Origin of the sequence: Chryseobacterium jejuense (genome assembly GCF_900100075.1) — a bacterium.
Taxonomy (GTDB): Bacteria; Bacteroidota; Bacteroidia; order Flavobacteriales; family Weeksellaceae; genus Chryseobacterium; species Chryseobacterium jejuense.
On sequence record NZ_FNEG01000001.1, the window covers coordinates 1,153,429 to 1,246,989 of the forward strand.

At 35.2% G+C, this 93,561-nt stretch carries 81 protein-coding genes and 1 tRNA gene (1 of these 82 only partly in view); 68 read left to right on the forward strand and 14 right to left on the reverse strand.

The genetic code is table 11. The features are described 5' to 3' along the window. From BLS98_RS05195 to BLS98_RS05275, 16 genes are all read left to right on the forward strand, one after another. On the forward strand, positions 1 to 2,479 hold the 3' portion of the coding sequence (locus BLS98_RS05195) for a hypothetical protein (protein ID WP_089734197.1). The gene continues 482 nt to the left of window position 1, outside the view; 2,479 of the gene's 2,961 nt are visible here — the last part of the coding sequence; its start codon lies beyond the left edge, outside the window; the stop codon is at positions 2,477 to 2,479. Positions 2,480 to 2,491: 12 nt separating this feature from the next. Beyond that, complete coding sequence (locus BLS98_RS05200; RefSeq protein WP_089734199.1) at positions 2,492 to 2,992, forward strand: hypothetical protein; 501 nt, start codon at positions 2,492 to 2,494, stop codon at positions 2,990 to 2,992. A 123-nt stretch (positions 2,993 to 3,115) separates the two neighbouring features. Next, positions 3,116 to 3,760: a cysteine hydrolase family protein gene (locus BLS98_RS05205; protein WP_089734201.1), complete on the forward strand. Its 645-nt coding sequence runs from the start codon at positions 3,116 to 3,118 to the stop codon at positions 3,758 to 3,760. Positions 3,761 to 3,829: 69 nt separating this feature from the next. Next, the gene (locus tag BLS98_RS05210) at positions 3,830 to 4,411 is read left to right on the forward strand and encodes a Crp/Fnr family transcriptional regulator (RefSeq protein WP_089734203.1); all 582 of its coding nucleotides are present in this window, start codon (positions 3,830 to 3,832) and stop codon (positions 4,409 to 4,411) included. 56 nt (positions 4,412 to 4,467) lie between these two features. Next, a complete protein-coding gene (locus BLS98_RS05215) occupies positions 4,468 to 5,601 on the forward strand; it encodes a prolyl oligopeptidase family serine peptidase (RefSeq protein ID WP_089734205.1) in 1,134 nt (377 codons plus the stop codon). A 216-nt stretch (positions 5,602 to 5,817) separates the two neighbouring features. Beyond that, on the forward strand, positions 5,818 to 9,114 hold the full coding sequence (gene ccsA, locus BLS98_RS05220) for a cytochrome c biogenesis protein CcsA (RefSeq protein ID WP_089734207.1): 3,297 nt from the start codon (positions 5,818 to 5,820) through the stop codon (positions 9,112 to 9,114). Between the two features lie 521 nt (positions 9,115 to 9,635). Further along, complete coding sequence (locus tag BLS98_RS05225; RefSeq protein WP_089734209.1) at positions 9,636 to 10,502, forward strand: SPFH domain-containing protein; 867 nt, start codon at positions 9,636 to 9,638, stop codon at positions 10,500 to 10,502. Positions 10,503 to 10,586: 84 nt separating this feature from the next. Next, positions 10,587 to 10,775: a type II toxin-antitoxin system antitoxin gene (locus BLS98_RS05230; protein ID WP_068943158.1), complete on the forward strand. Its 189-nt coding sequence runs from the start codon at positions 10,587 to 10,589 to the stop codon at positions 10,773 to 10,775. A 464-nt stretch (positions 10,776 to 11,239) separates the two neighbouring features. Then, positions 11,240 to 12,790: an L-piperidine-6-carboxylate dehydrogenase gene (gene amaB / locus BLS98_RS05240; RefSeq protein WP_089734211.1), complete on the forward strand. Its 1,551-nt coding sequence runs from the start codon at positions 11,240 to 11,242 to the stop codon at positions 12,788 to 12,790. 114 nt (positions 12,791 to 12,904) lie between these two features. Continuing rightward, positions 12,905 to 14,230 carry an L-lysine 6-transaminase gene (gene lat, locus BLS98_RS05245; protein WP_089734214.1) on the forward strand — a complete coding sequence of 442 codons (1,326 nt, stop codon included), beginning with the start codon at positions 12,905 to 12,907 and terminating at the stop codon, positions 14,228 to 14,230. A gap of 61 nt (positions 14,231 to 14,291) precedes the next feature. Next, positions 14,292 to 14,519, forward strand: coding sequence for a DUF2007 domain-containing protein (locus BLS98_RS05250; protein WP_089734216.1), 228 nt, complete (start codon positions 14,292 to 14,294; stop codon positions 14,517 to 14,519). A gap of 213 nt (positions 14,520 to 14,732) precedes the next feature. Further along, positions 14,733 to 15,245 carry a GNAT family N-acetyltransferase gene (locus BLS98_RS05255; RefSeq protein WP_089734218.1) on the forward strand — a complete coding sequence of 171 codons (513 nt, stop codon included), beginning with the start codon at positions 14,733 to 14,735 and terminating at the stop codon, positions 15,243 to 15,245. A gap of 116 nt (positions 15,246 to 15,361) precedes the next feature. Continuing rightward, the gene (locus BLS98_RS05260) at positions 15,362 to 15,817 is read left to right on the forward strand and encodes a P-loop NTPase family protein (protein ID WP_089734220.1); all 456 of its coding nucleotides are present in this window, start codon (positions 15,362 to 15,364) and stop codon (positions 15,815 to 15,817) included. Position 15,818: 1 nt separating this feature from the next. Further along, a complete protein-coding gene (locus tag BLS98_RS05265) occupies positions 15,819 to 17,006 on the forward strand; it encodes an efflux RND transporter periplasmic adaptor subunit (protein ID WP_089734222.1) in 1,188 nt (395 codons plus the stop codon). After that, positions 17,006 to 20,152: an efflux RND transporter permease subunit gene (locus BLS98_RS05270; protein ID WP_089734224.1), complete on the forward strand. Its 3,147-nt coding sequence runs from the start codon at positions 17,006 to 17,008 to the stop codon at positions 20,150 to 20,152. Before BLS98_RS05265 ends, BLS98_RS05270 begins: the two co-directional genes overlap by 1 nt. Before the next feature lie 85 nt (positions 20,153 to 20,237). Continuing rightward, the gene (locus BLS98_RS05275; RefSeq protein ID WP_089734226.1) at positions 20,238 to 21,653 is read left to right on the forward strand and encodes a TolC family protein; all 1,416 of its coding nucleotides are present in this window, start codon (positions 20,238 to 20,240) and stop codon (positions 21,651 to 21,653) included. 81 nt (positions 21,654 to 21,734) lie between these two features. On the opposite strand, the gene BLS98_RS05280 is transcribed toward BLS98_RS05275, so the two are convergent. Continuing rightward, entirely contained in the window at positions 21,735 to 22,715 is a 981-nt protein-coding gene (locus BLS98_RS05280; RefSeq protein WP_089734229.1) for a BtrH N-terminal domain-containing protein, read from the reverse strand. A gap of 200 nt (positions 22,716 to 22,915) precedes the next feature. Here BLS98_RS05280 and BLS98_RS05285 point away from each other — a divergent pair, with 200 nt between their 5' ends. From BLS98_RS05285 to BLS98_RS05345, 13 genes are all read left to right on the forward strand, one after another. Continuing rightward, a complete protein-coding gene (locus BLS98_RS05285) occupies positions 22,916 to 23,404 on the forward strand; it encodes a GNAT family N-acetyltransferase (RefSeq protein WP_089734232.1) in 489 nt (162 codons plus the stop codon). A 2-nt stretch (positions 23,405 to 23,406) separates the two neighbouring features. Further along, entirely contained in the window at positions 23,407 to 23,886 is a 480-nt protein-coding gene (locus BLS98_RS05290) for a MarR family winged helix-turn-helix transcriptional regulator (protein ID WP_089734234.1), read from the forward strand. Positions 23,887 to 23,924: 38 nt separating this feature from the next. Further along, the gene (locus BLS98_RS05295; RefSeq protein WP_089734236.1) at positions 23,925 to 24,416 is read left to right on the forward strand and encodes a GNAT family N-acetyltransferase; all 492 of its coding nucleotides are present in this window, start codon (positions 23,925 to 23,927) and stop codon (positions 24,414 to 24,416) included. 434 nt (positions 24,417 to 24,850) lie between these two features. Then, a complete protein-coding gene (locus tag BLS98_RS05300; protein ID WP_089734238.1) occupies positions 24,851 to 26,983 on the forward strand; it encodes a type VI secretion system Vgr family protein in 2,133 nt (710 codons plus the stop codon). Positions 26,984 to 26,999: 16 nt separating this feature from the next. Continuing rightward, positions 27,000 to 28,616, forward strand: a complete 1,617-nt coding sequence (locus BLS98_RS05305) for a polymorphic toxin-type HINT domain-containing protein (protein ID WP_089734240.1) — start codon at positions 27,000 to 27,002, stop codon at positions 28,614 to 28,616. A 19-nt stretch (positions 28,617 to 28,635) separates the two neighbouring features. After that, positions 28,636 to 29,226, forward strand: coding sequence for a hypothetical protein (locus BLS98_RS05310; RefSeq protein WP_089734242.1), 591 nt, complete (start codon positions 28,636 to 28,638; stop codon positions 29,224 to 29,226). A gap of 18 nt (positions 29,227 to 29,244) precedes the next feature. After that, positions 29,245 to 29,919 (forward strand): Imm26 family immunity protein, encoded by a 675-nt coding sequence (locus BLS98_RS05315; protein ID WP_089734244.1) that lies wholly within the window; start codon positions 29,245 to 29,247, stop codon positions 29,917 to 29,919. A gap of 3 nt (positions 29,920 to 29,922) precedes the next feature. Next, the gene (locus BLS98_RS05320) at positions 29,923 to 30,597 is read left to right on the forward strand and encodes an Imm26 family immunity protein (RefSeq protein WP_089734246.1); all 675 of its coding nucleotides are present in this window, start codon (positions 29,923 to 29,925) and stop codon (positions 30,595 to 30,597) included. A gap of 2 nt (positions 30,598 to 30,599) precedes the next feature. Then, positions 30,600 to 31,274: a hypothetical protein gene (locus BLS98_RS05325; RefSeq protein ID WP_089734248.1), complete on the forward strand. Its 675-nt coding sequence runs from the start codon at positions 30,600 to 30,602 to the stop codon at positions 31,272 to 31,274. 3 nt (positions 31,275 to 31,277) lie between these two features. Beyond that, on the forward strand, positions 31,278 to 31,931 hold the full coding sequence (locus BLS98_RS05330; protein WP_089734250.1) for a hypothetical protein: 654 nt from the start codon (positions 31,278 to 31,280) through the stop codon (positions 31,929 to 31,931). 15 nt (positions 31,932 to 31,946) lie between these two features. After that, positions 31,947 to 32,426, forward strand: coding sequence for a DUF4259 domain-containing protein (locus tag BLS98_RS05335; RefSeq protein ID WP_089734252.1), 480 nt, complete (start codon positions 31,947 to 31,949; stop codon positions 32,424 to 32,426). Further along, positions 32,423 to 33,046 carry a hypothetical protein gene (locus BLS98_RS05340; RefSeq protein WP_089734254.1) on the forward strand — a complete coding sequence of 208 codons (624 nt, stop codon included), beginning with the start codon at positions 32,423 to 32,425 and terminating at the stop codon, positions 33,044 to 33,046. Before BLS98_RS05335 ends, BLS98_RS05340 begins: the two co-directional genes overlap by 4 nt. A gap of 29 nt (positions 33,047 to 33,075) precedes the next feature. After that, positions 33,076 to 33,960 carry a hypothetical protein gene (locus BLS98_RS05345; RefSeq protein WP_089734256.1) on the forward strand — a complete coding sequence of 295 codons (885 nt, stop codon included), beginning with the start codon at positions 33,076 to 33,078 and terminating at the stop codon, positions 33,958 to 33,960. 93 nt (positions 33,961 to 34,053) lie between these two features. Here the strand turns inward: BLS98_RS05345 and BLS98_RS05350 are convergent, their stop codons facing one another. Continuing rightward, on the reverse strand, positions 34,054 to 36,663 hold the full coding sequence (locus BLS98_RS05350; protein WP_089734258.1) for a TonB-dependent receptor: 2,610 nt from the start codon (positions 36,661 to 36,663) through the stop codon (positions 34,054 to 34,056). A 515-nt stretch (positions 36,664 to 37,178) separates the two neighbouring features. Here BLS98_RS05350 and BLS98_RS05355 point away from each other — a divergent pair. The 4 genes from BLS98_RS05355 (at position 37,179) to BLS98_RS05370 (ending at position 39,803) form a co-directional block, all read left to right on the forward strand. Further along, positions 37,179 to 38,000, forward strand: coding sequence for a hypothetical protein (locus tag BLS98_RS05355; RefSeq protein WP_089734260.1), 822 nt, complete (start codon positions 37,179 to 37,181; stop codon positions 37,998 to 38,000). 105 nt (positions 38,001 to 38,105) lie between these two features. Beyond that, positions 38,106 to 38,179 (forward strand) — tRNA-Ala (locus BLS98_RS05360). Positions 38,180 to 38,446: 267 nt separating this feature from the next. After that, entirely contained in the window at positions 38,447 to 38,647 is a 201-nt protein-coding gene (locus BLS98_RS05365) for a hypothetical protein (RefSeq protein WP_089734263.1), read from the forward strand. Positions 38,648 to 38,864: 217 nt separating this feature from the next. After that, positions 38,865 to 39,803 (forward strand): hypothetical protein, encoded by a 939-nt coding sequence (locus BLS98_RS05370; RefSeq protein WP_228435998.1) that lies wholly within the window; start codon positions 38,865 to 38,867, stop codon positions 39,801 to 39,803. Positions 39,804 to 40,483: 680 nt separating this feature from the next. Here the strand turns inward: BLS98_RS05370 and BLS98_RS05375 are convergent. The 3 genes from BLS98_RS05375 to BLS98_RS05385 all read right to left on the reverse strand — a co-directional run bounded on the left by BLS98_RS05375 (position 40,484) and on the right by BLS98_RS05385 (position 46,523). Beyond that, positions 40,484 to 41,605, reverse strand: a complete 1,122-nt coding sequence (locus BLS98_RS05375; protein WP_089734265.1) for an NAD(P)/FAD-dependent oxidoreductase — start codon at positions 41,603 to 41,605, stop codon at positions 40,484 to 40,486. A gap of 2 nt (positions 41,606 to 41,607) precedes the next feature. Continuing rightward, positions 41,608 to 44,727: a LodA/GoxA family CTQ-dependent oxidase gene (locus BLS98_RS05380; RefSeq protein WP_089734267.1), complete on the reverse strand. Its 3,120-nt coding sequence runs from the start codon at positions 44,725 to 44,727 to the stop codon at positions 41,608 to 41,610. A 173-nt stretch (positions 44,728 to 44,900) separates the two neighbouring features. Next, positions 44,901 to 46,523 carry a hypothetical protein gene (locus tag BLS98_RS05385; RefSeq protein ID WP_111994733.1) on the reverse strand — a complete coding sequence of 541 codons (1,623 nt, stop codon included), beginning with the start codon at positions 46,521 to 46,523 and terminating at the stop codon, positions 44,901 to 44,903. Positions 46,524 to 46,831: 308 nt separating this feature from the next. On the opposite strand from BLS98_RS05385, the gene BLS98_RS23200 reads away from it, so the two are divergent. Together BLS98_RS23200 and BLS98_RS05390 are read left to right on the forward strand one after the other, a co-directional pair. Then, positions 46,832 to 46,999 carry a hypothetical protein gene (locus BLS98_RS23200; RefSeq protein ID WP_167356168.1) on the forward strand — a complete coding sequence of 56 codons (168 nt, stop codon included), beginning with the start codon at positions 46,832 to 46,834 and terminating at the stop codon, positions 46,997 to 46,999. Between the two features lie 6 nt (positions 47,000 to 47,005). Continuing rightward, complete coding sequence (locus tag BLS98_RS05390) at positions 47,006 to 47,206, forward strand: aldehyde dehydrogenase family protein (RefSeq protein ID WP_089734272.1); 201 nt, start codon at positions 47,006 to 47,008, stop codon at positions 47,204 to 47,206. A gap of 459 nt (positions 47,207 to 47,665) precedes the next feature. Here the strand turns inward: BLS98_RS05390 and BLS98_RS05395 are convergent, their stop codons facing one another. The 3 genes from BLS98_RS05395 to BLS98_RS05405 all read right to left on the reverse strand — a co-directional run bounded on the left by BLS98_RS05395 (position 47,666) and on the right by BLS98_RS05405 (position 49,157). After that, entirely contained in the window at positions 47,666 to 47,878 is a 213-nt protein-coding gene (locus tag BLS98_RS05395; RefSeq protein WP_089734275.1) for a hypothetical protein, read from the reverse strand. 130 nt (positions 47,879 to 48,008) lie between these two features. Further along, the gene (locus BLS98_RS05400) at positions 48,009 to 48,560 is read right to left on the reverse strand and encodes a hypothetical protein (RefSeq protein ID WP_089734277.1); all 552 of its coding nucleotides are present in this window, start codon (positions 48,558 to 48,560) and stop codon (positions 48,009 to 48,011) included. A 279-nt stretch (positions 48,561 to 48,839) separates the two neighbouring features. Next, complete coding sequence (locus BLS98_RS05405) at positions 48,840 to 49,157, reverse strand: helix-turn-helix transcriptional regulator (protein WP_089734485.1); 318 nt, start codon at positions 49,155 to 49,157, stop codon at positions 48,840 to 48,842. A 232-nt stretch (positions 49,158 to 49,389) separates the two neighbouring features. Between BLS98_RS05405 and dinB the strand changes: the two genes are divergently transcribed. The 3 genes from dinB (at position 49,390) to BLS98_RS05420 (ending at position 53,918) form a co-directional block, all read left to right on the forward strand. Next, positions 49,390 to 50,538: a DNA polymerase IV gene (gene dinB, locus BLS98_RS05410; RefSeq protein WP_089734279.1), complete on the forward strand. Its 1,149-nt coding sequence runs from the start codon at positions 49,390 to 49,392 to the stop codon at positions 50,536 to 50,538. A 10-nt stretch (positions 50,539 to 50,548) separates the two neighbouring features. After that, positions 50,549 to 53,599, forward strand: coding sequence for a DNA polymerase III subunit alpha (locus BLS98_RS05415; RefSeq protein WP_089734280.1), 3,051 nt, complete (start codon positions 50,549 to 50,551; stop codon positions 53,597 to 53,599). A gap of 70 nt (positions 53,600 to 53,669) precedes the next feature. Further along, positions 53,670 to 53,918, forward strand: coding sequence for a hypothetical protein (locus tag BLS98_RS05420; RefSeq protein ID WP_089734282.1), 249 nt, complete (start codon positions 53,670 to 53,672; stop codon positions 53,916 to 53,918). Positions 53,919 to 54,093: 175 nt separating this feature from the next. On the opposite strand, the gene BLS98_RS23205 is transcribed toward BLS98_RS05420, so the two are convergent. Continuing rightward, positions 54,094 to 54,258 carry a hypothetical protein gene (locus BLS98_RS23205; protein ID WP_167356169.1) on the reverse strand — a complete coding sequence of 55 codons (165 nt, stop codon included), beginning with the start codon at positions 54,256 to 54,258 and terminating at the stop codon, positions 54,094 to 54,096. A 789-nt stretch (positions 54,259 to 55,047) separates the two neighbouring features. Then, on the reverse strand, positions 55,048 to 55,620 hold the full coding sequence (locus tag BLS98_RS05430; protein ID WP_139166079.1) for a hypothetical protein: 573 nt from the start codon (positions 55,618 to 55,620) through the stop codon (positions 55,048 to 55,050). A 533-nt stretch (positions 55,621 to 56,153) separates the two neighbouring features. On the opposite strand from BLS98_RS05430, the gene BLS98_RS05435 reads away from it, so the two are divergent. After that, positions 56,154 to 56,780 carry a hypothetical protein gene (locus BLS98_RS05435; protein WP_089734286.1) on the forward strand — a complete coding sequence of 209 codons (627 nt, stop codon included), beginning with the start codon at positions 56,154 to 56,156 and terminating at the stop codon, positions 56,778 to 56,780. A 15-nt stretch (positions 56,781 to 56,795) separates the two neighbouring features. Beyond that, entirely contained in the window at positions 56,796 to 59,657 is a 2,862-nt protein-coding gene (locus BLS98_RS05440; protein ID WP_089734288.1) for a hypothetical protein, read from the forward strand. 125 nt (positions 59,658 to 59,782) lie between these two features. Here BLS98_RS05440 and BLS98_RS05445 read toward each other — a convergent pair whose 3' ends face one another. Next, positions 59,783 to 60,001, reverse strand: a complete 219-nt coding sequence (locus tag BLS98_RS05445; protein WP_089734290.1) for a glyceraldehyde-3-phosphate dehydrogenase — start codon at positions 59,999 to 60,001, stop codon at positions 59,783 to 59,785. Positions 60,002 to 60,352: 351 nt separating this feature from the next. Here BLS98_RS05445 and BLS98_RS05450 point away from each other — a divergent pair, with 351 nt between their 5' ends. The 5 genes from BLS98_RS05450 (at position 60,353) to BLS98_RS05470 (ending at position 65,393) form a co-directional block, all read left to right on the forward strand. Beyond that, complete coding sequence (locus BLS98_RS05450) at positions 60,353 to 60,655, forward strand: hypothetical protein (RefSeq protein ID WP_139166080.1); 303 nt, start codon at positions 60,353 to 60,355, stop codon at positions 60,653 to 60,655. A 96-nt stretch (positions 60,656 to 60,751) separates the two neighbouring features. Next, positions 60,752 to 61,648, forward strand: a complete 897-nt coding sequence (gene yddG, locus BLS98_RS05455; RefSeq protein WP_089734294.1) for an aromatic amino acid DMT transporter YddG — start codon at positions 60,752 to 60,754, stop codon at positions 61,646 to 61,648. A gap of 175 nt (positions 61,649 to 61,823) precedes the next feature. Beyond that, on the forward strand, positions 61,824 to 63,581 hold the full coding sequence (locus BLS98_RS05460) for a DUF885 domain-containing protein (RefSeq protein WP_089734296.1): 1,758 nt from the start codon (positions 61,824 to 61,826) through the stop codon (positions 63,579 to 63,581). Between the two features lie 372 nt (positions 63,582 to 63,953). Continuing rightward, positions 63,954 to 64,565, forward strand: coding sequence for a hypothetical protein (locus BLS98_RS05465; protein WP_089734297.1), 612 nt, complete (start codon positions 63,954 to 63,956; stop codon positions 64,563 to 64,565). Positions 64,566 to 64,625: 60 nt separating this feature from the next. Continuing rightward, entirely contained in the window at positions 64,626 to 65,393 is a 768-nt protein-coding gene (locus BLS98_RS05470; RefSeq protein ID WP_139166081.1) for a leucine-rich repeat domain-containing protein, read from the forward strand. 110 nt (positions 65,394 to 65,503) lie between these two features. Here the strand turns inward: BLS98_RS05470 and BLS98_RS05475 are convergent, their stop codons facing one another. Continuing rightward, positions 65,504 to 66,178, reverse strand: coding sequence for a hypothetical protein (locus BLS98_RS05475; RefSeq protein WP_089734303.1), 675 nt, complete (start codon positions 66,176 to 66,178; stop codon positions 65,504 to 65,506). A 388-nt stretch (positions 66,179 to 66,566) separates the two neighbouring features. On the opposite strand from BLS98_RS05475, the gene BLS98_RS05480 reads away from it, so the two are divergent. Further along, positions 66,567 to 66,935 carry a hypothetical protein gene (locus BLS98_RS05480; protein ID WP_089734305.1) on the forward strand — a complete coding sequence of 123 codons (369 nt, stop codon included), beginning with the start codon at positions 66,567 to 66,569 and terminating at the stop codon, positions 66,933 to 66,935. A 32-nt stretch (positions 66,936 to 66,967) separates the two neighbouring features. Here BLS98_RS05480 and BLS98_RS05485 read toward each other — a convergent pair whose 3' ends face one another. After that, positions 66,968 to 67,600: a hypothetical protein gene (locus tag BLS98_RS05485; RefSeq protein ID WP_089734307.1), complete on the reverse strand. Its 633-nt coding sequence runs from the start codon at positions 67,598 to 67,600 to the stop codon at positions 66,968 to 66,970. 153 nt (positions 67,601 to 67,753) lie between these two features. Between BLS98_RS05485 and BLS98_RS05490 the strand changes: the two genes are divergently transcribed. From BLS98_RS05490 to BLS98_RS05500, 3 genes are all read left to right on the forward strand, one after another. Further along, positions 67,754 to 68,326 (forward strand): C40 family peptidase, encoded by a 573-nt coding sequence (locus tag BLS98_RS05490; RefSeq protein WP_089734309.1) that lies wholly within the window; start codon positions 67,754 to 67,756, stop codon positions 68,324 to 68,326. Positions 68,327 to 68,334: 8 nt separating this feature from the next. Beyond that, entirely contained in the window at positions 68,335 to 68,661 is a 327-nt protein-coding gene (locus BLS98_RS05495; protein WP_089734311.1) for a LytR/AlgR family response regulator transcription factor, read from the forward strand. 109 nt (positions 68,662 to 68,770) lie between these two features. Continuing rightward, positions 68,771 to 69,148, forward strand: a complete 378-nt coding sequence (locus BLS98_RS05500; RefSeq protein WP_089734312.1) for a DUF2255 family protein — start codon at positions 68,771 to 68,773, stop codon at positions 69,146 to 69,148. A 155-nt stretch (positions 69,149 to 69,303) separates the two neighbouring features. Here the strand turns inward: BLS98_RS05500 and BLS98_RS05505 are convergent, their stop codons facing one another. Beyond that, positions 69,304 to 70,494: an MFS transporter gene (locus BLS98_RS05505; RefSeq protein ID WP_089734314.1), complete on the reverse strand. Its 1,191-nt coding sequence runs from the start codon at positions 70,492 to 70,494 to the stop codon at positions 69,304 to 69,306. 63 nt (positions 70,495 to 70,557) lie between these two features. Between BLS98_RS05505 and BLS98_RS05510 the strand changes: the two genes are divergently transcribed. The 19 genes from BLS98_RS05510 to BLS98_RS05600 form a co-directional block, all read left to right on the forward strand. Continuing rightward, positions 70,558 to 71,430 carry an AraC family transcriptional regulator gene (locus BLS98_RS05510; protein WP_228425142.1) on the forward strand — a complete coding sequence of 291 codons (873 nt, stop codon included), beginning with the start codon at positions 70,558 to 70,560 and terminating at the stop codon, positions 71,428 to 71,430. A 379-nt stretch (positions 71,431 to 71,809) separates the two neighbouring features. After that, positions 71,810 to 72,418, forward strand: a complete 609-nt coding sequence (locus BLS98_RS05515) for a methyltransferase family protein (RefSeq protein ID WP_089734316.1) — start codon at positions 71,810 to 71,812, stop codon at positions 72,416 to 72,418. 83 nt (positions 72,419 to 72,501) lie between these two features. After that, on the forward strand, positions 72,502 to 73,314 hold the full coding sequence (locus tag BLS98_RS05520; protein ID WP_089734318.1) for a 2,3,4,5-tetrahydropyridine-2,6-dicarboxylate N-succinyltransferase: 813 nt from the start codon (positions 72,502 to 72,504) through the stop codon (positions 73,312 to 73,314). Between the two features lie 30 nt (positions 73,315 to 73,344). Beyond that, positions 73,345 to 74,514 carry a glycosyltransferase family 87 protein gene (locus tag BLS98_RS05525; RefSeq protein WP_089734320.1) on the forward strand — a complete coding sequence of 390 codons (1,170 nt, stop codon included), beginning with the start codon at positions 73,345 to 73,347 and terminating at the stop codon, positions 74,512 to 74,514. A gap of 3 nt (positions 74,515 to 74,517) precedes the next feature. Beyond that, on the forward strand, positions 74,518 to 75,447 hold the full coding sequence (locus tag BLS98_RS05530; protein WP_089734322.1) for a glycosyltransferase family 2 protein: 930 nt from the start codon (positions 74,518 to 74,520) through the stop codon (positions 75,445 to 75,447). Beyond that, a complete protein-coding gene (locus BLS98_RS05535; protein WP_089734324.1) occupies positions 75,448 to 76,224 on the forward strand; it encodes a polysaccharide deacetylase family protein in 777 nt (258 codons plus the stop codon). It begins immediately after the preceding gene. Then, positions 76,221 to 77,318, forward strand: a complete 1,098-nt coding sequence (locus BLS98_RS05540; RefSeq protein ID WP_089734326.1) for a glycosyltransferase family 4 protein — start codon at positions 76,221 to 76,223, stop codon at positions 77,316 to 77,318. The genes BLS98_RS05535 and BLS98_RS05540 overlap by 4 nt, the downstream gene beginning before the upstream one ends. Positions 77,319 to 77,567: 249 nt before the next feature. Continuing rightward, positions 77,568 to 78,425, forward strand: coding sequence for an ATP phosphoribosyltransferase (gene hisG / locus BLS98_RS05545; protein WP_089734328.1), 858 nt, complete (start codon positions 77,568 to 77,570; stop codon positions 78,423 to 78,425). 233 nt (positions 78,426 to 78,658) lie between these two features. Then, a complete protein-coding gene (gene hisD, locus BLS98_RS05550; RefSeq protein WP_089734330.1) occupies positions 78,659 to 79,936 on the forward strand; it encodes a histidinol dehydrogenase in 1,278 nt (425 codons plus the stop codon). A gap of 1 nt (position 79,937) precedes the next feature. Next, the gene (gene hisC, locus BLS98_RS05555) at positions 79,938 to 80,963 is read left to right on the forward strand and encodes a histidinol-phosphate transaminase (protein WP_089734333.1); all 1,026 of its coding nucleotides are present in this window, start codon (positions 79,938 to 79,940) and stop codon (positions 80,961 to 80,963) included. Positions 80,964 to 80,965: 2 nt separating this feature from the next. Continuing rightward, the gene (hisB, locus tag BLS98_RS05560) at positions 80,966 to 82,060 is read left to right on the forward strand and encodes a bifunctional histidinol-phosphatase/imidazoleglycerol-phosphate dehydratase HisB (protein ID WP_089734335.1); all 1,095 of its coding nucleotides are present in this window, start codon (positions 80,966 to 80,968) and stop codon (positions 82,058 to 82,060) included. 1 nt (position 82,061) lies between these two features. Further along, positions 82,062 to 82,643, forward strand: coding sequence for an imidazole glycerol phosphate synthase subunit HisH (gene hisH, locus BLS98_RS05565; protein ID WP_089734337.1), 582 nt, complete (start codon positions 82,062 to 82,064; stop codon positions 82,641 to 82,643). After that, on the forward strand, positions 82,643 to 83,365 hold the full coding sequence (gene hisA / locus BLS98_RS05570) for a 1-(5-phosphoribosyl)-5-[(5-phosphoribosylamino)methylideneamino]imidazole-4-carboxamide isomerase (RefSeq protein WP_089734339.1): 723 nt from the start codon (positions 82,643 to 82,645) through the stop codon (positions 83,363 to 83,365). The genes hisH and hisA overlap by 1 nt, the downstream gene beginning before the upstream one ends. Next, complete coding sequence (gene hisF / locus BLS98_RS05575) at positions 83,358 to 84,110, forward strand: imidazole glycerol phosphate synthase subunit HisF (protein WP_089734342.1); 753 nt, start codon at positions 83,358 to 83,360, stop codon at positions 84,108 to 84,110. The genes hisA and hisF overlap by 8 nt, the downstream gene beginning before the upstream one ends. Further along, positions 84,107 to 84,694, forward strand: coding sequence for a bifunctional phosphoribosyl-AMP cyclohydrolase/phosphoribosyl-ATP diphosphatase HisIE (gene hisIE, locus BLS98_RS05580; RefSeq protein WP_089734344.1), 588 nt, complete (start codon positions 84,107 to 84,109; stop codon positions 84,692 to 84,694). The genes hisF and hisIE overlap by 4 nt, the downstream gene beginning before the upstream one ends. Before the next feature lie 266 nt (positions 84,695 to 84,960). Then, positions 84,961 to 87,087: a TonB-dependent receptor gene (locus BLS98_RS05585; protein WP_089734346.1), complete on the forward strand. Its 2,127-nt coding sequence runs from the start codon at positions 84,961 to 84,963 to the stop codon at positions 87,085 to 87,087. A gap of 546 nt (positions 87,088 to 87,633) precedes the next feature. Continuing rightward, positions 87,634 to 89,253, forward strand: coding sequence for a T9SS type A sorting domain-containing protein (locus BLS98_RS05590; RefSeq protein WP_089734348.1), 1,620 nt, complete (start codon positions 87,634 to 87,636; stop codon positions 89,251 to 89,253). Positions 89,254 to 89,265: 12 nt separating this feature from the next. Then, entirely contained in the window at positions 89,266 to 92,541 is a 3,276-nt protein-coding gene (locus BLS98_RS05595; protein ID WP_139166082.1) for a hypothetical protein, read from the forward strand. A gap of 4 nt (positions 92,542 to 92,545) precedes the next feature. After that, positions 92,546 to 93,561: DUF6443 domain-containing protein (locus BLS98_RS05600; RefSeq protein WP_228436000.1), on the forward strand; the 1,016-nt coding region annotated here is incomplete at its 3' end.

Genomic DNA, 93,561 nt, shown 5'->3' on the forward strand with positions numbered 1-93,561 from the left:
ATTTTTCGGAACCCAGGGTAACCGCCCAGAATTCTATAATGAAAAAGAATCAGGGGATGTTTTTTTTGGAACGAATACAATTAATACAGTTGGAACTGATGTCCCGAGTATACAATCTTACTATAATAGTTTATCGGGAGGTAATATGAACTATTTTTTCGATAATAATGGCTTACCATACGGACCGCCTTCAAATAATGTTTCCTCTACAAGTAATTACCCAGGGTTGGTTCTTTTAATGGATAACGACGGTGGTAATTCAAGCACTACATTAGCAGGAGATAGAATAGGAGAATTTATTTTGTATTCAGGAACTCAGACTCCTGCAGAAAGACAAAGGGTAAATTCTTATCTGGCCTATAAGTATGGTATCACCCTTGACCAAAGTACCCCACAAAGTTATATAGCCTCTGATGGTAGTGCGTTAATGTGGGATCATACTAGTGCTAATGCTTCCATATATAATAAGAATATTGCTGGAATTGGTAGAGATAACGGATCAGCTCTCCATCAGAAGCAATCACATTCTGTAAATGATGACATGATTCAGGTAGTGATTGCCGCAGGAAATTTTGCAGCCTCCAATGTAGCTAATACCAGTAATTTGACAGATATGAAATTTCTAAGCTGGGGGGATAACGGATTAAGACGAAGTTATAATACACCAATTGTATCACCGGGCGGCAATAGAGCTAATTACAGAATGGGGGCGGTATGGAAAGCTCAATATACTTCAGGATTTACACAGCCTGTTACGGTAGCTTTACCTGTTGTTCCTGCGAATACAATCTACATGGTAAGATCTACTGATACTGTCTTTGATGGGTCGGATACCTGGATACCTATGTCTGTGATTACAGTGAATGGGGAAAATTATGTGCAGACAACTACAAATATAGATTTCTCTAATACGGATGGTGATTATTTTACCTTTTCAACATTTGTTGTGGGGCCTGGAGGTGTAGATAATGGGCTAAGAATGTGGCTGCGAGCTGATAAGAATTTCACTCCGAATCTATGGGAAGATCAGTCTATTGCCAAAAATGATTTTACGCAGACTAACGCCACAAGGCAACCTAGTTTGTTGCCTGCAGATGTAAAATATAACTTTAATCCATCAGTTGATTTTGGTAATGCAACGGCTGCAGGAGCCAAATTTATGGTTATTCCTAACGGGAAACCCTATACAACCAATGGTATGGATTCTTCTTTCTTTATGATGATTAATCCGAGAAGCTTTGGACCGAGTACATATAATGAATATTTTGGCTTTGGAGGGACCACAACAACAGCTGCCCTTACAGAGGCAAACTGGCCTTCATATACCAACTCAGGAAATAATGGGAGCATGCAGGTTTACCCTTACACAGCATCAGCAATGAACAGAATAAAAAATAAAACACAGCTTCCTGATTATTCTTATACCATTGGAGGTTCCATAACTTATGGATTAGATGGACAAAATCAAAATGTAACTGCTGCAGTGACTGCTCCTAACAGCAGAACAGCGGGTGGTGCTATTTTAGGAAGTCAACCTAGTTATTTTCCTGATGCAGATTTTGGAGAGGCTATTGGCTATGAAAGAGAATTAACTGCTATAGAAAAACAAAGAGTACGTTCTTACCTTGCTATTAAATATGGAGTTACTTTATTACAGCCTCAAAATTATATCGCTGCCAATCAGTCGATAACCTGGAATTCTGCTTTAGATGCAAATTTTAACAATAATATTTTTGGGATGGCAAAAGATGACGCTACTATCTTAGATCAGGTTGTTTCAAATAGTATCAATACTGAAAATAATATTATCCTTACCATATCTACAAGTAATAATTTTGTATTGCCTAATATCGACCAGAGCAGGGTTACTTTCTTACAGGATAATACTTTCTTAATGATGGGTGATAATAATAATAAAACCCTTGCACTTTTGAACTATGGAACTGCTCCGGGGAAAATCATTCCAAGATCTTGGCTAGCTCAAAGGAGAAATAATACTGCTTCTACGTGGCTTCAGGCTGATCTTTCAAATTATAGCAGTATTGTGGCTACTGATAAAGCATATATGGTAATAGCTAATGATGCGGCATTTTCACAAAATGTACAGCTTGTTCCTGCAACCAGTTTTATAGGAGGGAAAGCTGTATTCAGATATTCATTTCCAGGTAATAAATATTTTACTTTTGGGATTAATCTTGAAACGTATTGTGTAAAAGATCCTGCAATAGGAACCCCTGATGGTTACACTAAAATAGGAATTTCAGGGCATGAGAATATACAGAATGGTTGGCCTGGAAATGTTCCCAATGGATTTATGGCACTGGAGTCTAAAGACAAGGGGATAGTGATTACGAGAACGACCTCTAGCAATATAGCTATACCTGTTGAGGGAATGTTGATTTATGATACAGCTGATAAGTGTTTCAAACTGTACAATGGCACAGTTTGGAATTGTATTGCCAGATCTTGTAACAATTAAAAAGAACAGAAAATGAAAAAAATAATCACAATAATAACATTATTTCAACTAGGAGCTTTGTCAGCGCAAATTGCCATTGAAAAGCCCCAGGTTGATGGTGACGGTCTTTTAGACTTTGCGGTTAATACAACAAAAGGTATTTTGTTGCCTATCGTAGAAACGTTGCCAGCTGACGCTTCTGAAGGAACGCTTTTGATGGATAAGAATGATAAGATATTAAAGATGAAAGTTGAATCAGCATGGGTTCCTTTAAGTGATCCTGGGTCTATTGCGGGGGTTGTTTTCAATACAAATGCAGAAATTACTGGACAAAATAGGATTATTATGGGGTCTTCCACTACAAATGCTCCCGGGGTATTGGTGTTGGAATCTTCAAATAAGTCGCTTATTTTGCCTAAAATAGCAGATCCTCATATCAATGTTAAAAGCCCATATCCGGGGATGATATGCTATGATACAGTGAGCAAAACCATGGCTGTCTTTGATGGATTGAAATGGAGCTATTGGAAATAAGATAAAATTTAAAAACCGGAGGACTGTCCTTCGGTTTTTATTTTGCAAAGAAATGTCTTTTTTGAACTAGTTCAAATGCCAGCAGTGTAAAGCTTACTAGTTTTGTCTCATAAAATATAATCAATGAAAAATTTATTGAAAAGCACACTGACTCTATGTCTGGCTTTATTATCACTGGTATCAATTAACGCACAACAAAAAAGAAAAACGGAAAACACAGCATTATTAATTATCGACGTACAGAACGATTACTTCCTTGGAGGAAAAATGACATTAGAAGGAGCTGAACAAGCAGGCAAGAATACTCAACAGGTTTTGGAATATTTCAGGAAAAACAATCTTCCAGTAATCCATATCCGTCATATTTCTACCAATGAAGGAGCTACTTTCTTCTTGCCTGGAACTTTGGGAGCAGAAATCCATTCCTTGGTTTCCCCTTTGCCTAATGAGAAAGTGATTGAAAAACATTTTCCTAACAGTTTCAGAGAGACCGAACTGTTGAGCTACCTTCAGTCAAAGAATATTAAAAACTTAGTTATTACCGGAATGATGACAGATGTTTGCGTAGAATCTACCACAAGAGCAGCTTTTGATTTCGGATTCAATAACGCAATTGTTGGGGATGCTACTGCAACAAGAGACAGGGAACTCAATGGACAGATAATAAAAGCATCCGAAATTCAAAGGTCTTTTTTAGCAGGAATATCTGCATTGGGTGGTCTTTATACCAGTATCGTAAATACTCAGGATTTCTTAAAAGGGAATTAAATTAACACAACATAGCAAAGTATAAAGGTATCAGGAATATTGATATCTTTATTTTTGATAAATAATATCATGTTCAATTTACTTTTTAAAAATATCAGCCGATATATTGATCTTTCTGAAGAAGAGTTCAGGCAGTTTTCTGCACCATTCCAATTGAAATGCTTTAAGAAGAAAGAAATTGTTCTTAAAGAAGGAGATTATTGTCTTTTCGAAGGCTTTGTTCTGAATGGGTGTTTCAAAATCTATTATCTCAATGAAAATGGATTTGAACAAACTTTATATTTTGCGGTAGAAGGATGGTGGATTACGGATATTGATAGTCTTCTTAATGATGTTCCCAGTATTTTAAATATTGAAGCCCTTATGGATAGTGAAGTATTGATGATCTCAAAAAAAGATAAAGAAGAACTTTATGCAGCCATGCCTCAGACTGAAAAACTCTTTAGAATGATGAATCAGCAGTCGTCTGTAGCACTTCAGAGAAGAATTCTTTCTTTAACAGGAAAAACAGCAGATAAACGCTATATTGAATTTTTGGCGAAATATCCCAGGCTTGAGCAGAAACTTACCCAACAGCAGGTAGCCTCTTATCTTGGAATTACCCATGAATTTTTGAGTAAAATCAGGAAACGGATTTCACTGGAGAAATAAACGTAAAGTCAGATAAAAGAGTAAAAATGATTGTTTATTTTTGAAATAAAAATAACATGAAAACTGTATTATTATCATGCCTGTTATGCTTTTCAAATGCATTTTCACAGTCTTATGGAGCTTTGATGAAGGAAGCTGCAGCCAATTTACAGGAAAAAGAATATTGTGCTGCTCTTTCCAATTTTAAAGATGCTTTTAACTTGCAATCCGAAATTGGGCTTTATGATTATGTAAGTGCAGCTTCTGCTGCTGCCAATTGTAATGATACGAAAACAGCTATTGAATGGCTTAAGAAAGGAGCTAAACTCGGACTTGGAAAAAGCAGGAATGAAGTTATTTTCCTACAGACCAATGAACGATTTAAAAACCTTAGCCAGAATATGGAGTTTAAACAACTTTTAGGAGATCTGGAAAATAAGGTGACACAAATAGAAAAGCTGAAGAAACAGAAAACAGAAGAGTGGAATCAGGAGATTATTAAAAATCAAATTACAGAAAGTATTTCCTTTAATCAGGCACCATCCGGATTTGCTTTGTATTTTACAGAACCCGAGGGACTGAAAACTCCTTATATAGTTTTCGTTCCAAAAGGATACAAGTCTTCAAAGCCAGTGAAAGTTATTTTCTTTCTTCATGGAGGAGTCAATTCCCTGAATGATTTCTACTATCAAAATCCGGATGTGAAAAAAGAACCCATTTTTTCTGTGGGTGATCATTTCAATGCAATTATTGTTTATCCTTTCGCTAAAAAAGATTTTGGCTGGATGAATCAACAGAAAGCCTTTGAAAATATTTTCACAATCCTGAATGATGTTGAAAAAAAATATAACGTAGATAAAAATAAAATTTATTTGGGTGGTATGTCCAATGGCGGAACTGCTACATTTTGGTTTGCATCCCAGAAAGAAACTCCATTTAAAGCATTTTATGCCTTTGCTCCAAATCCCGTATTAAATATTGGAGCTATCCCTTTTGAAAATATTACGAAAGATCACCCACTGTACACTATCAGTGCAAAAGATGATTATGTATTTGGTTATGATGATGTGCTGAAAATTTATAATCAAAATAAATCGAAGGCAAAAGGGTGGATCTTTCAGACCATAGAAAATGGCTCTCACGAATTTATCTATAAACCTGAAATTAGCAAGGAGCTTTTAACAAACTTCTTTTCTGAGGTTTTGAGATGAAAAGCAATAGCCTGAAATAGAAGTCTTCAATCGCTGATATAGGTATTATGAATCCGTATTTTTTCGGGATTAAAAATTGATTTTTTCATAATAACTCCAATCTTATTAAGAACGATTCAAAATAACGAAAACCGGGATCAAAATGACAAAAAACAGCTTTTTTTCAGCTCTTTATGGTTTATCATCCTTATTTTTGCATGTCAAGTACATATAAACATGAAGAAGCTCCAGGATATTATTATCTCAACCAGGACAATGGCTGTATTGTTACTGGTTTATGCATTCGCAATGGCCTATGCAACGTTCTTAGAAAACGACTACGGAACTCCTACAGCAAAAGCATTAATTTATGAGGCCAAATGGTTTGAACTCATTATGGTGCTGCTTATTATTAACTTCATAGGAAATATCGGAAGATACAGACTGTGGAAAAAAGAGAAATGGCCGGTTTTAGTTTTTCACCTTGCCTTTATCTTCATCTTTATTGGTGGTGCCATCACAAGATACATCAGTTTTGAGGGGCAGATGCACATCAGAGAAGGGGAAACATCCAACGAAATTGTAACGGATAAAAACTTCCTTAAAATCCAGATCGAGGAAAAAGGAGATGTCCTTAACTACCAGGATATTCCTTATTTGATGTCTCCACTACACAAAGATCTTAGTGCAACTTACGACTTCCATGGAAAAGAAGTAAAGATCTTTGCAAAAGAATATATTCAAAGAAAAAAAGACAGCTTATTGGCTGAACCTAATGGAACTGAGTATCTTCACCTGGTTTCAACAGGAACAACAGGAAGACAAAACATCTACATCAAAGCTGGAGACACCAAATCAATCAACGGAACTTTGGTAACCTTTAACAGAGCGATTGAAGGGGCAGTAGAATTCAAAAATGAAGGCGGAAAACTATTCATTAAAACTCCAGTAGATGCAAGTTTCATGACCATGGCAACTCAGGCTACCGGAAGTACTGTAAAAGATCAATTCCAACCTTTAGCATTGAGAAGTTTATACACCATCAATGAGTTAAAATTAGTAGTTCCTGAAGGTCTTAAAAAAGGAAAACTGATGGCTATTGAAGGGGATAGAAAGAAAGATGCTAATGTGCCGGATATGCTTCAGATTGAACTTCAAGGTCCAAAAACAAAGCAATTGGTTGATCTTTCTGTTGAAAGAGGAAATCCAAATGCCTATAAGCAGGTTACGATGGATGGATTGAACATCATGGTTGGATTCGGACCTAAGGTTTACAACACCCCTTTCGCATTGAAATTAGATGATTTTGTGATGGAAACGTATCCTGGAAGTAACTCTCCAAGTGCTTATGAAAGTCACGTGAAAATCGTTGATGAAGGAAAAGAAAACCCTTATAAAATCTATATGAATCACGTTCTAAACTATAAAGGATACCGTTTCTTCCAGTCAAGCTTTGATCCGGACAGAATGGGTACGGTATTATCTGTAAACCACGATTATTGGGGAACTTTAATTTCATATATCGGATATGGTCTTTTATTCTTAGGAATGTTTGTGATCTTCTTCTGGAAAGGAACACACTTCTGGAAATTAAATAAAATGCTGAAAGATGCTAATAAACTGAAAGAAATTAATAAAAAGAAAGCTGCGGCAGTACTTTTATTATTCTTAAGTTTAGGGTTAAACGCTCAAAAAATTGAAACACATGGAACTACTGACGGAAGCAGAGAACATGTACATGTAGAAGGAGATGGGCATACCCACGCAACACCAGCTCCTGAAGCTAAAGCAACAGCTCAAGATGGCGAAATAAGACAGAATTCATTAGCTTCTCCAATGGGGAAAATGAGAACTATTTCAGCTGATGAAATTATTTCAAGAAACAAAATTAGTAAAGAACACGCTGAGAAATTCGGTTACCTTTTGGTTCAGAACTTCGAAGGGCGAATTATTCCAATGAACACTCAGGCTTTAGAGGTTTTAAGAAAACTTTACAAGCATGACAGCTTCAAAGGAACAGATGGGAAATCCTTGGATGCTAACCAATGGTTCCTTTCTATCAATACAGATACGGAAAGCTGGACATCAGTTCCTCTAATCAAAGTTGATGAAAAAGGAGGAAAGGCACTTCTGGAAAAAACTAAAGCTAATGAAGAAGGCTATACTTCTTTACTGAATTTATTCCCGGTAGATAAGAGAACAGGAATGTTATCTTATGTTCTGGAAAGAGACTATAATGCAGCTTTTGCCAAAAAACCAGCAGACCAGTCTGAATATGACAAACAGGTTATTAAACTAAACGAAAGAGTTCAGATTTTCAATGAGTTTTTCAGTGGTCAGTTCTTAAGAATCGTTCCTGTGAAAAATGATGCTAATCACACTTGGCATTCATGGTTGGATCAGAAATTTGAACCGGATATGGAGTCCCAGCAAGTAATGGGTCCTTATTTTTCAACAGTTATTGGAGCACAAAAATCAGGAGACTGGAGCCAAGCTGATGCTGAATTGGTAAAACTTTCAGACTATCAGAAAAAATGGGGGAAAGCAGTAATTCCAGACCAATCTAAAGTAGATCTTGAAGTATTCATGAACAATGTGAATATCAACTTCAAATTATTGATTTTCTATACGATTATTGGAGGACTTCTTTTAATTTTAGGTTTTGTTGAGCTATTCAAACCTAATAAAAGTTTAAACAAAGCGATTAAAGTAATCATCGGTATTGGGTCTATAGGATATATATGCCACTTCCTGGGTCTTGTAGCAAGATGGTATATTTCTGGACACGCACCTTGGAGTAATGGATACGAAGCGATTATCTTCATCTCATGGGTAGGTATTTCGGCAGGTTTTGCATTGTATAGAAATTCAAATGCTTTGATTCCTGCATCAGGATTTATGGTGGCAGTTATCATGATGGGATTTGCACACGGAGGTTCTGCACTTGATCCACAGATTACACCGCTTGTTCCTGTATTGAAGTCTTATTGGCTAATCGTTCACGTAGCGATTATTACATCAAGTTATGGTTTCTTTGCCCTGTCTATGATTATTGCTGTACTATCTTTAGTATTCTATATTATCTCAAACAAAGACACTTATAAAATTCACCACGATACAACATTGAAAGAACTGGTAATTGTTTCTGAAATGTCATTAACGGTAGGTCTTTTTGCCTTAACGGTAGGGAACTTCCTGGGAGGTATCTGGGCCAATGAATCTTGGGGTAGATACTGGAGCTGGGACCCGAAAGAAACATGGGCTTTCATTTCCATTATGGTTTACGCTTTCGTATTACACATGAGATTAGTTCCTGGATTAAGAAGCAGATGGGCATTCCACGTTGCAACAATGTTTGCTTTCTGTTCAATGGTAATGACTTACTTTGGGGTAAATTACTACCTGAGCGGACTTCACTCTTATGCAGCAGGTGATCCGGTACCAGTACCAGCTTGGGTATATATCGGAATTGCTACAATGATTACCTTATCAGCTGTATCTTATTTCAAGTTTAAAGCTTTAACAAAGAAATAATCTTTTAAACATATCACTCAAAATCCCGGAATTCATTTCCGGGATTTTTTTTGTGTATAAGTCATCTGTGGATTTATAAATTTGATTAATAGGACTTTGTTCGATCAAACAACCTTTCTACAGCGTGAAGCTTTTATTTCTATTGCTATCGACAATTATCATCAAGATTGAACCGGTTACTCTGTATGTTGAATTAATTGTAACGCTATGCTCGCAAGGCTGATTATACTAGTTTTTTTATTTTCCGTTCACAATGGCACTTCGTTCAGCAAGGGATGGGATTCTTAGCTGAGTGAAATGCCTCTGCAATTTTTTCCATTATAACTCATAAATTCTTAGCGAACATTGCGTTTATATCTTTTGATCTCGGTTCATAATTACTGTAAAAAATTACAATCACAGACCTTGTTCTATGAATTCTGAATTCTGCTCTCATCAAAAAAACAAAATTTATCAATCACAATTCAAAATTTACTGTTAACTTTATGATATCAAAATAATATCAAATTAAAAATTCAATCATGGAAAAAACATTAAAACCCATGTCGGGTTATATTACATTAGTGATCTGCCTGGTGCTCTTTGTTGCTGCGGCATACTTTTTTATTAGTGGGGTAGATCAAAGTATTACATATGTTGTTATTTCAATGTTGTGCTTTTTGCTTGCTTGCTTTTTCTTAAAAGGGTTAATGATTATTCAGCCTAATCATTCAAGAGTATTAAACTTCTTCGGAAAGTACGTAGGAACGGTAAAAGATAACGGATTATTCTTTATCAATCCTTTATACTCATCTCAGAAAATGTCATTGCGTTCAGAAAACTTACAGGGACAAACTTTGAAAGTAAATGATAAGATGGGGAATCCTATTGAAATTGCAGTAGTAATGGTATGGAAAGTAGGAGATACCTATAAAGCGGCTTTTGATGTAGAGCGTTATTCAGACTTTGTTAGGATGCAGAGTGAAGCAGCGGTACGTCATTTGGCCATGAGTTTTCCTTATGATAATCTGGAAGATGATCATGCTCCGATTACATTGAGAGAGGGCGGAGATAAGATTAATTCTATTTTGGAGCAGGAACTTACAGATCGCCTTTCAAAAGCAGGAATTGTAATTCAGGAGGCAAGAATTTCACATTTAGCGTATGCTTCTGAAATTGCCGGAGCTATGCTTCAGAGACAGCAGGCTACTGCGATTGTAGCAGCGAGAACAAAAATCGTAGAAGGAGCGGTGGGAATGGTAGACCTTGCCCTTAAAAAGCTTTCAGAAGAAAATATCGTTGAGCTTGATGATGAAAGAAAAGCAGCAATGGTAAGCAATTTAATGGTGGTTCTTTGTGGTGAAAAAGCAGCAACCCCAATATTAAATGCAGGAACCCTGTATAACTAGTCATAAAAATTGAATACTTCCTGGTTTATCGAGTTTATAAGCCCTGGATATAACCCAATGCATCTTGCATAAAAAACAAGAATAATGAAATCGGAAAAAGCTCAGAACACTTCGGAAAACAAAGGCAAAAAATCCTTTGTCTTAAGGATAGATGAGTCCACCTATAAACTCCTGGAAAAATGGGCCAATGATGAATTCAGAAGTGTGAATGGCCAAATTGAATATCTCCTGCATCAAAGCCTTGTCAATTCGGGGAGAAAGAAAAAAGAGTAGTTGGCCGGCAAAAGTGGAGAAAAAAGAAGCCTGTAAAAGGCTAGTTTTAGGGAGTACAATGGGAGATATTGAACCTCGAAAATGAAAATTTTTGTGTTTTTTGGAGTTTTATTTATCAAAAAAACATGTAATTAACCTTAATGTTAAAAAGAAAGCAGAGAAATATTTTCTCTGCTTTTTATTTTATACAACTCTGAAGAGTGTCTGCTCCAAAGTAGAATATGACGAGCCAAATCAAGCCTTTAATGGTAAAGAAAGCAAACCCTGCCCATCCCACACGCTTGAACCACTTTTTAAACTTTGAGTTATTTTCTTGTGAATTTTCCATCGGTGATTGTCAAAAAGATTACCCTACAAAGATAAGCATGTTTATAATTAGTCCAAATAAAAAGCATATTAAAAAATTAAAGTTTTGAGGTTCGCATAATATTTTTATCTTTAGAGAGAACGAAAAGTAAGATTTTATGTCAAAAAAAGTAAAGGATTTCGGAATCGAAAAAACACTCAAAAACCTTGGTATTAAAGAAGAGAATAAAGGTACTTCAGTGGGCGGGAAATATTTCGCTTCAGGAAAGACGATAGAAAGCGTATCTCCTGCAGATGGGAAATTAATTGCAAAAGTAAAAACTTCCGGAGAAAGTGATTATGACAAAGTAATTGAAACGGCTCAAAAAGCATTTCAGGAATTCAGGCTGATCCCGGCTCCTAAAAGAGGAGAGATGGTAAGACAGCTTGGTTTAAAGTTAAGAGAATATAAAGATGATCTTGGAAAACTGGTTTCCTATGAAATGGGTAAATCTTTGCAGGAAGGACTTGGAGAAGTACAGGAAATGATTGATATCTGTGATTTCGCAGTAGGACTTTCAAGACAGCTTCAGGGATATACCATGCACTCAGAAAGACCTGGTCACAGAATGTACGAACAATACCATCCGCTTGGGGTAGTGGGAATCATCACTGCATTCAACTTCCCGGTAGCTGTATGGTCTTGGAACACAGCATTAGCTTGGATCTGTGGTAACGTTACCATCTGGAAGCCATCAGAAAAAACTCCGCTTTGTGCGATAGCATGCCAGAATATTATGAATGAAGTTTTGAAGGAGAATAATCTTTCGGAAGGAATTTCAAGTGTATTGGTAGCAGACCACGAAATCGGGCAGAAATTAGTTGATGACAAAAGAGTCGCTCTAGTATCTTTCACAGGGTCTACAAGAGTAGGAAGAATGGTTTCTTCTAAAGTAGCAGAAAGATTCGGGAAGTCAATCCTTGAATTAGGAGGTAACAATGCAATTATCATTACCAAAGAAGCAGATCTTAATATGTCTATCATTGGAGCTGTTTTCGGAGCGGTAGGAACTGCAGGACAAAGATGTACTTCTACAAGAAGACTTATTATCCATGAAGACGTATATGATGAAGTAAAAACAAGATTGGTAAAAGCTTATGGCCAATTGAAAATCGGAAATCCATTGGACGAAACCAACCATGTAGGACCACTTATTGACGTTGATGCGGTAAACCAATATCAGGAATCTATCAAGAAATGTAAAAAAGAAGGTGGAAAATTCGTTGTTGAAGGTGGCGTTTTATCTGGAAAAGATTACGAATCCGGATGCTATGTGAAGCCTTGCGTTGCTGAAGTGAAAAACTCTTATGAGATTGTTCAGCATGAAACATTTGCTCCAATTTTATACTTAATCAAATACAAAACATTAGAAGAAGCAATCGCTATTCAGAATGATGTTCCACAGGGACTTTCTTCTGCGATTATGACTCAAAACCTTAGAGAAGCAGAATTATTCCTTTCTCATGCAGGTTCAGATTGTGGTATTGCCAACGTAAATATTGGTACTTCCGGTGCAGAAATCGGAGGAGCTTTCGGAGGAGAAAAAGAAACCGGAGGTGGTAGAGAATCAGGATCTGATGCTTGGAAGTATTATATGAGAAGACAAACCAATACTATAAATTACACCGCACAACTTCCTTTAGCACAAGGAATTAAATTTGATTTATAAAAGCTTTACTTAAAGCAACTAAAAAACTATAAAAAACTTAATAACCTGAATGATTAAATGCTCAGCCTTTTGATTGTTTAATCATTCACTTATTAAATCACACAACAATTTATTATGGAACACACATTAGATATACAAGCAAATAAAGTTAAGGAAACAGTTGGGAAACATGTGTTGGCAGACGGCTTCGATTTCGTGATGGATATTGAAAAATCTCACGGATCATGGCTTTATGATAAACTTACAGACAGAGAATACCTGGATATGTTCTCTATGTTTGCATCAGCTTCCATCGGGTACAACCACCCGTATCTTTTAGAAAGATCAGAATGGTTGGGAAGAATGGCTGTTAACAAACCAACATTGGCAGACGTTTACTCAGAAGAATATGCTCACTTTTTAGAAGTGTTTGAAAGGGTAGTTATTCCTCAGGAATTACAATATGCTTTCTTCATTGAAGGTGGAAGCTTAGGCGTTGAAAATGCTATGAAAGCTTGCTTCGATTGGAAAACACGCAAAAACTTTGAAAAAGGTCTTGATACTGAAGCTGGAATCTGTATTCACTTCAAACAGGCTTTCCACGGTAGGAGTGGTTATACTCTAAGCTTAACAAATACTTCAGATCCTAGGAAGTACCAATATTTCCCAATGTTTAAGTGGCCAAGAATCTTAAACCCAAAATTATCATTCCCGATTACAGAGGAGAATTTAGCAGAAACAATCAAGAACGAGCAACTGGCTTTAGTGCAGATTGAAGAAGCTATTCTCATGAATCCTGATAAAGTAGCTTGTATCATCATTGAACCTATTCAGGCAGAAGGTGGTGACAACCACTTCAGAGATGAATTTTTACTAGGTTTAAGAAAAATCTGTGATGACAATGAAATCTTACTCATTTTTGACGAAGTTCAGACAGGTATTGCCATTACAGGTAAAATGTGGGCATTCCAACACTTTACAGCTAAGCCGGATATCATTTCTTTCGGGAAAAAAGCTCAGGTTTGTGGAGTATTAGCCAACAAAGAAAAATTTGACGAAGTTCCGAACAACGTTTTCAGAGAAAGCTCAAGAATCAACTCTACATTTGGTGGAAACTTTATCGATATGCTTCGTTTCCAATTGGTAATGGAAGTTATCGAAAAAGAAAACCTTGTAGAAAATGCAAGAGTAGTTGGTGATTTCTTATTGGAAAGCTTAAAAGCATTAGCAGAGAAGTATCCTGCAAAAATTTCCAATGCAAGAGGGAGAGGACTAATGTGTGCTATTGATCTTCCATCCGGAGCTGACAGAAACAAAATGATGACCGAATTATTCAATGATGGATTAATCATTCTTCCATGTGGAGATCACTCTTTACGTTTCAGACCACATCTTAATGTTACCAAGGAAGAAATTCAATTGGCATTAGATAAAATTGAAAATAATATTAATAAAATTTAAAACCAAAGATTTGTAATTTTCGAAAAAACATTGTACATTTAGATACTCAAACAATTAGAATATGGAAAGAAGTACGAGAGTATCAGTTTATGAAAGTGATAACCCTTCAGAAATTCAGTTGGTTAAGTCTAAATTGGATGACGCGCAAATTACAAATACTGTTGAAAATAACTATCTTACATTCACTACAACGCCTACAGCAACATCGCTAAAGGTAATGGTGGATCTACAGGATGAGAAGAAAGCATTTGATATTATTGATGCTTATCTTCAACAAAATGAAAATTAATAAAACAATTTCATAATTTTAAATTTTACTACTTCGAACCGAAAATTAATTTATAATTAGTTTTCGGTTTTTTAATTAAATCAATTATAAAATTATTGAAAGATGGAAGGATTGAAAGAGGGTAATAGGTTGGCTTGTAATTGTTTTTTATGAAAGTAATGAGTCTGGTTATTACTCTCTGAATCTTTTTATTTTTTAATCAAAATCAACAACATGAATCCAGAAATCAAACTAAGAAAATCGGAAATTGAAGACAGAGACATTATTTGGGCAATCATCCAGCAATCCATTGAAAGAAGAAGACAAGATGGAAGTACACAATGGCAGAACGGTTATCCTAATCTTGATACAGTAGAGAGCGATATTGCTAAAGGTTTTGGATATGTGCTTACAGTAGACGGGGATATTGCAGTGTATGCAGCTTTGATTCTTAACGATGAACCTGCATACAGTAAAATTGAAGGCGCATGGTTAAGCAACGGAGAATTTGTAGTAGTACATCGCGTGGCTATTGACGAAAAGTTTGCAGGACAGGGAATGACTAAAAAACTTTTCGATCATATCGAAGATTTTACCAGAGCTAATGGAATTCAGAGTGTTAAGGTAGATACAAACTATGATAATATTGCAATGCTGAAAATTCTTGAAAGTAAAGGATATTCCTATTGTGGAGAAGTTGTTTTGGCAGACGGATTAAGGAAAGCTTTTGAGAAGATTATAATTTAAGCAAAAAGTTAAATCAAGTTTCATTGAATTTTTAAAACGCCCTTTATTTATAATCTCTATCAGCTTTGTTCGTTTGGTTCTGAACTAATTTTTACATTTGTTCAAATTTTTATATTATGCACCAAAGTATAGAAGTTGATGAAAAAATTTTCCAGGATGCCGTAAGATTTTATGGCACCATTTTCAACCTACCCCCATTAGCCTCAAAAATCTATTCCTACCTTCTTTTTGATTATGAGAAAGTAGGAATTACTTTTGACGAGTTTGTTGAAGTGCTCTCCGCGAGCAAAAGCTCCGTTTCTACCAGTATTTCGTTATTACTAAATGCACAGCTTATCGTAGATCATAATAAGATGGATGAGCGGAAACGGTATTTTTTCATCAATGATGAATACAAGAAAATTCGATTTGAGAAAATTGTCCAGAAAATGCGGGACGAATTAAAACTATTAGATGATTTAAACAATTTTAAAAAAAGTAAAGATGATGGATACAATGAAAGAATAGAAGTTTACAAAGCACTCTTAAATAAAAACATAGAAAATATTCAGGAATCTCTTAATAAACTATAAAATGAATAATAAGCTAGTTATACTTTCGATTGCAGCGCTTTCTCTCACAGCCTGCAAAAAAGAAGCTCCGAAACAAGATGGTGCCAAGCCGTACCCTGTTGTTTCTGTGGAGTCAAAAAACATAGTAGGTTATCAGACGTTTCCGGCTACCATTCAAGGTAGGGTAAACAATGATGTACGTGCTAAAATACAGGGATATATTACCCAGTTACTGGTAGATGAAGGTCAATACGTTACCAAAGGTCAACCTTTGTTCCGTCTTGAAACGAACATTCTTACCGAAAATGCTGCCGCTTCCAAAGCTGGAATAGGTGCTGCTGAATCCAATATTGCTGCTGCACAGGCTTCTGTAAATGCTGCACAGGTAGAAGTGAATAAACTAAAACCATTGGTTCAGAAAAATATTATCAGTAATGTACAGCTACAATCAGCTCAGGCTCAATTGGCACAGGCACAGGCACAGTTAGCACAGGCTCATGCAGCAAAAAGACAAGCTGAAGCCAATTATAAAGGAGTAGAAGCCAATATCGAGTATTCCATCATTCGTGCTCCTATTTCAGGGGTAATTGGAAGACTTCCGTTAAAAGTAGGTAGTTTGGTAGGACCATCTGATCAAACACCACTAACAACGATTTCTGATACTTCCGAGATCTTTGCCTATTTTGCAATGAATGAAAAGGAGTATTTTGATTTCCTTGAAAAATCTCCAGGAGCTTCTATGCCTGAAAAAATCAAAAACTTACCGATGGTAGAGCTTCAGTTAGCCAACGGAAGCCTTTATCCTGAAAAAGGAAGAATTGAAGCGATCACAGGTCAGATTGATCCAACAACCGGAACCATTCAGTTCAGAGTTGCATTCTCCAATGCTCAAAAATTATTAAGCAATGGTAACAGTGGAACCATCAGATTCCCTCAGCAGTATGACAACGTATTGGTAGTTCCGGAAAGTGCTACTTACGAACAACAAGGTATTGTTTACGTATACAAAGTAGAAAAAGGAGATACTGCCAGAAATGTTGTTGTAAATGTTATTGACAGAATTGACAATTTAGCTCTTATCAAATCAGGAGTTAATAAAGGGGAAAAAGTTATTGCAGCCGGAATCGGAGGCCTGAAGCCGGGAACAGCAGTGAAGCCAAAACCAATCAAAATGGATAGTCTTGTTCAATCTATAAAACCGAAATTCTAATGATAAAAAACTTTATTAACAGACCGGTTTTATCTACCGTAATCTCAATCTTGATTGTGATTCTCGGTGTGCTAGGGCTGATCTCGTTACCGGTTACACAGTATCCGGATATTGCACCGCCTACAGTGAGTGTTTCCGCAAACTATACGGGAGCCAATGCTGAAACGGTGATGAAAAGTGTGGTAGTACCTTTGGAAGAACAGATCAACGGGGTGGAAGGAATGGATTATATTACTTCCAGTGCCGGGAACGACGGTTCCGCTCAGATCCAGGTTTTCTTCAAACAAGGAATAGACCCGGATATTGCGGCAGTAAACGTACAGAACCGTGTAGCCAGAGCAACACCACTTCTGCCGTCTGAAGTAACACGTTCAGGGGTTGTAACCCAGAAGCAGCAGACGAGTGCCCTGATGTATATGTCTTTCTACTCTGAAAATAAAGATCTTGATGACGTATATCTTCAGAACTTTTTGAATATTAATATTATTCCCAACCTAAAAAGGGTGAATGGTGTAGGAGATGCCAACGTTTTCGGAGGTAAAAACTACTCGATGAGAATCTGGCTGGATCCTGCAAAAATGGCTGCGTATGGAGTAACACCTACAGATGTTACCAATGCTATTAATGAGCAGAGTAGAGAAGCTGCAGCAGGTTCTATCGGACAAAACAGTGGAAGTTCTTTTGAATACATTATCAAATATGTAGGTAAATTTAACGATAAAGAACAGTACGATAATATCATCATTAAAGCTCTTGCAAACGGACAAAACCTGATGCTGAAAGATGTTGCCAAAGTAGAACTGGCAGGTCAGTCTTACACAGGTGTAGGAGAAAACGGAAACAACCCTTCCATCAGTATGGGGATCTTCCAGACTCCGGGATCCAACGCACAGGAGATTATTAAAAATATCAAAACTTATCTTAAATCTGCAGAGGGAACTTTCCCGCAGGGAATCAAATATACTTTTAACTTTGATACCAACGAATTCCTTGAGGCTTCTATTGAAAAGGTAGTACATACCCTGATTGAAGCCTTTATTCTGGTATTTATTGTAGTATATATTTTCCTTCAGGATTTCAGATCTACTTTGATTCCAGCCATTGCGGTTCCGGTATCTATTGTAGGAGCGTTCTTTTTCCTGAATCTTTTCGGGTATTCATTGAACCTCTTAACCTTATTTGCATTGGTACTGGCCATTGGTATTGTGGTGGATGACGCCATTGTGGTCGTCGAGGCCGTCCATGCAAAGATGGAGCACGGTATTTCAGATGCGAAAAAAGCAACGGTAGAAGCAATGGATGAGATTACGGGGGCAATTATTTCTATTACTTTGGTAATGGCAGCTGTATTTATTCCGGTAACCTTCATTACAGGTCCTACAGGGGTATTCTATCAACAGTTCGGTATTACACTGATCATTGCCATCATCATTTCTGCGATTAATGCATTAACGTTGAGTCCGGTTTTATGTTCATTATTCTTAAAACCTCACGCAGAGCATCATGCAGAGTATCAGAACTTAAACCTGTTACAGAAGTTTTTCTATAAGTTCAATATTGCTTTTAAAACAACTACTGAACGTTACGGAAGAGGATTTGTATTCCTTTTAAGACATAAATGGGTAACGCTGATTATTTTTGCGGTTACCGGAGGTATTTTATTCTGGGCAAGCAGCAGTATGAAGAAAGGATTTGTACCTACAGAAGATAGAGGGATTATCTTTACAGATGTTCAGCTTCCTCCGGGTGCTTCCATGGAAAGAACCTACAATGCCTTGAAAACCCTTCAGGCTAAAGCTATGAAAGTTCCGGGAGTACAAAATGTTACCATTTCCACAGGTAGAGGTTTCTTATCCGGAAACGGTAGTAATAATGGTCTTGCCTTCATCAAATTAAAACCATTTGAAGAAAGAAAAGCAGGGGGGCAAACCTCTGAAGATATTACGAAGAAACTATTTGGAATTGTAGGAGCTGTTCCTGATGCTAAAGTAGTATTCTTCCAGCCTCCAAGTGTACCAGGTTTTGGGAGTAGTGCAGGTTTTGAAATGGTATTGCTGGACAAATCAGGTGGAGACTATGCAGATTTGGATAATAAAACCAATGAATTCATCGGTAAGCTGATGCAGAGACCAGAAATTCAATTTGCACAAACGTCATTCAATACCAGATATCCTCAGTATCAGATGGAAATTAATGTTCCTTTGAGCAAACAGCTTGGGGTTTCTGTAAATGATATTTTGGCTACCATGCAGGGATATATCGGTGGGGTTTATACTGCCGACTTTACCAAGTATGGTAAGCAGTTCAGAGTAATGGTTCAGGCTCTTCCTGAGAACAGAAAGAATATTGAAAACCTAAACGAACTTTATGTAAGAACAGGTTCAGGGGTAATGTCTCCGATTTCACAATTTGTAACATTAACAAAAGCATATGGACCTCAATCTGTAAGCCGTTATAACTTGTTTACCTCTGTGAAAGTAACGGGAGCAAACTCTGAAGGATACAGTTCCGGGGATGCTATTACCGCTGTACAGCAGGTAGCTAGTGAAACACTGAATCAAAACTATGCGGTAGAATTTACCGGGTTAACAAGAGAAGAATTAAATTCAGGATCTCAAACACTTTTGATCTTTGCATTGAGTTTAATTTTTGTATACTTTATTCTTTCTGCACAGTATGAAAGTTATATTCTTCCGCTGGTTGTTGTAATCTCTCTTCCTTTAGGGGTAATGGGAGCTTACCTGGGACAGAAGGTGATGGGCTTGGAAAATAATATTTATTTCCAGATTGCTTTGATCATGCTGGTAGGGCTATTGGCGAAAAATGCGATCCTTATCGTGGAATTTGCAGTTCAGAGAAGGCATCATGGTGAAACGATTGTAATGTCTGCAATTAATGCAGCTAAAGCCAGAGTGAGACCTATTCTAATGACATCATTCGCCTTTATCTTCGGTTTATTACCGTTGGTGCTAGCAAGCGGAATTGGTGCTGTTGGTAACAGATCTATTGCAACTGGTGCAGCGATAGGGTTGTTGATAGGTACTATCTTAGGATTATTTGTAATTCCGGTATTGTATGTTATTTTTGAAACCATACAGGAAAAGATCAAACCTATTAAAAAAGAAGACATCAATTTAGCAGAGTAAAAATTAATTAGAGAAGCTGGAAACTGAACTTAGAAATTTAATGTTCAGTTTCTAACCTCTGATTTCTAACTTCTAATTTTAAACAATGAAGAGTTTAATAAACATCATAAAAGGAATAACTTTCTCAGCTATTATGCTGGGAGCCATCACGTCCTGTATGGCCAGAAAGGAATACGAAAGGCCGAAGAACGTTGTTGATGAAAAGCTTTTCCGTACAGATATGCTTCCTTCAGACAGCGCCAGTGTTGCCAATATCTCTTGGAAGGAAATCTTTACAGATCCAGTACTTCAGGGACATATTTCAAAGGCATTAGATAATAACCTGGACATCAGAATTGCTTTACAGAGCATTAATTCTGCAGAAGCTTATCTGAAGCAAAGCAAAGCTGCCTATGCGCCAACCCTTTCTGTAGGCCCCAATTATACTTTCCAGACACAGTCTATCAATACACAGTTCGGTCAGATTATTGGAGAAAGACGATATGTCAATCAGTTTGATATTACGGCCAGCCTTGGTTGGGAAGCTGATATCTGGGGAAAAATGAAAGCTCAGGAAAAAGCACAATTAGCCACATACTTAGGAACTGTTGCAGCTCATAAGGCTGTAAAAAGTGGACTTGTTGCTTCTATTGCCTCTGCGTATTATCAGTTGCTGACTTTTGATTCCCAGAAAAAGATCATCACAGAAACGATTGCAATCCGTGAGAAGAATCTGGAAACTACAAAAGCTTTAAAGACTTCAGGAACCCTTACAGAGGTTGCTGTACAACAGAGTGAAGCTCTTGTTTTCAATGCAAAATCGTTATTGATTGATATTGATACACAGATTCAATTGCTGGAAAATACCATGAGTCTTTTAATGGGTGAACCTTCTCATACGATTGAAAGATCTACTCTGGAAGGACAGAATCTTCCCATCGACTTGAAATTGGGATATCCTGCGCAGTTACTGGCTAACCGTCCGGATGTAATGAGAGCAGAATACAACTTAATGAATGCATTTGAGTTGACTAATGCTGCAAAAGCTCAGTTTTATCCAACATTAAAGCTTACAGGAACCGGAGGGCTTCAGTCTGTAGATATTGATCACCTGTTCAATGTAAACTCATTGTTTGCGAATGTGGTGGCAGGATTAGCTCAGCCTATTTTGAACAAAAGAACCATCAAGACCAACTATGATGTAAGTCTTGCCAATCAGGAAACCGCTTATCTGAACTTCAGAAAAACAGTGCTTACTGCAGGAAAAGAAGTTTCTGATGCGATCAGAGTGTTCTCAGTACAAGATTCATTTATTGGGTTAAAGGAAAAAGAACTGAATGCCTACAAAAACTCTGTAGAATATTCTCAGGAATTGGTAAACTATGGAATGGCCAATTATCTTGAAGTTCTGAACGCCAGTGTTAATTCATTGAATGCGGAACTTAATATTTCTAATGCGAGATATAACAAAATGAAAGCTGCCGTTGAGCTGTATCAGGCTTTAGGCGGAGGCTGGAAATAAGCAGTTCTCTGTTATAAATTTAAAACGTGTGTCAGAAATGGCACACGTTTTTTGATAGGTATAGATGAAGACAATTGAATATTATAGTGTTGCCAATAATTCCATTGCCTTTTTTTCTTTGTCTGCAATTGTTTTTAAAATCTTGGAGGCTTCCTGAATATGTTTAAAATCTTTGGTCTCGCTTACCTTTTCAAATAACATGGCAACCGCTGTCCAGAGTTCTGCAATTTCTGAGAATGATTCATATCCTGTCTTTAGCTGTTTAAGTTCAAGCATCCCATAGCTTTCCTTCAAAAAATCCCGATACAGGTTTCTGAACAATGCTCCTCCGGTTCCTGCCTTTTCCATCATCATCGCAGAAAGCCCAAATTCACCTTTAATATCTTTACTGGTATGAAACCATTTGATAATTTCATTACTTGTTTTCAGTATTCCTTTGTAAGCTACGTTGGTAATGGGAGGGTTCAGATATTCGGTGGCGTTATTTCTGACCGCTGTTAATATTGCCTTTTCTAAATTGAATTTTTGATCTGTTTTTTTGATAGTGTAATATAGATTTTTAGAAGCCATAACGCCCTTTTCAGCTCTGGCCAAAGCCAGGCTTTCTAAAGAAGTTGTAACCTGTCCGCCTTGTTGTCTTGTATCTATGAGAAAAGCATTTTGGTCATCATACCCATAAATAGCGGCATAATGACCTGCAAAATGAAACGGGTTTGAAAAATATTCCAGATGGTAGCAATCCATCTTTAATCCAACAGCTTGTCCTTTATCAATAAGTTCTTTTACAGAAGTCCAGGCTTTTTGTGGGGAAGAAGTTTCTTTAACCATTAATTCCAGATTTAGGTTTCTGGCTATATTTTGAGTTAGGATATCAGGCTTTACCCGCCCGCCAATAAATGGGAAATCCATGGTTTTCATATTCCAATAGATAAAACCGAGACCTTCACCCAATCCAAAAAGCATAGGTTCGGAAAGCTCAATTCCGAGTTCGAGTAATAGAGTTCCAGTTGCAGTTGTTTCGCAATGCTTTCCGTTAAATGGTTTCAAGTTTTCTATTTTCATTTCATTGATCAGGTTATTGATGTCGAAATTACTTAAATATCATAATATAATAAAAGTCTTATTTAGATCTTTTGATTAAAAATCAGATAAATAAACAGTTGATTTGATGATTCAAAACTGTGCTAAAATTCATTTTCTATAAAAATAATTTGCATATATGTATTTAACTACGTAGTTTTATACTTTAAAATGAAAACACTATGAAATTACAGATTCAACCCATAGGAAATGCTTATTCAGAGCAGCTTATTGATTTGATTTTAACCATTCAGCAGAAAGAATTTAATATCCCTATTACGGCAGAAGATCAGCCTGATTTGAAACAGATTGAAAGTTTTTATCACGAAGGCGGTGGAAATTTTTGGGGAGCTTTTATAGACGGAGAACTGGTAGGCTCTATCGCTTTAGTGAAGTTTGGCGAAAGGAGAGGAGCGCTTAGAAAAATGTTTGTGAAAAAAGAATTCAGAGGTAGAGAATTGAATATTGCCCAGATGTTGCTGGAAACTTTGATTTCTTTCTGTCGTGAAAATGGAATTGATGAACTATATTTGGGAACAGTATCGGTATTGAAAGCAGCTCAGCGTTTTTACGAAAGGAATGATTTTACAAAAATCAAAAAAGAAACCCTTCCTGAACGTTTTCCACTTATGAGTGCTGATGATATTTTTTATCACTTACATATTAACTGAATATGAATGTAATTAACGAAGCAGGAATCCTAGCCATATCTACAAGAATGCACCGCCTCAGTGAGCAACTGAGAAAAGATGGTGCCCTGATCTACAAAGCCTTTGGAATTAATTTTGAACTTAAATGGTTTCCCGTAATCTATACGATTTATCAAAAAGAATTAGCGAGTGTTGTAGAAATCGCCAATGAAATAGGGTACACTCATCCATCAACCATAACCCTGCTTAAGGAACTGGAAAAACAGGAACTTATAGCATGGAAGAAAGACAAACAGGATGAACGTAAAAGACTGTTTATATTAACTTCTAAAGGAGAGGAGCTTATTGAAAAAATGAAACCGGTTTGGGAACTGATGTCTCAGATATTAGGAGAGATTTCAGATAATCAGAATAATCTGTTGGCAGCACTTAATGAAGCGGAAGAGAAGATTACCAATCAGTCTTTTTATCAGAGAGCCCTGCAGCTTAAAAACTCAAAATAAACATTTGTATTATATAACAAAACTAGTAAACAATAACAATGATTAGAAAAGCAATTCATGAAGATGTACTTCAGGCCGCTCAGGTACTTGAAGAAGTAAAAAAACACATGTTGAATGAGGGAATTGATCAATGGGACGAAGAATATCCAAATATAAAGGTTCTTGCAGAGGATACAGAAAAAGGAGAAGGGTTTGTTTTTGAAGAAGAAGGAAAAGTATTGGCCTACATGGCTCTTAACGAACTGTGTGATGAAGAATACAACGATTTGAACTGGAAAACTCCTACACCTTTTGTTGTGATCCATCGTTTATATGTAAAGCCTGCTGCACAAGGAAAAGGAATATCCAGTAAGATGATTCGTTACGCAGAAGAATTTGCTGCACAAAACCAATATCAATCGATTCGATTTGATGCTTTTTCTTTGAATGATACCGCTAATATTGTTTATACTAAAAAAGGGTATAAGCTGGTGGGAACAGTCTGTTTTCGTAAAGGAATATTTAATTGTTATGAAAAAGCAGTGAAATAAAAATACAAATTATCCTATTTGTAAATTAACACCCATGTTGCTGATTATCTGATTGTAATATGGGTGTTTTATTTGGTGAGGATCTGAAAAGCCCCGGTAGTAAGACTTTTAAAAATTCATTGTCGTAGTTCTACTACAATTTTTCAAATAATAGGTAATTCATTTTGACGTGAATATTTAAGGTTATATATTGCATTACCAAAATCACCGAAAAACTTATGAAAAAATATAACAATCACTCCTGTAAAAAAGTACTTTCAGGTACTTAAAGTGGAATAATTTTTCTGAAAATTCCAATTGAACCCATCTCAGATCAATCATAGAAAAGCTTGTTCAAGAGGCCGTTGCAAGCTAAGGATTGGTTCTTTGAGCTAAAGGGTCTCGCCTGCAAAGGTTGAATATCCAATTAAGTCATACACCAAAAAATTGATGTTATGTTTCAGGAACAGAATAATCTTCCCAAACCGGAAATAGATTCAGACAAGAAAGGTTTTGTAAACAAAATCAAGGAAAATAAAAAAATCAAAGAAGTAAAGAAAGTTGCTTCTAAAGTGAATAATGCAGTGAATGTGGTGAATACAGGAAAACAATTCCTGAATCAGCCTTTGATACCGAATGAACCTGCCATTATTAAAGAAAAACTCTGGGCAAAACAGCCCACTTCCAGAATATTCAATGCAGACAGTATCCCGGAGAGTGCCATAGCAGGAATTAACCGCGTGGTAAAACTTGATATTCATGTGGAAGGCAAACCTATAAAATATTTCAAACATTTTAAGCTCACCCAAAGTACCACCAAACATCATGAGTTTGATCTTATTTTGGCCCATGATACTCTAGGAAGTGCAGAAAACCATAATCTTGAAGAAGCCCAAAACTTTCTGGGAAAAAGGATTACCGTTGTTTTCAAGTATAAAGATGTGGAAGGGGGTGCAGAACGAAATTTTGTGGGAGTTATCACAGAAGTTGGATTCAGCCAGGAAAAAGGAAGTCTTGGGAACCTTGTCTTATCAGGGTTCAGTCCAACAATCTTGTTAGATGCAGCCCCTCATATTCAAAGTTTTGGAGGAGCACAGCCTATGAGTTTGAACAGTATTGCTAATGAAGTTATTAAAGAAGGCTTAGGGCAGGGAAAATATGATTTTAGAGTAGACGCCCGTCAGGGAAATGTATCTTACAGTTGTCAATACGAAGAAACTCATTATAATTATCTGGCGAGAATGGCAGAAGCTTATGGGGAGCAATTCTTTTATGATGGGGAAGTACTGCATTTCGGACAGCTGCCTCCGCAGGAAAAACCTGTGATGCTAACTTATGGCAGTAATCTCACTGATGTTAAAATCAAAATGAAAGCTCAGCATGTTAATCCATCATTTTATGGATATAACAGCAGTAAAAATGAGAAATTTAAAGGCGGAAGCTCAAAAATTACCCATACCTCAGATATCGCCAAGCGTGCCTATGAAATTTCAGAAAAGACTTTTCAGACGCCGTCTTTACGCGTTGCACCCATCAAGGCTGCTTCCTTCATGGATATTGATGCCTCACAGAAAGGTGCTGCGGGAAGCAAGGCCTCAGAAGTTTTTATTACTTCGGGAAATACAACCGTACCATTTCTTTATCCAGGCTGTATTGCAGATATAGAAATGCGTAAAACAGATACGAATAACACTGGGTATTTTACCAAGCTCATGCTGATAGAAGTAACCCATCAAGTGGATGCACGAGGGTATTACGATGGGTCTTTTCAGGCCATAGCCTCTGATACCGGATTTATTCCAAGACCGGAATTTACAGTTCCCGTGGCAGAACCACAGTTTGGTAAGATCATTTCCAACACAGATCCTGAAAATCAAGGCCGCGTACAGGTTCAGCTCGACTGGCAAAGTGGGCAGGATACAACGGAATTTATCCGTGTGATGTCACCAGACGCTGGAAGCAGTGAAAAAGTAGGTAAGAATCGTGGCTTTATGTCTATTCCCGAAGTGGGAGATCAGGTGATTGTCAACTTTGTACATCTTCATCCGGACCGTCCTTTTGTCATGGGCGGAATGTATCATGGGGGAATTGGAGCTGGTGGTGGTAACGGAAATAATATCATGAGTTTCAGCGGCAGAAGCGGTGCAGAATTGAAATATGATAATGGTGCCGGATCTATGAATCTTAAAGATCAGGGTGGGGCCAATATGAATTTTGACGGAACCGGAAATGCAACTACCAACGCTAATAGCAATCATACCGTAAATGCAGGAAGCGCCAATGTAATCAATGTTGGGGGTAAGAAAGATGCTCCACCGCAATCCTTATTAAAAATGGATGCAGGCGGAAATATTACTCTTGACGGAAAAACAAGTATTACCCTACAAGTAGGAGATAATTCTATTACCATATCTGAAGCAGGAATTATGGCATCAGCAGGAAAAGGAATGATTGATATTACCGCACTTACAGGAGCATTAGGATTGTCAAGTAAAGGTGGCCCTATGGATATTAGCACAGATTCGCCACTTACAATTACCGGAGGACCAAGCGCTGTGATGTCTTCCGGAGATACCAATATTATGTAATTCTAAAACAGAAATCATGGATGAGTTAGAATACATCACCCTCAATGCCCTGATGATGTGCGATCAGGGAGCTGCCCCGGATTTCTTTAAACCTACGTTCAATACAAAGGTGAAGATCCATGGTTGTCTTGTGGCTACCAATCAAGATGCTGCTCCTCTGATTAATATTCCATCCTTTAAGGTATGCAAAGTTAGTGGTGGCCCTTGTGCACCAGCCACCGTTCCTATGACCTGGCAGGATACCTGGCAGGTAAAAATTAACGGAATCAGATCTTTGATTGGAAAAAGTACCTGTCAATGTCCTGTGGGTGGAAAGATAGAATTTATGACCAGCGGGCAGGTTCCTCTTCCGGACGATGCCGCTCAGGAAGTAAAAGATATGCAGGATCAGGCACAGCGTGAACTTGATGACAGCGGACATGGAGACAGTGTAGGGGAAGCAGGCTTTGTAGAAGGGATGATCCCCGTTTGGGGGAGCGGCCGTGATCTTATTAATGATATACAGACCGGTGATGGCTGGGGAGCAGCAATGAATGCCGGATTTTTAATCTGGGATGTAGCCTCTATTGCGGTAGGAGTGGTCTCTTTTGGAACCGGAACAGTAGCCATGCAGGGAGCAAAAGCCGGTGTGAAAGGCGCCATAAAAGCGGGTGCAAAAGCTATCTCTAAAGAAGCTCTTCAGCAGATGGGAAAAGCGGCGTTGAAAAAACTGAGCAAAGAAGCCTTAAAGAAAAGTGTAGACGATATCGCTAAAAAGCTTCTTAAAACCTGTGTTTTTGCTTGTTTTCCGGCTGGAACCCCTGTTCATACTGAATATGGAATTAAAAATATTGAAGACATCCGCATCGGAGATCTGGTCTGGGCTTATGATGAAGATACAGATACCGTAGCCCTTCAGCCGGTGATTGATTTAATCACCAATGAAAGTGACCATACGATTAGTATTTATACGGAAGCCGAAGTGATTGAGACAACGGCGATACATCCTTTTTATACTGAGGAAGGCTGGAAAGATGCTTCAGAATTAGAAATAGGCGAAAAAATTCTAACCAAAAATAATACGAAAGTTACCATTGAAAGAACAGAATATAGCTATGAACCTAAAAAAGTTTATAACTTTACGGTAGACCACTTTCATACGTATTTTGTAGGCCTGTTAGCTTTATTGGTACATAATTCTGGCAGATGCTTGTCGCAAATGATTTTGGAATCTCAAAAATGGTTTCAGAAAGTTAGACGCGGATATTTTTTTAATTTAGTCTGGAATAGCGAATTAAGAAAGCAAGCATTAGAAAAAGGTTTTAAATATTCTCATGAAGTTGAAGTTTTATTAAAGAAAGGGAAAGTTGGAAAAATAGACGGATTAATAGAAAATGCTGACGGAACTTTTAAAATTATTGAACGTAAGGCTAGTGATCTAACTCAAATTTCAGATAAAACAATCAAAAGTTATATTGATGATGCAGCAAAATATAATGGTAAACCTATGACACAGACAGGCCAAGTAATAAATTCAGCTGGAGATAAAGTAATATTACATGTTGAAAAAGTTGGTAACTTAAGTAAAGAAGTTCTTGAGCATGCAAGAAAAAAAGGAGTAGAAATAGTGGATAATATTTCTGGATTAATTTAATTAAAAATTTATTATAAAAATGTATAAAACAGAATTTTCGAAGTATAACGGACTTATGGAAAAGATAATGGATGAACAAACTACATTAGAAGTTCATTTATCTACAGAATTTAGCCAGAATGTTCCAAAGAAGTTTTTAAAATATACCCCTGATGAGTGGGCTAGATATGCTTTTGAAAATGATCTTGAATATAGTATTAACTATTATAAAGATGAAAAACCTTATTGTCAAGTTACCATTGATTCTATGAGTATAAAATTAAATTTTTACGATAATAATATACTTAAGCATAATCTAATGATAATCTTTTCTAAAGGTGAGATAGTTAAAGGAGATTTTGAGGTATATAATAACAATAAAAATTTTTTAAAACAAATTTCTTGGTATGGTGATCTGGGAAAAACACTCTTATTCTATTCAAATAAAAAGAAAGATAATGTTTTTTTGAAGGAATTTGTAAAAGAAAATGATAAAACAGTACTCATCGAACAATTTGGAACTGCAGATCTATCCAAACATTGGTTTGATACTCCTAAAGATTATTTAGACTATGAAGCATTGTTAGATTACCAGAATTTATTTAATGAGCTCCCATCAGTACCAGCTTAAAAAAGACTGTTCGTTTGTATGAGCAAAAAGTTAAAAGTCGGGGATATATTTTATCTCAAACTAAAAAATCAAGAAAAATATGTATTTGGAAGAGTATTGTTTGATGTAAAAAAACAATATCAAAAAATTGTAAATGTTAATAATCTGCCTTCTGATTATTTCCCATACTTAAAGATGTTTTATTCTGATTGTCATTTGGTTGAAATGTATGATGGCTTATATGATCAATCGAATTCTTATGATAGCACTTCTAAAATTATTATACCAAGGGTTTTAACTCAAGCAATTGATTCAAAATGGAATATACTTAATTGGGGAATCATTAAAAATGAACCTGTTGATTATACTAAGGTTGAATTCCCAGAACATCTAAATATCATGTCGAACATAGTAAAATTAGACAGAGGCGAAATTTCACTCAAAACGAATATGAACATTAAAGATAATATAATAGATAATTTTAATAGTGAGATGTATGTTCCTGCCACAATTGCTTATGCCAGCCTGGATTTCCAAAATAAAAGGGAGCTTATTCCTGAAGATGCTAGATGGCCGGAGTATATAAAAAATGGAGATTTACTTTATCATACTGAACTTAGGAGAAAAATATATAATGATTTAAATATCGATCCAGATAAAAGTTATTATGAGCTATCTAAGGAAATGGGATTTGATTTAGAACGGTTTTATTAAGGAATGAGCAAAAAGTTAAAAGTCGGGGATATATTTTATCTCAAACTAAAAGATCAAGAAAAATATGTATTTGGAAGAGTATTGTTTGATGTAAAAAAACAATATCAAAAAATTGTAAATGTTAATAATCTGCCTTCTGATTATTTCCCATACTTAAAGATGTTTTATTCTGATTGTCATTTGGTTGAAATGTATGATGGAGTTTATGATAATATAAATGATTTTGACAGTTCTTCCAAAATTATTATCCCACGAGTATTAACACAACCTGTAGATTCAAAAAGAAATGTTTTAGATTGGGGAATCGTTAGTAATCAGAAAGTAGATTATACCCAAATAGAATTTCCGGAAAATTTAAATTTATCAAATAATGTTAAGTTTTTAGACCGAGGGGAATTGTCCTTAAGAACTAAAATAACTGGGAATGAAGCAGAAAGTATAGGCTATAAAAGTAATATGTGTGTACCATTAACAGTGGCCAATGCTTCATTAGATTTTCAGGGAAAAAGAGATTTAATTCCGGAAGATATTTGTAGACCTTCTTACTTGAAGGATAATGATTTGTACTATAACCCTGAACTCAGAGCAAAAATTTATACAGAGTTAAATATCGATCCAGATAAAAGCTATTATGAATTATCTAAAGAAATGGGATTTGATTTAGAGCGGTTTTATTAAGGATGAGTAAAAAATTAGGAACTGGAGATATTTTTTATCTAAAAATTGAAAATGAAAATCTATATGTATTTGGTAGGGTTTTATTTGATGTTAATTCTCAATTCAATAAAATTATAAAGAAAACTGAATTATCAGAGGATTACTTTCCAATTCTAGCCGGATTTTATCAAGGATACCAGTTAGTAGAAATGTATGATGGAATTTATGAAAATATAAATGATTTTACTGAACCAAAAGTTATTATTCCAAGAGTTTTAGTAACATCATTAAATAACTCTAAGTATAATTCATTAGAATTTGGAAAAATAAAAAATGTTAATGTAGATTATACAAAAGTTGAATTTCCTGAAAATTTGACTTATGATATGGATGGAGCTATTCTTTCTCGTGGAGAATTAAATTTAAAAACTCGTTTATCAGAAAAAGAATTTAAAGAGCTAGACTATCAGATCTCTTCATGTGTACCAAGAGTTCTATTACATGCTACTTTAGATTTTCAAAAAAGAAGAGATCTTATACCACAAGAAGTAATAAGACCTCATTATTTAATTAAAAATGATTTACATTATAATAATGAATTAAGAAAAGTAGTTTATGATAATCTTAGATTAGATCCAAATAAAAGTTATTATGAGTTATCTAAGGAAATGGGATTTGATTTAGAGCGGTTTTATTAAGAAATGAGTAAGAAATTAAATCAAGGAGATCTATTTTATTTGCAACTTGAAGGGTTGGATAAGTTTATTTTCGGGCAAATTCTGTTCGATGTTGAGAAACAATATTTTGTATCTTCTATTGAACAAGATCATGAATCATACTTTGGTGTATATGAAGAATGTCAGTTAATAAGAATGTATAAAGGAATATATGATAAACCTGATCTTCCGGAACATTTGGAAACACTAATAGATGGGGTTTTTATTTATAGGGTTGATTCAAAGGCTAATAGATTAAAATGGGGAAAGGCAGGGCATTTAAAAATAGATTATCAATCTGTTGAATTTCCTGAAATTATTGGAGATGCTCATGGAAGTATTCAGTTGTTAAGAGGAGAACTTCATATTAAAACTCAATACAAGGATATCAATGATTTTGAAATTAGCTGGAGTGCAGAATATCCTGAAGTATTGGCAAATGAGTGTGTTCATTTACAAGGACGTGAAGATTTGGTTTCTGGAGAGCATTATAGCGATAGTTTTAAGGAAATGGATTTAAGAAATTTTCCTGAATTAAGAGATAAAGTTTATAGAGACCTGAATTTAGATCCAGATAAAAGCTATTATGAATTATCTAAAGAAATGGGATTTGATTTAGCCAGATTCTATGAACATTAATTTTAAAATATAATTATGGGGGCTTGGGGATACAAGAACTTTGAAAATGATACTGCTGCAGATTGGTTTGCAGAACTGGAGGAATCTCCGGATAAAGAATTAGTGATTCCTTATCTCACCAAAATTTTGGATGAAGATGATTTTATAGATGACGAAGAGAGTTTTATTACATTAGCAATACTTGAAGCACTGAGTGGTCGTTTGAAATTGATTTCCACAGACTACATTTTGCCACAGTTGGAATCTGTAGATACGATTCTATTAGCTCAAATGGTTATAAAAGCCTCCAAAAAGATCCTTTTCTTTAAAGAGCATTCAGAAGTAAGAGAATTATGGGAAGAATCTGATGAATATCACCAATGGTTTAATTATCAGGTTTCTTTAATTATGAAGCTCAATAATTTTTATAGCAACTATAATTTTGTTGATGAAGAAAATAATGATCCGGAAATTGAGGAAGAGTGGACGAAATATATAAAAACCAATTTTTCGTGACATATACAACAGAGTTTGCAGATTATAATACTGCTATGGGAGAAATCATAATGAGTGAAGAAACTACTCTTGAGGTACTTTTATCCAATGAATTTGGATTAAATATCCCTGAACAATTTTCAAATATTTCTCCAGAAGATTGGGCTAAATATGCATTTGAGAATAATCTGGAATATGTTATCACATTTTATAAAGATCAGAAACCATGTGCTACAGTAAGTAATACAACTCTTTCAATAAGTATTAAATATTATGAAGAAAAAGAAGATGTGTTGAAAGTATATTTAAGTACAAATTTTATGAAAGGCAATATTGATAATGGATTTGTTCTTTATGATAATAATAAAATATTTCTAAGCCAAATAGATAGGATAGGAGGTTTAGGGCAAACAATACTTTTTTATTCGCAAAAGAAAAAAAATAACGTTTTTTCAGAAGAATTTACTGAAACCAATGGTAATGTTGAACTGGTTGAACAATTTGGAACCGCAGATCTATCCAAACATTGGTTTGATGTTCCTAAAGATTATTTAGACTATGAGTCACTATTGGACTATCAAAATCTTTTTAATCAGCTCCCGGCAGTTTTGGATCAAAAAAGCGTTAGAACAAGTCATTAATTAAACGGTACAGGAGTCAAAATAAAGTAATGAGTATTTCAAATTTCTTTTTTGGGGAAAATATTCCTCTTCTTCAACTTGAAAAATTCTCGCAGGAATATACCCTGAATGTGGAGAACACCTTTCTGATGGGTAAGGAAAATCCCCCAATTTCTTTAAAAACCTCATCTGAACTATTTCTTGACCAGCAGAAAGAATCAGATCTTATTTACAATAGGATAAAGCTTCTGGAAATCACAGGAGATACAGACAATCATACAATGAAGCCTTTTTTACTGCAAAGTCTTGCCCTTGCAGATATTTCCCGCAATATTCATATCAAACGAAATTCCGATGGAAAGATACTTTCTGTTGAGAATAAAGATGAGCTTTGGAAGAGCTGGGAAGAATGGAAGGAAAACAAGCTACCATCTGTTTTCCCGGAAGAAAAAGATCAGATTAAATTTGTTGCCAATTATGAAAAAGGACTGAAAAGCTTTGAGGGAGAACTGAAGAAAAATCTACAGTATATTCTTCTGTTACCGGAGGTTTACAGTCTTATATTTCCACCTAATGAATATTACAGCTTTCTATCCAGCCCGTTGAATATTCGTTCCAGATTGATACAGGGAGTAGCGTATAGCTATCAGCTAAAACTGGTGAAGCTTGAAGAAGAAAACAATACCCTTTTTGTAGAATTTCATTCTGTGTTGAACAATCGGGAAGAACTCATTAAAAGTCACATCAAAAAGCTTTATGAAAATGAGAAGGAATTCTCTATTGACCAATTTGGATTCAGTGTCAAAACAAAATACAATTTTGAAAAATCAACCGGTAAGATCATAAATGCTGAACTTCATTTCATCGAAAAAATGCATGAACATCTTGCTTATCTGATTGACATGGATTTGAATATTAAATTGGTTGAGCTGTAATGATATTGATTAATAGGAGAGTGTAACAACATCTAAAAGAAAAGAACCCGCCAAAAGTGACGGGTTCAATTGTTTTATATTCAGATGATATCATTAGAATCTGAAAGTCGCAGCCACAGACCACGTTCTTCCGAATCCTAAGAAACCTGTATTGGCATCAGCAACACCCTGATAAACTCTACCAGCTTCCTGGTATGTTTTTCCTTTATCCGGACCAGAACCAATCTTATCAGTAGCGTGGATATTAGAACTTAGTTCAGAAATATAATATTTGTTGAACAAGTTGTAAACGTTCGCTCTTAATGTTAAAGATTTTTTCTGACCGATTTCGAATTTGTAACTCGCTCCTACATCAAATAGGTTATAGCTAGGTAATTTTACAATTCCTCTTTCTCTGTCAGCTTCTGTAAGGAAGTTGATAGGGTTGAACTGTGCATATAATTTGTCATAATATTCCCAGTTTGCATCAATACTGAATGCTTTGGTAATGTTATAATCAACTCCTAAACTTGCTGTTGTTTGTGCAGCATCTCCAACTTTCAGATCTTTAATATTGATCATCCCTGTTGTTCCTGCAACTTCCTGGTTGCTTTGAACATCAAGAATGTTGAAGTTAGCATTTCCTTTGTATTTCCAGTTTCCAAATGAAACCATCCCTCTTAATCTAAGGTTAGCAAAAGGTCTTGCTTTCGCTTCCAATTCAACACCCTGGTGAAGTTGTCCAACGTTCAGAGCATTGTAGAAATAAGCATTTCCAAGTTTTAATTGAGAGAATTTAGCAACATCTGCAGCTCCTGCATTGAATGTTCTTGAAATGAATCTGTCATCCCACTGCGTTCTGTACGCGTTGATGTTAACATCTATATAACGGGATTTGAAACCATATCCTAGTTCTAAAGAGAAGATTCTTTCATTCTTTGCATCATTGTAGATATTCTGGTTAGATGGGAATAATGCGTTAAATAAAGGTTGTCTTGAAATAACTCCTGCATTGAAAAATACATTATGATGATCATCAATGTTATAGTTAGCCCCTCCTTTTACGATATAACCTGTTTTGTGATACCATTTGGTTTCTTGGTTACCAGGAGTGTACAACATATAGTCTCTTCTCTTGTAATACTGCTCAGAAACGGATGCCTGAACAGATGCGCTTAGTTTTTCAGAGCTATATTCAACCATTCCATAGATACCAGCCCATTTTACAAGACCTTCGTTATGGATAGATACTTTTTGAGCATTACCTGTCTTCGTTAATGGTTCCGGTTTTACCGTACGGTCTACATAATAACCATTAGGAGCATTTACTGTACTTTTAACAAATAAAGCATCAGATCCTAACAAATCTGTAGTAATATCATAAAGAGCTCCTTTGTAAGTCTTAAGGTCGATACCTCCGTTAAAAGTCCAGTTGTTCTTTTTATAATTAAGGTCTGCAATTACTCCGTACCAGTCATGAGCATTAATACTTTGTTTTCTAAAGATTCCAGTAGTTCCGTTTAAAGTAGCTACATTTTGTCCGTTATAATCAGCGGGAGAGCCTGCAGGAGCAACGAAAGCAGATTTCTGGAAAGTATTTCCGTTATAATCTGTTACTGCACCTCCTCTGTTGTAACGATAAATCATATCCCAATTGATAGTACCATCTCCACCTGGGCCAGAGTTCGTGAAGTTCATGACATCTTTGTTACCGTTTACAATAGAACCGTTAAGTCCGGTACCACCGCCACCACGTCCCCAAGAACCGTAAGCAACTGTGGATAATTTCAGGTTGTCATTAATATTCCAGTCCCAGTTTAATGAAGCGATTGGTTTGTGGTAGAAGTTAGGTGCTAAATTGAATTGAGAACCATTCAGCATTCCTGTTTGTGGATTGTATCTTCTTCCATAAGTTTCGAACTGCTGTAAAGTTGCCACATTAGCTCCGGTTGCAGAAGATCTTCTTGTGTCGTGTACCTGTGGTGCACCCGTTGCAATGAAGTTGAACGCATGTTTTTCATTCGGCTTGAATCCTGTAGAGAAAAACCATGAATATCCTTCACCTTTAGTTCCGTTGATGTAACCATCACCTTGCCAACGGGAAAGTAATACGGTAGTTGCCCATTTGTTTTTCAACCCTGAAGAGTACATTGCTGAAAGTTTGGAGTAATTGTCGTTACCAGCTTCTGCCTTAATCATTGCTTTCTGCTCAGAATCGGTAGCTTTGGTTACAATATTGATGGTTCCCCCAACAGAAGGAACTACAAATTTAGAAGCTCCCAAACCTCTCTGAATCTGAATAGTACTCGCAATATCTGCTAGTCCAGTCCAGTTAGACCAGTAAACGGTACCTCCCTGCATATCATTAACAGGCTGTCCGTTGATGATTACCGCAATATTGGCACCATCAAAACCTCTCATGTTAATTCTACTGTCTCCAAATCCGCCCCCTACTTTAGTAACGTATACTGAAGGGGTAGACTTCATAATTTCAGGGAATTCTCTGTTTCCCAGTTTCTCCTGAATTTCAGCTGCCTTAATATTGGAAACTGCAACAGGTGTTTTTCTCTCTTTGGCTGTTTGGGAAAGGTTTCTACCTACCAACATCACCTCATCAATAGATTTAGATTTTTCTAAAGAATCCTTCGTACTCTGCCCATAATACAAGGCGGCCGTTGGTAATACAAGCGCTATAAGAAGTCGCTTTTTTAAAATAATGCTCATGAAATAAACTAGCGTGTTTGATTTTAAGGCTGCAAAGATGAAACTTTATTTTTTAATTAAGTATTAAATCTTTTTTACGCGATTTTGTAAACGTCGGATACTGAGCATGATTGATGGTTATTTTATGATATGTTAACTTTATTTAACACTTTAGTTTATAGTTTGTTAGATCAATAATTTTAACCAAAAAGAGTCTGTTTTGATGATAATATAAACATTTATTTGGTAAAAAATATTGAGAAATATCAGCATTTTTATACAAAATATAGATTTTTTTTCTTATTAAATCTATGTAAAGAGAGTTATTGTGTTTCATATTTAACGCATGTAATATAATCTGCATTCAAATGGGAAAGAGTAACGTTTTTATCATAGCTCAATAGAGGGTTGATATATGATAAAAGATAGAATCTTCCGAAAATTTGATACCTTTATTGCAAAGATTCCGATTCTGGTTCATAGTGTGGGTGTTGTGAACTGATTTTTAGGTCTTTTCAAAAATTTAAATAATATATATGCTACCACTTACAGAGATATCAGAATGGAAGAAATTAGACAGTGCATTTAATAATTCAGATGAGATCCCTGAATTGATCCAAAAGCTATCTGAAACATTTGATATCGACCTGATGATTGAAATAACTACTGAGTACATAAGCCATCAGATGAGTTTGTATGAAGTAACATTTGCAGTCTTTCCTTATCTTATAGAGTTGATTGAGAAAGCAGAAGATCACGAATTTAAATTGGAGACTTTTCTTTATACAATGGCAATATTTTCAGAATATGGTGGTGAAGGAGAAATGGATTCTATTTTTTTGAACAGTAAATGTGATCCGGAAAAGATTGTAGAAATAAAGAATACATTTAATAATTCCTTTGGTAAATTAAATCAGATAGCTGTTATGCTGGAATTGGATATTCTGAAAAAAGACGAATATGATAAAAGGCACTTTTTGACTGCTTTAGCTGTTTCCAACAGAATATTTGAAGTATCATCCGTTTTATGGCGATACAGTGAAAATGAAGAATATATATGCACCTGTCCAAGCTGTGGTGAATCCTTAACCTTATGGAATGAAAATGATAGGCTTGTCCAATATAAAGAAGACCCTGTCTTTGTAAAAGATCAGGAAAAGTTTCCTGTTGAACCGGCAACACTCTCAAAAGCAGAATATTCCAAAACAATCATTTCGGAAAAAAATTACCAGTGGCTTAGTTATTATATTGATAAGTTGGAAGTAGAATCACTCAGAGTAATCATCAATTATTTATTTGGAAAAACGCTCTGTGGGTATTGTCGTATGGAATTTGCTGTTTTTGAGAATATAGAATAGTATTTTTATGCTATAATACCTACTATAAGCACTTTTTAAATAAAAATCTAAGCAAAATATTTGCATATATCATTTAAATACTTACTTTTGTACCGCTTCAAAAATGGGGGATTGGCGCAGTTGGCTAGCGCGTTTGACTGGCAGTCAAAAGGTCACGGGTTCGAATCCCGTATTCTCCACTGGTATAAATGAAGAAATCTTCAAAATACGCTAAAAGCTTGATTAATCCTGCAAATTCAAAGAGTTTGCAGGATTTTTTGTTTTACGAAATCGCAAAATTTTCAAATAAACTCATAAAGTTTGTGGCAAAATCGTGGCAATGGCTAAATTTTAAAAAACGATGCGTTTATTTGTGTAATTATTTGATTATCAACATGTAAATCTCTTTAACGACTTGGCTCATAGAATCTTTAGTTCGACTTTTATAAACTTTAAAATGTTGAATTATGTTAGAGCAAAGTTATGGCCTCTTTTATTTTTTAAAGAGTTCAAAAAACAAAACAATTCGTACAGTGTATGTAAGGATCACCATTGATGGTATACCGAAAGAAGCTTCTACAAGAAGACAGTGGGATCTCAACAGATGGGATCAGAAAGCAGCAGCAGATGAGACGCTAGCCAAGCGGATTTATGCAGGAAAAGAGTAAAAATTTGTACAAAAGAGAAACTTCCGGGTTTCTTTTTGTGTTTTATAGAGATTTCTTTAAATGATAAACTATAAGTGGTGTTAATAATTTAAGTTAAAATTGTGTGTCTAGGCAATATTTGCATATTTTTAGGGGATGATTTCTAGCTAAAACTAATAAATCATGAAAACTAAAAATATACTATTCAGGAATAACATCACTATTAATTTACATGCATATGGATACCAAAATGGATACTAGAGATCCTCGGATGAGCGGACTCAGCATTACTACTGGAACCGTTCGCTACTCAGACCTCAGCTATTTGGCTGCCACGCACGACGAGGCTATGAGCGAAGGTTACATAGATTCGATAATGTACACGCTGGATCGTGGAATCTGGGGCGCCGGCACCGTACCATGGCTTGCCTGTTCCGGAACAGTCTGCCATGTTCCGGCCGAACGTTATCTGGCGCTGGGTACCGATGGGTCAATACGAGCCAGTGGTGGTGGCTTTGTAAAGGAAGAAACCCCCATAGCAAGCTGCGGCGTAGATCCCAAAAAACGCGGCCCTCTGCGTGAAATCCGCTGCATCGCAAAAGGTCGAGCCTACGCTGTAGGCACCTGCCGGCAGGCCTATGTTCGCGAAGACGAAGACCAGTGGAGATGCATCGACCAGAGCGCCCAGGTCGGTGACACCCCGATCATCGACACCAGCTTCGAATCGATTGATGGCTTCAGCGAACAGGAAATTTATACCGTTGGCTGGGAAGGCGAAATCTGGCAGTATGACGGCGCCCTCTTCACCAAGCAGAACAGCCCGACCAACCTGGCGCTCTACAAGGTTCGCTGTGCGCCGGACGGATTTGTCTATGCCTGCGGCCAACTTGGGACCCTGCTTCGGGGACGCAATGATCAGTGGGAAATGATCGAACATGAAAGCACCGAGGAAGACCTCTGGGGCATGGAGGTGTTCGATGGACAGCTTTATGTGTCTTCCTCCCATTTCGTCTACCGGCTCGAGGACGGCAAACTCAAGCCCGTTGATTTCGGGGATGAGGTGGTACGGACTTGTTATCACCTGAGCGCAGCCGATGGAATCATGTGGTCCATAGGATCCAAGGATGTAATGGAGTTCGATGGTTCCAACTGGAAGCGGTGTCTGCGAATAGATTAATCTGGGGCAGTTTTACCAAAACTCCCAATCTCGTTTCAAAAAATTACAATAAGTCAAAAGAGAGAAAAGACTCTAGCCCCAACAGATGATTTCTCGAATTTTTTTAAGGAAGATTTATTACGAATAGAAAGCATTTATGAATATTTGGATGGAGAATATATAACATCTCGATTTCAGAATTTATAAAGAATATAAAATTTGATATGATATATGAAAATATTCTCAATAGAAAACCGGTAAAAAGGCAGCTAAGGTATTGTTGTCAGCCATTTCTTAAGCAACCAAAAGACTACGGCATAAACGGATTCCTCCCTAAAGGTACCCTCCAATTATTCCGTTTCCTTTTGGTATTCTATCGTTGTCAACACTTCATATTTGCTTTCTTTTTTCCGGTTTTTCTTTTGAAAAATATTTAACGAAGCCTTGAGAGGCATTGGAGATTTGGAGGAGAGAGAAGCTATTTAGATGTATAATCAAAATATAGTACGGGAAATATAAGTCTCTGCCGTATATTAAAACAAAAGATAAAAAAGGGTATAATCGTAAAATTATTCTCAACATATAATATCTTTTATAATAGCCACGACTTAATCTGACAGTTAGGAGTTAAAAGTAATTGTCAGATTAAGTATTGACTAATTCATTTAAGTAAATCTCATACCTTATTTCATCAATAATGCTTATTTAAGATAGTGACGTCTATTCCAAAATAATTGGTTTGGCCATCTTTTTTCCATCCTGTAATAGATGTAATGATGATATTCATAACGAGACCAAATATTTTCTGCAATACGATTGCATTCTGCTATAAATGCATTTTTAATGTCTTCTGATAAGGTATGAACTACGTTCGATTTAATGATCAATTTGGAGTATTGAGTAGCCATTGCTAAAGCATTAAACATTCCTTGAGAGGATAATGGATCGAAGGTTAAACACGCATCTCCAATTGCTATCCAATTCGATTGTATTGGAAATTTAAGATAGGAAGAATGTGATGCTTTTGTCCCTAAAAATTCATACTGTAATGTTTCTTCTTTAATTTCTAAAATTTTCATTAAATCTTTTTCAGCTAAAAAATAATTTTTAAAAAATTCTCCATCTTTTGTCAACTTTTTATCGCATAAATCAGAATCTGTAAAGAAACTAATCAAGTGTTTCTTATTAGGTAGTTTAGTAATATACCACCATCCATTTTCAACAGTATAGATTGTAGAAAGTTCTTTTAGAGTTGGAATGTATATACTTCCGTGAATCCCGATAAGTTGATCTTTTTTGAGGCGCTGAATGTTCATTTTTTGAGCCATCAAACTTCTACGTCCTGAAGCATCTATGATAAATTTAGCTTGATAATTATTTTCGAAACCCTCCTTTGTCTTTGTAATCAAAGCCCATTGTTGAGACTCTTCTAAAACACTAATGATATTTTCTCTAATGATTGTAATACCTCGCTCGCTTGTTGTTTTTTGTAATTCATTTACAAAATTATTCTTATTGATAGACCAGCCGTGGCCTTCAGGATTCTGTATGCTATCTTGCATGATAGGATAAGGGGTTCCCCAATATGATTGCATACCAATTGTAGGTTTGCCAACCAATGAATTTTGCATTATTTCATCAATATCAATTCCTAATTCACTAAAAATACGTTTACTAGATGCCACTAAAGTTTCCCCATGTAAAACATTTGTGTTTTCTGGTTTTTCAATGACTAAAATTTTGTAAAATGAATGGAGGTGCATGGCAGCGATACACCCCGCTATGCCTCCTCCAATAATTATAATGTCGAAATAGTTATTCATTATTAAGAATTAAAACGTCTTCTAAACCTTTCATGAATAGTTACTATTTTCTGATTTGGTTTAACATATTCTATTTGCAAATCTTTATTTGTTTGTTGAACTTTTGACACTAGGTTTTCTAATTCTTCTGAGTTATTTAATAGATGCTCCGCCTCTTTTTTTATATCTCCGTCAATTTGTAATGTAAAAGAATTCAATACATTATCTGATATTATTTCAATTACCTTATCTTTTGTAACCTTATCTATTAGCTTTTGTCTGGTCTCTTTTAAAATGATATTGATAATTTTAGTGTATGAGCTGGTTAACGCAACTTGCACAGTATCTGGAATTTTAGTGCTGTCGTTATTCGTGATTTTTCCGTCTAATTTCATAGGTAGCACTGTGCCTACAGCATCAAAATGAGTGATCATTTTATTAATAATTTCTTCATATGGGGAATAAATAGTGGGGTTACCCGGTAAATCTTCTAACCATTCAAAACGTTGATTAAATATTTCTAATTGCTGTTGTGGATTTCCTTGTTTTTCTTGTAAAGCTTTAAATTGCTTGTAAGTAATAATTTCATTAGGCACTCGTGCTGGCCAAAATGTTGGAATATAAGAGTCATATGAACTGTCGTATCCGTCTTTACATGAGGCCGTATCTGTTTGCCAAGGAATAGCCATCCAACGTGTTATACCGCCTGGAATTTGAAATTCGAAAGGATTAACTATTTTATTAAGTAACGTTTGATCTATAAAAGGTCCGTAATCAAGGTTGTCTTTAATAAGATGATCTCTATCAAATTTAAATCTAAAAGGAGAATCATACATAGAAGATATTCTTACCGGCCATGTCATTTCGCAACCTGGATGAAAAGCGTCTGCTAGACAAAAATCTAAAGCAGCTCTTGTAAGTAAGTCAGCTTGCTCTTGTACAGGATATTCATCTAAAGATTTAGGACTCATATAATTGGTTTTATATTTATCCCAATCATCAATAAAATTCCCATCTACCCATTGCTGCAACATTTTGATTTGCAAACCTGTAAGTGTACTATGCTGTCTAGGGCTTCCGGTTCCTATTATTTCCGTCGCATCTCCATATAACCAAGGCCATAAAGCTGGAGATTGAGAACCTGGGAGCTCAAACTGCCTAAACTGATTAAACATTTGTCTTCTGAATTCCAGGTTATTCATCGTTCCATCTCTTAATTTTTCAACCCATACATTTTCATTGAAATTATAAATTCCATTGAATCCAAAAGTGGTTAAAAAACCTTTGTTTACCCATTGTAGTTCTGTCATTCTTTTAAAGATGGGAAATATATCATAAGAGAATGAAGGACTAAGTGGAGAAGGCAAATTAAGTTCTCTTACAGATAGATCTCTCATTAAATCCCACATTGTTCTTACCGATTGTTGCATAGGAGCATAATCTGGAGGTGCACAAATTACCCAAGCCGGTTTTACATTGATTTCTTTATTATTGAATTTTACAATGGCTGTTACTGGTCCATCAGAAGTGTCATCATACCAGCCATCGTTATTGGCAAAATCTAAAGCAATTTCATTTTTATAACTTTTGGATATACCTTTACCCCCAAGTATATGTAATCTTTTGGAATTTGGTGAATTCTTATCGAAAAATATTTCTCCAAGATAAACTTCTGTGTCTCTTAAAAATTTCCCTATAAATTTTGCTGATGTGTTGATCGATTTGCTGTCTATATTTTTTACACCTCCATCAATAACGAGGCTCATACGATCTAGGATCTCTGAATTTCTTTTAAATGAATATTTATATTCATCTTCATTGGCTTCCGGAATATCTAATGCAAGATTAAATTGATACCAAGCTGCTTTCTGGTTGGCTAAATGGCACGACCAATCAATTTCAACTTTGTCTTTCATATCAGGATGGGTAAGCTCTTTTACAACTTCTCCTTTAATATTCAGACCATATATTCTAAATTCTGCTGCTTGTCTTTTAATTTTACCTTCTTTATCCCTATAAAAAGAAAGATCATTTGACATTATGGGTTCTGGAACTTGTGGTCCTATATAGTACTCATCACTATTGCCTACACGCATGATACCTATTGAAGGATATATTGCTGCACTCACAATTTCGTGGTCGGTGATTTTTTCATCATTATTTTGTGCATGAAAAGGGCAAATTCCTCCTTGAGGCTCTCTAAACTCTAAAGCATTAGCGCTGTATCTGGTTTCTGCACCATATTTGTAAACATCTCTTCTTGCTTCAGCAATACTACCCAAAGGTTGATTTACTGAATTTATACGCCAGCAATTAAAATTAATATGATTACCAAGTTCTTTTACTCCAATCAGATTCAAATCTTGTTTGGGAAGGTGTAATCTACCAATTTCAATAAAACTTTCATCCCATCTTAATTGTAGATTATCTGCTATTTTTTCATCAATCTCTTTGATTTGTCCTTCAAGAATAAACTGGAAAGAATCATTAGATAATTTTTGCTGTAAATCTTTAGCTAAATAATCTTTCTGCTTCATAATGACAGGGAAATTTTCTTCAACGGCTGGTTTAAGCCGTAATTTGATCATATGTTTTTCACCTAATCTGAATGGTATGATAGGGTAGTATGCAGGGGTTAAACAACTGTCTTCGTATTTTTCCATTTGGTCTAAAATACGTTTCAATTCTTTGTTTTCTCTATAATATTCATTTAATTGGTTGATATTACCTGAAGAGGAAATCTGCGTGAATTCTACCATTTGTTGTGCATTTTGAGCAAAAAACACATCAATATTTTGAAATATAAAATCTGTATTTGTCCCTTCAAACCCTTCAGCATTATTCGGTAAATCAAAAATCTTTAAACCTAAACCAATGGTAGACTTTACATCTGTTTTCTTAGGGTCTGTATCACTTGAGAAACGCATTACACACTTGAAATTATCTTTAATTCCAAAGAAACCAAGATCACCTACTAATTTTTCAATCGGTAAATTATTGGTTAAACTTAATTCACCATGTACTATACCATGCTGTTTTCTGAATACGGCTCTTGGTGCTGGATTTGCCCCATTTTCTATCATAACTTTTTGGTAAGTGTCAATAAATTGAGCCTTAAGATCGTTAATGTACTTTTTTTCCATTTTAATAAGTTTTAATTAATTATTTTACAATGATTTGATTATTAATATTTAACAAAGGATATAAATGAATCAATCCTATTATATGGATCTATTTTAATATTATTATTGAAAAAATAATCTACCAGATGTTTAAAATCTCCTGTTGTTTCAAATAACAACAGGAGATTTATTTTTTACTTAAAAGTTGCTTCTAATTTTTGTTCGTTTTGAGTTTTGATCAATTCATTTAAAGATGTTACATCATTGATATTTAACAATATTTTGTTTTTTGATTTATCTTTTTTTCTATATGCATCGGCGAAATAAGCTCCATATATATGACTCACATTCAGTAAAGTTCTGTATTGAACATCTTTTTTAGGATCTAATGAAAAATTTGATATTCCGTGACAAGAGAAACAGGTGGTATTTTGATGGTACGTTTCCATCGTAATATTTGTCGCATTTGGACTTCCTGCCAATTTTAAATTTCCCGTATTAAATTGCTGATAAACATCTATATTTCTGGACTCCTTGCTATTAAGCATTGCTAGCCAGATGTTACCGTTATAATATTGCTTAATTTCACTTTTCTTAAGTGCTTTTTTATTTAATTCATTAGCAAGATCAGCATGTCTTCTATATTCAGAATTATTGGGATGATCATATTTTTTTTGGGATATACCCAATGGATATTTACGATATGCTTTATCAGCTATTTTACCTTTTCTAGTTGAGGCATCAAACTTAATAGCATTCAGAGAATCTGTTGCACTAAGTTCACCTTTTTTAAAGAATAAAAAATGGGCCTCTGTTTTAGCAATTGGCTGACTGTTAGTTGTATTTGATTTAAAACTGTGTCTTTGTTTTGAATTTAAATCAGTTAAGTTATTTAGATTATCTGGGGCTAAATCCTGACCTTCAAAAGTTGCCCAAAGCATTTCTGGAAATCCTTCTACTTTGCCAACGATATGTAAACCAACAAGAGCAACAGCGGGTATGTTTTGATAGTTTAGAGGATTATTAATGATTAGATTAACATTATTATAATCATTTTTTCTGGTGAGAGAATCTAATGTGTTTAAATAAGCTTTTTTTATTTGTGGTACATTATTTACAATCAAGTAATTTTTCTGTTTATCTTTGGGAATCGCATTAAGATCTACCCAGGCAGCCTTTAGTTCTAATGAATAATTATTATAAGCCTCTATTGAATCACTTATATTTGTAATCCCTTTTTTTACTTTCTCTATAGCAGAATATGTAGCTTTAACCATCTGATCATGCATAATTTTATTCATATGTATCGAATAAAACACAGTATAATCTTCAGAAATCCCAGCAAAGTCTGTATTTGATTTTAATACAGGATGGTCACTACCTGCTTGATGAAATGCAAATAATTTTAAAGGTGATTTATTCTCATGATGTACAGGTTCTCCGTATTCAGTAATTTGAAAAATATTTTTTGAATCATCCAGGAACAATGGCAAACCATCCTGAGTTTTTTCATTTGTTGAATTTTTAATATTCTGTGTTAAATGCAGATATTTTTGCCAAGACCAAGTGTGAAATGCTCTCGCAGAATCTTCTTTGGTTACAACTAAAGTATCATTTTTCCATAGATTATCGTCATCCGTATCTGGGATGAATGATTTGTTATAGTTTGAAAAATACTTTTTCTCAAAATGGTCTATAGACTCCTTATCATTTTTATTCATTTCTATAGAATCTATAGATTTTTTACAACAAATAAGGCTGAAAATAGTACCTGTCGTTATGCTCAAAAGCATCATTTTTTTGAATTTTAATTTCATGTTATTAGTTTTTAGTTGATTATATTTTTAAAATTGCCATAACATTCTTTTGATTATTAAAAAAATATTACACTATTTTACAAATTCCATTTTATGCCATATAATTTTTTAATTTTATCATAAAAACAATATTAATGCAATATTTTTAAAAATAATTAAGTAGTAATACTTAATTTTAAAATAATGTATTATGGAATGGTGACTAAATTTTCATGTGATATTTAATTGAATCTCTTATCTTGCCTTTACCAATTTTTTATGCTAGGAATTGACGTTGAAAAGCTACTGGATGACCCAAAATCAAATGGATGGTACTAACAAGGAGAGAACGAGCCGATACAAGTATTGCTTCCGGGTTAGGAGGAAATGTCAAAAAAACTTTTGAACGTGGAAGTAGCGAACCCTTGGTCATTCTGGATGATGCTGATTTAGACAAAAGATTTCCAGTGATAATTTTTGGAAGACTTTTAATGTAGAACAGGATGTCTTTACAGAAAAGGATCATTGTCCAAGAACTTATAGCAGAACAATTTCTTAATAGAGTATTAAGGTTATTCGATAGTTTGAAGATTGATGACCCTATGAATCCGGATACCGATATTCCTCCTTTAAGCAGTGAAAATGCTGTGGAAGAAGATGCAGAAATGAAATTGTATGTGCTTATATTGAATCAATTATCTTAAGTGGTATATCAAGAGCGCAGTCTGGTTTAAGATAAAAAGACTCACAATACTCATCACATACAAATACTATTCAAAGCGGAGAGAAAGTTTAGGAACTAATCCAAATGAAGAAAAAAAAGATACCTAAAAAGATATAAAATATTCACAGAACGAGTCACAACATTAATTCTGTTTTCTGTGGCTATAGCATCTATTACAGTGGTAGTAATATTGATATTCTTACTATTTTCTAAAGGAGATATGTCTTTGTTTAAAAAGATATTTGATTTAAGTAGAGAAAAAGTTGACTTTAAGCAAATTAAAGATTTAGGATTATGGCTTTTGCAAATAATATCATTTATATCTTTATTCAACTATTTGCTTGTTATTATTGTTTTAATAAATAAAATATATAAAATGATATTAATCATTTATAGTTACACAACAAAATTCCCCACCTAATAGTGGGGAATTTTGTTGTTATACATCTAGCCAAACAGAAAATTTTCCGTTACTGGAATATCCTTTACATAGATCGTCTGTGTATTTAACTTTATTGCGTAATACTAATTGTAGAAATACATCAGCTTCTTCTGATATTTCTGGAATTATGTATACTTTGTTTTCTTTCACACTACCATTTCCTTCCGCAATCTTATTTCGTTTTAATATTAAAGCTTCTTCGTGATTCATGTTTGATTTTAGATCTCGAATATACAAACAATCTAAATACACTCATTATGGTTTCCCGTAGAGTTATTACTACAAAGAAAATACCTCACTGTTAGTGAGGTGTTTTATAGAATATCAGTTATTTATATATTTAACCAACATATACATGTATTACGCCAACGGGATCATACTCTTCCAAGCATCTGAAATACTCTAATTCTTCATCATTAAGACCAATATAGTAAACTGATCCTGCTTTGTAAGTAAGCTGTCCTTCTCTTATCCATAATTCACCCAAAACATCAATTAATTCGAAATCCGGAAGAATTCCTTTACAGGCATGCATCATAAAGCCATCACCCATATACAGGTCGGAATCAATAGATACTTGATACCCACTTTTTGCGGTATTTTTATTTTTGTTATCTAGTCTTGTAACAATCAATTTATTGTTTACATTAGTAAAAAGAGTATTGTTATCCTTGTTTAAATAACTATCGAAATATTCGACTTTATTTCCTATTGTTATTTTTATTACAGATTTACCATTTGCAGTGGCAGGTTCAATTTTCCGAGATACTTTTTTTTGCATTAACTGTCCTTCCTGAGGATTTACAGTGTCGTTATCTTGTTGACAAGAATTTAGAAATGTAAGAATAGCTAATGAACACACAATAGCCTTAAAAGGAGTTTTAATTTTCATGGTATAAGTTGTTTTTTAACTATTGCAAACTTATGTATTATATTAATTTAGAACAAATATAAATAAGTGAGAATTGTCATTAATTGTAATATTCACAGGCAAGACAGTTCCCGCCTAACACTGATGGAATTTAATGGCATATTACGTTTCCGTGGAATTAGGCCTACAAAGCATTTTATATAAAAACACTATATTTATTAAATCATTCTCAACTTTTGAGTTTATGATTAGCTTTTCTTCCCCGGCTTCGGCTGGGGATTTTTTTATTAATATTTCATGTTATTCTAAAAGATTCTTGATAATAGCAATTGTTTTTTTTAGTTCTAAATTTTTGCTTTCAAGATGAGCTATGTATTTAGCTGTATCTTCATGATCTGTTGCATCCGAAGGCTTGGTTTTAAGATATTCGTCTTCATAAATTTCTTCTATATTCACGTCAAGAAATTTCGCAATTTTTATCCATTCTTCTTTTGTAATTCCTATTTCTCCGCTTTCCTTTCTACTATAGTTTGAAAAATTTGTAGGCAAACAACCTGCTACCTGTTGTTGAGTGTAACCTTTTTGCTTTCTAATAAGACGTAATTTTTCTTTTTTCATTTCGTGCGTTTTTACAAATCTGAGAAAAGATATATTAATAGAATTACGGATTTCCATATTTTTTTGTTGATAACTTTTTAACACGTCAAATTCTGTCGTGTTAAACATGTTGATTTGTTCCATATTTATTTAGCTCTGATAAAGTGCATGATTTCAGGATAAATGAAAATTGATACAAAATATATCAATCAATAGTTTGTTTATTGGTTTAAAATATATCTAATTTTGTCACATGGAACGGTCGATTGTACATATGGATTTGGATACTTTTTTTGTATCCTGTGAGAGGCTTGTAAACTCAGAACTCAACGGAATACCTTTAATAATAGGCGGTGGAGATAGGGGTGTTGTGTCTTCATGTTCTTATGAAGCCCGGAAATTTGGCGTGCGTTCAGCGATGCCAATGCGTATGGCTTTGAGGCTGTGTCCTCAGGCTAAAGTGGTCAAGGGTGATATGGAATTGTACTCAAAGATGTCACATACTGTAACAGAAATTATCGAAGAGAAAGCCCCGGTCATGGAGAAATCTTCTATTGATGAATTTTATTTGGATCTAACGGGAATGGATAAATTCTTTGGGGCATACAAGTGGACAAATGAATTAGGTGCGAAGATTAAAAAAGAAACCGGGCTGCCGATTAGCTACGCTCTTTCGATAAATAAGACGGTAAGTAAAATAGGAACCGGAGAATCTAAACCAAATGGACATCAGGAAATTCCTTCTATAGGGGTACATTCGTTTTTAAATCCTTTACCTATTAAAAAAATGCCCATGGTGGGTGATGCTACTTTTCGGCTTCTGTCTAGGGTTGGGATAAGAACTATCGGAACTCTATCAGAAGTACCTGTAGAGGTATTGCAGCAAATGATAGGTAAAAATGGAACTGATCTTTGGCGAAAAGCCAATGGAATTGATGAGTCACAAGTAGTACCATATGCGGAAAGAAAATCTATATCCAAAGAAAGAACATTCAGTAGTGATACAACGGATATCAAAGAAGTGAAAAAACTGATTGTTGGTATGGTGGAACAATTGGCACACCAGTTACGTCAGGAAAAATGGCTGGCAGCAACAGTTGTGGTTAAGATTAGGTATGCAAATTTTGATACCGAAACAAAACAATGCCGTGTGGCATATACTTCTGCTGACCATACTCTTTCCAAGGTTGCTTTGGATCTTTTTGAAAAGATATATTCAAGACGTATGCGATTAAGGCTCGTAGGATTAAGATTTACAGATCTGGTACACGGAAGTTATCAAATGAATTTATTTGAAGATACGGCAGAATTAATGAGCCTTTATCAAGCAATGGATAATATAAAGAACAGGTTTGGTAGTGATGCTGTGGGAAGGGCAGTAGGTTTTGATTTCTTACATTAATTGCTCAAGTATGTATTTAAACTGTCATTCATATCATAGTCTGAGATACGGAACACTCTCTATAGATGATTTGGTTTCACAAGCTTCGTCTTTGGGGATAAGCGAACTTGTACTTACGGATATTAATACCATTACTGGTGTTTATGAATTCAAAAAGAAATGTGAAGAAAAAGGAATAAAACCAATCCCGGGTATCGAAATGAGAAAGGGAAGCAAGCTGCTTTATATTACCATTGCCAAAGAATTTGCGGGGTTAGAAGAAGTAAATAAGATTTTAACAGAATATAACTGTGATGGTATAGATTTGCCTGATAGACCTGATCTTGAGCATAATTTTATCATTTATACATTACAAAATAAGCCAGAATCTCTGAAGGAGAATGAGTATATTGGAATAAGGCAAGAGGAATTAAATATACTGATTCGTCCGGAATTTAAGTCTCTTATTTCAAAAATGGTTATTCTGCAGCCAGTTACATTTGCAACTAAAAAAGAGTACAATTTGCATTGTATTTTAAGAGCGATTGATAATAATACATTATTATCATTATTACCACAAACTGAAACCTGTGACAAATCAGAGTATTTTAAATCTCCTGCATTCGTAGAGGAAGCTTACAAATACTATCCGCAAATACTACAAAAGACTAAAGATATTTTAGCAGAATGTAGTTTTGAGCTTGAATTTTCTACACCTCGAAATAAAAAGCATTATACCAGGACAAAAGAAGATGATTTGAAGCTGTTAACTCGTTTGACCTACATAGGCTTAGTGAGACGATACGGCAGAAATAATGAACAAGCTAATGAACGGATAGAGAAAGAATTGAAGGTGATTGATGAACTCAATTTCAGTGGTTATTTTCTTATTACATGGGATATTATCCGATACAGTAACAGGATGGGTTTTATGCATGTAGGAAGGGGAAGTGGGGCAAATAGCATCGTTGCTTATTGCCTTGGTATTACAGATATCTGTCCGTTGGAATTAGATTTATATTTTGAAAGATTTCTAAACCTGAATAGAAAGAGTCCGCCCGATTTTGATATCGACTGGAGTTGGCAGGAACGGGATATTATCTTAGAATACATTTTCAACCGGTATGGTAAAAATCACGTTGCATTTTGCGGAACAAATGTTGAGTTCAAATATCGTTCAATAATTCGGGAGGTTGGCAAAGCTTTTGGCCTACCGAAGGATGAGCTAGATGAGCTGAGCAAAAATCCTGAAAAAGTATTTAAGGATGAGGTTGTTCAACAGGTACAAAAATATGGGAAGTTATTGGAGAAATTTCCGAATCAACGGAGTATGCATCCCTGTGGTATTTTGATTTCTGAGGAACCCCTTACAAGCTTTACAGCACTGGAAATGCCTCCAAAAGGATTTCCGATTGTTCAGTGGGATATGCATGTAGCTGAAGAGCTAGGCTTTGAGAAATTTGACATTCTTTCGCAGCGTGGGCTAGGAACTATCAATGATACGGTGAAACTGATCGAAGAAAAGCGAGGGATTAAAATAGATATTCAGGATACAACCATTTCTAAGGATGAAAAGATCTGCAATGAATTTTTAAGCAATGGCAATACAATTGGCTGCTTCTATATTGAATCTCCCGCAATGCGAGGACTTCTAAGAAGATTGAAATGTGACAACTATAAAGTACTTGTTGCTGCATCATCAATTATCCGTCCGGGGGTTGCACAATCCGGAATGATGAGAGAGTATATCTTCAGGCATAACAATCCCACACAGTTTGAATATTTCCATAAAGTATTCGAAGAGCAACTTGGGGAAACTTATGGGATTATGGTCTATCAGGAAGATGTGATAAAAATTGCCCTGCACTTTGGAGGACTGTCTGCCGCCGATGGGGATATTCTCAGAAGGGCTATGAGTGGAAAGTATCGCTCATTGGACGCTTTACAAAAAGTTAAAGATAATTTTTTTGAATCATGTAGAGAACTTGGACATTCTGAAGAATTGAGTAGGGAAGTGTACAGGCAAATAGAATCGTTTGCCGGATATTCTTTCTGTAAAGCTCATTCGGCATCCTACGCCGTAGAAAGTTACCAAAGCCTTTATCTTAAAATATATTACCCGCTGGAGTTTATGGTCTCAGCAATCAATAATATGGGAGGCTTTTACAGGACAGAAGTCTATGTTCACGAGGCAAAAATGTCTGGAGGGCAAATTCTTAATCCGTGCGTCAATAAAAGTGAATCTGAAACAACTATTTATGGTAATGAAATTTATCTGGGATTAATGCTTTTGGAAAAAGTAGAGTCAAAAATAGCTCAATTGATTCCTCAAGAAAGAAAAAAGAATGGAGAATACAAATCGATGGAAGACTTTGTTAAAAGAATTCCGGTGGGTATTGAAACATTGCAGATTCTTATATTTATTGGAGCTTTCAGATTTACAGGGATTCCGAAGAATGAACTCCTTTTAAAAGCTAGAGTATTACTTGGAGATTTTAAAGCAGAAAGAAGGCTGAAAACACTTTTCGAAGAGCCTATGAAGGAGTTTAAATTTCCTGAACTGAAGCGGAATGTATTTGAAGATGCCTTCGATGAAATTGAAATATTGAGCTTTCCGGTTTCGTGCACGCCTTTCGACCTTTTACAAACAAAATACAGAGGCCATGTTATGGCAAATGATCTTGTTAAGTATCATAAAAGAGAGATTAAAATGTTGGCATATCTCATTTCCAGAAAGCACGTACCTACTAAAAAAGGCACAATGTATTTTGGAACCTGGATAGATGTTGAAGGAAATTATTTTGATACAGCGCATTTCCCTAGTAGTCTAGAAAAATATTCGTTTCAGGGTGGAGGGTGCTACTTGCTTTTAGGGATTGTAGAGGTAGATTTTCATTTTCCAACCATTACCATTACAAAGATGGCAAAGATGCCTTTTATTCCGGATCCTAGATATTCGCATGATGAAGAGAAACGATTCGAGGCACAGGAAAAAATAAAAGAAGATGTTAGTATGACATTCAGAAAACCTTATCCACAAGAACATGAAATTGGACTGCCTAGAAAGAAAAATTTCAGTTAGGAACATTAAAAAACACCTAAAAGGCTATTAGTCTATTGTATACGTCACTTATTTGTCAAAAAAATAAAACATGGAAAATGATAATGAGGATATCAGATATATTTACGAAGGAAATATAATTACTATTCCGGAAGAAAATATATTTACTGATTTTGCAGATCTAACTATTAATTTAGGTCTACGACTTAAAAATGTTAAATTAGGTGAAGAATGGTGCAGAGAATACGAGTATGATTCTGAATCGGAACCAATACTAATACGCAAAATGTATAATGCGGATAATACCGATGAAGTTTATTATTGTGTAACCTATAGATAAAATTAACCCCTGTTAATACAGGGGCTTTATTTTGGTAGGATTATAGATCTTCCATTTAATGGTGAAAGAAATGTGATCTTTTATTTTAGTAAGAAGTTCGTTTCTATCAGTGCCTTTCCAACCACCATGTTTTCCATGGAAGAAAGAAACGATACTTTGACGATAAAATTAAACTTTAGGAGTCCTCACTTTTTGGCTTGAAATTTCTCCCTGCACCTTGTCGTAGAAAGGTAATCTTACCTTGTGTTTGCTTTGCTTTTTCAAGAACTTCCAATGCTCTTGTTCGTTCGTTCATTTTACCAGCATGTGTTATACTGCCTTGATTTTCACTTTTTTTCATATTTCAATATAGTGAATAAAAATGACAAAAGCAAATATTAAATACTATTTTATTCTTGTCTTAGGATTTGCAGTAGACTTTATTGGGTTTCATCATCAAATTTAATCAATAAAGATCCGATAAAACAAAGTGATGAATCCTATTATGCTCAGCCAAAATAAAAACCGATTAATTTAAGTTCTCAATCTTTGACTTGAAAAAAGTACAGTCTCTAATAAATTCTTTCATATCTCTAATTTAGTTGAGTTTTTTACTGGTCGAAATCACATTTGTGTGAGTATTTTTAGTACTTTAGTTGAAAATTAATAATATGTTTTTAGACGGATTAGGAATAGTTGATGCATTCAAAGAAATTTTCAACACCGTTTGTAGATATATATTCTACGTGGGCTTTATCGGACTTGTTGCTATATGGTTAGGAAATTTGATAATTCAAGCAATTTCCACAGAAAACCCTCTATTAATTCCGTCTAGATATTATCGTTATCCAGTAGGTGTAATAATTATTGGTTTACTTGGACTTCTTTATTCAAAGTTTTTTATTTAATCCATTTAAAATTATAAGCCCATTGGATTGCTCTTTGAGAGGAATAGAAAAACTATTTGAATATACAGGTGATTAACAATAGTCTTGTTATTTATATTTTGATCTGTTGAATGTCAATTTTTTTGAATAGCCTATGGCTGTTGATGAATAGAGGCTCATTATTATTTCAGGAGTAACTTTGCCACGTATTGCAATAAAGAAATATTTCAAAAATTATGTGAAATCTTATTAGACTTGATTGTTTATTTTTTGAACCCTTTATCTTTCCAAAAAAAGAGAATTAACATAAAAAAGAATGGAACCAACATTACTTTAGAAACCGTCACAAGAAATTCATCACCAAAAGAGCTAGAAAGCAGTACATTGTTTAAGGGAATAAATAATTTACTCTCTTCTGAATCCGGATTTTTCAGAATTTTATAATTTTTCTTTTGAATATAGGTTTCAACAAGGTTTTTTAACTTCTGATTAGATTCTTTTTTTTCCTTTTCCGAATTCCAAAATACGCTGTACGTATTATTTTTGAGTATATTATTTCCTATTTTTTTTACAATTGTATTATGATTGCGGTACTGATAGGTTATATCTGCAACTGATCTACGAGTCTTGCCACCTTGCCAATTTACATCAACTCGCAAGGAATTTCCTTCAACCTCAACCCAACTGGGATGTGTTGTTTTAAATTCTATATATTGAATTTTAGGTGAAACGGAGTAAATGAACAATATAAAAATATAAGTTGCTGCAAGAAAAAATAAAAAAAGTTTACTGAAAATAGGGGTACGAAATATAATAATATAAAGAAGAATAGCCACTAAAACCGAAATAGCAAAAAGAGATAAAGGATTGAAGATTACAAATAGTAAGCTCAGAAGAGGAACAATAATTTTGAATGCAATATCGTCAGATTTCTTTTTTGTAGTATTCAGGAACTCGCTAGTACTCATGTTTATATTTGATTATTGCTTAGGTTTTTGAATTGAAATTTTGAGACTCTAAATGATTGATGATAAGGGCTTTCAATGCTTATTTTGTGGTCTGAATTCATCTGCTTTTTGATTACACTAATTTAAAAAAAATATAGAAACCTTCTATAGCAGAGTCAACAGCTATCAAAAGGAGAGGAAATCAATATTTTTGAGATGCTGAAGGTTATAAAGTTCCAAATGGTATAATAGGTCAATATCTGAATTCTAATGAATATGATGTCTGACTTTTTGAACGACAGGCCAGGGGATTTAGAACAGAAAAAATTACATAGAGTATAAACACTGTACATATTAATATTTACAGCATTTTTAAGAAGAATTAGCTCCTATATTTGCAGACATTTTTAATGATACTGTATATGAAACGAAAAGAACTATTTAGTTTAGGATTTTTAATATCTAACCTTTGTATCGCACAAGTAGGTATTAATACTCCCAATCCACAAGCAACTCTGGATATTACCTTGCAGGAAGGGTATTCTACCGGTGATAAAGCTGGTATTACAGTTCCTCTCCTCACAGGGGATCAGATAGAAGCTATACACCCAACTAACATAAAACCGGGAACTTTAGTATATTCTGTAAGCCCATCAACTGCAGCTTCCAAAGAGGTCTATAATATTGGCTATTGGTTCTGGAAAAATAGTTCTGATAAATGGGAGCCACTTAATAGCAGTTCTCCAACCTTTTTTTATTCTCCTTCAGTAGTTGTGATTACGGATGTTTCAGATCCCAGTTTTGGAACAATAGATTTATATAATAATTATAAAAGCCAGTTTACCACTCCTATGGTAAGCAGTATTGGTTCTGCAGGACGTATTTATACATATAATAACAGCCAGTTGGAATACTATATTACGTGGTATGATACTTCTGTATTTACCAATGTTCAAATTTCAGAGAAAGGAGTTCTTACTTATCAGCTTTCAGCAGGAGCTGATACTTCAAAACCCTCATATATGAATGTCGTATTTGTTGTAAAGTAATTTCCTATTGTATCCATGAAATATTTTATAAAAATTTTAGCTTCAATTACTCTTTTGTTTGGAATTGAATGCAATATCTATGCGGCTGATTATTATTGGGTTGGGGGATCAGGAAACTGGAGTGATATCAATCACTGGCGAACTTCTTCCGGTGGAAATACATTTCCAGCTGTAGTTCCGGGTAAAACAGACAATGTTTTTTTTGATGGAGGTTCCGGATTTACTTCGGGAAGTAAAACGATTACGCTGAATGTTGTTGCTAACTGCCACAATATTATTTTTTCAGGAAGTGCTGTGGCTCCTACAATTGTATCATCAACAGATACCAATACTCTGAATATCTATGGCTCTTCAGAGTGGCAGAAAGGTATGCTGTACAAAGTTACAACCACAAATTATCAGAATAACAATGAACATAGAACCATAAAAAGTAACGGAGTGATTACTGGAGAGAGTGTTTCCTCAGGTACTGTTAATTTTTATGAAACCCAATCCATCAGTTTATTAGATGATTTTAATGTTAAATACAACCTTTTTCAATATGCAGGAACGTGGAATACTAACAATTATAGAGTAGATTTAGGGTATAATTTTATTGCTCCGTCTACGTCTCAGAAAACGGTCAATCTTGGCAGTTCTCATATCTATTTGAATGGAGTTATATCATCTTTCGATACAAAGTCTGCGAATACGGTCTTAAATGCTGGAACTTCTGTAATTCATTTCACAGCTAACGTCACCAATTCAAGTCCTTCTTACGGAATTCAGGGTTCTGCGGGCCAGACTTATTATGATGTTATCTTTGAAAATCCATTATCAACCGGTAGTGCAATTGGTTCAGGAGGAACAATATCCAGTTCACTTAATTTTCATAATGTTGAGCTTAAAGGCGGAGGATATATCTATGGTTTTAATCGTTACAATCAACTTATTCTGGCTCCGGCTAAGACATTTTATATAGAACGCAATACAACTCATACCATAACCTCATTATTTTCCTTAAACACACCATCATGTGAGGGATGGTCAACCCTTAAAAGTACATCAGATGGTGCTGCTGTGAATATATCTATGCCATCAGGTTCTTCAGTTCAGGTATCAGGAGTGGTAATGAAGGATATGAAAGCATCAGGTGGAGCTAACTTTATGGCAGCCAATTCTATCAACAATGGAAATAATTCAGGCTGGACTTTTCCTTCATCCACAGTAAAGAATCTTTATTGGATAGGGGGCTCAGGGAATTGGAATGACAAATTTCACTGGTCTCAGACTTCGGGCGGAGTCGGGGGATATTGTGTACCAGGCCCGGGAGATAATGTCTTTTTTGATGGAGGTTCTGGATTTACATCAGGAAGTAAAACAATTACGGTGGATAATGTTTCCTACTGCCACAATATTATTTTTTCAGGAAGTGCTGTGGCTCCTACGATTGTCTCATCAATAGATACCAATACTCTGAATATCTACGGCTCTTCAGAGTGGCAGAAAGATATGCTGTACAAAGTTACAACCACAAACTACCAGAATAACGATGAAAATAGAACCATAAAAAGTAATGGAGTGATTACTGGAGAGAGTGTTTCTTCAGGTACTGTTAATTTTTATGAAACCCAATCCATCAGTTTATTAGATGATTTTAATGTTAAATACATCCTTTTTCAACATGCAGGAACGTGGAATACCAACAATTATAGAGTAGATTTAGGGTATAATTTTATTGCTCAGTCTATTTCTCAGAAAACGGTCAATCTTGGCAGTTCTCATATCTATTTGAATGGAGTTATATCATCTTTTGATACAAAGTCTTCGAATACCGTCTTAAATGCTGGAACTTCTGTGATTCATTTTACAGCTAACGTCACCAATTCAAGTCCTTCTTACGGAATTCAGGGTTCTGCGGGCCAGACTTATTATGATGTTATTTTTGAAAATCCATTATCAACCGGTAGTGCAATTGGTTCAGGAGGAACAATATCAAGTTCACTTAATTTTCATAATGTTGAGCTTAAAGGCGGAGGATATATTTATGGTTTTAATACGTATGATCAATTAACTCTTACTGCCGGTAAATCTTATGTTTTTGAAGCTGGAAGTACCCAGACTATAATCTCAAAATTATATGCATCAGGAAACCCGTGCTATATTATTTATCTTTTAAGTTCAGTTTCGGGAACAAAAGCAAATTTGGATGTCCAGAGTGGTTCATTAAATTTTGATTTTGGAAATATTAAGGATATCAATGCTGTACAACCATTGCATTATGGAGAGAAATCTACAAATGCAGGAAATAGCACAAATATTATTTTTGACCCTTATAATTCAGGGAGCTTTGCAGGCTTAGGTAATGATTTGATATGCCAGGAATATGATAATTCAAAAGTAAATTCCTATACTTTAAACGCTGATAGTTTTGTTCCTAATCCATCTACCACTTTTAAATGGACAAAAATAGGGGACTTAAATAATAAAGGAGTATTAGGTACTGACTCAAGTCTGGATCTCCGGCCTTTTGGGTATGGAACTTACCAAGTTGATGTTACCTATTCTACAGTAGGCTCTCCCGATTATTGTACGGTTACAGACCAAATAACGATAAGCAGAAGAACTGAAATACCCGTTGTAAATAGCAGAGTATGTAAAAAGGCAGCCAATACATTAGGAGATGTTACGGTTTCAGGAAAGGATATCAAATGGTATTCGGATGAAACTTCTTCGGCAGTACTGCCGCTTTCTACTGTTATTACAGATGGGCAGGCATATTATGTAACTCAAACTGATAACAATTGTGAAAGTAATAGACTTTTATATACTGTCAAAATAAACAACTGTACATCGCAGAGTATGATTAATCCTGCATTACCTTTTAGAACAAAATAAAATGTATGCGGTTATATATAAATTATTAAAAATGGATAATGAATTCTGTATAAAATTGACAAGAAATATCCTAGAAACATAGATAATAAAAGAGCCCCTTAATTGGGGCTTTTTATTTAGATTACTTAATCAGTAACTTTGTCAACTATTGAAATAAAACTATTTTTCAAAAGCTCAGAGGGATAAATGAACTGTTCTCCATTATTGTTTCTGATAACTATAGCTGCCTGCTCATTGTTTAAGCATCTGTCAATTTGTTCCTGCATTTCATTAAGCTTGCCTGGAGCTACATCCAACGTATATTTTCCTGTAGAATGGGTAATCTGAACAATTTTTTCTTTCATGATTAAAAATTTAAGTCTTTCAAAGATAACTTTTTTCCCTTAAGTGAGAAGAAATGTAATGGGAGACAATGATTTCTTAAAAATATCGGCTTAAAACCAACAGATAATTTTACGTTTTGTAGCTTTACAGGAACAATCACGTCTTTTCTTTAAAAATAATTTAGTAATTAGATAAAAGGTTTTTTAGAATATAAATTGAAAGAGGAAAACATGAATAAATTGATAGCTGTCTCTTTGCTGGTTTTTGTAGGATGTCATAAAAAAGAAAATAATAAATTAAACCAACATAATCCTGCACAGTCTGAAGAAATATGATCTTTAGAAGTAATCAATTTTGGGGGTAAATTTGGAGTGTATTCAAGAATATCAATCAATCAGGACTCTGTACATTACAGTCATAAGATCAATACTGAGCCCCATAAGATGGAGTTTAGCCGGAAAATTAAGGCAGAAGATTGGAAAAACATAATAAACAAAATTGATCTGAATGCTTTTAGAAATATAGCAGAAGGGAAGAGTATACAGCCTATGGATGGTATTGATACAAAGATTATGATCATAAGCAATAAGGATACGCTTTCAAAAATAAATGCCTATGATAATCCCATATGGGAGATTATATTAGAAAATGTACACCAATATCATCAAGAATAGGATTAGCATCATGCTGGGCTTCACAGATAACTATAATTTTCAATTTTTACCTACTTTTGCTTCAATACCCGATACAAGTAAAAACAAAAACATTCCATGTCTCAATATACCAAAGCCACGGCCATCGGATTCTGTGCCATTCTCCTATGGTCTTCCATTGTAGGACTCATTAAAGAAGTAAGTCATTCCTTTGGAGCCACCGCAGGAGCAGCTTTAATATATACTGTAGCTTCAGTGTTTTTACTTTTGACCATGAAATGGACTCCCTTATCAAAATTCCCAAAGAAATATTTGATAGTTGGAGGATTGCTTATGGTATCTTATGAGCTTTGTTTAGCCCTTTCCATTGGATACTCAACCAATAGCAGACAAGCAATTGAAGTGGGAATGGTTAATTATCTTTGGCCAACATTTACAATGGTAGCAACTATTCTTTTCGCCAACAAAAAAGCAAACTGGCTGATTGTTCCGGGAATTATACTTTCTATGTTGGGTATTGTCTGGGTATTGGGCGGAGAGCAGGGATTGGATATTTCTCAGATGCAAGCCAATATTAAAACAAACCCATTAAGTTACGGATTAGCTTTTATTGGAGCTTTGTTATGGGCGGCTTATTGTGTAGTTACCGTTCGCATAGCCAATGGTGTAAACGGAATAACATTATTTTTTATGATGGTGGCTGTTGCATTATGGATCAAATATCTGATTATTGGTGATTCCGGCAATATGCAGGTCAACCTTTCTTCAGTTATATATCTTTTACTTGCAGCATGTGCCATGGGGTTTGGGTATGCAGCCTGGAACATTGGGATCTTAGGTGGAAACGTTACTGTTTTAACAGGTGCATCCTATTTTATTCCTGTTTTATCATCGGCATTGTCTTCCGTTATTCTATCTACAACATTAGGATTATCTTTTTGGCAGGGAGCTGTTATGGTTTGTGCAGGTTCTGTACTTTGCTGGTTGGCCACAAGAGAACGGAGAACCCAATAATAATTTTGATTCCGGATATCACATCAACGTATTATACTCAAGGGGAAATAATTATTTCATTTGTGTTCCTGTTAAAATTTTAAATGATCAGTTATAGAATGTCAAACTATCAATTTGCTTATGTATTGAATAATTAACGTATTTTTATAGTTCTTGTAAATAAACTAATAAAGATATGATGAAATATAAACTGGCTTTACTCAGCACTGTTATCGTTTCCTGCATGAATGCACAGCAAAAGAATACTCAATTGCATCAGATTTTTGACCAATATTATAAAGAATCAAATGTATTGAGCCCATTAAATGCAACCTTTAACGGTATTGACGGTTATAATGATCAGCTTCCCGCTGATGATGAAAATCAACTCAAAAAGATTCATGACTTTTATATAAAATATTCCAATCTTCTGAAGCCTTTTGAAAATCAGGCTCTGAACAAAGAAGACCGTATTTCACTCGCAATTTTAGAAAATGATATACAAATTGCGCTGAAAATAGAAAAATATCATGAGGAATATATGCCTATCAATCAGCTGGGGAGCATTCCTACCTACATGGCAATGTTGGGTTCCGGTACTTCAGCACAGCCTTTCAAAACAGTAAAAGACTATGATAATTGGTTGAAGCGTTGTCAGGCTTTCTCAAGATGGACAGATATTTCTATACAAAATATGCGAAAAGGTATCAAAGCAGGAATTGTTTTGCCAAAATCTTTAGTAGTGAAAGTTATTCCGCAGCTACAAAAACTGGCAAAAAATAATGATCAGTCTTCTTTCTATGAACCGATTAAGAATTTTCCAAAGAGTTTTTCAAAAGAAGAGCAGAATCGTTTAAGCAAAGATTTTAAAGATGTTCTAGGGGAAAATATTTTCACTTCCATGCAGAAACTAGCAGATTTTTTCCAGAATGAATACCTGCCAAAAGCCCGCTCATCTTCAGGAATCAATGTGTTCTCCAATGGAAAAGAAATGTATAAAGATTATATTTTTTCAATGGTAACAGTGGATAAAGACCCTGAAGAAGTTTACCAGTTAGGCTTGTCTGAAGTAGCAAGAATTACTGCAGAAATGGAAAAAATTAAGAAGTCTATCGGTTTTAAGGGCTCTCTCCCTGAATTATTTGAATTTATGAAAACCGATAAGCAATTCATGCCGTTTAAAACAGACAAAGAAGTGCTAGAGGCTTATCAGAATGTTCATGATAAGATAAAGCCTAACTTATCGAAGTATTTTGGGATTACGCCTAAAACACCTTTTGAAATTCGCAAAACAGAAGAATTTAGAGCAGCCTCAGCTTCACCGCAATATATTCCCGGAAATCTTCCAAGCAACCGTCCCGGAATTTTTTATGCCCCTATTTTAGACCCTGCAAAAATCAACATTACCAATATGGATATGGAAAGTGTTTTTTTACATGAAGCCATTCCTGGGCATCACTATCAGATAAGCATTCAATATGAAAACACTTCCGTTCCGGAGTTTCGACAAAAGTATACAAATGGAGCATTTGTAGAAGGGTGGGCATTGTATACAGAATCCTTGGGAAAAGATTTGGGAGTTTATACCAATCCTTACCATCAGCTGGGAGCATTAGGTACAGAGATGCACCGCGCTATCCGTTTGGTAGTGGATTCCGGCTTACATACAGGAAAAATGACACGCGAAGACGCCATTAAGTATATGTTAGATAACGAACCTGTTTCTGAACAGTTTGCTACGGCCGAAATAGAACGTTATATGGCCAGCCCTGGACAAGCGCTTTCTTATAAAATCGGAGAATTAAAAATAAAAGAACTGCGTGATAAATACAAAATTCAGTTAGGGTCTAAATTTAATATCAGGGACTTCCATGATACTATCCTGAAAGGTGGGGCGATGCCTCTTACTGTTTTTGAAAATTATATGGATGACTGGGCAAATAGTATCAAATAGAATACTGAATTTTTTATAATTTGCATATGAATAGAAAAGACTGATCCCGATCAGTCTTTTTTTTATTTAATCTGTTTTGAAAGTGTTTAAATATCTGTAGCAGGATGTATTGTTAACAAAATAATAGTCCTTCGTACTTAGCAATAATCTGATTAGTTATTTTTTGACTATTTACTTTAAATCTTTTATTATAAAATCCTGGATAAACTGCCGGAATAAGAGTTAAATGACCATTTTAAGCATAAAACGACCATTTTAGAGAATAAGGAATGATCTAATTTTGCATGAAAGAGGATAACAAAATGAATAAACGCATTGATTGTTAATCATTCTTCTGAAAAATATAATCACCAATATCTAAAATAATGAATCATGTTAAAAATTAATCGTTACACCTGTTGTATTTTGATTTTTCTTTTATGTTTTTTCTGTAATGCAAAAGCGCAAAAGAATATAGAATATGTTCTTCCTACAACAGCTTTTAATAAAGAAGAAGCCTATAAAATGCTTGAAGAAGGAAATAGCAGCATTGAAGGCACTCTTTCATTTAAAAAAAGAGGCTATGTCAATTATCCGGGGTACCTAGCCAAAGTTTTATTATATCCTGTAACGCCACATCTTATGGAGTATATTGAACTTAAAAAGAAATACAATAGCCGGAAAAAACAGGCGGCAATGACAAAGGAAGCCGCTATGGCCCGCATTGAAACAAAGACCATAGATGAGAAAGGTCATTTTATGTTCACTAACATAAAACCTGGAAAATACTATGTTGTAAGTTTAGTAACATGGGAAAAAGTGAGAAGCAGCCAGGTTCAGTCGGGGCCGGTTATTTCCAACAAAAATGGTCTTGGAATCCAGATGGGTGGTGGTTCTTTTTCAACAGAAACCCAATATGAATCAAGAGCTTATGAGGAAGAGGTAGGTGAATATATTGATGTTTCAGGAAATAATAAAGTTACTGTTATCAACATCGCTAAATAATCGTACGATTTGAAATCAATCACTGTTCACATAAAAAACTAATCATTAAAAATGAAACTAATGAAAACAGTTACAATAATTCTCATACATCTGTATTTAGGTATTTTTACTCTAAAAGCCCAAAGCATTAATTTTCCGGACGAGAATTTTAAAGCCGCCCTGATTGCGCAAGGTATTGATACAAATGGAGATGGAAACATCCAAAAATCAGAAGCCGTCAATATTAAAAAGCTACATGTAAATAATGCCGATATTTCTTCGGTTGTAGGGATTAAAAATTTTACGAACCTTGAAGACTTTGCCTTTCTTGATAACAATTTAACCGCTGTTGATCTTGAAGGGATGCGAAACCTTAAATATCTTTATGGAATCAAGAATAAAATTACACAGCTCAAATTAAAAGGCTGTACAAGCCTGGAAGTAATTTTTATGGATCAAAATGAATTATCTGTTTTAGATCTTTCTGGGCTAACAGAGTTAAAGGACATTAGAATCAATGTGAATAAGTTAAAATCGATAGATCTGAGTAAAAAGCCTAAATTGGAAAATGTACAACTTTTCAGAAACCAGCTAACCGCATTTAAAGCCGATAATTCTTTTGATATTAAAGTGCTGGATCTTTCTAAGAATTTAATAACAGAAATAGATCTCAGACCTTATTCTCAACTTAAAGAAGCTGATCTTAATGGTAATCCGCTAAGAAAAATTAATGTGGAAGGGCTTAGCAAACTGGAAAAACTTTATTTGGAACCTCCAATTTTTACATCATCTCTTATTAATCAAATAAATACCTCCGGACTTGTTAGTTTACAAGAGTATAAATGGTAAATTAATATAGAAGATTGTAGAGTATGTATCTAAAAAAAGACTGATCATAATCAGTCTTTTTTATTATTTAATTTGTTTTAAAAGTGTTTTTACTTCACTTAGAATCTTTATTATAAACTTCTTGAACGGGCTACCGAAAGAAGGTAGATTAAATGCGCAAACATGTTTCTTTTTACAGATTCCACTTTGATATTTCCTGTTGTTGGATCTATAGTGGTCACAAGATCAGCTGTACATTGTAGTCCTCCCAGATATGAGCTTGCAAGATAATTTGATGTCCCAGCTGCAGAGGAGATGATCGGATATTGAGGAATAGGCTTAGTAACATCTGTTGTAACTCCTTTATTATCAATGTAACGGGCGCTCCATACTCCTGAAAACTGCCCATTTGCAGGGGTAATGTTTTGACCCACCACAATTTTAGTTTCAATAGGGGTATTAAAACCTAAGCATGAGCTGTAATGACTTAAAGAAACTACACAGGATGATGCATTATCTGTAGGCTGGAAGCATTTTCCCTCATAGATAGTGGCTCTTAATTCCACCCCTGATGTTGAAGTATTCAATATGGCTTTAGGTGAGAAAATTTCCTCAGGAGATAGTAAGCCAAATGTACCATCTGCATTAGCAGTTACAATTTGTTGTTCATTATTCGATAGACCTCTTACCCTTACCGATCCGTTAACATCCAACGTGCTTGTGGGCGTTGTTGTGTTAATTCCAACTTGTGCATTTGCAAAACTACACAAAGCAAATGCTGTCAAAAAAAAAGTCTTTGTTTTCATGGTATTTTTTAGATACGTTATATTTTTCACTAAGGTAAGAAATATGTATCAATGAAGAATAAAAAACTAATTAAAAATATGTTACATCAAAATTTATATTATAATATATGTTTATTAATGAAAATTTTAAATAAAGGCTTTTGAATATTAACTCAAAAATTAATGTTCCTTATTTTGTTTGAAAAATATTTGTATTTTAGCCGAAATATGTTGCTTTTTAACAAACATATTGTCCACTAATTAAAATTCAGATAATTTGAAGAAAAAATTAGTAGATTTGCACGAAATAAAAAATAATAAATATTAAGCTCATTCTCTATAACAGGATATTTTTAATAGAATGCAATAGAGGATAACAGGATTTTTAGGTTATAAAACTACTGAAACTATGAAGAAACTTTTTTTACTTTTACTAACGGCATTTTTATTTATCGGTTGCAGCTCTGATGATGATACAATTTATGATTATGTAGGAACATGGTCTGGAACTTATGAAGGTGGTGATACAGGAGTGTGGAATTTTGTAGTGGATAAGACAGGGAAAGTATCAGGAACCATGCATTCTGATGTTAGTAGTGAGAATTATAATATTTCCGGTAACGTAAACACTACCGGAGATCTGGTAGGAACAGTGGGGCTTCCGTCAAAAGGAGAATTTAAAGGAAAACTTAATCTGGATAAAAAAGGAAACGGAAGCTGGTCTAACACCCTTCCAACTCCGGCACAATACGGAACCTGGAAAGGAGACAAGAAATAAAACAAAACCTGCCGATTGGCAGGTTTTTTTATTTATACAAATCCCATGTGGGAAATTTCATTACTTTCATTCTTCAATACTAAAAAATAGAGGACTGCATCATCTTCTGAAAAATACTTTTTAAAAGATATCGGATCTTGATTCAAAGACAGATCTTCTTCAGCCTTTTCAACCGTATAATTTTCTGAATCCAGCTTTAAAGTAATGATTGTTGCTTTTTTGGATTGAACCCCTTTTATATAGAGGAGATGATCCTGACGTTCAATTTCGGTCAATACATTTTTTATTTCACCAAACAGGAAATTGATAAGATGTTTCTTTCCTTCCTCAGTTTTTAGTCCGTTTTCAACCGTTCGTTTTCCTCGTTCGGAAATGGTATCTAAATCCTTTATTTCAGTCATCAGCCTGGCAAACTTCTGGTAGAGTAGGGCATCACCTGTTTCTTTAAGATAAAGTTCCAGGCTGTTTCTAATGATCTTTCCCGTTTTGGAACAATGCCCGAATTCAGAGCTGTTCTGCCTTACCTTTTCATAAGACGGATCTTTTTTAAAAGCCTTTTTATTGAACCCGCTTTTCTTCCGAACCACATTTTTGCCATTCAGAGTGTAAAAAACAAGATCTCCCACAGAGCCTTTAATCTTGATGAGACTTTCATAGGTTGCCATATCGTCAAAATTGAATTCAAATATAGCAATAAATAACGATAATCAAAATTTTAACATATATTTATTATATAGTTGTAGTATAGTTATATCATAATTAAAATATAAAATGTATATTTGTACATCAATCGTTAATCAAGTAAAAATCAGACGAGTATGGGATCAGGATTATTTGAAAAAAAATTGAGTATAAAGCAGCTTTCTGTATTGCTGATTGTATCTGCTTTTGTAGTGTCCTGCGGATCTTCAAAGAATGTTTCTTCCAATAAGAAATCAGGATCCAAAACAGTGGCAAAATCTGAAAATCTAAGAAAACTGGATTCTAAGTTTGATGGAAATGTATCAAGATCTATCAACGATGTTTTAAAGGATGCAGAAAAATATCTGGGAACACCTTACCGGTTCGGGGGGAATACGTCTTCAGGTTTCGACTGTTCCGGATTTACCGTAAAAGTTTTTGAAGAAAATGCTTTTAATCTTCCAAGGAGATCTTCCGATCAGGCTGAAACAGGGGAAAATATTGATATCAGGGATGTGAAACCCGGTGATTTACTGTTTTTTGCAACCGCTGGAGGAAGCAGAGTTTCCCATGTAGGGATTGTTCATGACATTGGCCCCGATGGTGAAGTGAAATTCATTCATGCTTCTACCTCAAAAGGAGTGGTTATTTCATCCCTGAACGAAAAATATTGGAACAAAGCCTATCTTCACGCCCAAAGGGTTTTATAGCAATTTCCATGGAGAACAGAACGTTTGCTTTTATTAAAACAGACAAGAAACTGGTGAAACTTTTCTTTAAGGATATCAATGTTATCAAAGGTCTGGGGAATTATGTAGAAGTACATACCATAGATCAGAACAGATACATCTATTACAGAACCCTTAAAGATCTGATAGAAAACCTGCCGGAAGAATTCATGCGGGTTCATAACTCCTATATTGTTAACTTAACCAATATTGAATCTTTTGAAGATAATCATTTATTATGTGGAAACTTAAAAATAACCGTTGCTAAAAGCTATAAAGACTGTCTTCTTGAAGCCATTAGCAAAATGATGCTTTAAAAATCAATCCACATCCATCAATAAACCATATACATCAGATTGTAGCCCATCCGTATAAAAAAGTTTTTATTCAATTCCTCTTCACTTAGTTTTACAGAAACTTTCAAAAATGGATAAAAACAAAGCACTGGATTACATCAGAACCCATAATCTTATCGGAATAAAAGCCGGTTCAGAAAGACCGGAATTTCTGGAAATCTGGATGGTAGTTGCTCAGAATAGAATTTTTGCAAGATCCTGGGGATTAGCCGAAAAAAGCTGGTATAATACTTTCCTGAAATGCTCGGAAGGACAAATCAAATGTGGCAATGTAATATATAATGTACAAGCTGTGATCCCTGAAGACTTAAATCAACTAACTGATGAAATTAATCAGGTTTATCTTACAAAATATAATTCTGAACACAATCGTAAATATGCAGTAGGAATCATTGAAGATAAACATATTGAAAAAACCATGGAGTTTGTTATTAGAGAAGTGGAATAAAGAAAAACGAAATATTAATTCAATAGGAACGGGCTTTAGCCCGTTCAATATTATAAAACCTGTTCCATTGGCTTTAGCCAAAACCTAATAAAAAAGCAACCCATTTAAAAAGGGTTGCTTTCCATTCAAAATATAATTTCTATATAATGTATTGATTACATGTGCTCACAAGCAGGTACTGCAAGTTCTTTTTCATTATCATTTTCTTCATCAGCTGCAATACTTTTGGGAAAAGAGAAGAAACTCAGTACAAATGTAGCGGCAAGCAGTAAAACACTTACGGAAAGAACATATTGAACTCCATAATAGGAACTTACAATTCCTCCTAGAAATGCACCTAATGAAATTCCAATATTAAAAGATGATGTAAGCAAGCTGTTTACAAATTCCAGCGCATGATGCGGAATATTTTGGGTAGTTCTGATATTTGATACCAAAAAACCACCTGTATGAATCATTCCCCAAAAAGATACAATAATGACCATAGGAATAAAAGCTCCTCCCAGTAAGTAAGCTAGAATTTGTACTGTAATTAATAATAGTAAAAACAGTCGTGTTGTTAGTTTTACATTTCGGTTTAAAGCGATTCCCATGAGCCAATTCCCAAGAGTTCCCATGCCTCCGAAAAGAAGCAGCATAATACTGATTTGAGCACCATCCATTCTGGTAATTTCTTCAAGATAAGCAGTAAGATACGTATAGCTGGAGAACATGGCTGCCAATGTCCCAATAGTAGAAATAAGGTTAATCCACAAAAGAGGGTTTTTCAATATGGTTAGCTGGTTTTGCTCAGATTTTTCTTTTTCCGCAGGAATAGAGGGAATGAAAAGCAATAACCCCATAAATGCAATTAAACTGATAGCGCTGCTCAGAAAAAACGAAGCTTTCCAATCATGAAAAAGATCAGCCGCATAGGTCGTCATCGGAATACCAAGAACAGTAGCAAGACTGAGTCCGAGCATTACAGTAGATACTCCTTTTGCTCCTTTTTCTTTGAATGCGATGGCAATGGAAATATTCCAGAACAGCGGATGCAATATGGCCGGCAATATACGGGCTATCATCAGCATGGTGAAGTTCGTAGAAAAAGCAGATATAAGATTCGAAAGTACAAATATGCTCATCACAAGACATAAAAGAAACTTGCGGTTTATTTTGGAGGTAAAAGAAGTGATAAAAGGTGAGGAGACGGCTACAGTAATAGCAAAAGCACTCAGTAGCCATCCTGCTGTATCAATTGATACTCCGAATTGCCTGCTGATTGTAGGAAGAATCCCAACAACCCCAAATTCAGTAGTAATAATACCGAAAGCCCCGAGCGCCAGGACATAGATTGATCTTTTCATTGATTGTAAAATTTTGACATAGCAAATTTGGACAGAAAAAATGTAAAAAATCAGTATATTTTAATGATAAATAAGTACATTTACCACATGAAAAGAGAGAATATAGATCAATTGGTTAAGGTTGAATACCATGTAACTGAAAACTGCCCTTTAAAAGGCAATCAGTATTCCTTTTTTCAGATTATTTATGTCATTTCTGGAAAAGGTTCTTTTACCATCAATAGCAATGTGGCTTCTTATAGCAAAGGTAGTCTTATATTACTGACTCCCGATGATAAACATCATTTGGAAGTTGAAGAAAAAACGGAGCTTCTACTCGTAAAGTTCAGTGATCGCTATGTCAAAGACTATAAATGGAACAGTATTAATTCAATAGGATGCTTATTGTATGGAGCTTCTTATCTTTCCGGCTGTATTTTGCAGAATAAACCTGATGTGGTTCTGGTGGATTCTATTGTTACCTCACTGCTCCATGGTCTGAATCACCCGGATCTTTATCAGGAAGAATTAACCCTGCATTATGTAAATGCATTAATTGTTATTGCAGCAAGGAATATATCCAAAATGCGTGTGGAGCATGCAGCATCCAATACAGATAAAAGAATAGTGGAGATTATTAATTATATTCAGGGAAATATCCATGATCCGGCACTTTTAAAAGTATCTGTAATCGCTCGGGAATTTGGACTTTCTGAAACCTATCTTGGCAGTTATTTTAAAAATCAGTGTGGAGAAACCATTACCCATTATATTCTGAATTATAAATTGAGGTTAATTGAACACAGGCTTCTTTTCAGTGATATGAGGATCAATGAAATTGTTACAGAATTTGGTTTTTCGGATGAAAGTCACCTGAATAAGTTCTTTAAAAAGAAGCATAATATGAGCCTTACTGAGTTTAAAAAAAGCAAAGCTTCTGCTAAATTAATGGTTTAGATAAAGTATGTATTGTTTTTTAAACTAATTGATTACAGTAGTTATGATTCAATAGGAACGGGCTTTAGCCCGTTTGTATAAAATTTCATCTTCCATTGGTTTTAGCCGAAACCTAAGGAATAGTTATTTTTCTAAAACCACCCCGTCAAAAATTCAAAGAATTTTTGCCACCCCTCCAGAGGAGGGGAATGTTTAGTTTTTCAACTGTGATATCCAATTTGAAATGGAATTTTCTGAAAGTTCAGGCAATCAGTTATCAGCTAAATATATCTCTTTTAAGCCATAGAAAATAGGTATTGACCATTGTTTTGATGAAAAGAAACTATTGCAATAGCATTGCATGCAGCAATCTCGGAATTTTGCCATAAACAATATAACTATGACAGATTTTATAAGATTCTTCATTCCTATTTATTTCATTGTGTTTTTTGCAGTCTGCTTTCTTGGAATCAGCATTGCGGTAGCTAAGAAAATCGGAAAGAGCCCAAATGTTTTACCGAAAGATGACTCTTCTTATGCATTGGTTGGTTCGTATTTTAAACTCATATTAGTCGTTTTATTTGTCTACACGGTATTGTCTTTAGTATTCCCGGACTCAGGAGCATATTTTACAATACATTTTCTGAAGCGTCCTTTGTTTCAGTGTGTTGGGGTAGGATTGATGCTTCTTGCCTTTATATGGGTGGTTATCGCTCAGTTTCAAATGAGGGATTCATGGCGGATAGGTATAGATGATCAAATGAAAACAGAGCTTATCACTACAGGATTATTCCAATACTCAAGAAACCCTATATTTTTTGGAATGACTTTGAGCCTTGTCGGTTTTTTCTTTGCTTTCCCTACAGTGATTGCTTTCTTTTTGCTAATAATAGGAAGTATTTTGATGCAGATTCAGATTCGCCTTGAAGAAGAACATTTACTGAGACAGCACGGTTCGGTTTATCTTACTTATAAAAAGAGGGTTGGACGTATGCTAAGCCTTTATTAAAAGCATAAACTTAAAAACTGTTTTGCTGAACTTTTTTGTATCTTTGGCGGGTATAATTTTTCAAACTAATTTAAATAAGAAACATGTCGTTACAACAAACTATTGAAAACATTTGGGATAATAGAGATTTATTACAAAATGAAGACAGCCAGAAAGCGATCAGAGAGGTGATTTCTTTATTAGATTCCGGAGAACTTCGTGTAGCTGAGCCTACGGAAAACGGATGGCAGGTAAATGAATGGGTGAAGAAAGCAGTAGTAATGTATTTCCCAATCCAAAAGATGGAAACTATTGAAGTAGGTCCATTTGAATTCCATGACAAGATTCCTTTAAAGAAAAATTATGCGGAAAAAGGAGTAAGAGTGGTTCCTCATGCTATTGCCAGAGAAGGTTCTTTTGTAGCTTCTGGAGTAATTTTGATGCCATCTTACGTAAACATTGGTGCTTATGTAGATTCAGGAACAATGGTAGATACTTGGGCTACCGTAGGAAGCTGTGCACAGATCGGTAAAAACGTTCACTTGAGTGGTGGTGTTGGAATCGGTGGTGTATTAGAGCCATTACAGGCAGCTCCGGTAATTATTGAAGATGATTGTTTCATTGGTTCAAGATGTATCGTAGTAGAAGGAGTTCACGTAGAAAGAGAAGCGGTATTAGGTGCTAATGTTGTTTTAACAGCATCTACAAAAATTATCGATGTAACAGGAAGCGAGCCTATCGAGATTAAAGGAAGAGTTCCTGCTCGTTCTGTAGTAATCCCTGGAAGCTATACAAAACAATATCCAGCAGGAGAATATCAGGTTCCTTGTGCACTGATCATTGGTCAGAGAAAAGAATCTACAGATAAAAAGACTTCTCTTAATGACGCATTGAGAGAAAATAATGTAGCTGTTTAAGATTAAGTCTTTGAACTAATACCACTTATTTTGAAAGAAAAATTTCTTAAAATACTATTAAACCCTAAATATATATTTGGGGTTTATATTATTGTAGCCATCGCTACTGCACTTTCCAAATTCTCTAGAGGATATCAGGCTATCAACAATTACTTGATTTTCAAGGGCGTTTTTTTCAATACGATTGATGAGAAAAACTTGTATTTAGCATACCCCGAGCGTTATGGTGATACAAACCATTATGGCATCTTTTTCAGTTTACTCATTGCTCCTTTTGCAGTAATGCCGGACTGGCTGGGAATTGCTCTTTGGAATGTTGCCAATACAGCTGTTTTTCTGTATGCCATTCACAAACTTCCGTTTTCTGATGCTAAAAAAGCAATTTTTGCCTTATTATGTTTGCAGGAATTCATCACTGCTGCGGTGAGTTTGCAGTTCAATATAGCGTTAGTAGGACTTTTGATGCTATCGGCAACTTTCATTTATGAAAGAAAAGAAGTACAGTCGGCTACAGCCATTGTAGTAGGAATTTTTGTGAAAATTTACGGAATTGTAGGGTTGTCACAGTTTTTCTTCATCAAAAATAAAGTCAAGTTTATTCTTTCAGGAATTGGTATTTCCATCCTGTGTTTAGTAATTCCAATGATCTATTCCAGTCCTCAGTTTGTGATTCAGAGTTACTCAGACTGGGCAACGTCTCTAATCTCAAAAAATAGTGATAATCAGATCTTAGGAAATATGCAGGATATATCATTAATGGGATTTGTAAGAAGGATTTTGGGTGACGCATCCATTTCCAATCTTAGCTTTTTAGCTTTTGGTATTCCTTTATTTGCATTGCCATATATCAGAATCAAGCAGTATAAAAACTATGCATTTCAATTGATGATTTTAGCTTCTACATTACTCTTTTTGGTATTGTTCAGCTCAGGATCAGAATCGCCAACGTATATTATTGCAGTAGCGGGAGTAATGATCTGGTTTATGCTTCAAAAAGAAAAAACACCTTTTATTATTGGATTGTTGGTATTTGTTATCATTTTAACCTGTTTCTCACCATCAGATTTATTCCCGAAATTTATAAAACAAAATTATATCATTAAATATTCTTTGAAAGCCGTACCTTGTATCATTGTTTGGTTAAGAGTTATTTACGAACTAATGACTAAGGATTTCGAAAAGGATTACACTTTAAATTAATGTATGAAGAAAATTTCTATTGTCATTCCTGCGCACAACGAAGAAGGTAATGTTGCTTTAGTTCATGAAAAAATAAAAGAAGTTTTTTCAGGACTGAAAAATTATGATTTTGAGATCATTTTTGTTAATGACGGAAGCAGAGATAACACACAGCAGAAGTTGGAGGAACTGTCCCAAAAGCATGAAGAAGTAAAATTTATTGAGTTTTCCAGAAACTTTGGACACCAGCCAGCAGTGAAAGCCGGAATGGATTTTGCAGATGGAAATGCTGTGATTTCTATGGATGGCGACCTTCAGCATCCGCCGGAACTCATTCCTGAAATGCTTAAGAAATGGGAAGAAGGGTATGATATTGTATTTACAGTAAGAACCTATCCTAAACAAATATCTTTTTTCAAAAGGAAAACTTCAGATGTATTCTATAAACTTTTATCCAGCCTTTCCGATGTGAATCTTACCAAAGGTGGTGGCTCGGATTTCAGATTGATGGATGCCAATGCTGTAGAGGCTATGAGAAGTTTTAAAGAAGATGATCTGTTCTTAAGAGGATTAACCAGCTGGATGGGGTATAAACAAATCGGTATCGATTTTACAGCAGGAGAAAGATTAGCAGGAGAGAGCAGTTATAACCTTAAAAAGATGCTCACATTTGCTTTTACAGGAATTACAGCTTTTAGTGTAAAACCGCTTTATTTAGCAGCTTATCTGGGCTTTTTATTCTCTTTCTTTTCAGTGATTGGATACGCTGGGTACGTCATCTATGCATTTGTTGTCCGTACTGAAATCTCAGGTTGGGCATCATTAATTATGACCATTGTGTTCTTTGGAGGTATTCAACTGATTATCCTGGGAATTATTGGTATTTATTTAGGTAAGATCTTTAAACAGGTTAAAGAAAGACCTAATTATATTATAAAAAACAAAAATTTTTAAATGGTTTTATTAAGTTTTGATATCGAGGAGTTCGACATGCCTTTGGAATATAAAGGCGAGATCTCTTTTGATAAACAAATCTCTATATCTCAGCACGGACTTGAAAATATTTTAAATATTCTTAAAAAACACGGAGCAAAAGCTACCTTTTTTTCTACCGTAGTCTTTGCAGAAAACAGCAAACATCTTATTGAAAGATTATTAAATGAAGGGCACGAGCTGGCTTCTCATACATGGTTTCATTCAGAATTTGAAGATAAACATCTCAAAGAATCAAGAGAAAGACTGGAAGAATTATTTTCCACAAAAGTAACTGGTTTAAGAATGCCAAGAATGATGCCTGTAGATGAAAAAGAAGTAGAAAAAGCTGGATATTCATACAATTCTTCCATCAATCCTACATTTTTACCGGGAAGATATAATAACCTTAAAGTATCAAGAACGTACTTTAATGAAGGAAATGTAATGCAGGTTCCTGCATCGGTATCCCCGAATTTCAGAATTCCTTTATTCTGGCTAAGCTTTCACAATTTCCCTTTAGCCATCTATAAAAAACTGGCTGCTGATGTGTTGAAAAAAGACAAGTATCTGAATATTTACTTCCACCCTTGGGAATTCTCATCTATTAAAGACGAAGCATTCAAACTGCCTGGTTTTACGGTGAAAAACTCTGGAAAAGATATGGTGGAAAGATTTGATACCTTTGTAGGATGGCTTAAAGAAAAAGGCCATACCTTTGGTACCTTTCAGGAATTTCAAAAACAGATACACGCATGAAAATTGCTTTTGACGCAAAACGTTTCTTCCATAACACATCCGGCCTAGGCAACTATTCAAGAGATCTGGTAAGAATTCTTTCGCAATATGAGCCGGACAATGAATATCTGTTGCTCAATAAAAACAAATCCGAGCGTGGAAAGGGTATTCTTGACCGCCCCAATGTTAAGTTTGTGGAAACTTCAAAAGGGAGTCTTTCACGCCAGCTTAAAATGGGGAAAGACGCTCAAAAGCAAGGAGCTGATATTTTCCATGGCTTATCTGGCGAATTGCCTTTGAAATGGGACCAGAAACCCATTAAAAAGATCGTAACCATCCATGATTTGATCTTTGTGAGATATCCGCAGTATTATTCCTTTTTTGACCGTAAAATACACCTTTGGAAGTTTAAAAAAGCGGCGAATATGGCTGATAAAATCATTGCTATTTCAGAGCAGACTAAAAGAGATATTATTGAGTTCTTAAGGGTTCCTGAAAGCAAAATTGAAGTCATTTATCAGGGCTGTCACCATGCGTTTAAAGAACAGCAGTCTCCGGAACAGATCCAGGCTGCCAAAGATAAATTCAAACTTCCGGAAAGGTTTATTCTGAATGTAGGAACCATTGAAGACCGTAAGAATCTTCTGAATGTGGTAAAAGCTATCAAAGATACTGGAATTCCGTTGGTAGTGATAGGAAGAAAGACCAAATACTATCAGAAAATAGAAAGTTTCCTGAAGAAAAACAAGATGGAAAAGCAAGTGCTTTTTCTGGAAGGTGTTTCTATGGATGAACTGGCTGTACTCTATAAACTGGCTGATATTTTTGTGTATCCAAGCTTCTTTGAAGGCTTCGGAATCCCAATAATAGAGGCCCTTTTCTCAAAAACAGTAGTGATAACAAGTAACACAAGCTGTCTGCCGGAAGCAGGTGGAAAAGATTCAGTATACATCAATCCTAAAAATGATCTTGATATCAGAGCCAAGATAAAATTTTTATGGGAAAATGAATCAGAAAGAAAACGCCGTGAGGAAAAGGGTTTCGAGTTTGTTCAGAAGTTTAATGACGAACCTATTGCCAGAAATTTGATGAACCTTTATCAAAAAATTATCTGAAAAAACTTTGCATTTTAAAAATAAATCCTACATTTGCATCATAATTCAATACAATGAAGCCAATATTTTTAGCATTACATCATTATTATCATCATCTCTGTTAGGCGGAATTGATTGATATTATGTGTATGCTGAAATCAAAAATAATTAAAAACCGTCTGAGTAAATAGACGGTTTTTTTGTTTCCTGAATTCTCCTCAGAAATTTCAACAGATCAGTTTTTATTTACTCAGACTCAAAAAAGACGAAATGAGTAAATTAAAAATTGCGATTCAGAAAAGCGGCCGTTTATATGAAGAATCTCTTCAGCTTCTCAAAGACTGCGGAATCTTTGTCAACAACGGAAAAGACCAGCTTAAAGTTTCCGTAGACAACTTCCCGATGGAAATCATGTATCTGCGAAATTCAGACATTCCTCAATACCTTGAAGATGGAGTGGTGGATATTGCGATCGTAGGCGAAAATCTTTTAATTGAAAAACAAAAAAAGATTCAGATTGTTGAGAAACTAGGTTTTTCAAAATGCCGTGTATCCATCGCTGTTCCAAAAGAAATTGAAACCGATGATCTGTCTTACTTTCAAGGCCGAAAAATTGCCACTTCTTACCCCAATACCCTTAAAAATTTTTTAGAAAATAAAGGCATCACTTCAGATATCCACGTTATCTCCGGTTCCGTAGAAATTGCTCCCAATATTGGGCTGGCAGACGGAATCTGTGATATTGTAAGCTCAGGAAGCACTTTGTTCAAAAATGGATTGAGAGAAACAGTGACTTTATTGAAATCAGAAGCTGTTCTAGCTCAGACTCCTCAATTATCATTTGAAAAAGCCGCCATTCTAGATAAATTTCTTTTCAGAATCCAAGCCGTTTTAAAAGCAAAAAACTCAAAATACATCCTGATGAATGTTCCCAATGATATGATTCAGAAAGTGGCTGATGTACTTCCTGTACTGAAAAGCCCTACAGTGATTCCATTGGCCGAAGAAGGCTGGAGCAGCATTCATTCCGTAATTGATGAAGAAAGATTCTGGGAAGTGATTGACGAGCTGAAGGAAAACGGAGCGCAGGACATTCTCATCATTCCTATTGATAAAATGGTGATTTAAAACATAAAAATAATGAACGGTTAAGAAAAGACAGGTAAGGTAAATTTATGATAAGTTAAGTTTATAAATATGATTATAACTAACTCAAAATCATAATAATTAAAAGAAAGTTAATAAAACCGCAATAATAAACCATTAAGAAAAATGTAGATTTTAAGATAAGTTAAGGCTTCAGTCATAATCTTAAGAGCTAAAAAAAGTAATTTAATTCACACTAAGAAAAAATAATACAGATGAAAATATATCGATATCCAGTAAAAGACACATGGACAGAGCTGGTGAAGCGCCCTGTTTTTGAACGGGAAGAAATTTCCGGACTGATTGCTGAAATATTTGCGGAAGTGGAAAACAAAGGCGACAAAGCCTTAATAGGGTTCAATAAAAAATTTGATAAAGCAGAAACCAAGAGTATTGCTGTTACCGAAGAAGAAATTAATAATGCAGAAAATGAGCTTAGCAATGATTTAAAGAAAGCCATCCAACAGGCAAAAGACAATATTTTTAAATTTCACGATTCACAAAATCCAGAAATCCAGAAAATTGAAACAACAAAAGGGGTGGTTTGCTGGAGAGAAAACAGAGCGATAGAGAAAGTGGGGATTTATATTCCGGGAGGCACAGCACCTCTATTTTCAACAGTCCTGATGCTTGCTGTACCTGCTAATATTGCAGGATGTGAGGAAATTATTCTTTGTACACCACCAGATAAAAACGGAGCTGTTAATCCGGCGATTTTATATACAGCCAAGCTTTGTGGAGTTTCAAAGATCTTTAAAACAGGAGGAGCCCAAGCAGTAGCAGCAATGACTTTAGGAACTGAAAGCATTCCACAGGTATACAAGATTTTCGGCCCTGGAAACCAGTTTGTCGTAGCAGCAAAAGAATATGCTCAAAGGTATGGAGTAGCCATTGATATGCCGGCAGGCCCAAGTGAAGTTCTTGTGATTGCTAATGAACAAGCGGTTCCGGAATTCTGTGCTGCAGATTTGCTTTCACAGGCAGAGCATGGTAGCGACAGTCAGGTAATTTTTCTGACAACCGATCTTAAAGTTTTTAATGAAACAATCAGTGCTGTTGAGCAACAAATCAAAGACTTATCGAGAAATGAAATGGCTGGAAAAGCTCTTGAGAACAGTTGTTTCATTTTGTTGAACAGCCTTGAAGAAGCCGTTGAGTTCAGTAATTTATATGCTCCGGAACACCTTATTCTGGCGATGGATGAATTTGAAAAATATATTCCCATGATTCAGAATGCAGGTTCGGTATTCCTTGGAAATTATTCCTGTGAAAGTGCCGGAGATTATGCCAGCGGAACCAATCACACCCTTCCCACAAATGCTTATGCAAAAAACTATAGTGGAGTATCTCTGGACAGTTTTGTAAAGAAAATCACCTTCCAGCATTTATCAAAGAGAGGTCTTCAGAATTTAGGGAAAACAATAAAAGTAATGGCAGAAGCAGAAGGTCTTCTGGCTCACAAAAATGCAGTATCAATAAGATTAAAAAAATAATATGAACACAATCAGTATCAATACATTAGTAAGAGAAAATGTTTTAAAATTAAAACCTTATATCAGTTTCAGGGACCATAATGAATTTAACGAGCCAACTTATTTAGATGCTAATGAAAGCCCTTTTGGAGAATGGAACCGCTACCCGGATTCTACGCAGAAAAAGCTAAAAAACAGCTTGGCTGAGCTTAGAAATCTTTCCCCTGCGCAAATAGCGGTAGGAAATGGAAGTGACGAACTGATCGATTTGATTATTAAAATCTTCTGTGAGCCTAAAAAAGATGCTATTCTGATGATGAATCCTTCTTTCGCGATGTATGGTTTTTATGCAACCATCAATGAAAATAAGGTTTTGCAACTGGAACTGGATGAGAACTTTGAGATTGTAAAAGAAGACTTTTTAAATACAGTTAAAGAAGAACCTATAAAGGTTTTCTTTCTGTGTTCTCCTAACAATCCAACCGGTAACAGTACGGAAGATATTGAATTCTACCTTCAGAATTTTAATGGAATTGTAGTGGTAGACGAGGCTTATATTGAATTTTCTGGGAAAAAATCAAGTCTGGAATTGCTGGCTCAGTATCCTAATCTGATTGTTCTTCAGACCTTTTCAAAAGCTTGGGGAATTGCAGGTGCCAGAGTAGGCGTTGCGTACGCTTCTGAAGAAATAATCCAGTTAATCAATACTGTGAAAGCTCCTTACAATGTGAATGCGTTAAGCCAGGAACTTATTTTGAATGCGCTTGAAGATGAAAACAGAGTAAAGGATAATGTTCGGGATATTATTGCAGAACGCACATGGTTACAGGATCAGTTTAAAGACATTAAATGTATTCGTAAAGTATTTCCAACAGATGCTAACTTCTTTTTAATCAAGCTGAACAACATTGATGAAGCATATACCCAAATGCTGGAACAGGAAATATTAACAAGCAGAAGAGATCCGGCTATTCCGGGATGTATCAGGATTAATGTAGGGAATCGTCAGGAAAATGAAAAACTAATTAACCTTTTAAAAAACATTTAGTGATGAAGAAAGTATTGTTTATTGATCGCGATGGAACCCTGATTATAGAACCACCTACTGATTTTCAAGTGGATTCGTTGGAAAAGCTGGAGTTTTATCCAGGGGTCTTCCAAAACCTTTCAAAAATTGCTAATGAACTGGATTATGAATTGGTGATGGTGACCAATCAGGACGGGTTAGGAACAGAAAGTTTCCCTTTTGAAGAGTTTATTAAACCTCATGAAAAAATGCTTAAAGCCTTTGAAAATGAAGGCATTATTTTCAGTAATATTTTGATTGATAAAAGCTTTGAAAGTGAAAATCTACCTACCCGAAAACCAGGCACCGGAATGCTGTCAAAATACATTTATGGTGATTACGACTTGAAAAATTCATATGTAATTGGTGATCGAAGTACAGATGTGCAACTCGCTAAAAACTTGGGATCTAAATCTGTTTTTCTCAACCAAAACTTTAATGAAGAAGCAGACCTGACAACAACACAATGGAATGAGATTTACCAGTTCTTAAAGTCTGGAATGAGAAAGGCAAAAGTCTACAGAAAGACCAATGAAACAGAAGTAGAAATTGAAGTCAATCTTGATGGAAGCGGAATATCTGAAATTTCAACGGGGCTTCACTTTTTTGATCATATGTTGGATCAGATCGCCAGACACGGAAATATGGATCTTACCATCAAAGTAAAGGGAGATCTTCAGGTAGATGAGCACCACACAGTGGAAGATACGGGAATTGTGTTAGGTGAAGCTATTTTAAAAGCATTAGGCAAGAAAAAAGGAATTGAAAGATATGGTTTTCTTCTTCCAATGGATGATTGCCTTTCACAAGTAGCCATTGATTTTGGTGGTAGGTCCTGGCTGATGTGGGATGCAGAATTTAAAAGAGAAAAAATAGGAGATGTGCCCACGGAAATGTTCTTCCACTTTTTTAAATCATTCACAGATTCTTCAAAAACGAATTTAAATATTAAAGCAGAAGGAGAGAATGAACACCACAAGATAGAATCCATCTTCAAAGCTTTTGCAAAAGCAGTAAAAATGGCGGTCAATCAATCGGATGCGAGCTACAATTTACCTTCAACCAAAGGAAGTTTATAATATGATTGCAATAATAAAATATAACGGAGGCAATGTAAGCTCCGTACAGAACGCTTTAAACAGGCTAAATATCAGTTCAGTCATCACTGATGACCCTGAACTCATCCTGAAAGCAGATAAGGTTATTTTCCCCGGTGTGGGCGAGGCTTCCTCAACAATGAAACTTTTGAAGGAAAGAGGCTTGGATATTCTTATCCCAACGTTGAAACAGCCCGTTTTGGGTATATGTCTGGGGATGCAGCTGATGTGCAAAGGAAATGAAGAAGGAAACACAGAGGGTATGGGGATTTTCGATATCAATGTCAAAAGATTTCCGCCTTTGGAACTGGTTCCTCATATGGGATGGAACACCGTTTCAGAACAGGATTCTTCATTGTTTTCCGGAATTAAACCAGAAAATGATGTCTATTTTGTTCACAGCTATTACTGTGAATTGTCAGAATACACCACTTCGGTTTGTGATTATATTCTTCCGTTCAGTGCCTCTCTGCAGAAAGAAAACTTTTATGCGGTTCAGTTTCACCCGGAAAAATCGGGAAGTGTGGGCAGTAAAATAGTAAGTAATTTTATAAACTTATCATGATGAAGATTATCCCGGCGATTGATATTATTGATGGAAAATGTGTGCGTTTATCCAAAGGAGATTACAGTACCAAGAAAATTTACAATGAAGACCCTGTAGAAGTAGCCAGGGAATTTGAAGACTTTGGGATCCAGTTTCTTCACCTGGTGGATTTGGATGGAGCAAAATCAAAACATATCGTGAATCAGAAAGTGCTTGAAAATATTGCAAAATCTACTTCGTTACATATTGATTTTGGAGGTGGATTAAAGACCTCGGATGATATTGAAATAGCTTTTAATTCAGGTGCAAAGCAAATTACACTAGGAAGTATTGCGGTACAGGATCCTGAATTTTGTCTTAAAGTTCTTGAAAATTATGGCCCTGAAAAAATCATTTTGGGGGCAGACTGCGACAATAGAAAGATTAAAACCTCCGGCTGGCAGGAAGAAAGTGATAAAGATATCATTGATTTTATTCTTGAATACCAGAAAAAAGGAATTCAAACTACCATATGTACTGATATTGCGAAGGATGGAATGCTGGAAGGACCTTCAACAGGGCTCTATATTGAAATTCTATATAAAACCACATTGCAATTAGTGGCTAGTGGTGGTATTTCCGGCATTAAAGATGTACATAAAATGAAAGATATCGGATGCACAGGAACTATTATCGGAAAGGCTATTTATGAGGGTGAAATAAGCCTGCAACAACTTCAAAATTTTATTGAAAATGCTTAAAAAAAGAATTATTCCATGTTTGGATATTAAGGATGGAAATACGGTAAAGGGAATTAATTTTGAGGATCTGAAAAATGCCGGTGATCCTGTAGAATTGGCTAAAAAATATGAATTGGAAGGGGCTGATGAGCTTGTCTTCCTCGATATTACAGCAACCATTGAAAACAGGAAAACCTTTGTGGATCTGGTCCGGAAAATAGCTCAGGAACTGAGTATTCCATTTACCGTGGGTGGAGGAATTGCCTCTGTGGAAGATGTAAGAAAGCTTTTGGAAGCTGGAGCAGATAAGATCAGTATCAATTCTTCTGCAGTAAAAGATCCGAAGCTCATTTCTGAGCTAGCTAGTGAATTCGGAAGCCAGTGTATTGTAGTTGCTATAGACACCAAAAAAGTAGGTTCTGCCAATCTGGTTCATATTAAAGGCGGAAGAGAAGCCACAGAACTTGAAACTTTAGAATGGGCCAGAAGAACAGAAGCCTTGGGAGCTGGTGAAATTCTTTTAACCTCTATGGATGGTGACGGAACTAAAAACGGATTTGATCTTAGTATTACAAAACTGGTTTCAGAAAGAGTAACAATCCCAGTTATTGCTTCCGGTGGTGCCGGATCGGTAGATGATTTTATTAAAGTATTCAATGAAACGAAAGCTACAGGAGCTCTGGCAGCCAGTATATTCCATTTTAATGAAATAGCGATTCAGGATTTAAAACAACAATTAAAAACTCAAAAAATAGAAGTGCGATGAATATTGATTTTAACAAAGATAACGGGCTTGTTCCGGTAGTGATTCAGGATAACCGAACGCTGCAGGTTCTGATGCTTGGCTACATGAATGAGGAAGCATTTGAGAAAACGAAAAAAGAAAAAATAGTAACATTCTTCAGCCGTTCCAAAAACAGACTCTGGACAAAAGGTGAGGAATCGGGTAATTTTCTGACTGTAAAAAGTATTGATATCGATTGTGATCAGGATACGCTGCTGATTAAGGTTATTCCTACCAATATAGTATGTCATACTGGGAGTTTCAGTTGCTTTGGTGAAAAAGATTCCAAAGGATTTTTATATGAGCTGGAAGAAAAGATATCTCAAAGAATTGATAATAAGACTGAAGATTCCTATACCTATTCACTCTATCAGAGAGGAATGAATAAAATGGCTCAAAAAGTAGGAGAGGAAGCTGTAGAATTAGTTATTGAAGCTAAAGATAATAACGAAGCTCTCTTTAAAAATGAAGCTGCAGATTTACTGTACCATTTCCTGATTTTGTTGAAAGCCAAAGGATTTTCAATCGAAGAGATTGAAGAAATTCTTAAGAAAAGAGATCAATGAAACCTTTGAATTTTTTCAAAGGTTTTTTTATAAAACAATAAAAATTTATTAAAACAAAGATATCTTGGGTAGCTTTTTACATGATGATTATCAGTTAATATTTATAAAATAAACTACATGACTAAATTGAATTAATTATTTTATTTAAATGCTTTAAATTAAGTTATATAAAACTAGATCATAAAGCTAACTGTTAAAACACCCAAATTTTGAAATAGGCTAAAAATCGTACTTTTGTTTTTAATTATTCTAAATAATACTTAAGTATGAAAAAATCTATTTTCTTAATAGGAAGTCTTGTGGTATTTTCTCAAGCGGCTGCCCAGAAAAAAGATTCATTAGAACAGAACAGACTAGATGAAGTGATTGTTACCGCATCAAGATCTCCGGAAATTGTAAAGAAAACAGCATCTACAGTTAATATCATCACCAAAAAAGAAATTACAGAACAAACATTAATTTCTGCCGATCTCAGTAATATCCTTGCTTATAAAGTACCAGGATTAGCATTTGGGAATAATCAGGTAAGCAATAGAGGGCAAACTTTAAGAGGAAGAAACGTACTGATTATGATCGACGGAATTCCACAATCAAGCCCTTTACGAAATAATGACAGAGAAATGCGAAGTATTGATCCTTCTGTTTTAGACCGGATTGAAGTGGTAAAAGGAGCAACATCTATTTATGGGAATGGTGCAGAAGGAGGAATCATTAATTATATTACCCAAAAAAGTACTTCTGGTAAAATTTTTTCAGGAAGAACTGTATTAGGATTTACCAGCCATGATTTATTTAATAACAAAATGTTCAAATCAGATGGTGGTGCGGGGTACAGAATTTCACAAAGTTTCTTCGGAAAAGTAGGAAAATTCGACTATCTTGTGAATGGAACGCTTACCCAAAATGGAGTAAAAATAGATGGTGAAGGATTAGTCCAGAACCCAAGATATGGATTGGGAGAAACTGCCGTCAACAATATTTTTGCAAAAATTGGGTATGACCTTAATGACAACAACAACAGATTTGAAGTAATGTATAATTACTATTCAAGTCTGCAAGATTCCAAATATATACTGGATCTTGGGAAATATGGTGAACAGCCTTCTACCGGGAAATTAGGTGACAGAGAAGGTGTAAAAGAAGGAACAAGATATAATCACAACGGATATCTTAAATATATCAATAAGAATATTTTTCGTAACACAACTCTTAACACCACTTTGTATTTCCAGGATTTTTATACCATTTATGATTACAGAAACGCACCCAGATGGAAAACAGGAGGGCAATCGGCTATTCTAGAAAAAAAATATGGGTTCAGAGCAGATTTTAATACTGAATTTGGGAAAGAAAAAGGATTAAAAGGTTCACTGACATATGGTCTGGATCTCCTGAATGAAAAAACAAGTCAGCCTCTGGTAGACGGAAGAATGTGGGTTCCGGAAATGAATATGCTGGCTGCAGCACCTTTTGTACAGGGAAAATTATTTCTTACTGATGATCTGACAGTAAAGGCAGGTGTTCGATGGGATAAAATGTCCGTTAAAATCCCGGATTATACTACTTTGCCTTCCAACAAAGATGTTCCGTTCAATGTAGAAGGAGGAAGATTGAATTATTCAAACCTGTCTTATAATGTAGGAGTGAGTTATGTGGGATTTGATTTCTTCCAGCCTTTCACCTCTTATTCCAGAGGGTTTAATATTTATGATCTGGGCCGTGTACTTAGAGATGCAAAAAGCAATGTCCTCAGTGAAATCAATACAGATCCTGTAGTTATTGATAACTATGAAATTGGTTTCAACAGTAAAATAGGGCAGTACGTAGATTTTTCAGCCAGTTATTTTTATAATTATTCCAAGTTGGGAGCTGATCTGGTTTCTGTGAATGGTTTCTGGACTCCGCTTCGTGCACCTCAATATATTAATGGAGTAGAGTTGGCATTGAATATTTATCCAACACAGGGATTAACTTTCGGAACCAATTATACTTATCAGGAAGGAAAAGTAGATGTTAAAAATGACAACAGTTATGGAAAATATCTAAGCGGTTTAAGAATTGCGCCTGCAAGGTTGAATTCTTTCGTTAAATGGAATGATAAGGATCAAAAATTACAGTTAGGAGTCTACCATATGTACTCGTTTAAAAGAGATAATTTTGAGCCTGTTACCTCAGGAAAGTATGATGAAGGAGAAGGTCCTGTGAAAAGTTTTAACCTGTTCAATGTTCAGGGAAGTTATAAAATTAATAAACTCCTGACAGTAGGACTTGGAATAGAGAATGTTTTCAATACTTCATACTTCACGCCAACCTCAATGTATACTGCGCGTGATGCAGAATATGTACGCGGAAACGGAAGATATTATACACTTTCTCTTAATTTTAATTATTAATAATCTAAATCTTTTTTTATAAAACCAGCCCTTTTCTTAATGGAAAAGGGCTGGTTTTTTTAGTGAGAAAAGCATTAAATACAACAGAAAATGTAGATAGTTATAATTAAGGGCAGCTTGCATTTGTTTTCTGTTTTGTAGGTAATAGATACAACTCTATCAAAAATCTTTTGTTATCCTATATAAATATGACTAATAAAGCATCTCGTGGAAAAGAAACTTCTGACCGGAAAATAGTTTGATTGTAAGTAAATGCAAAAGGATTTTTGCTTGAAGATATAGAAAAATGCTTCTGAATATAAACAAGTAAACCTTTGAAAAACTTCAAAGGTTTTTTTATGGAAAATAGATAAAATACGACAGTTTCTGTCGCAATGCTGTAGTAGATTTGTAGAATCAATGAAAAATCATATAATCACAATGAAATATACTAATGGTTGTAAATAATTAGTGTTAAATCACGATAAAATGATTTTCGTTAACTAAAAAAAGTTAAATTTATGCAGAATTTAAAAAGCTAATTGCTCAACTCAAAAATAACACAGTATGAAAAAGATTTATCTCAGTGCATGTACTGTATGCACCATTCTGGGGCTGTCTGCCCAGGAAGTTCTTTGGCAGAAAGACATTCAATCCTCAACTCAGGATTTTCTAAGCCAGGTCACCACTACCATCGATCAACAGTATCTCATTACAGGAAGCTCAATACAGAGCGACAAACTCCAACAAGGAAACAAACAGAATAACGGGTACGATTTCCATCTGATTAAATTGAATCAGCAGGGAGAGCAGGCCTGGGAAAAGTATTTCTCAGGAAACAATCACGATTATTTATCAGGGGCAGTAACTACCCAGGACGGAGGCTTTCTGGTAGCCGGAACATCTTACTCAGGAAAAGGATTGGATAAAAAAGATGACTCCAAAGGCGGATCAGATATCTGGCTGATCAGGATCAATGAATTTGGAGATGAACTGTGGCAAAAGACTTTGGGAACTTCAGCAGATGAAGAAGCCAGAGCAGTCATTCAAAGTACAGATTTGGGCTTTTTTGTCGCTGGAAATGTCCAAAACTCATCCAAAGGCTATGGTTCCAAAGATGTCTGGATCACCAGACTGGATAAAGACGGAAAGGAACTCTCTCAACTGATCTTAGGCGGAAAAGGATTAGACGAAGTTGAAAAAATGATTCCAACAAAAGATGGGGGAGCCTTACTGGGAATTTACTCAAGAAGTTCCGAGGTTCGTGTTTCGGGATCCGGAGATAGTCCTCGTGGAACTTCATCACCTTCTGAACCTCGTACCGCGAATCCCGTATCTCGCACCGGAAAATCTACAGAAAATTTCGGTGAAGGCGACTACTGGATCATCAAACTGGACAAAACAGGAAAAGTAGAATGGGAAAAGAACTTTGGGGGTAAAGGAGACGACCATGTAAGAACGCTGGCTTTAACTGCAAACGGCTATATCATCGGTGGAGAATCCAGATCCGAAAGATCCGGAAACAAAACCGTAGGAATTGAAGAAGGCACAGATCTATGGCTGATTGCTTTAAACGAAAGAGGTGATGAACAATGGCAGAAGTCTTATAACTTCAAAAACCGTGACATTCTGATGGGAATGAGTGTCATTTCTTCAGCAGATAGCAAATCCTCCAAAGGAATTCTGTTAGGCGGTTACACCCAGGCCGAAGGAAGAATAGAAAAAGATGATGAAACATTTTGGCTACTCTATATTGATCAGTTAGGGAATGAAATATGGAGAAAACATGTGACAGGAGAATCGAGACAGAGAGAGGAGAGACTTTCAGACTTAAAACTGAATAGAGATGGCTCAATTATTCTTGCCGGAACCAGTGCTAAAGAACTAGGAAAAGAGAACTGGAAGATTGTAAAGCTGGGAGATAAACAAGTGAATGATCTGATAGAAAAATATGATATTAAGATCTATCCAAACCCTGTATCGGATTATGCATATGTAGAAATCGGCTTTGATTTCAAAGAAGCAGATATTATGCTGTATGATATGAGCGGAAGACAGCTTCAGAACTTCAAAACCAAGAATAGGGTGACTAAGATTAATACCCAGGCTTTAGTTCAAGGTGCTTACTTAGTGACGATAAAAACGGATAATAACAAAACAGCGAATGCAAAGCTGATCAAGAAATAAAAAACATCAATCATGAAGAAAATAATACTTCTGGCAGCTTCATTGTCAGCCATGATGGGTTGGGGACAAACTTCTATAGGAGGCCAGCCCAATATTCAAAAGATTGTTCCTACTACTCCTGAAACCTACAGCATGTTTAAGGCAGGAGATTTCCCTGTAGATTACAGGACCGGAAAATTAAATATTTCCGTACCGCTGCATACCATTTCGACGAAATATGGTATTTCTATTCCTATCAGCCTTACTTATAATACAGGAGGAATAAAAGTAGATGAAACGTCAAGTACCGTAGGTTTGGGATGGAGTCTTTCGGTTCCCAATAACATTGCTGTCGAGGTACATGGAAAAGAGGATCTGAACAATACATTAGCATCCTGGTATCCCGAAAATGCATTTGATTATCAGTTTAATGAGATCATGATCGAATCATTTCCTCCTGATATCCGCCTTAAACTCTCTGGCTTAAGAGATAATACACTAGATACCGAACCGGATATATACCATTACAATCTGCCAACGATATCCGGATCTTTTGTGAGGGATTCGAACGGAAATTTTCATACGATTCCTTATGAGAATATCAGGATTACTTATTCTGAATCTGATAGAAAATTTACAATTACCGATGATAAAGGAATCATTTATACATTAGGATTTGGAAGTATCCTTTTTACAGATTCCCTAACGACAGGAACACCCTCATATGTTTCATCCTTAGTACTGCACAAAATAAAACTTCCCAATAATGAGGAAATTAATTTTAAGTATGAGACACAAATGTCTTATAAGAATGTAAGTTATTCTTTCACAGATTATTATTATCCGGTACCTTCAGCGATAGGCGATCCGTGTATTATGGGGCAGCAGGATGTTGGTGGAGTAACCACAAACCGCTACCTTGACCGGCTCCTTACAGAAATAACGTATAATAATGAGACGGTTAAATTAAATTATAAAAATATTATTAACGGAATATCAGGAAGAAAGGATGTTTCATCCGATACTCCTGCATCAACCTATGCTCTTGATAATATTCAAGTAATAAACAATAAGAATAATACGGTTACTAAATATCTGGAGCTTGCTCATGATTATTTTACCTCAAATGAGCCATCACCTGTCTCTGATTATAAGTATTACAGACTCAAGCTGTTAGGATTAGAAGATAAACTCCAAAATAATAAATATTCTTTTCAATATAATGAAACCGCAAAACCCAACGTGGGCAGTTTTGCACAAGATATATGGGGATATTTTAATGGGAAAATTTATGGAAATATAGGCCTGATTCCTAATTTGCGTTATTTTAATAAAAATCATACCACAGGAGCAGATAGAAGCGTGGATGCAAACAATAGCCAGGCTTATATTTTAAAGAAAATTGTTTATCCCACAGGAGGATATTCCTCATTTATATTTGAGAATAATACAATCTGGGGTCAATTGCTTATTCCACAGAAAGAAGAAATTACCTATAGTTTTATTAACAATGCCTATAACAATACGCAATTTGAATATGAGACGATAACAATGACTACTCCTGTAAATGAATATTTTTATATAGATGTTGACATATTCAAAGGTGAAGAGATCGGATTAGAATTTTTCAACAGCTGCTCCAATCAGACTCCAAATCAGTTTCCCGATAACGAAAGTAGTATGGGAACAGCATATCTGGAGGAATTCATCAATAACCACTGGGAAATCTTAACTGTATTTAACGGAGGCAGTACAGCAGGAACATCAATTGATGGAAAATTTTTCATGAATCCCGGAGCTAAAAAAAGAATAAGAACAGAAAGAAAAGGAAACTGCTTTGTTTCATTGAAAGTTTATAAAATAAAATACAATAAAAAGAACAATCAAAATAATATTGTTGGAGGGTTAAGGATAAAAAAGGTTGAAGATTTTGATGGTATCCATACTTATACCAAAAAATATTTTCAATACCATAATCCGGAAATGCCAGGCGAGAAATCATCAGGGTATTTTGCCTCTCCATTGAGTTTTTTAGAGATAACACCTAAACCGGTGCAAAGCTCAACTTCAGTTCCAGTTTTATGCAGTATGTATACATTAAGTGCAGATCAGGCTGTCAATTCAAGTTTATTGGGAAAAGATGTGGTAAATTATGAATATGTAACAGAATATATTCCGGGAAAAGGACGAAAAGTTTATCAGTTTGAAAAGGAAGATAATCTCATGGATATCTCTGTAGTGTCAGGAAATGGCTTCAACCCTTATCGCTTTAGAAATAAAAATTTAATTGTTGAAAAATTATATGCGGATAACAGCAATAATTTACTCAAAGAAACAACATACAAATATAATCTTAGTCTTTTAAAAAATGTCTTGTCTTCAAATACTTATAATAATCCGGGCATGCTAGTCCCTTCTGCTAAAATTGGAATATATGAACTACCTGGATTTCAGTCCATTCTTTATTCAACAAGGGTATTAAGTTCTTATCCTATACAATCCGGAAAGTTCTTATTGAATGAGGCTATTACAAAGGATTATATTACTGGAAATACACTGATTACCCATGTAAATAATGAATACTCGCTTAGTGATGTTCATAAACCTATTAATCTTACCTTAGAAAAGACAACGTTTCCTGATCAGGTGATTCAGACAGCGGCTAACCAATATGCTTATGAAAAGGGAAATCAAAAACTGATTAATGCCAATATGGTAGGCTTTCCTTTGGAAACAACCGTCATCAAAAAATTGAATAACAATAATGTTGGAACAACTATTTCAAAAACAGAAACAAAGTACGATGATTCTACGCATTTATTTCCAACCTCGGCTTTATCCTACGACCTCCAAAATCCTGCGGTAGTGGCTAATGAAGTAAAATATGATAAGTATGACCTTAAGGGAAATATCCAGCAGTATACTACAAAAGATGGAGTTTCAACAGTCATTATCTGGGGCTATCATGGAACCCAGCCAATTGCCAAGATTGAAAATGCAAAACTGGAAAACATTGGACAATCTTTCATAGATAGTATTGTGAATGCCTCTAATACAGATGCTTCAGCTGAAAGAAATAATGATGAAACCAACTTACTAAACGCTTTTAATACTTTTAAAAGGAATTTAGGTGATTATCAGATTACGACTTATACTTACGATCCTTTAATTGGAGTGAGAAGTATTACCCCACCATCAGGCATCCGTGAAGTTTATCTTTATGATACAGCGGGCAGACTTAAAGAAGTCAGAGAAAATAATCAGACTGGAAAACTGTTAAAAGAGTTCAATTACCATTACAAAAACTAAGACGATGAAAAAAATACTCATTCCTATAGGCCTATTGCTGCTGAGTCATTCAGTACAGGGCCAGATTACCCAGGGAGAAAATTATATTCAATCCAAAACCTATCTGGACTATAATGGAACTATCCCTGCCAAAACCTCAGAAATTGTGCAGTATTTTGATGGTTTAGGCAGACCCAAACAGGTTGTAAATGTAAAAGCATCCCCTCAGGGAAAAGATGTGGTTACCCATATTGAATATGACCAGTTTGGAAGGCAGCTTAAAGATTATCTACCCGTTCCTCAGGGAGGAACTTTGAATGGCGCTATTGTTCCCAATCCGTTATCCAATGCAGCCAATACCCCTTATGGCTCAGAAAAGATCTATTCCGAGAAAATAGTGGAAAACTCTCCACTCAATAGAGTTCAACAGCAGATTCAGGTAGGAAATGATTGGAGTAATAAACCTGTAAAATTTGATTATGAAACCAATATTGATGGTGAAGTAAAAAAATATGTCGCCACTTTTAATTATTCCACCTTTACCTCTGACATTAATATACCAGGCCATTATGGAGGCGGTCAGTTATATAAAAATACCATTACAGATGAGGATGGAAATAAAACCATTGAATTTAAAAATGGTAAAGGCCAGGTTTTACTGATAAGAAAAGAAGTAAATGCAACAGAAAAAGCAGATACTTATTATGTTTATAATAATTACAATCAGCTGGCGTTTGTGATTCCACCTTTAGCCTCTGTTTTGCCGGCAATAGATACAACCACACTAAATAACCTTTGCTATCAGTATAAATATGACGGAAAAAACCGTTTGGTAGAAAAGAAGCTCCCTGGCAAAGGCTGGGAATTTATGGTGTATGATAAATCAGACAGACTGATTCTCTCTCAGGATGCCAATCTGAGTGCTGCCAATAAATGGCTCATTACTAAGTATGACCAGTTAGGGAGAATTGCTTATACAGGCTTCTTAACAGGCGGTGATAGAGCGGGTAGACAAAATGAGGTAAACAATCTTGTCATCGC

Bases quoted from the DNA above. Each gene is read 5' to 3' on its own strand.
- hisC (WP_089734333.1), top strand. From the start codon at position 79,938: ATGAACACAATCAGTATCAATACATTAGTAAGAGAAAATGTTTTAAAA.
- BLS98_RS05200 (WP_089734199.1), top strand. From the start codon at position 2,492: ATGAAAAAAATAATCACAATAATAACATTATTTCAACTAGGAGCTTTG.
- BLS98_RS05230 (WP_068943158.1), top strand. From the start codon at position 10,587: ATGAAATCGGAAAAAGCTCAGAACACTTCGGAAAACAAAGGCAAAAAA.
- ccsA (WP_089734207.1), top strand. From the start codon at position 5,818: ATGAAGAAGCTCCAGGATATTATTATCTCAACCAGGACAATGGCTGTA.
- BLS98_RS05325 (WP_089734248.1), top strand. From the start codon at position 30,600: ATGAGTAAAAAATTAGGAACTGGAGATATTTTTTATCTAAAAATTGAA.
- BLS98_RS05540 (WP_089734326.1), top strand. From the start codon at position 76,221: ATGAAAATTGCTTTTGACGCAAAACGTTTCTTCCATAACACATCCGGC.
- BLS98_RS05375 (WP_089734265.1), bottom strand. From the start codon at position 41,605: ATGAATAACTATTTCGACATTATAATTATTGGAGGAGGCATAGCGGGG.
- BLS98_RS05415 (WP_089734280.1), top strand. From the start codon at position 50,549: ATGTATTTAAACTGTCATTCATATCATAGTCTGAGATACGGAACACTC.
- BLS98_RS05470 (WP_139166081.1), top strand. From the start codon at position 64,626: ATGAAAACAGTTACAATAATTCTCATACATCTGTATTTAGGTATTTTT.
- BLS98_RS05370 (WP_228435998.1), top strand. From the start codon at position 38,865: ATGGATACCAAAATGGATACTAGAGATCCTCGGATGAGCGGACTCAGC.
- BLS98_RS05205 (WP_089734201.1), top strand. From the start codon at position 3,116: ATGAAAAATTTATTGAAAAGCACACTGACTCTATGTCTGGCTTTATTA.
- amaB (WP_089734211.1), top strand. From the start codon at position 11,240: ATGTCAAAAAAAGTAAAGGATTTCGGAATCGAAAAAACACTCAAAAAC.
- BLS98_RS05505 (WP_089734314.1), bottom strand. From the start codon at position 70,494: ATGAAAAGATCAATCTATGTCCTGGCGCTCGGGGCTTTCGGTATTATT.
- BLS98_RS23205 (WP_167356169.1), bottom strand. From the start codon at position 54,258: ATGAAAAAAAGTGAAAATCAAGGCAGTATAACACATGCTGGTAAAATG.
- BLS98_RS05395 (WP_089734275.1), bottom strand. From the start codon at position 47,878: ATGAATCACGAAGAAGCTTTAATATTAAAACGAAATAAGATTGCGGAA.
- BLS98_RS05400 (WP_089734277.1), bottom strand. From the start codon at position 48,560: ATGAAAATTAAAACTCCTTTTAAGGCTATTGTGTGTTCATTAGCTATT.
- hisF (WP_089734342.1), top strand. From the start codon at position 83,358: ATGCTTAAAAAAAGAATTATTCCATGTTTGGATATTAAGGATGGAAAT.
- BLS98_RS05535 (WP_089734324.1), top strand. From the start codon at position 75,448: ATGGTTTTATTAAGTTTTGATATCGAGGAGTTCGACATGCCTTTGGAA.
- BLS98_RS05315 (WP_089734244.1), top strand. From the start codon at position 29,245: ATGAGCAAAAAGTTAAAAGTCGGGGATATATTTTATCTCAAACTAAAA.
- BLS98_RS05490 (WP_089734309.1), top strand. From the start codon at position 67,754: ATGGGATCAGGATTATTTGAAAAAAAATTGAGTATAAAGCAGCTTTCT.
- BLS98_RS05420 (WP_089734282.1), top strand. From the start codon at position 53,670: ATGGAAAATGATAATGAGGATATCAGATATATTTACGAAGGAAATATA.
- BLS98_RS05330 (WP_089734250.1), top strand. From the start codon at position 31,278: ATGAGTAAGAAATTAAATCAAGGAGATCTATTTTATTTGCAACTTGAA.
- BLS98_RS05435 (WP_089734286.1), top strand. From the start codon at position 56,154: ATGAAACGAAAAGAACTATTTAGTTTAGGATTTTTAATATCTAACCTT.
- yddG (WP_089734294.1), top strand. From the start codon at position 60,752: ATGTCTCAATATACCAAAGCCACGGCCATCGGATTCTGTGCCATTCTC.
- BLS98_RS05465 (WP_089734297.1), top strand. From the start codon at position 63,954: ATGTTAAAAATTAATCGTTACACCTGTTGTATTTTGATTTTTCTTTTA.
- BLS98_RS05265 (WP_089734222.1), top strand. From the start codon at position 15,819: ATGAATAATAAGCTAGTTATACTTTCGATTGCAGCGCTTTCTCTCACA.
- BLS98_RS05250 (WP_089734216.1), top strand. From the start codon at position 14,292: ATGGAAAGAAGTACGAGAGTATCAGTTTATGAAAGTGATAACCCTTCA.
- BLS98_RS05215 (WP_089734205.1), top strand. From the start codon at position 4,468: ATGAAAACTGTATTATTATCATGCCTGTTATGCTTTTCAAATGCATTT.
- BLS98_RS05480 (WP_089734305.1), top strand. From the start codon at position 66,567: ATGAAGAAACTTTTTTTACTTTTACTAACGGCATTTTTATTTATCGGT.
- BLS98_RS05280 (WP_089734229.1), bottom strand. From the start codon at position 22,715: ATGAAAATAGAAAACTTGAAACCATTTAACGGAAAGCATTGCGAAACA.
- BLS98_RS05595 (WP_139166082.1), top strand. From the start codon at position 89,266: ATGAAGAAAATAATACTTCTGGCAGCTTCATTGTCAGCCATGATGGGT.
- lat (WP_089734214.1), top strand. From the start codon at position 12,905: ATGGAACACACATTAGATATACAAGCAAATAAAGTTAAGGAAACAGTT.
- BLS98_RS05320 (WP_089734246.1), top strand. From the start codon at position 29,923: ATGAGCAAAAAGTTAAAAGTCGGGGATATATTTTATCTCAAACTAAAA.
- BLS98_RS05225 (WP_089734209.1), top strand. From the start codon at position 9,636: ATGGAAAAAACATTAAAACCCATGTCGGGTTATATTACATTAGTGATC.
- hisD (WP_089734330.1), top strand. From the start codon at position 78,659: ATGAAAATATATCGATATCCAGTAAAAGACACATGGACAGAGCTGGTG.
- BLS98_RS05305 (WP_089734240.1), top strand. From the start codon at position 27,000: ATGGATGAGTTAGAATACATCACCCTCAATGCCCTGATGATGTGCGAT.
- BLS98_RS05335 (WP_089734252.1), top strand. From the start codon at position 31,947: ATGGGGGCTTGGGGATACAAGAACTTTGAAAATGATACTGCTGCAGAT.
- BLS98_RS05390 (WP_089734272.1), top strand. From the start codon at position 47,006: ATGTCTTTACAGAAAAGGATCATTGTCCAAGAACTTATAGCAGAACAA.
- BLS98_RS05310 (WP_089734242.1), top strand. From the start codon at position 28,636: ATGTATAAAACAGAATTTTCGAAGTATAACGGACTTATGGAAAAGATA.
- BLS98_RS05445 (WP_089734290.1), bottom strand. From the start codon at position 60,001: ATGAAAGAAAAAATTGTTCAGATTACCCATTCTACAGGAAAATATACG.
- BLS98_RS05350 (WP_089734258.1), bottom strand. From the start codon at position 36,663: ATGAGCATTATTTTAAAAAAGCGACTTCTTATAGCGCTTGTATTACCA.
- BLS98_RS23200 (WP_167356168.1), top strand. From the start codon at position 46,832: ATGGTACTAACAAGGAGAGAACGAGCCGATACAAGTATTGCTTCCGGG.
- BLS98_RS05385 (WP_111994733.1), bottom strand. From the start codon at position 46,523: ATGAAATTAAAATTCAAAAAAATGATGCTTTTGAGCATAACGACAGGT.
- hisG (WP_089734328.1), top strand. From the start codon at position 77,568: ATGAGTAAATTAAAAATTGCGATTCAGAAAAGCGGCCGTTTATATGAA.
- BLS98_RS05460 (WP_089734296.1), top strand. From the start codon at position 61,824: ATGATGAAATATAAACTGGCTTTACTCAGCACTGTTATCGTTTCCTGC.
- BLS98_RS05405 (WP_089734485.1), bottom strand. From the start codon at position 49,157: ATGAAAAAAGAAAAATTACGTCTTATTAGAAAGCAAAAAGGTTACACT.
- BLS98_RS05590 (WP_089734348.1), top strand. From the start codon at position 87,634: ATGAAAAAGATTTATCTCAGTGCATGTACTGTATGCACCATTCTGGGG.
- BLS98_RS05260 (WP_089734220.1), top strand. From the start codon at position 15,362: ATGCACCAAAGTATAGAAGTTGATGAAAAAATTTTCCAGGATGCCGTA.
- BLS98_RS05485 (WP_089734307.1), bottom strand. From the start codon at position 67,600: ATGGCAACCTATGAAAGTCTCATCAAGATTAAAGGCTCTGTGGGAGAT.
- BLS98_RS05500 (WP_089734312.1), top strand. From the start codon at position 68,771: ATGGATAAAAACAAAGCACTGGATTACATCAGAACCCATAATCTTATC.
- hisIE (WP_089734344.1), top strand. From the start codon at position 84,107: ATGAATATTGATTTTAACAAAGATAACGGGCTTGTTCCGGTAGTGATT.
- BLS98_RS05270 (WP_089734224.1), top strand. From the start codon at position 17,006: ATGATAAAAAACTTTATTAACAGACCGGTTTTATCTACCGTAATCTCA.
- BLS98_RS05285 (WP_089734232.1), top strand. From the start codon at position 22,916: ATGAAATTACAGATTCAACCCATAGGAAATGCTTATTCAGAGCAGCTT.
- hisB (WP_089734335.1), top strand. From the start codon at position 80,966: ATGAAGAAAGTATTGTTTATTGATCGCGATGGAACCCTGATTATAGAA.
- BLS98_RS05355 (WP_089734260.1), top strand. From the start codon at position 37,179: ATGCTACCACTTACAGAGATATCAGAATGGAAGAAATTAGACAGTGCA.
- BLS98_RS05255 (WP_089734218.1), top strand. From the start codon at position 14,733: ATGAATCCAGAAATCAAACTAAGAAAATCGGAAATTGAAGACAGAGAC.
- BLS98_RS05290 (WP_089734234.1), top strand. From the start codon at position 23,407: ATGAATGTAATTAACGAAGCAGGAATCCTAGCCATATCTACAAGAATG.
- BLS98_RS05210 (WP_089734203.1), top strand. From the start codon at position 3,830: ATGTTCAATTTACTTTTTAAAAATATCAGCCGATATATTGATCTTTCT.
- BLS98_RS05440 (WP_089734288.1), top strand. From the start codon at position 56,796: ATGAAATATTTTATAAAAATTTTAGCTTCAATTACTCTTTTGTTTGGA.
- BLS98_RS05510 (WP_228425142.1), top strand. From the start codon at position 70,558: ATGATAAATAAGTACATTTACCACATGAAAAGAGAGAATATAGATCAA.
- BLS98_RS05380 (WP_089734267.1), bottom strand. From the start codon at position 44,727: ATGGAAAAAAAGTACATTAACGATCTTAAGGCTCAATTTATTGACACT.
- BLS98_RS05275 (WP_089734226.1), top strand. From the start codon at position 20,238: ATGAAGAGTTTAATAAACATCATAAAAGGAATAACTTTCTCAGCTATT.
- BLS98_RS05495 (WP_089734311.1), top strand. From the start codon at position 68,335: ATGGAGAACAGAACGTTTGCTTTTATTAAAACAGACAAGAAACTGGTG.
- BLS98_RS05515 (WP_089734316.1), top strand. From the start codon at position 71,810: ATGACAGATTTTATAAGATTCTTCATTCCTATTTATTTCATTGTGTTT.
- BLS98_RS05520 (WP_089734318.1), top strand. From the start codon at position 72,502: ATGTCGTTACAACAAACTATTGAAAACATTTGGGATAATAGAGATTTA.
- BLS98_RS05365 (WP_089734263.1), top strand. From the start codon at position 38,447: ATGTTAGAGCAAAGTTATGGCCTCTTTTATTTTTTAAAGAGTTCAAAA.
- BLS98_RS05475 (WP_089734303.1), bottom strand. From the start codon at position 66,178: ATGAAAACAAAGACTTTTTTTTTGACAGCATTTGCTTTGTGTAGTTTT.
- BLS98_RS05585 (WP_089734346.1), top strand. From the start codon at position 84,961: ATGAAAAAATCTATTTTCTTAATAGGAAGTCTTGTGGTATTTTCTCAA.
- BLS98_RS05345 (WP_089734256.1), top strand. From the start codon at position 33,076: ATGAGTATTTCAAATTTCTTTTTTGGGGAAAATATTCCTCTTCTTCAA.
- hisH (WP_089734337.1), top strand. From the start codon at position 82,062: ATGATTGCAATAATAAAATATAACGGAGGCAATGTAAGCTCCGTACAG.
- BLS98_RS05300 (WP_089734238.1), top strand. From the start codon at position 24,851: ATGTTTCAGGAACAGAATAATCTTCCCAAACCGGAAATAGATTCAGAC.
- dinB (WP_089734279.1), top strand. From the start codon at position 49,390: ATGGAACGGTCGATTGTACATATGGATTTGGATACTTTTTTTGTATCC.
- BLS98_RS05530 (WP_089734322.1), top strand. From the start codon at position 74,518: ATGAAGAAAATTTCTATTGTCATTCCTGCGCACAACGAAGAAGGTAAT.
- BLS98_RS05295 (WP_089734236.1), top strand. From the start codon at position 23,925: ATGATTAGAAAAGCAATTCATGAAGATGTACTTCAGGCCGCTCAGGTA.
- hisA (WP_089734339.1), top strand. From the start codon at position 82,643: ATGAAGATTATCCCGGCGATTGATATTATTGATGGAAAATGTGTGCGT.